Here is a 115,343-nt window from a genome sequence, read left to right as displayed (position 1 = left end):
ACGGCGCTCTTCGATCGCTGTCTCGAGGTCGCGGTTCGTCGCGGCGATGAGCCGGACGTCCACCGGGAGCTCCTCGTCGGCGCCGACGGGCCGGACGACGCGCTCCTGGAGGGCGCGCAGGAGCTTCGGCTGGAGCCCGATCGGCAGCTCGCCGATCTCGTCGAGGAACAGGGTTCCGCCGTGGGCCCGCGCGAACAGGCCGCTCCTGGCCCCTTTGGCGTCGGTGAACGCGCCCCGCGCGTGGCCGAAGAGCTCGCTCTCGAGGAGGGCGTCCGGGACGGCGGCGCAATTGACCGCCACGAACGCGCCCTCGCTCCGCCGGCTGCGCTGGTGCACGGCGCGGGCGACGAGCTCCTTGCCGGTCCCGCTCTCTCCCGTGATGAGGATCGACGTGTCCGAGTCGGCGATGCGATCGAGCAGGTCGAACACGCTCCTCATCACAGGGCTGCCGCTGAGGATCTGCTCGTAGCCGCGGGCGTCGGCCACGGCGCGCCGCAGGCGGCGCACCTCCTCGCGGAGGGCGCGGTGGCGCAGGGCGCGCTCCACGGTGAGCCGGAGCGCCTCGAGCTCGAACGGCTTGGTCACGAAGTCGTACGCGCCGGCGCGGATGGCGGACGTGGCGGTGTCGAGGCTCCCGAACGCGGTGATGACGATGACCGGGAGATCGGGCCTGTTCTGGACGATCCGCTCGCAGAGATCGAGGCCGCTCATGCCGCGCATGGTCATGTCGGTGATCACGACGTCGAAGTCCTCCACGCCGAGGAGCTCGAACGCCTCGGCGGCCGACGTTCGCCACGCCGTCCGGAACCCGCGCTTCTTGAGCCCGGCGTCGAGGAGCTCGCAGACGCCGCGCTCGTCATCGACGATAAGGACGCGCCCTGTCATGAGTTCCCCCGCGGCAGCATCATCGTGAAGCGACTCCCGGAGCCCACCCGGCTGTCGACGTGGATCCAGCCGCCGTGCTCCTTGATGATGCCGTAGGCGACCGACAGGCCGAGCCCGGTCCCTTCGCCCACGGGTTTTGTCGTGAAGAACGGCTCGAAGATGTGCTCCAGGACGTCGGCCGGCATGCCTTGCCCCTCGTCACGAACGGACAGCGCGACATACTCTGCCTCGGCCCCTCCCTGGTCGGCCGGGGGACTGGCGCGCTCTGCCCGGAGGCCGACGGTCAACGTGCCGCCGGACGGCATGGCCTGGATCGCGTTGACCACCACGTTGGTGAGCGCCTGCTGGAGCTGGTCGGCGTCGGCGTGGACGACCAGCTCCGGCGTGTCTCCTTCCTGGACCATCGTGACGCCCTGCTTCTCGGCCAGCGGCCTCAGCATGACGAAGGTGCTGTGAATGACGCTCCTCAGGGGGGTCTCCTGCTTCTCTGCGCTGCGGCGCCGGGCGAAATCGAGCAGCTGGCGGATGATCTGCGTCATCCGCTGCGACTGCTCGAGGATGATCTGCCCGTTGGCCGGCACCTCATCTCCCGTGACGTCCCCGTCCACGAGCATGCGCGCGCGCCCCGCGATGATCTGGAGAGGCGCTCCCAGCTCGTGTGCGATCCCGGACGCGAGCTTTCCGACCGTGGCGAGCCGCTCGGCGTGGCGGAGCTGCTGGAGCGCGGCGAGCCGCGCGGTCGCCTCGGACTCGAGCTTCCGGTTCGCCGCGGCGAGGCGATCACACATCGCGTCCATCTCCCGTCCGAGCTCGCCGATCTCGTCCTCCTGGCGCAGCGACAGGCGCCGGGAGAGATCGCCCGCGCCGATCCGCCGCGCCTGATCGATCAGCGTGCGCATGGGGCGTCCCACCAGGCCGACTCCGAGGGACGTCGCGAGCAACCCGCATACCAGCGTCAGAGCGGCCGTCGTGACCGCCGTGTTCAGGATCATGCCGTGGATGGTGCGGCGGGCTCCCGCCAGCGACTCGGAGAGCTCCAGCGCGCCGACGCGGTCGCCGGTCACCGGCACTGGCACGCACGTGACGAGCACGTCCGCGTCTTCGCGAGGGAGCCTGTGCACGACCGCCTGCCCTCGCGAGACGGGGACGAGCAGCTCCGGCGCGAGGCGGGGCCGATGGGCGTCATCCGCCTGCGCGTCGAGCCAGACCCACCGGAGGTCCACCTGCCTCTCGCGCTCGTTGGCGTCCTCGACGAGGCGCAGCGCCCGCGCGGGCCCTTCCGTGCGCCACACCCCCGTGATGGCGGCGGCCAGCGCGCGGCCCATCGCGTGATGGTCCCGCTGGACGTCGTTCTCGAAGGTCTTGGATTCTCTGCGTACCTGCACGTAGGCGCTCAGCGCGAGCACAAGGAAGACCCCGAACACCAGGGCGAGCGTCAGCTTGCGCGCCAGCTTCATGCCCGACGTCGTAGCGCAGGTGGCGCGCGGCGAGCCAACGCCGCTCGACGCCGCCGCAAAGTACGACATGCCGCATTTTGCGGCACCGGCGATGGCCCGCGCGCGGGCCGCGCGGGCCGTCGGTGCGCGCTCCCCTGCGGAGCCTGGTTGGCCGCTCTGGGAGGGCCTGTTACCGCGGCGTGGCGGGCGCCTTCTCCGGGCAGCAGAACAGGTGATCTGGCACCAGCATGGCGCAGCCGTCTTTCCAGGGGTCGTCAGGCGCGTAGTCCGTCCGGTTCTCCGCTGGATAGAAGTACGCTTTGGGCTTCGATGGATCCGCGCAGGCGCCGTCGCGCTCCGGCGCTGCCTCGCGGCCCTTCGGCGCGCCGGTGACCCGCGAGCAGGCCGCGAGCGCGGCGCCCGCCACGAGGAGCACGAGGAGCGCCGAGACGGGCCTGTGCACCCACGGCGACGGGCGACCGGGCTGTCGCCGCGGACATGGCTGTTGTCGATAGCTGCCCATGGCCGCGCCCTCCGGGTGCATGGACATCAGCGGGTGCATTGGGCCTGCGGGGGGTGCGATTTCAAGAGCTCGCAGGACGTCGGAGAGCAGCCGAGGCCCGCACAGGCCGCTTCGAAGCCAGGGTAGCAGCAGCCGGCGGCGAAGACCTCGCTGCCGGCGCAGTCGACGAAGTCCTGAGCAGGTCGGGCCGGAGCAGCGCATCGCGCCGGCCTGGTGGGCGGTGGGAGGTCCGCTCTGGGCGCGTGACCGGAAGCAGGGCTCTGGTCGGGATCGGAAGTCGGCGCGCTGCCGGTCGCGGGCTCGGACCCTCGGGCCGGCCCCTGCTCGGGGGCTGGGTCGGGGCCGGGTCCCCGCTCCGCGAGCGAGCCTGGCCCTCGGCTGGGCGGAGCGTCCGGGGTCGCGGCCGAGGTCGTCGGGCTCGGCGTGCTCGTGCAGTGAACGAGGAGCAGAAGAAGGGAGAGCGACCGTCCGAGGGCGAGCGCCTGGAACGATGCGATCTTCCGCGTCATCGAGGGAGCATCGCACGATGGCCTGCGCGAAACCAGGGGAGCCCGCGCCGTACGCGCGCTCGTTCAGCCGCCAGAGCGGCCCCCCGCGCCGGCGACGTCGGTCAAGGCATAGCGCTTCGATGACTCGCTGCGAGCGCAAACAGCACGCGATAACGCTTACGTGCTGTGGCCGGGTCGACGGGGCAGCCGAAAGGCACGCTCGCGAGCATCGCGCATGCGAGCTGCATGGCGGTAGGATAGGGAGCTCGGGTGCGGGGTACGAGGAGAGCGGCGCGACGGGGCGTGAAGCCGATGGCTCCGCGATCACGCGTCGAGAGGAGAGAAAGGCCATGGCCAGCGTCGCGGTGAAGGTGGAGACGAAGTGCGGCGCCTGCCGCGCTCGGGTGCCGGTCAACAGGCTCGCCCGCGAGGTGGGCTGCCCGCGCTGCGGCAGGTCGACGGCGATCGACGGCGGCCTTTGGTCGGGGCTCCTCCGCGACGCGATAAACGATGGCCCGAAGCTTTCGCTGAACAAGGAGCGCCGCAGCTCGGCGGGCGATCTGTCGATCGTCTACGCGCGGGCCGTACCCGCGTGCCATGGCTGCGAGACGGCGATCCCCGTGGCGAGCGTCCAGGAGGTGCGAGCGCAGGCGCTGATCCGCTGCGCCCGCTGCGCCAGGCGGATCTGGGTGAGGGCGGTGCCTGCGGAGGTCGCGGGCGCGCTCCCGAGCGTCACGCACCTCGTGGGCGAGGAGCCGGATTGGCGCGCGCTGCCGCCTGAGCTCCAGATCGACGCGGCGACGTTCCCGTGTCCGCGCTGCGGCGCGACGGTCGAGCTCGACGGGGTGAACCGAACGTGCGCCTGCGAGCTCTGCGGCGCGAGCGTGAGCGTTCCTGGCGAGCGCGTGGGCTCAGGGGCAAGCCAGGCGGCCACGCCCTGGGTCCTCTGCTTCTATCCTCCGGTCAGCGCGCGTGCCCCTGCCGTCGCCGCGGGGCTGTTCGACTGGAAAGGCCTTCCGGAGGTGGCCGTCGACACAGAGGGGAACCTGTACTGCGCGGCCACGCAGTCGCGCTGGCACTGCGACGCGAGCCGAGGTGTGAACGAGGAGGTCGAGCATGTCCTGTGGTCGATCGATCCGTCGCTGAACGTACGCTGGGTGCGACGCGATCTTCCGGGAGCCGCGCGCTCCCTGCACTGCTCGAAGGACAGGCTCCTCGTGATCGGCGCACGACGCTCGCCGCCGCTCTGGCTCTCTCTTACGACCGGCGCGCCCGTCGAGGATCCTGCCGCCGCGGCGCTCGTGCCCGACGCCGATCGGTGTGCGCGCGGTCTGTTGACCTGCGATCGCGACGGCTCGCTGCTGATCTGCGCGGATGGCAAGCTCCGGCGGATCGCGGCGAACGGCGTGGAGGTCCCCGTGTGGGCGAGCAGCCCTCCGCAGAGCGACGCCTCGATCTACGATTTGAAGGATCTGCGCGATCGTCCGGTGCACCTGGGGGGCACGGCCCATACCTTGCACTGCGGGCCGGACGGCTCGCTCTACATGGTGGATGAGTCACCCGGCGGCCCGCTCGCCCGCTTCGACGCTGACGGACGGAAGGTCTACTGCGTCGAGCTCCCCAAGCCGGAGACGGATCACGAGCCGCTCTCGCTCGGCGCCGACCTCCGGGGCAACGCCTACGTGCTCGGGTGCAGCCGCGTCGTGCGGGTCAGCGCGACAGGCGAGCCGAGCATCGTCGTGAAGGCCGAGATCGACTTCGACGCGGAAGACGGCCCTTCTCTCTGGTCGGAGAGGAGGCTCGCCGTGTGCCCTGACGGGGACTTCTGGCTCTTCAGTGAGGAGGGCATCGCCTGGAAGTTCGATCCGGCGGGCAGGCTGCTATTCGACGGCGAGAAGGAGCCCGGGCCGAGGAAGATGACTCTGGACGAGGCCGTGCAGCGGGCAGCGGACATGGCCGAGGAAAGGAGGAACCTGGAGATCAAGCTGGAGATGGAGCAGGCGCGCGCTCGCGCCGAGGAGGCGCAAGCCCGTGTGGCCTATGAATCCATGATTCAAGAGAAAGTGGCTGTGGAGAAGTTCAAGCGGGAACGAAATCGCATCCTCCTAAGGCACGGTTGCATACACTTCGGCCTCCTCGTGATCTTGGGATCGGCAATTTTTCTGTGGGCCATGTGGAAAGCCTCCCAACCCTTGAGCCCGTGAGCTCCGGCCACGGCCCGACGCTAGCGCCGCTGAGCGTCGGCGGACCCAAGCCCACCCTCCAGACAGCTCAGCCGAGGTCGATCCGCGCGCCGTTCAGTCGAATGCTCCCGCTTCCCTTGAGCTCCACGGAGGGCGCCTCGACCGTCACGCTGTCCTTCGTGCAGGTCACCATCGAGCCACACTTGAGGACAGCCGAGCCGTTCGTCAGCGTGCACCCGGAGGCCGGACCGCCGATTCTCGCTTGCCCCGATTTCAGCGTGGCGGACCAACCGCCCGACTTGAGCTCAGCTTCCGTCGTGCCATGAACGGAGACGTTCGCCGCCTCCCCTGTGAGCGCGGAGCCGCCCTTGATGCTCACGGAGCCGCTCGATTTGATGTTGGTGTTGCCGGTGACGCGCGCGTCCAAGTTGCGCTCGACATGGATGTCGAGAGCCTTCGCCTGGATAAGGGCCCTGGAGGTGGCTTCGATGCGTAGGATGGCGGCTTGCATGGCGATGACGGCGGTCGCCCGGATGTCGACCAGCCTCGATGTGATGAACGCCTTGACGCCGCTCGCCATCTCGACCGCGCCGGGAGACTTGAGCACCGCGGTCGCGGCCCCCGTGACGACCGTGCCGCCGCCCGACGCGAGCACGGCGTTCGACGAACCGCACACGAACGCGTTCGCGAGCCCGATGACCGCCGACGTCCCGAGGGCGGCGTTGGTGCAGCTCGGCGAGCTGACGGGCGCTACCGGGCTCGGTACACGCCCCGGGCTCGCCGCCATGGTCGCGCCGACGGACATCCCGTTCGCCACGGCCGCGGCCGACTTGTCCCCGGCGGATTTCATCAGCTTGGACGCGCTGCTGATGAGGGTGCGCCCACCCTTAATGCCAGCGTGGAGGGCCGTTAAGCCATCGACCGCGCTCCCGACCCCTTTCAGCGCGACGTTGGTCTCATCGGCCTCGAACGCCTTCTTCCTCGCCTCGGCGGCCTTCTTCGCGCTCTGCGCCGCCGCGCGCGCCACAGGGACGCGCTGATCGGACACCGCCAGCTGTTCATTCCACTCTTCCTGCGTCATCGGGCGCTCGATCCCGTCCGGGCCCTGGACCATCGGAGGGGGCGACGGGAGCGCCGCGCCGGACAGGATCGCTTCCTCCTCCAGCCGCTTCGCCGCCTGTTCGGTCCGCACGACCTCCTCGTCCAGCTTCGCCTGCTCGGTGGCCTCGTACTTCTTGGGAAGGTCGAGCACCGATTTGGCCGTCGCCAGGAGGTTTCCAGAGATGCTCTCGATCTTGTCGCCAAGGCTGAGGACGTTCGACACCCCCGCGAAGTTCGTGATGTTGGCCGCGGCGAAGAACGACATCGTGCTGGCCACCGAGTTCATGACGGTGGTGACCGTGTTGATGCCCGCGCTGGCCACCTGGCTGTAGGCGTCCGTGGTCGTCATCGCGGCGCCGGACTCCGGCGTGTTCGGCGCTCCCAGCTGGAGGCAGGCGCCCCCGTACGGCGTCGAGATCTTGATGCGCTCCTCGCCCTCGGTGTCGTCGATGTTGATCTCGTTCCCCCCGCCCGTCCTGATCACGTTCCGCTTGGCGTTCTTCGCCTCCACCGTGCTCGGCGTCTGCGGGTTCGGCACCGCGCCGGCGATGATCGGGCGGTCCGGATCGCCGTCGATGCACGTCAGGATCACCTCCACCCCGCTCCGCAGCGGGAAGTGGAACCCGTAGCCCGGCCCCGCGTGGGGCTGGGCCATGCGCACCGGCCTCGACGCTCGCCCCTCCTTCGCGTCGCTCGTGTCGAACAGGAACCGCACATGGTAGCGGCCCGTCTCGTCGACCTCGGCGTACTTGCTCTTCGCGGCCGCCTCGACGACGCCCGTGATCACCCCGTGCACCCGCGGCTTGGGCGTGACCCGAGGCGGCCTGTACGCCGTCTTGAAAGGGATCGCCCGGAACTCGTTGGCATACGCGTCTTCGTGCCCCGTGCCCGTGCCGAGCGCCCCCTGTTGCAGGCGATGGCGCACCTCGACGAGCAAGAGCTCCATGTCCCCTCGCGGGTGCCCCTCCAGCGTGAAGCGCGCGCCGGCGCCGAGGACCTGCACGTCGCTCGCCCCCGCGAAGACGCGCCGCGTCGCCCGGAGCTCCTCGGCGCGGATCCGGGCGAGCTGCTGCGCCTCGTCCGGCGTCTTGAAGTGCGCCCCGTACTCGACGAGTTCGCCGCCCGCCGCGCCGGAGACGGTGGCGGTCGCCATGAGCGGCAGGTGCGGCGTCCTGTAGTTGTAGTCCTTGACCACGTACCGGTTCGGGATCGTGCGCGTCGTCCCCTCGAACCGGTGCACGCCTATCCGATCGCCGCGAGCGTAGAACGGGACGTGCTCGTCCCCCGCGATCGGGTGAAAACCGCTGTTGTCGTCCGTGAAGACGATCACGTCGCGACCGCGCTGGTGCTCGAAGAAGAAGGAGATCCCGAGGTGCTCGGCCAGGCGCGACACGAACTGGAGGTCGGTCTCCTGGTACTGTACGACGTATTCGCGCGGCTCGTAGGAGCCGTTGAGCCGGAGCTCGAAGTCGTCCGCTTCCGACAGGCCCGCCCGCACGAGCTTTCTCTTGATGATCTCCGGCACCGTGAGATCCATGAAGATCTCCGACGTCTCGGTGAGGCTCAGCCTCCAGGCGCGCGGCACGAACGTGAGCGAGTAGCCGAGGTGCATCGTCTCGGTGTTCAGCGCGTCGTTGACCACGGAGACCATCCCGAAGAGCTTTCGCTCCTCGTGTCCGCCCCGGGAAAAGACGAGCGCCGCGGGCTCCGTGAGGAGCGCCTCCTCGTCGATCCCGCCCGGATCCTTGCACACGACCCGGATCTCGAACGCGAAGAGCTGCGCCAGCGTCTCGTGCCCCGAGAGCTCCACGAGCTCGACGCTGCCGGCGGGGAATGCGCCGGAGTCCAGGCGCGCGGAGAGGATGTCTTTCACGAAGGCCTCTAGATGTCAGCGTGGAAGGATGCCCGTTTTCAGTCGTTGCTCGGCGCGCCGGGGTGCGCAAGGCGTCCGTCGGGGAGGATACTGCTGTCGGACGTCATGGTGCCGGTCTTTCCGAGGACATCGAGCCAGGCGTGGTTCAGGACGAGCGCCCGGCAGGCTCGGCGGAGATGGCGTCGTGCACGGCTTCACGCGCCCCGGTGCCGGCATGATCGCTCTCGCTTCGGGGCGCGGATCGTCCTCGCCCGGCGAGTCATTGACCGGGCAAGAGCGCCTTCGTGGCGACGTGGCCGACCCCTCCTGCCCTCTGAAGGGCCATGATGGTTCCCGGCTGCCACGCGGTGTGGGCCTGCGGAGACACCCGCCCCCTGCGCGGCGCGGCCTTTCCTGGCAGCGCCCTGCGGCACGCGCCGTGCTGTTTCGGGCCGGCATGCCGCGCCCCCGACTCGCCACGTCGATCGCTTTGCTTGCGCTGATCTCCGGCTGCGCCGCCCGCCCGCAGTCGGCTCTTCCCGTTTCCCTCGACGTCCCGCCTTCGCCTGCCCCGCGTTCTTCCGAATCCAACGGCGCCGAGGGCGCCGCGCTCGGCGGGGAGCTCCTCGTCTGGGGCCGCACGGGTGATGGGCCGCCGAGGACATGGCACCTCACCGAGGAAGGCGCGGTGATCCGCGAGGAGCCCGGGATCGTCGTGGCGACCCGTCGAGGGGAGTGGCGCTGGGAGGTGCGCGAGGTGAAGGTGGAGACCTCGGCCTGCGAGTTCGGGCCCGACGAGATGAACGAGCCGGGCGAGGGCACCGCGAACCGCGCGGAGCTCGTGCTGCGCGGGACGGGTGCGCGCCAGCAGGTGATCGCGCCGTCGGACGCGGACGGGAGCAACGTGATCCAGCACGAGGCGGAGGCGATCGGGAGCGTCGGGCCGTACCTGTTCATCGAGGAGCGGACGTACACCTACGCGTGCGGCGCGCACGGCTTCGTGGGCGTGGAGTTCACTGTGTGGGACGCCGACAAGGGGGCGATCGTCGACCTGCTCACCGAGGTGTCCGGCGTGCCGGCGCTGCAGGGCAAGGCCAAGGCGCTCCTCGACGAGGACGAGGACGACCCCGTGGCCGCCCAGCAAGAGGAGAATGCGCCGGACCTCGTGCAGATCGCGCCGACCTACGACGCGCGGGGGGCGCTCCGGGTGACCGCGAAGCTCGCGCGCGCTGCGTGTTATGCCTGCGGCGACGGCGCGTGGAGCTCCTACACGCGCTCGGCAGTGGTGCCCACCAGGAAGGCGCCGGAGCGCCTCGCGGCGTGGGTGTCCCCGCCGCCCGGCATGCAGAGCTTCCTGGCGGCGCACCCGGGGCTCAACGTCGGCGGCTGGTCGCGGGCTGGCCGGAAGGAGTGAGGCGAGCGAGCCCCGCTGGCCCGGCCGGCCGTATGGCGACAGCGGCGGGCCGCATGGCGAGGGCGGCGCGCGGCGCGCCGCGGTCACGGCCCCGCGTCAGAGCAGGTCGTCCAGGTCGTCCATGGCCTGCGACAGGTCCTCGCTCATCTCCTTCAGCTTCTCGCGGTCCTTCTCGAGCAGCACCGCCTGCGCCGCGCGGGCCTTGTCCCCGAGCTTCCGCGCGGCGAGCACGTTCTCGAGCAGGTACCGCCGCTCGGTCGCGCCGAGCGCCGCGAACGCGCGCCGCAGGACCGGGAGCGTGTCCTTGAAGCGCTCGGGCAGGATGCCGCCGAGGAACGCGTCGAGCGCCTCGACCACGGGGCGGCTCTTCACGAGCACGAGCGCGTTCACCTCGAGGAAGCCGGCCAGGAACGACGCGGCCGCCTCGGGCGGGGCCGCGCTCCCGAGCCGCAGGCCGACGATCCGCGCCACCTCGGCGTCGTCGATCACCTGCGCCAGGTAGAGCAGCCCGCACGCGAGGCCCGACGCCGTGGGGTTCACCGCGTCGCTGTCCACGAGCGCCCGCGCCGCCTCGAACCACGCGGCGCGGTCGACGATCGGCTGCGACAGGGCCACGTCGTGCAGCGTGCGCAGCGCCTCCTTGGCCGGGGCGACCGCCTCGTCGCTGCCCGTGCAGCCGCCGTGGACGCGCAGGACCGCGCGCGCGAACGTCTTCTCCAGCATCGTCGCGATCACCCCGTCGCCGAGCGACGACAGCGAGCGCGACGACCCGAACGACGCGAGCCCCGCGAAGGCGCGGCACGCCCGGGCGAGCGACGGCAGATCGCTGTCGCCCGCGGCGAACCGGTCGCACGCGTCGAGCGCCGAGGCCGCCGCGCGGGCGCTCGACGCGAGCACGGCGTTCAGCAGCACGTCGGCGGCCTCGCCGGTCGTGTGGCACGCCGCGAGGTCCTCCTCGAGCAGCCGCGTCGCCACCTGCTCCAGCGTGTCGCCGAGGACGATCTTCTCGACGAGCGCCACGTCGGTCGCCGGCGTCCACTGCGCCTCCCACGTCTCGCTCAGCTGCCGGAGCAGCTCGTCCGGCGGCACCTCGCTCGCCGCCTGCCCGCGCCGCTGCCCGCGAGCGCCCGCGCCGCCCCGCCCGGCCGCCCGGGTGCCGGCGTACGCCGCGTAGGGGATCTTCGCGATGCGGAGCCGGTGCAGGAGCACGCTCGTCCCGACCTCGACCTCGTTCGTGAGCGACAGCCGGAACGACTCGGGCGCGTCGGTGGCGGGGAGCCTGCGCTCGCGCACCTCGCGCCAGAACTCCTCCTGGAGCGAGTTCTTCCCGATGCCGCCCCCGACGCGGCCCACGTTGCGCCCGATGACGGCCGGCCAGAGGAAGCCGTCGACGTGCGTGGCGTCGCCGCGGCACATCGTGGCGATCGTCGCCTCGCGCACCTCGTCGAGGCCGGGCTCCGCCTTGCCGCGGAGCTCGGCGAGCGAGACCGCGAGGCGGAAGGCCTCGATGGTGTCGGCGAGCGAGGCCATGAAGCCGCGGAGGCGGAGGTGCTCGGTGAAGTCGATCAGCACCTCGAGGGTGGCGCGCCGGAAGTCGCCGCCCGCGTCGTGCGCGCGCTGGTAGTACTGCGGCGCCCGGTTGCCCGCGCCGTAGCCGAGCTGCTCGGAGAGCCGCGGAAAGCTGAACGGGATGAGCGTCACGGCGCACGGGATCGGCGCCGGCAGCCGCGCCTCCAGCGCCGGATCGACGTCGCGCGCCGCGAACGCCGCCGCGTGCGCCGCGCCGAGCACGGCCGCGACCTCGCTCGGGGCGAGGTCCGGCCCCATGCGCTCGAGGATGCTCCGCGCCATGTACGCGTCGCGCGCCCTGTGGATCAGCCGGTCCCCGTCGCTGCGCACGAGGTCCGCGTACGCGAGCAGGGCCTCGCGGAACGGCCCGGGATCGTAGCGGGGCGCCTCGAACGAGGCCTCCCAGAACTCCTCGAACGAGCGGAAGCCCCGGGCGCGCGCGCACGCCGCATAGATGCTCTCCTGCTCCCCCTCCGCGCTGGCGGGCTCGCCGTCGCCGCCGTCCCCTGCGCCGCCGTCGTCCGCGTGCTCGCCGTGTCCGCCGTGCTCGCCGTGTTCCCCGTGCTCGCCGCGGTCCTCGTCGATCTCGCGCTCGTGGCCGCCCGGATCGTCGGCGTCATCGTGGCCGACCTGGGCGCCGTCGAAGGGCGCGAGCGTCGTGCCGACGGGGATGTCGATGAGCTCGACGCGCACGCCGTGCTCGAAGGCCCATTTCACCGCGACGTACTCGGGCGAGTAGGCGGCGAACGGCCACAGCGACGACGCGGGCTCCCCGTCGGTGCGGTAGCCGAGGATCGCCACGGGCGGGACGGTCTTCGGGTCGACGAGCGCCTCGAGGAGCGGGGTGGCGTCGCTCGGGCCCTCGACGAAGATCGCCTTCGGGCGCACCTCGTCGAGGTAGGCGCGCAGCGTCGCGCTGGAGCGCGGCGAGTGGTGGCGCACCGGGAAGAGGTGGACGGCGGCGAGCCGGTCGAGGTCCATCGGGTCCCTTCAGGTCGCGAGGCGCTTCTTGGCGGAGGCGTAGAACTCCTTCCAGAGCCCTGCGCGGCCCTTGGCCACGGTCTCGCAGTACTCGCGGACGGCCTTGAGGTCGTCGCCGCCCTCCTTGCTCACGGCGCCGAGCAGCGAGCGGGAGAGGTCGTCGGCGGTCACCTTCCCGGTGCCGAAGTGCTGCGCGAGGATGCCGCTGTTGAAGAGCACGCTGATGGCCTCCGCGGTCGACAGGACGGAGCCCGGGGTCTTCACCTTGGTCTTGCCGTCCTTGGTGACGCCGGCGCGGAGCTCCTGGAAGAGCGTGACGAGCAGCTTGGCGAGCTCGGCGGGCGGCTCGACGCCGACCTGGTAGTCGCCGCGGAGCTCGGCCTCGCGCTTCTGCACGATGCGGATCTCCTGCTCGAGGTCGTCGACGACGGGGACGGTGATGAAGTTGAAGCGGCGCTTGAGCGCGGCGCTCATCTCGTTGACGCCGCGGTCGCGAGTGTTGGCGGTGGCGATGAGGTTGAAGCCGCGCTGCGCGGGGACGACCTGGTCGAGCTCCGGGACGGCGATCTGCTTCTCGGACAGGATGGAGATGAGCGCGTCCTGGATCTCCGACGAGGTGCGGGTGATCTCCTCGAAGCGCGCGAAGCGCCCGTCGCGCATGGCGCGGAGGATGGGCGAGGGCACGAGCGCCTTCTGCGAGGGCCCTTCGGCGAGGAGCAGGGCGTAGTTCCAGCCGTATTTGACGTGCTCCTCGCTGGTGCCCGCGGTCCCCTGGACGACGAGGGCGCTCGTGCCGCTGATGGCGGCGGAGAGGTGCTCGGAGAGCCAGCTCTTGGCGGTGCCCGGCTCGCCGACGAGCATGAGGGCGCGGTCGGAGGCGAGGGTCGCGAGGGCGACCTGCACGAGGGCGCGATCGCCGATGTACTTGGGGGTGATCGCGACGCCGCCGACGGGTTTGTCGCTGCCGAGGATGTAGGTCTCGACGGCCCTCGGCGACAGGCGCCACCCGGGCGGCCTCGGCGCCGTGTCGTTGGCGGCGAGGGCCGCGAGCTCGTGTTCGTACTTGGTCTCGGCGGGCTGGCGGAGGTCGCTCATGGGTGGCGCAGGAGGTTACCGCAGAACGGGGCGGAGAGAGGGGGGGAGAACGGCGCGCGCGGCTTCGAGCTCCTCGCCATCACAGCACCTGCTCGACGATATGGTCGAGCTCCTCCTGTGGAAGGCCTGGATCGGGCACGCGCCGCCCGAGCCATTCGATCTGCTCGACGGTCGGGACCCTGAGGTTCCTCAGGTCGGTCGCGTTCACCTGGGTGTGCCCGTTGAACTGCCGAACGTGGGTATCCACGAGCGTCGAGTTCAAGAAGGCCACGAGGCCGCGCGCCATCACGGCCGGCAGCCCCTCGCCGCTTCGGTGAAGCACGTTGAGGTGGTTCTCGAACCCGATCCTGTCGCCCGGCGCGCTCTCGGGCGTGAAGAGGGCGGCGACGACCCGCCGCCGCTCCTCCTTCGACGAGAAGCGCTTGACGAGCACGTAGTTCCCGCTGGGCATCCAGAGATCGGCGGTCTCGGGCGCGTCCACGAGGGCGTTCGGCTTCTTGCCATGTTTGGGCCAGTGAACGACGCCCGACGCGAGGTGCGTCGGGTAGATCAGCGGGCCGGTGCCCCTGCCGGGCTCCTGCCGCAGGAACTCGCGCGCTCGGAAGTCGACGACCTTTCCCGTCGAGACGCCCACGTTCAAGTCCGTCAACCGGGAGGGCATGCGCGCGAACGTGGCAGCGACCCTCTCCCCGGCGTCGTCCGGCACCACGTGGATGAACAGCTCGGGATCTCCGGGCCGGACGACGTGCTCGAACGGCACGGAGCGGACCGACAGCAGCTCGCCGTCGGGACCGCGCGACGACGAGATGGTGACAGGATCGCGCCGGCCGCCCCTGATGGCGTGAATGATGACGTTCTCTTGAAGGACCTCGTCCTCCGCGAACGCCGCCTTGCGCGATTCGAAGACGTGCACCCTCCGCAGCGACATCTCTCGGAAGAACAGCGCCCGGAACGGTCGAAAGTAAGGACCATTGCAGAAGCTCCGGGGGGTGATCGCGACGAGCTCCCCGCCCGGCTCCAGGAGGAGGATCGCGAGACCAAGAAAGGCCGTGTACAGGTTGCTGGTCTCGAGGCCCACGCGCCGCAGCGCCGCCCTGGCCTCGGTGTCCGAGTTGAGCTTCTTGTAAGGTGGATTCAGGATCGCGTGCGTGAACGAGCGCGGCATGCCCGGGCGAGGCCGGCCGCCGTCGAGCTGCTCGACGGCCGACCGGATGAAGTCGGCCTCGATGACGCGGGCAGCGAAGTCGATCCCGGCGCCGGCGCACTCGTCGCGACACGCGCGCGCCGTCCGGCGCAGGTACGCCGCGAGCCGCGGGTCGATCTCGAAGCCGGTCGCGCGGATCGCGCTCGGGCGTTTCCGGCGGGCACACGCGCTGGCCGTGAACGCGGCGAGGAGGCTGCCCACGCCGGCGCCGGCGTCCAGCACGCGGATCTCCTCGCTGGGCCGCTCGAACAGCGACGCCATGAACGACGCCACCGGCGGCGGCGTGAGGAACTGACCCAGCTCGGACCGCGTGCGGGGATCGAGCGCCCGCGAGGCTTCGACGCGGTGGAGGTCGACGCGGTCGAGGAGCGGCGGCGGGGCGGCTGCCTCGAGTCTCGCTGCCCGGCTCATCGATGACGTGGTTACCGCAGCCGGGGCATCGAGCCAACCGTGCCTGGGCGGTGAACGCGCCGTGGGCGCCTCGCCAGCGAGGCGGCGCCCGCGGCGCGCCGCTCAGGCGGCCTCTCGCCGCGCCGCGATCGCGGCGAGCGGCGGTATCCCGAAGCGCTCGCGCACCTCGCCGAGCGGCAGATGAACGACGTCCCAGAAGTTCCAGCGGTCGCTCAGATCGACCTTGCAGGCCGCGCCGCGCGCCAGCGCGCGCAGCACCTTGCGCGCCTCGAAGAGCCCGACCTGCGGCGCGGCGACGGGCGTGATCTGGATCCCGAGGTGGAACTGCAGCATCACGAAGAGCAGGAAGGCGAACCCGTCGCGCCGGATGAACCCCGCCTGGAAGGAGCCGGCCTGGATCTCGCCCGCGGGGTCCGTGTCGTACTCAGCGAGCACGTGACCGAGATCGTGGAACACCATGCGCTCCGGGATCGCGTCCCGGCCCTCGCAGGGGAACAGGAAGCCGCGCGCTGTGCAGTGCTCCCAGAACACCCGGCCGAACGTGCCCTCGGGCAGGAGCCCGAGCTGCTTGTAGCGGAGGGCCCGCGAGCGATCCTCGACGCCCGCGCGGAAGAAGGGCCCGAGGAGCCTGCGCACGCCAGCCAGGCCCTCTTTCCTCAGGACCTCGCCGGCGAACGCGCCGACGAGCCGGCGCCGCACGGCGGCCTTGGCGAGCCCCCTGTGGCCGCGCGCCACGAGGCGGAGCACGCCCACGCCCTGCTCGCGCACGCCGAGCGCCCGGGCGAGCGCCTCGACCGCATCGACCTCGGCCGCCGTCACCTCGCCGTCCGCCATCGCGGTCACGAGCGCGAGCTGCACCAGCCGCTTGCGCCGGTGCGGATCCGGGATCGCGCTGGCCACCGCCTCGGGGGTGACGCGCGGCAGCCCGTCGATGTCGGCGCGGGCGCCGTGCAGGGCCGCGAGCTCCTCCAGGACGGCGCGCTGCTCCGGGTCGAAGCGCGCGAGCGCGCCGTCGGCCAGGGCCAGCTCCCGGAGCGCGCCGAGCGCCGCCGGGATCTCATGCGACAGAAACACGACGATATCCATGCTGACCTCCTCTTCGGACAAGGGGTTTCACGCACCACGTTCCGTGAACGTGGCTCACTCTCGCTGGAACGCGCTGATCGCTGACAGGATCGCCGCCGAGATCTCCGGCGGCAGCGACCTGGCCGTCTCCAGGATCACCCGGACCCGCTCCGCGCTCGCCTGGTCGACGAAGCGGCGGCCGAGCGGCGTGAGCGCGAGCGTCTTCGCGCGGCGGTCCTCGGGATCCTCCTGCCGCGCCAGGAGCCCCCGCTGCACCAGGCCGTCGACGAGCCGGCTCCCGGCCGAGGCCGAGAGCCCGAGCGACGTGGCGAGCGCGGTGACGCGCACCGGGCCGTCCTGATCGACGAGGTGCAGCGCGGCCACCTGCGCCACGCTGAAGTCCTCCTCGTGCAGCGCGCGCGCGAGCCCCGCGATGATGCGCGAGAACATCATCCGCGTGAACCGCTCGAGCGGCGAGCCCAGGATCTTTTGCTTGCTCACAATATTATCTATTACGCATTAGTTGCTCATGCGCAATTAGTTGCCGGCGCGATCGCGCGATCCCGGCGCGGGTCCGTCCGCCGCGTGAAGCGGCCGGGCGGCAGCTCTACGCGCGGGCGCCGGTCACTTGCGGGCGCCGGTCACGCGGATCTCGCGGAGGCGCGCCCGCGCCGCCGCGTAGTACGGCTCGATCTCCTTCGCCGCCGGCGTGCCCCAGAGGTTCTTCCGCTCCTCCGGGTCGCTCGCCAGGTCGTAGAGCTCGAACCGGGCGCCGCCCGAGATCGTCAGCTTCATGTCGCCGCGGAGGAACGACCGCCGCGCGTCGTTGTACGGCCCTGCCGGCATGTCGATCAGCACGTCGCGCGCCTGGGCCTGCTCGCCCGGGGCGAGGAACACGTCGGGCAAGAGCGACGCGCCCGAAAGGAAGTCGCTCGCGGCCGCGCCCTCGGCAGGCCCGGGCACCCGCATCAGATCGAGCAGCGTCGGCGCGATATCGATCAGGCTGCGCCGCGCCGAGACCCGGGACGGCGCCGCGCCCGGCACGTGGACGACCAGCGGCACCCGCACGAGCTCCTCCCAGAGCTCGAAGCCGTGACGGAACATCTTGTGCTCGCCGAACGCCTCGCCGTGATCGCTCGTCACGACGATCGCCGTGCGCCCGCCGTAGGGCGCCGCCGCGATCGCGTCGAGCAGCCGGCCGATGTGCCGGTCCGTGAAGGCCACCTCGCCGTCGTAGAGATCCCGCTGCGAGGCCGCGCCGAAGCTTGCGACGTCGTCGTGCCGGAGGTAGTCGGCGTGCGGGTCGAGGTAGTGGACCCACAGGAAGAAGCGCCCGCCCGTGTTGTCCGCCGACCCGAGCAGCCGCAGCGCGGCGTCGGTCAGCGCGGCGCTCGTCGCCTTGTTGTCGACGTCCCAGGGCGCGCCCTCCGGCGGCGCCGCGGACATGTCCACCACGTCGAAGCCGCGATCGAGCCCGCCGAAGCTGCCGAAGTAGCGGTGCCCGTGCACGCTCATCGTGCGCACCCCGGCGCGCTTCAGGCGCTCGGCGACGAACGTGTCCTCCTTGCTGAACTTGTTGAAATGCCCCCAGTTCCTGTGGGTCTCGCTCCCGTACTTGCCGATGAGCATCGGGCCGACGCTCTTGCCCGTGTAGGACGCGAGCGAGTACGCGCGCTCGAACACCGTGGAGCGGGCCGCGAGGCCGTCGAGGTTCGGCGATACGGGCCGCGGGTTGCCCGCGTAGCCGAGGTCCCAGCGGAGCGTGTCGACGGTGACGAGGACGACGTTCAGGTCCGCCGGCAGGCGCGCGGCGGGGGCGTCGGCGCGCGGGGCCGCCTTCGGGGCAGGGGCGAGCGCGGCGAGCGCCGCGGCCGTCAGATCGCCGCCGGAGCAGTCGTCGTCGACGCCGTTGTCGAGGATCTCCTCGGCCAGCGGGTGGACGCGCGCGTCGCGGTCGTCGCAGTCCCCGCCGCCGAAGAGGCCGGCCGCGCGGTCGCCGTCGCGATCGGCGAGGCGGCGCAGGACCGCGAGGCTCTTGCCCCCGACGGGCGCGCCGCGCTCGATCGCCTGCGCCACCGCGGGCTCCGCGTTGAGCGCGGAGGCGGCGCGCGCGGTGAGCGCGAGCGGCAGGAGCGCGGCGAGGAGCGCGACGGGCGCGCGCGCCGTCCGGACCGCGACCGGCGCGAGGAAGGCGGCGAGCGCGACGACCAGAAGGAGCGCCGGGGCGCGCAGGTCGAGCTCGGGGCGCTTGAAGATGCCGTAGACGCCGAGGAAGCCGCCCTCGCCGGAGACGCCGCCCGTGGCGACGCCGACCGCGAACAGGGCCGCGGCGATCGCGAGCGCGACGCCGCCCGTGACCGCCGGATCGACGCAGGCGGGGCGGCCGTCGCTGGCGTTGGCGAGCGCGCGCCGGAGCGGTGGCGTGAGGGCGAGGACGGCGAGGCCCGCGATGAGGCCGAGGCCGAGCGCGCCCGCGGCGACCGCGGTGCCGACCAGCAGGGGCGCGGCCTCGAGGCCGAGCAGGGCGCGGGCGAGGTGGGCGCACAGGGTCATCCAGAGGAAGGCAGCGAGCACCGCGAGCGGCACGAACGCCGCGATGTCGGCGGGCCGGCCGATCGCCCGCACGCGCAGCGCGCCCACGAGCGTGGCCGGCGACGGCGGGCCCGACGGGTCGACAACGATCGCGGAGGCGCCCGCGAGCAGGCCGACGACGAGCGCGACCGGCGCGAACACCCCGATGTCGGCGAGGTAGGTGGCGAGCTGGAAGGCGGCGTCGTCGCCGGCGCCCGCCGTGGCCCACCCGGCGTCGAGCGACGCGGCCACGACGCCGAAGACGCTGGCGCCGAGCGCGCTCCTGGCGAGCCGCCCCGCCCACGCGCGGGCCAGCGTCGGGACCGCGGGGCCCGGCGAGCTCGAGGCTCGCTTCACGCCGGGCCCCGCTTCCGCGCCATGGGGTGAGCGGCGTCGTAGACCTTGAGCAGGTGGTCGATCGAGACGTGCGTGTACCGCTGCGTCGTGGCGAGCGAGGCGTGCCCGAGCAGCTTCTGGATGGCCCGGAGGTCGGCGCCGCCGTCGAGCAGGTGGGTCGCGCAGGTGTGCCGGAGCGCGTGCGGGTGCAGGTCGGCCCGGCCGGCGCCGAGCGCGCCGTAGCGCTGCACCAGCGCCTGGACGCGGCGCACGCCGATGCGCGCGCCGCGGCGGGACAGGAAGAGGGCGCGGGGGTCGCGGGCGCCGGTCGTCGGATCGGCGAGCTCGTCGCGCCGCTCGAGGTAGCGCTCGATGGCGGCGAGGGCGTGGGAGCCGAGCGGGACGATCCGCTCCTTGTCGCCCTTGCCGACGACGCGCACCGCGGCCCTGTCGGCCGGGCGCCGGTCGACGTGGGTGAGGTCGAGCCCGCAGAGCTCGGAGACGCGCAGGCCCGCGCCGTAGAGGGTCTCCAGCATGGCGCGGTCGCGGAGCCCCTCGGCCGTCTCGGCGCCGGGGATCTCCATGACCTCGGCGGCGGCGTCGACGTCCAGGAAGGTGGGCAGCGGGCGCCGGACCTTGGGCAGGGCGAGCTGGGCCGCCGCGTTCTTGTCGACCTCGCCGCGCCGCTCCAGGTAGCGGAGCAGGGCGCGGGCGGCGCCCACCTTGCGCGCGATCGAGGCGGGCGCGTGGGTGCGCGCGAGCGAGCCCAGCCAGCTGCGCAGGAGGAGCACGTCGAGGCCATCCACGGCCGTGGCCTCGTCCGGAGAGGGGGCCTCGCCGGGGGCCGAGGCCTCGCCGGGGGCCGGGGCCTTGCCGGTGGCCGGGGCCTTGCCGCGTGCTCGCGCAGGGCGGTGATCGGCGTTCGCGGCCGCCTTCTCGCGGGCGAAGCGCGCGAGCTGCTCGAGGTCGCGCCGGTACGCAGCCACGGTGTGGCGCGAGGCCCGCCGCTCGGCCGTAAGGTAGGTCAGGAAACGCGCGATCGCCTGCTCCAGCGTGGTCCCGCCGGATCGATCGCCGCTCCGCCGCGCGTGCATCACGGGGTTTGCCCTACCACCAGGACGGCGCCGCAGGCAAAGACTCGCCGGCGGCCGATGTGGGCGCCGCTCGGCCGGCGCCGCTGCGCGGCGCGGCAGGGGAGGCGGGTGCTGGCCGGACGGGACCGCGGTCGCCACGTCCCGCGGCAGGCAGGTGGAGGTCGCGGGGCGCGTCTCGCCATGCCCTGACAAGAAACGCTCCTCACGGATCACGAGCGAACCACCCACCCGGTGGGCGACATGGCGTGAGCGCCGCGCACTCCCGGTTCTGCTGTCCACGAGGATCCATGATCCGCGCTGTCGAAGCGTGAATCGGACTGCAGAGCGCGGCGGTGAAGACCGGCTGTTTCGACGCGCGTGAGACCGGCGCCCGCTCGCCGCGAAGCAGCTGCTCAATCGTGGTTGCCCCTGACGGACCGCGGCGGGACACGCTTGTGATCCAGGTGTGTACGCCGCTCTCGGTGTGGTACGAGGGCTTGCCCGGGGCCCGGGCGCACGAGGAGCATGAAATGACCAACGCAGCCGTGAGCGTGCCGGCCGTCGAGGCGCCGACGAAGCTTTCCTTTGCTCAGACCCTGAAAAGCCTGCCGCGCTCCTTCTGGATGGGCTGCATCATGGAAATGTGGGAACGGCTGGCTTACTACGGTGTGCGCGTCGTCATGCCCATTTACATCGCCCAGGCCGACGAGCCTGGAGGGCTCCACTTCAGCCAGCAGGACAAGGGCACCATTTACATGGTCTGGGCCCTCATCCAGTCGCTGCTCCCGATGATCAGCGGCGGTTACGCCGACCGGTACGGCTACAAGCGCACGATCTTCATCACGGTGTGGCTGAAGATCATCGGTTATCTGCTGATGGCGACGCAGCGGAGCTTCACCGGCTTTCTGCTCGGCGTGGTCATCCTCGCGACGGGCACGGCCCTCTTCAAGCCCGGGATCCAGGGCACCCTGGCCCAGTCGATGGACAAGTCGAACTCGTCGGTCGGCTGGGGCCTCTTCTACTGGCTCGTGAACGTGGGCGCGGCGATCGGCCCGCCGCTCGCCGGCTACCTCCACGGCAAGAGCTGGTCGTGGGTCTTCTATGGCTGCGCCGCCATCATCTCCCTGAACTTCCTGATGCTGTTCACGTACAAGGAGGTCGACTCCGGCGCTGACAAGACCTCCGGGGCGTGGAGGGTCTTCAAGGACACGATCAAGAACATCTGGGACGCGCGGCTCATCACCGTGATCCTGCTGCTCTCGGGGTTCTGGCTGATGATGTACCAGCTCTGGGACCTGATGCCGAACTTCTACACGGACTGGATCAGCAGCACCTCCTTCGTGCAGAACAACCCCTGGCTCCCGGCGTCGTGGCTCGAGCTCAAGGATCCGCGCGGGGTCCAGCTCAAGCAGGAGAACGTGATCAACCTGAACTCGGTGAGCATCGTCCTGCTCCTCGTGCCCTTCTCGTACCTGGTGGCGAGGATGAAGGTGCTCTCGGCGATGACGCTGGGCATCCTCGTCGCCATTTTCGGCATCCTCGTCGCAGGGACCACGACGTCGCTCTACGTCCTCTTCGGGGGCATCCTGCTCTTCTCCATCGGCGAGATGCTGACCGGCCCGAAGAAGAGCGAGTATTTCGCGCTCATCGCGCCGAAGGGAAAGAAGGCGCTTTATCTCGGTTACGTCAACATCCCGGCGGCGATCGGCCCCGCGATCGGCGCGCAGATGGCCGGGATCCTTTATGGGACCCGGGGCGAGAAGGCCACGCTGGCGCTCCGCTACCTCGCCGAGAAGACCGATCTCGCCAAGGGGAAGGCCTGGAACGGCGATGTGGCGTCGCTCTCGGAGCTCCTCGGGGTGTCGCGCCAGCAGGCCTTCAGGACGCTGCAGGAGACGCTGCACATCGACGCCGCCGAGGCGACGCGCCTGCTCTGGGACACCTACCGGCCTTACGAGATCTGGTATTCGTTCGCGGCGATCGGGGTCGCTTCGCTCGTCGGGATGCTGATCTTCTCCCGGCGCTCGAGGCGGTGGAAGGACCTCGACGTGTAGGGCGCGCGGCCGCGCCGATGTGGGCGAGGCGGGGTCCTGGCGCCGGCCTGCGTGGCCGGTCGCCGCACGAGCGGCGCCTCCAGGCCGGGCAGCTCGCGGTTACGTCAACGCTTCGGCCGCCGTCGTGGCGGTGACGGCGTGCTCGAGCCACCGTTCCAGGACATCGAGCTCGGCGCAGCCCTCGATGCGCGCGTCCTCCTCAGGACGCAGCGCGAGCTGCCGCTGCGCGAGCACCCTGCGCAGCGCGGTTCGGGCCTCGGAGAGGCGACCCCGCTCGATGCCCTTCTCGACCAGCTTCTGCTGTACGTCCGGGTTTGCACCGAGCAGAGCCTGAAGGATCTCTCGCTCCCGCGCCTTGACCTCGGGGTCCTCACCCTTGCCAACCCACCACAACAGCTCCTCGCGCACGGTCGCCGACATCGCGGTGAATCTTACCATGCCGAGCACCCATGCGAGCGGCATTCGCGAGGCGACCCACCGGGCAAACTCGTCGAGCGCCCGTCCGGAGCGGGCGACCAGGAAGGGGACGAGCTCGTCGCGCAGCGGAAGGTCGTTGGCTGCGATCCACAGGAAGGGGAAGCTCGACGGCTCCACACGGTAACAAGCTGGCCCGACGGCGACGAGCGCGCGTTGCGCCCGCAGCCAGTCCGGCACGTGCGGCGCGACGAGCCAGAGCGGCTCCTGGCCCGACCACGCATGCGTGCTGTCTTCCGCCCGTTGCACCTGCCTCGCCTGCCGCCGGAGCAGCGCGCGCTCGACGGCCGGGAAATCGAGATGATCTCCTGGCATTTTCAGCTCGACCAGGACCTCCTCGTGGCTCCCGGCCTCTGGCCACGGGGCGGGCAGCGCCGCAATACGGTCGGGGTGGCGTACGAGCAAGAGCCCATCGCTCTGCACCTTCACCAGGCCGATCTCGGGCGGATCCTGCCATGTGACAGCACCGCCGGTGATCCGCTCCGTCTCCGCGGCAAAGGTGCGTTTGGCGAACTGGTCCGGCTGCCCCACGCGCGGCTCAGTAGCAGAGCGTGTCCGCAGGAACCAGCGTGTTATGCCGTGTTCTTGGCCGCTTCGTCTCTTACGCGCGGCGGTGCATGCGCATCACGAGATCGCATTACCAACGAGTTTTTTTTTCGGACCAGCCACTCCGCTGCTGGACTCGCAGCGCTCCGGCCTACTCGCACGCCTCGCCGAGGACGTACCCGTGCTTGCAGATGCAGCGGCACTCGACCTCGAACTCGGGCTCGTTGCACGCCGGCCGGACCTGCCGCACCTGCTTCGCCGTCCGGCCCTCCCTGTCCTTCACCTGCACCTCGATCTCGTAGTCGTGATCGAAGATGTCGCTGCCCGACCAGTTGTTCGGGCAGACTCCCACGTTCGCGAAGGTCGAGATGTCGGCGTCGACGCTCGCTCCCCAGCCGTCGCCGGTCGGCCTGAGGTTGACCGTCCTCGACTCGGACATCACACGCCCGGACAAGGGATCGCGGAGCGAGCCGGACAGCTGGACGCCGCAGGCGCTCAGGTTCGTCGCGCGGACGCCCAGGAAGAGCACCCGCCCGCCCTGCGGCGGCATGATGATGTCGATCCCGTCGCCGTCGCTCACCGGGTGCGCCGCGTCGCTCGAGTCGAGCGCGGTGACCTCCATGCGGATGTCGGCGCCCTCCTCGCCCAGGTACCCGAGCTTGCAGGCGTGCTCGACCGGCGGGGGATCCGCGCCGTCGTCGGCGCACGCCGGCGCGGCGAGCAGCAGCGCAGCGAGCCCACGGCTCACCGCAGCGGGCCAGGCCATCAGCGGTCCCGCCCCTCCGGCGCCGGAGGATCCCCCCCGTCGTCCTCGGGCTCCTCCCGCGGGATGGGCGCGCGCGGGCGCCTCGTGGCGCCGAAGGAGCTGGAGCTGGTCGGCGCCATGGTGATCGGCGCCATCGCCCGCGAGTCGGGCGGCGGCCGCTGGGACAGCGCGTCGCCGCGCCACCTGCCGTCGGTGTCCGCCTCGGCGCGCCCCGGCGCCTCGCTGGGCGCCGAGCTCCATTCAAGAAGACCAGCCTGCGGGAAGGGCGTGCGCTCGGCCAGGTACGCCGCGAGCAGCCGATCGCGCTCGAGCTCTTCCGTGCTCGGCGGCGGGGGAGGATCGAGCGTCGGCAGCTCGTCGGTCCACGTCAGGTCCGCCTCTTCCAGGCTCGCGCCGGACCCGGCGCTGGAGAACGCGCGCGGCGCGTTTCGCTCCGTCGGGACAGGCTCCGGGGCGTAGCTCGGGGCACCGCCCGGCGCATGGCTGGAGGCACGGGCCGGCGCCGGGCTGAGGGTACGGGGCGGCACGTGGCTGGAGGCACGGGCCGGCGTCGGGCTGGGAATGCGGGGCGGCGCGTGGCCAGGGGCGCGGTCCGACGCGTGGCTGGAAGGACGGGGCGGCGGATAGCCAGGAGCACGGTCCGACGCGTGGCTGGAAGGACGGGGCGGCGGATAACCCGGGGCGCGGTCCGACGCGTGGCTGGAAGGACGGGGCGATGGATAGCGAGGGGCAGGGGCGCGGTCCGATGCGTGGCTGGAAGGATGGGGTGGCGGATAGCCCGGGGCCCGGTCCGACGCGTGGCTGGAAGGACGGGGGGGCGGATAACCCGGGGCGCGGTCCGACGCGTGGCTGGAAGGACGGGGCGATGGATAGCGAGGGGCAGGGGCGCGGTCCGACGCGTGGCTGGAAGGATGGGGCGGCGGATAGCCCGGGGCACGGTCCGACGCGTGGCTGGAAGGACGGGGCGATGGATGGCGAGGGGCAGGGGCACGGTCCGACGCGTGGCTGGAAGGACGGGGCGGGGTGTACGTGGGCGCGTGATCGAGCGCGCTGGCGGGCGGAGGCTCGGACGCGAAGGAAGGGCTCCGCGAGGTGGGCGGCGGCCCCGGCGGCGGCGGATCGATGGTCGGGAGCTCGTCGTCCCAGTCCCAATCCTCCGGATCAACTCGGGAATCCGACCGGCGCGACGGCGCGCCGAGCCGGAGATCCCCCGCCCTCCGCGACGCAGGGAACGCCGCCGGAGGGCCGATCGTCGGCAGCTGGCCCACGCCCGGGTCCCGCGCCGGCGCGTCGTCCCGGCGCTCGATCTGCCGCGACGGGCGCGTCGGCTCGGGCGCCGGCACGGAGTACCTCGTCGACGCGACCTGCCCGAAGGGCCGGGAGTCCCGCGGCAACCGCGGCGGAGGAGGGACGGCCATCGCCGCGCGCGCCGCCGCCGTCGAGGGGGGCGGCTGCGTCGAGATGAGGTTCTCGTCGCGACCCCGCTCGGCCGCCGCCGGGCGATCGGCCGGCGCCGGCTGCCGGGGTTGCACGCTGGTCGGCGACGGCCCGGCCTGCGCGGAGCCCGCGAGCGGCCTGCCGAGCCACGCGGCCTCCTTGCGCGCCTGCGCGGAGCGCGCGCCTTCCTCCGAGCGGATCGCGCGCGGCGCGAGCGTGTCGCCCGGCTCCGTCGGCGGGACCTCGTCGCCGAAGAGCACCGGCGCGGCGGCCGTCACGCGCGACTCCACCCCCGCGGCGCCCCTCCCGGAACGGAAGCCGAACGCGGCGCGGATCGCCCGCTCGTGGTGAGGCTCGACCTCGACCGGCCGGACGATGAAGCACGGCTCCGCGCCCGGCGCCCGCTGCGAGAGGTCGACGTCGAACGGCGCGCCGAGGAGGTGGCCCTGCTCGTCGAACAGGACGCGCACCGGCGGCTGCGCGAAGTGCGCGGGCGACAGCGGCGTCGAGAGGACGACCCCGAGCTCGCCGGTGCTCAGCTGCACGAACGTCCCCGTCGGGATGATGCCGAGCGCGCCGACGAGCAGCTTGCCGATCGCCCGGTCGGTCGCGCTCTCGGCGCCCGAGATCATGCGCTGGAGCACGGCGTCGAGCGACGAGGCGCCGCCCGACGCGGTCTCGATCGTCGGGAACGGCGCCGTCCGGAGCTCCGTGAACTGGCGGGCGGCCGCCAGGATCCGCGCGAGCACGGTGGGGCTGCGCCGGCCGCCGTAGAGCGGGCCCAGCCGGCCGCCTTGCCGGAGCGCGAGCGCCTCGTAGGCGATCACCGTGCGCGTGATCGAGGGCGCGTGCAGCTTGCCGAGCGCCGTCAACATGACGGCCGCGCTCGCGGGCAGCCGCTCCTTCTCGTCGTCGCTCAGGCCGCGCTCGAGGAGAGAGCGCGCGACAGGCTCCCCTTCGTCGGCCGAGCCGGCGAGCACCCCCGTGAGCCGCAGCCGGCTCACGTCGTAGAGCAGCGCCGCGGTGACGAGGCTCCCGAGCATCCTCCTGTCGGTCGTGAGCTGCCGGGCGATGCCCAGCGCGACGATCGCCGTGGACACGCTGAGGCCCCCCTCGTCCGGGTCGGCGATCTTGCCCGCGGCGACCGAGAGCAGGAGGCGCGCGTCCTCCTCGGCCGCGGCGACGAGCTTCTGCGCGACGCGCTTCACCCGCTGCGGCAGGATCGCCGGGGACGAGCGCAGGGCCGCGTAGAACGACCGCATCACGAGGATCGCCGCCGCGTAGGTGCGGCTGATCCGGCCGATGCGGGTGCCGTCGCCGTCGATGGCCCCGCCAGGGAACGGGTTCGTGAGCTTGCGGACGCGGACGCCCCGCAGGCTCGACTGGAGGAGCCGCGCGGCGATGCTGCGGTCGCGCTGGGCGTCGGCGAGGAGGCGGGCGAAGGCGGCGAGCTCGGCCCGACGGACCGCCTTGTCGAGCACGAGCTCGGAGACGTCGCAGGCCTCGAAGAAGCTGCCGAGCTCCAGGGCGACCTCGTACGTCTCGCGCGAGGCGCGGAGCATCTGGCCGTTGATGAAGAGGGTGTTGCCCGCGAACACGATCGTCGCGGCCTCGCTCCCCGACAGCTCGCAGAACTGGACGATGCTGTCGATGGCGGACGGGACGAGCGACAGCACCGCCTGGTTCGAGTCGCTGTGCAGGAGGCACGCCTTCGCGAGCCGGTAGATCATCTGCACGAGCCCGAGCGCCGCGCGGCGCCGCACGTCGGCCTTCACGCCCGAGATCGCCGTGTCGCCGGTGCTCTCGTGGAGGTTCGCCTTCTCCTCGCTCACGGCTTCCTCCCGCCGCGGGGCGACGGAGACGGCGCCGGCTTCGTCGAGGGCACCGCGCTGCCGGGCGCGGGCTCGATGGCCGTGCGGGATGGCGCGCCGAACGGCAACGAGGCGGGGCCCTGCCGCGCGCTGTACGGCGCGGCGCTGGCGCTCGAGGGCGGGGCGGGGGACCTCGGCGGCATGGCCGGGCGCGGCATCGACGGCGGCATCGGCGGCGGCGCGGCCGTCGGGGTGGACGCCGACGTGGAGGAAGGCGGCGGCCCGCGCCGGCTGAACGGCACGGAGGTGGGAGGCGCCGAGGCGGCGCTCGTCGAGGCGGGCACCGGCGAGACGAGCGGCGGCCTGTAGGCGGCTCGGCCGGCGTCGCCGTTCGGGGTCATGGATCCGGGGCGCGGGGTGCTCCACGGCTCGAGCTGGTCCGGCAGGCTGAGCGGCCCGCCCGGGCTCACGCGCCGGACCGAGACGGGCGAGTACGAGCGCCTTGCGCGCGAAGGCGGCGCGCTCGCGTCCGGGTGCGCCTGCGCCGCCGGGCGATCGCTCGGGCGGGTCGGCGCGACGAGGCGCGCGGCGATCGCGACCGCGGCGCGCGCGGCGGCGTCGCGCACCGGCGGGGTGTTCCACCAGCGCGGCTTGGTCGCCTCCTTGACCGCGCGGAGCGCCTCGTAGCTCCGCGCCTGGCAGAGGAAGTGCGCGGCCAGCTCGCGGGTCTGCTCGATCGCTTCGGACGGGATGAGCTGGCGCTTCTCGAGCAGCTCGATCGCGAGCTTCTCGGCGCGCGCGGGGTTCAGCTGCGCGACGGTCTCGAGCCACTGCCGCCGCTCTGCCCCCGAGAGGTCGTGGAACGACGGCGCGACGATCCGCCGCACGAGCGTCGGGCCCGCGGCGAGCACGCCGAGCTTGCCGATGAGGCGCAGGGCCTCGCAGCGCACCGGCGGCGCGGGGTCGTCGAGGAGCTTCTGGAGCTCTTCCCGGACGCGCTCGGCGGCGGAGCCCGCGGAGCCGCCCTCGCCCGCGGCGGCGTCGGGGAGCTCGGCGAGCGCGTTGATGCGCACCTCGACGTGCGGGCTCGCGAAGCCGGCCTCCAGCGCGGCGAGGGCGCCGGGGGTCTTGAGCTGCGCGAGCAGCTGGAGGAGCGTCAGGGCGAGGGGGGCCGGGGCGCGAGAGAGCAGGTCCCCGAGCTCGGCCTCCCGGCCCGGCGCCCACCGCCGCATGTAGGCGAACAGGACCTCGCGCAGGCGCTCGGACTGCACGGCGCCGTGGCACTGGCACGCGGCGCTGAAGAGCGAGCCGTCCTCGAGCGCGTCGAGCGCGTGGGCCAGCCCCTCGACGATCGCCGGGTCGAGCGGCGCCACGCTCCGGCTCGCGCCGGCCTGCGCGGTGTTCCGGCTCGTGCCGGCCTGCAACGTGTTCCGGCTCGTGCCGGCCTGCGCCGCGCTACGCCCTGGGTCGGCCTGCGCCGCGCTCCGGCCCGCGTCGACCTGTGTCGCGCTCCGGCCTGCGCCGGCCTGCGCCGCGCTCCGGCCCACGCCGGCCTGCGCCGCCGCGCCTGCGGCCGCCGCGCCGCCGGGGGCAGCGCCCGCGGCCGCCACGCCGTGGCCCGCCGCGCCGGTGGCCGACGCTCCCGTGGCCGCCGCGCCGGTGGCCGCCGGCTCCTCCGGGTGAGCCGTCGCGAGGTCGTTGAGGATCGCCCTGAGCGCCTCGACCGGGAACATCGCCTGCGCGAGCGTCCGGTCGACGGCGCGCGGCGAGAGCTGCGGCAGCGCGGCGCTGGATCGACCTGCCGCGCCTGCCGCACTGGCCGCGCCTGCCGGGCCGCGCTGCATGCCGTCGAGCCGCGCGAAGAACGCGCGCCGGAGCATCGTCTGCACCTCGAACGCGAGCTCGTAGCTGTGCAGGACGATCTGGTCGGCGGTCCACGCGGTGAGCGCCCCCGTCATGCGGTCCTCGTCGCCGTGCCGGACGGCGTCCACGTAGCCGTCGACGAACGCGTCCATGTAGCGCTCGTTCCACTGCTCCGACGGCAGCGCGATCTGGGCGCCGAGGGTGCTCCGGGTCAGCGGGTCGATGGCGAGCGCCGAGGCGGCCGCGCCCGTCTCCGCGAGCGCGGCCTCGACGTTCCGCTGCAGCGCCCTGCCCGCGAGCGAGCTCTCGTCCCACAGGCTCTCGATCTGCGCGAGCGCGCGCGCCCCCACCGCGACCTCCCGGCACTGCTCCTCGAAATCCTCCAGGTCCGCGTCGCCCTCGGCGAACTGGTCGATCGCCATGTACGCGATGTGCTCGAAGCGCCGGTCCCAGAGCGCGGTCACGGCGTCGTCGTCCTCGCTCATGCCGAAGCTCTGGTCGCGGAGCAGGATGGCCGCGAAATCGCGGAGCTCGGCCTCGGTGATGCCGGCCTTGATCTGGATCTTCCGGACGCCGTCGGCGAAGAGCTGGTAGGGGATGCGATCGAACGGGGGCCTGTCGGGCTGCCAGATCGGCTGGCCGCCCGAGGTGAACGCGCTCGGGGTGACCTCCCAGCGGACGCCGAGGGGGTTCTGCGAGAGCGTCCGCGTGATCTCGTCGAACGCGAAGTGGATGCCCTTGTTCACGTGGGGGTGGTTCCACCCGTACTGTCGGATGTTGCTGAGCACGAGCGCGAGCTGCCTCCAGACGCCGACGAGCCGCTGGCAGGTCTGCTCGACGATCGACGGCGGATCCTGGTCCTCGTCGATGGTGTCGTTGCCGCGGACGAGCACGCGCGGCGCCTTCTTCTCGCGCGAGGGCGTCAGCTGGTTGGCGGCGTGCGCGGCCGTCAGCCGGCGGAGCTCGCCGCGCATCGCGGCGGCGCTCTGGAAGCGGCCCCCGCGCTCGAAGGCGAGCGCCTTGTCGACGAACGCCACGATCTCGACCGGCAGGTCGGGGACCTCGGTCGCGATCGACGGCGCGGTCTGCGTCGCGGCGAGGAAATACGACTCGGACTCGCTCCGGCCGCGGTTGAGCCGCTTGCCCGACAGCAGGGTGAACAGGCTCGCGCCGACCGACCAGACGTCGGACCGGCCGTCGATGCCGGACACGCCCATCGCCTGCTCGGGCGACATGAAGGCCGGCGTGCCGAACGTGAGCCCCGCGCGCGTGGCCTGCCGCTCGGGGTCGCGCATCCGGGCGATGCCGAAGTCGAGGACCTTCACGTGGCCGGCGCTCGTGACGAAGATGTTCGCCGGCTTGATGTCGCGGTGGACGATGCCGATCGAGTGGCACTTCTCGAGCAGATCGAGCACCACGTCGAAGACGGGCAGCACCTGGGCGAGGGGGAGGGTGCCGCCGGCGCTGCTCGCGAGCCGCTGGAGCGTGGTGCCGGAGAGCAGCTCCATGACGAGGAACGGCTCGCCGCGGTCGCTGAGGTCGTCCTCGACCACGGCGACCCGCGCCGGGTGATCGACCCGGTTCGCGATCTTGCCCTCCCGCAGGAAGCGGTCCCGCAGCTCGGCGTTGCGCGCGAACTCGATGTGGAGGACCTTGACCGCCGCCCGCGTCCCCCTGCGGTGGGTCGCCGCGAACACCGCGCCCATGCCGCCGACGCCGAGCAGATCGTCGAGCCGCCACTTGGCGTTCAGGGCTGTCCCGATCCGCGCAGCGGCGGTGTCCACGAGGTTCGGCTCCTCGGCGTGCGGGTCGAGCGGGGCCATAGACCGGGCAGCGATCAGGGGCCGCGCAGTGCGCGGCAGAGGGCGAGCAAGCCTGGCCGAGCATACATGGTTCCCGCTGAAGCGCGAACCATGACAAGAACGTCCGCCCCCACGGAATAAAGGTGGGAGAGGCATCCTGTGCGGCTGCTGCCAGGCGTTTCGCAGCGCGCAGCGCGCAGCGCACTGCGCACATTTTACGTGGGTTCACGTGGGTTCACGTGAGCTCGCGTGAATTCAGGTTTCGCGTGGCGTGCAACCAATAGAGAAGATCACGGCCCGCCGGGGAGCGCGCCGACACGCCCGGACAACCACCGACGATTCCCCGCTTCAGCGCACGTCCAGCCGCGGCGCTGCGCCGGCGTCCTGCTCGGGGGCGCCTGGCCACTCGGGGCACGTGGCGCGGTAGTCGATGCCGGGCATGAGCTGCGCCCACTCCTCGCGCGTGAAGTTGCGCCCGGCGTAGGCGCACGCGCGCGCCATCAGGGCCTCGGCCGCGATCGAGAAGACGCGCGCCGCGCCGTCGTTCGCGGCGGTCACGACGCGGGTGGCGTCGGGGCTGAACACGGCGTCCGTCAGCGTGACGCCCTCGGCGCGGAGGGTGATCGCCTCGCCTTGCCCGTCGACGGGGAGCACCCGCGCGATGCCGTCGCTCGACACAGCGACGAGGCGCGCGCTGTCGCTGCTGAACGCGACGGTCCGGACCGCCGCGCCGAGGCCGCTCAGAATGACGGGCTGGCCCTGGCCGTCGTTGCGCAGCAGCCGCACGCAGCCGTCGAGCGCGGCGATCGCGACGTGGCTCCCGTCCGGGCTCACCGCGATCGCGGCGATCGCCCGATCCTCGTACCCCGACGGGAGGACGCGCGGGGCGCCGCGGCCGTCCGCGGGCCAGACCTTCACGTCGGGGCCCGACGTCGCCACGATGTGCTGGCCATCCGGGCTGAACGCCGCCCGGAGCAGCCCCGCGCGCTCGTCGCGCAGCACGACGGGCTCGCCCGGGACGCCGTCCTCGAACACGCGCAGGATGCCGTTCCACGAGGTGGTGACGATCCGGGTGCCCTCCGGGCTGAAGGCGACGCCCACCACCCGGTCGTCGTGGATTCCGAGCACGATCGGCTGCCCCCGTCCATCGGCGCGCCAGATCCGCGCCGTCCTGTCGGCCGAGCCGGTGACGAGGCGGCTCCCATCGGGGCTGAAGTCGACGCTGAGCAGGTGCTCGGCGTGCCCGCGCAGGACGACGGGCTCGCCCGAGCCGTCGGCCCGGAAGACGCGCGCGGTCTTGTCGGTCCCGGCGGTGGCGATCCTGCTGCCGTCGTGGCTGACGGCGATGCCGGTCAGCGGCCCCTCGTGGCCGCGCAGGAGCAGCGGCTCGCCCGGCCCGCCGAGCCGCCACACCCGCGCGGTCCCGTCCTCCGACGCGGTGACGACGCTCGCGCCGTCGCGGCTGAAGGCGGCGCTGTTCACGACCCCCTCGTGGCCCTCGAGGACCACCGGCGCGCCCTTGCCGTCCGCGCGGAAGACGCGCGCGGTCCCATCCGCGGAGGCCGTGACCACCTCGCTGCCGTCGGTGCTGAAGGCGGCGCTGCGCACCGCGCCGTCGTGCCCGCGGAGGACGACGGGCCCACGCCGGTCCGCGCCGAGGATGCGCGCCGTTCCGTCGCCCGTCGCGAGGACGATGCGGTCGTCCACCGGGCTCGTGTCCGCGCTCTCGACGCCCGGCCCGTGCCCCTTCAGCGCCGCGGGGGCGCCGTGCCCGTCGGCGCGGACGACGTGGACCGTCCCGCTGATGGCCGTGGCGAGGATCCGGGCCCCGTCGTGGCTGAACACCGCGCGCCGGATGAGCCGCTCGCCCAGGGGCACGACGAGCGGCGGCTCGCCCTCCATGCCGTGGCGCCACACGTAGATCGCGCCGCCCGTCGTCCCCGCGACGACGCGGCTGCCATCCGGGCTGAACGCCACGCTCGTCGGCGCGGCGTCCCTCGTGCCGAGCGCGCGGACCTCGTGGCCGTCGGGGCGCCACAGGCGCACAGCGCCGTCGGTCGATGCGGTCGCCAGGAGGCTCCCGTCGTGGTTGAAGGCGACGGCGACGACGCCGCCGGGGGTGGCGGCGCGCAGCACGAGCGGCTCGTCGCGCCCGCCGAGGCGGAAGATCCTCGCGGCCCCGTCGGCCGAGGCGGTGGCGACGAGGCGGCCGTCGGGGCTGAAGGCCGCGTGGTGGACCGCGCCGCCGTGCCCGACGAGCACCTCCTGGTCGACGGCGGGGCCCCAGACCGCGTCGCCGAGCGCCTGCACCACGGCGGGGCCCGCGGGGCGGCCGCTCGCCCTGGCGGCGAGGGCCGCCTCCACGGCGAGCAGGCGCGCGCGGGGCAAGAGGCCCTCGGCGCGCTCCTTCGCCGCCTGGGCCGCGAGCCGCCGGGCGTCGTTCTCGCGCGACTCCTGCTGCGCGCGGACCAGCGCCCGCTCCTCCTTCCCCATCTGCCAGAGGAGCACGAGGCTCAGGCCGCCGAGCAGCGTGACGGCGACGGCCAGCACGGTGACGAGCCGCCGCGTCGACCGCTTCTGGCCCTCCGCCCGCGCGCAGGCGGAGAGGAACGCCCTCTCCTCCGCCGAGAGGTCCGCCCGCCCATCGCACCACGACGTGAGCTCCGCGAGCGCCGCGCCGCCGACGAGGTAGTCGTCTCTCCGCCCGTGCGACAGCCAGCGCGCGAGCGGCTCCCTCGTGGCGCGGTCCGCCTCCCGCGACAGGACCCACGCCCGGTCGAAGACCTCGCGGACGACGCGGTTGCGCACCTCGAGGTACGGCGCGCCCGAGGCCGCCGTCCGCTCCACGGAGAGCCCCGAGAGCAGCAGCGCCCGCTGGACCGGGTCCCCGGCGTCGACGCCCACCCGGTGGCCGTCGAGCAGCTGCTTGTAGAGCTGGAGGAGCGCCGGCGCCCGCCCGCAGCGGGGCCCCTGCGCCTCCACGCACCGCTCCGCGTGGCGCAGGTTCGGGTCCTCGGTCCGGCCCTGGTCGAGGAACCGCCGCGCCACGGCCTCGTCGACGTCGAGATCGCGCCGCTCTCCGGCGAGATCGGCGCAGAGCCGCTGCGTCATGTAGGGGTGCCCCGAGGTCCACGCGAAGACCGCGTCGAGCAGCGCGTCGGGGTCGGCCACGAGCCCCGTGAGGCCCGCGCGGAAGCCGCGCGCCTCGGCGCGGGTGAAGTCGTCGAGCCGGATCGGGCGGCCGATGTTGAACGGCGCGCGCGCCGGATCCGCGACGAGCTCCGAGGGCGCCGCCGCCCCGAGCAGGCAGAAGGTCAGCCGGGCGTTGGCGGGGCGCTCCGCGCGCCGGTTCACGAAGGCCCGGAGGATGGCGAAGAAATCGTCCCGCGAGAACGGGAGGGCCAGCGTGGCGTCGACCTCGTCGATGAACAGGACGATCGCGGAGGAGATCTCCACGAGCACGACGTCCTCGAGCCAGCGCAACCAGCAGTGCACCGGCCCGAGGTGCCAGTGGGCATCCCAGAACTCGTCCGGCGGCTCCAGCCCGAGCTGCTCGGCGATCTCCGACGCGATCCCGAGGTACCAGCTCACCGGCGAGGTGGTGTCGGTGCCGAGCGCCCCGAGATCGACGCTCGCGCACTCCACCTGCTCGGCGCGGAGCCGCGTCGAGACCTGGAGTCGCAGGCTGGACTTCCCGATGTGCCGGGTCGACAGCACATAGCAGAGCTCTCCGCGCAGGAGCGCGTCGAAGAGCTCTCTGTCGGCGGGGCGCTCGATATAGATCACGCCCTCGCCCACGGTCCCGCCCGCCTGGAACCGGCGCCTGTGATCTCCGGTACTGGCCTTCGCCTGATCGAGGTCGGGAGGCGCCGAGAAGGTCACGAATCTGACGGTGCCATGCGACGCCAGGACCGTCAACGGAACGACAGCCCGTGTCGCTGGCGTCCGCGGTGAAACAACAGGGCTCGCGACGTCGCGGTGAATGTCACGCGAATGTCGCGTCGACCGGATGGGCTGGCGCTCACACGATCGCGATTCGTCGGCGAAGGCGCTGGCGACGCGCGCCCCGGCCTTGCTGCGCGCCTGAGTTGCGCGCGGCGCGATTGCGTGTGCGTCGATGGTGTCGCGCCGCGAAAACCCGCTTTTACGTCCAGAAATCGTGGACCGGGCCACCGCTGCTGGTGTAGCGTTCGCGCCGTGCGAGGGGCGTTGAGGGCGGGGCAGAACCGCGTCGTGGCCGCGCCGGCCGCCGTGCCGCTGCTCGTCTGCGCATTGCGCTCCGCGGCTCGGAAGGCTCCTGTAGACACTACGGCTTTGCCTGACACTCCAGAAGCTCCCGCCGGAGCGCGCGGGCGGCCTGACCCGGCCGCGCTCGCGCCGGCCGCGCCGCTGCCCACCGGGCTCATCCGTCGAGAGGGGCCCTCGTCCGGCGCGTGTGTCGGCCCGCGTGGACGCGTGATGGCTCGATGCGCCGAGCTAAGGTGATCGCGATGGACCGGCGGCGATCGCGACTCTCTCTCTGGCGGACGGCGCGCGCGGCCGCCCTCGCGCGGGCGGCCGGGGCCGCCTCGCTCGCGCTCCTCGCGGCGGCGTGCGCCGAGCTCGACGAGGAGCCCGTGGGCTCGGCCTCCTCGCTGCGCGCGCGCGAGGGCGTGGGCGACTGGCGCGGGGAGATCATCTATCAGGTGCTGATAGACCGCTTCGCCGACGGCGACGCGGGGAACAACCACCGGGTGTCCTCGGCGCCGGGCAGGTGGCACGGCGGCGACTGGAAGGGGCTCGAGGAGGGCCTGCCCTACCTCGATGCGCTCGGCGTCACCGCGCTCTGGATCTCGCCGATCGTCAAGAACGTCGACACCGACGCCGGCGTCGACGGATACCACGGTTACTGGACGCAGGATTTCACCGAGCTGAACCCCCATTTCGGCGACCTCGCGTCGCTGCGCCGGCTCGTCGCGTCGGCCCACGATCGCGGCATGAGGGTCATCGTCGATATCGTGACGAACCACGTCGGCCAGCTGTTCTATTATGACATCAACGAGAATGGGCAGCCCGACGAGGACGTCCCCGGCGGCGGCGAGGACGGGCGCCTCCAGCTCGAGGCCGTGAACGAGTACGATCCGGAGTTCGACCCCCGCGGCGTCCAGGCGCGGACGCCGCTCGGCGAGTCGGGGCCGGCGCCGATCGTCTTCCGCCACGAGCCCGCGACCAACCACCTCCCGCCGCGGCCCGAGCTCTTCCAGGACCCCGAGGTCTACAACCGCAAGGGGCGCATCCTCGATTTCGAGGATGTCGACCAGCTCGTGCACGGCGATCTCCCGGGCGGCCTCAAGGACATCGACACCTCCCGCTGCGACGTGAAGCGGGCGATGGTCGACGTGTTCGTGCGCTGGGTCGAGCTCACCGACGTCGACGGGTTCCGCATCGACACGCTGAAGCACGTCGAGCACGAGTTCTGGCGCTATTTCACGCAGAACGTCCGGCTGCAGCTGGCGGCGATGGGCAAGACCGATTTCTTCATGTTCGGCGAGGCCTTCGACGGCAAGGACGACCTCGTCGGCAGCTTCACGAAGCACGAGGTCCCGGCCCACCCGCACGACGAAGCGCTCGGCGGCGATCTCGAGCGCGAGAACGGCGACGAGGCGGAGGGGGGCTGTCCGGGCGCCGCGCCGATCACGGGGGACTCGGTCGACTCCGTCCTGTATTTCACCCAGCATTATCGGGTCTTCCGCGACGTCTTCCGGGACGCCCGGGCCACGCGGCGGATCGAGGAGCTCTGGGACGCGCGGGCGCTCAACTACGGCGCTGAGCCGAACGCGAACGGCATCGGCGTCCCGCCGCTGAAGGCGCTCGTCAACTTCATCGACAACCACGACGTCCCGCGCTTCCTCCATGTCGGCCCGGGCGCCTCGCCCTTCAAGGCCGATCCCGAGGCGGCGCTCAAGAATGCGCTCCTGTTCCTCTTCACGGAGGAAGGCATCCCTTGCCTGTACTACGGCACGGAGCAGGGCTTCAGCGGCGGCGACGATCCGGCGAACCGCGAAGATCTCTGGGAGAGCGGCTATGACACGGAGCACCCGCTCTTCCGGTGGATCCAGCGGCTCACGGCGCTGCGCAGGGGCTACCAGGCGCTCACCGTCGGCGAGCAGCGGGTGCGCTGGTCGACGGAGCGGACGGACGAAGGGGACGAGGACGCGGGGATCTTCGCGTTCGAGCGGGGGGAGCCGGACGGCGACTATGCGCTCGTGGTGCTCAACACGCACCCCCGGAAGCAGAGCGCCACGCGCTTCAACGGGGCGGCGATGGCGACGGGGCTGACGCGGGGGACCGTGCTCGTCGACGTGCTCTCGCCCGAAAAAAAGACATATAGGGCGGGCGCGAACGGCGCTGTCACCGTCAAGCTGCCTCCGCTGAGCGGGGCGCTGCTCATCCCGGAAGACCAGATCATCCATGGTCTCTGATCCTGCCTGGCACTCCTCCCTTCCACGAGGGTCTCCAACATGGCGTCTGTCAAAGTGCGCGGACTCAACAAGCGATTCGGCCAGACCCACGTGCTGCGCGGCGTCTCGGTCGACGTGCCCGACGGCTCGTTCGCCGTCCTCGTGGGACCGAGCGGCTGCGGCAAGTCGACGCTGCTCAGGCTGCTCGCCGGGCTCGAGGAGGCGGACGACGGCACGATCGCGCTCGGCGACCGCGACGTCACGCGGCTCGAGCCGCGCGATCGCGACATCGCGATGGTGTTCCAGTCGTACGCCCTCTACCCGCACCTCACGGTGCGCGAGAACCTCGCCTTCGGCCTGAAGCTCCGGAAGACGCCGCCGGCCGAGATCGAGGCGCGCGTGAAGGAGGCGTCGGAGATGCTCGGGCTCGGCCCGCTCCTCGACCGGCACCCCCGGGCGCTCTCCGGCGGCCAGCGGCAGCGCGTGGCCATGGGCAGGGCCATCGTGCGGCGGGCGCAGCTCTTCCTGTTCGACGAGCCGCTCTCGAACCTCGACGCCGCCCTGCGCGCGCAGGTGCGGGTCGACATCCGCAAGCTGCACGACCGGCTCGGCGCGACGAGCGTCTACGTCACCCACGATCAGGTCGAGGCCATGACGCTCGCCGACGAGATCTTCGTGCTCAACAAGGGCGTCGTCGAGCAGTCGGGGCCGCCCCTCGAGGTCTTCGCCCGGCCTCGCACCCGGTTCGTGGCGAGCTTCCTCGGCAGCCCGTCCATGAACTTCGTCGAGGCGCGCCTGGAGAGCCGGGGCGACCGGTGGGTCGCGGCCCAGGGCGACCTCGCCATCGACGTCGACGCGGCCGACTTCCCGGGCGCGCTCTCGTCCGGGCGGCAGGTGACGGTCGGCGTGCGCCCGCACGAGGTGGACCTCGCGTCGGGCGACGGCGGCGCCCCGTTCGAGGTGGCGATCGTCGAGGCCCTCGGGGCCGAGTCGTATGCGCACGGCACCGTCGCGGGGGCGCCGTTCGTGGCGCGCCTCGACCCGGCCGCGCGCGTCGCGAAGGGGGACACCGTGCGGGTCGCGCTCCGCCAGGTGCACCTGTTCGACGCGGACTCCGGGCTGAGCCTGCGAGAAGCGTGAGGCGACCGTGCCCAGCCGTCGCTGTCGTCTCGCGCTCACGCTCGCCGCGTTCGCCGCGCCCGCGCTGATCCTCCTCTTGCCCGCGCTCGCGGCCGCGGCGCCGATCCGGCTGTGGCACGCCTACCGCGACGACGAGGCCAGGGCGCTCGACGCCATCGTCGCGGCCTTCGAGGGCGAGGAGGTCGAGGTCCTCGCCGTCCCGTTCGACGCCTACGCCTCGAAGCTCCAGGCCGCGATCCCGATGGGGGAGGGGCCCGACCTGTTCATCGACGCCCACGAGCGGCTCGGCGACTTCCGCGCGCGCCACCTCGTCGCGCCCGTGGGCGACGCGCTCGAGCCGGGCGGCGAGGCCGTGTTCCTGGGGCCCGCGCTCGCCGCGGTCCGGCAGGGGGGCGAGCTCCTCGGCCTGCCGATCAGCCAGAAGTGCGTGGCGCTCTACATGAACACAGCGCTCGTGAAGGAGGCCCCGGCGACCCTCGAGGACATCGCGGCGCTGGCCGGCTCGCTCCCCGAGGGCGTGTTCCCGCTCGCGTACGAGGCGTCGAACGCCTACGCGCACATGCCGATCCTCGCGGCGTTCGGCGGCGCGATGCTGGGCGAGGACGACCAGTTCGGCTTCGTCGGCCCGGGGCCCGAGCGCTCGCTCGAGCTCGTCCGCACGCTCATCGAGCGGCGGGTCGTCCCGGAGGACGCGAACGGCGCGCTGGTGACCGACCTGTTCAACGCGGGCCGCGCCGCGTTCGTGATCAGCGGGCCGTGGTTCGCGGGCGGCCTCGGGGAAGAGGCGCGGCGGCGCGCCCGCGTCGTCCCGCTCCCGAAGGTGCGCGAGACCGGCCTCCCGATGCGGCCGTTCCTGACCGTCGAGGCGGTGATGCTCTCGCCCCAGGGCGCGCGGCGCCCCGGGGCGCGGGCGCTCGCGCGCCACCTCGCGGGCGCCGCCGCCGCGGCCACGCGGCTCGAGATCGCGCGCACGCCGCCGGTGCGGAGCGACGCGGCGGTCCCGGCCGGCGATGCCTTCATCGCGGCGTTCACCGAGCAGGCCAAGGCGGCCATCCCGATGCCGACCTCGCCGGCGATGCGCTCGACCTGGGAGCCGTCCACGCGCGCGATCCGCAAGGTGCTCCGGGGCGACGCGCCCCCCGACGTCGCGCTCTCCGAGGCCAAGCGCCGGTTCGACGACGTCCGCCGGCCGCTCCCGCCCCCCGCCTCGCCGGCGCCGCTCCTCGTCGCGCTCGGCGCGCTCGCGCTGCTGCTCACGCTCCGGTGGGTCCACGCCGCGAGGGCCGCGGCCCCCGGCGCCGCGGGCTGGCGCTCGTTCCGGCGGTCGCTCGGGCGCTCGATCGGGCGATCGATCGGGCGATCGATTCCTGCCTACAAGTACGTCGCGCACGCGGTCGTCGCGATCGGCGTGCTCGTTGTGATCCCGCTCGTCATCGGCGCGGCCACGTCGCTCTTCGCCGGCAGGGGCGAGGACCTCCGGTACGTCGGCCTCGCCAACTTCATCAGCATCCTCACGGCCCGCGGCGGGCCGCTCTTCGCGAGCGGCTCGTTCTACCTCGTGCTCGCGGTGACCGTGCTCTGGACCGCGGTGAACCTCTGCCTCCACGTCCTCCTCGGCGTCTCGCTGGCGCTGCTCCTGCACCGCCCGACGCTGCGCCTCCGGGCGCTCTACCGGGTGCTGCTCATCGTGCCCTGGGCCGTGCCGAGCTACGTGACCGCGCTGTCCTGGAAGGGCATGTTCCACCGGCAGTTCGGGGCCGTCACCGGCCTCATCGAGGCGGTGAACTCCGCGCTCGGGACGAGCATCGAGCCCATCTCCTGGTTCTCGAGCTTCACGACGGCGTTCACGGCCAACGTGACGACCAACGTCTGGCTCGGGTTCCCGTTCATGATGGTCGTCACGCTGGGCGCGCTCACCGCGGTGCCGGAGGACGTGCTCGAGGCCGCCGAGGTCGACGGCGCCACGCGGTGGCAGCGTCTACGGAAAATTACGTTACCTCTGATCAAGCCGGTGCTCGCGCCCGCGGTGACGCTGGGCGCGATCTGGACGTTCAACATGTTCAACGTCGTGTTCCTCGTGTCCGGCGGCGACCCGGACGGCACCACGGACATCCTCGTCTCCGAGGCGTACCGGTGGGCGTTCACCCGCGAGGCCCAGTACGGCTACGCGGCGGCGTACTCGGTGCTCATCTTCCTGCTCTTGACGCTCGCGACGCGCGACTGGCGTCTCCGGCGGCGGCGGACGCCCGTCTCCGCCATCCCGCAGGGCGGGGCCGAGGCTGGATCGGCGCCCGTGCCGGCGGCGGCGACGGAGACCGCGTGACGCGGAGGCCCTCTCCTGTCGAGTCGATCGCGGTGCACGCCGCGCTGGTCGCGGCGGTCGCGTTCGCGCTGTACCCGGTGCTCTGGGTCGCCTCGATCGCCTTCTCCGGGGCGCGCCCGCCGGTGCCGGAGGTGCTGCCCATCCCGAACCAGCCGACGTTCGAGCACATCGTGGCGGTGGTCACGACGTCGAAGAAGGTCGGCGGCGAGGCGATCTGGCTCTTCCCCCGCCAGCTCGCCAACTCGATCGTCGTCGCGCTCGCGACGGCGGCCGTCGGCGTCTCCGTCGCGGTCCCGGCGGCGTACGCGCTCGCGCGCTTCCGGTTCCTCGGCAAGGACCGCGGCCTGCGCGCGCTGCTCGCGACGCAGATGTTCCCCACGGTCGCGAGCGCGATCCCGCTGTACCTCCTGCTCGACGCGCTCGGCCTGCTCAACTCGCGGACAGGGCTCGTGCTCTGCTACGCGTCGACGGCGGTGCCGTTCTCGATCTTCCAGCTCCGGGCGGCGTTCGAGGCGATCCCGGTCGACCTGGAGGAGGCGGCGATGGTCGACGGGGCGACGCGCTTCCAGGCTTTCCTCCGGGTCGTGCTCCCGGCGGCGCGGCCGGCGATCGCCGTGACGGCGCTGTTCGCGATCATGACGGCGTACAACGAGTTCATCCTCGCGGCGACGCTGCTCGGCAAGGAGGAGATGTTCACGCTGCCGGTGGTGCTGCAGCGGTACATCGGCGAGTACGACGCGCAGTGGGAGCGGTTCGCGGCGGGGGCGCTCCTCGTGTCGCTGCCGGTCATGGCGGCGTTCTATGGGGCGCAGCGCCACCTGATCGCGGGGCTGACGACGGGCGGCGTGAAGGGGTGAGCGCGCCGCGGTGAGCGTGGCCGCGGGCGCCCCGGCCGCCGCGCGCCGGGGCGCCGGCCGCCAGCGCCCCGGCCGCCGGCGCCGCGACCCGCGCTGCCCGGCCTCGCCGGCGCCGCGACCCGCGCTGCCCGGCCTCGCCGGCGCCGCGATCCGCGCTGCCCGGCCTCGTCCCGCTCGGGGCCGAGGGGCGTCCCTCCTACTTGCCCGCTGTGCCCCGGCGCCGCCCGTCCATGGGACCCGGCCCTCGCGGCCGTGGACGCCCGATCGCGACCCCGCTATCTCCATGAAGCCATGCCGAAGGCCGAGGATCCCCCGCCCGCCGCCGCGCCGGGGACCGCTCACGCGGACCCCCGCGCATCGGTGGGCGTGGGCGTGGGCGTAGGCGTGGGCGGCGACGCCGACGGCCGCGGCACGTTCCTGCCGCTCCCCGCCGCGCTGCAGCGGCGCCTCAGCCGGCCCTCGTGGGAGAAGTTCGTGCTCCCGCTGCTCGGCCCCCTGCTCGCGCTGCTCGTCATCGGCGCCGTCGCCACGCTCGAGGCCGCGCTCGACTGGACCGTCCCGAACCCGCCCGCGATCCTCTCGATGATCATCGTCTTCGCGGCGTTCAGCGGCGGCCTCTGGAGCGGCATCGTCACGGCGCTCATCTCGTGCGTCTTCTTCGCGCTCTACTTCTCCAAGGAGGGCGTCCTGTTAACGTACGACGAAGACAACCTCCTCCGGGTCATCGTCTACGCCGTCACCACCCCCGCCATGGCGGTGATGGCGAGCATCGCCAAGCGCCGCGCGGACGCCATGGGCGAGGCCTCGCTCGAGAACGAGCGCGAGCACTCCGCGAGCCTGCGCGCCCTGCTCATGCAGCGCCAGGCGGTCGAGGAGGAGCTCCAGCAGGCCAAGGAGGCCGCCGAGGCGGCGAGCCGCGCGAAGAGCGAGTTCCTCGCCAGCGTGAGCCACGAGATCCGCACCCCGATGAACGGCATCATCGGCATGACGTCGCTCGCGCTCCAGACCGAGCTCACCCAGGAGCAGCGCGAGTACCTCGAGATGGTCAAGATCTCGGCCGACGCGCTGCTCTCCATCATCAACGACGTCCTCGACTTCTCGAAGATCGAGGCCGGCAAGCTCGAGATCGAGCCCGTCGTCTTCGACCCGAGCGAGATCATCGGCGACGCCGTGAAGACGCTCGCGCTCCGCGCCCACGAGAAGCGGCTCGAGCTCGCCTACCACGTCGGCCCCGACGTGCCCGAGGCCCTCGTCGGCGATCCGCTGCGCCTGCGCCAGGTCCTCGTCAACCTCGTGAGCAACGCGGTGAAGTTCACCGACGCCGGCGAGGTCGTCGTCCGCGCCGAGGTCGACTCGCGCGCGCCCCTCAGCGCCGAGGAGGAGGCCAGCGCGGACAGCCAGGGCACGCCGAGCCTCTACGCGGGCGAGGTGCTCGGCGACGCCGTGGTGCTCCGCGTGAGCGTGATCGACACGGGCATCGGGATCGCCCCGGAGAAGCAGCGGGTCGTCTTCGACGCGTTCGCCCAGGCGGACGGCTCGACCACCCGCAAGTACGGCGGCACGGGGCTCGGCCTCACGATCTGCGCCCGCCTCGTCGAGATGATGGGCGGCAAGATCTGGATCGAGAGCGAGGTCGGCAAGGGCAGCACGTTCCACTTCACCCTCCAGCTCCGGGCGCTCGACGGCGCCGCCCGGTCGCGCCGCCTGGAGATCCCGAAGGACCTCCTCGGCACGAAGGTCCTCATCGCCGACGACAATGCGACAGCGCGGCGCATCCTCGCGGACACCATCGAGGGCTGGGGGATGAAGGCGGTCCCCGTCGACTCGGGGGCGGCGGCGATCGCGGCGCTCTCGGAGGACTCGGGCGTGTGGGCGCTGCCCTGGGGCAAGCCGGGGGGCAACGCGGTCGGGCCGAGCAGCTCGTTCGGCCTCGCCATCGTCGACGCCCGCATGCCGAAGGTCGACGGCTTCGCCGTGGTCGAGCACTGCCGGAAGCGCGAGATCTTGAAGGGGCGCGTCCTCGTGCTGCTCAGCTCGACGTCCGCGCAGGCGGACGTCGCCCGCTGCCGCGATCTCGGCGTCTTCGCCATGGTCACGAAGCCCGTGAAGACGTCCCACCTCCAGGAGGCCGTGTTCCACGCCTTCGGCGTCCCGACGCGGACCTCGCTCCGATCGGCCGACCCGCGCCGCGCCGCGCCCGGGCCGCGCGCCCGCGGCCTGCGCGTGCTCGTCGCCGAGGACAACGCGATCAACCAGAAGCTGATGCGCCGCTGGCTGGAGCGGCAGGGCCACCACGTGCACATCGTCGAGAACGGCCGCCTCGCCGTCGAGAAGATCGCGGGCGGGCAGTACGACGTGGCCCTGCTCGACGTGGAGATGCCCGAGATGGACGGCCTCCAGGCCGCGCGGGTCGTCCGCGCCCGCGAGCGGCGCGAGGGCGGGCACATGCCGCTCATCGTCGTGACCGCGTACGCGATGAAGGGCGACCGCGAGCGCTGCCTCCGGGCCGGCTTCGACGGCTACGTGTCGAAGCCGGTGCAGGTCGAGGAGCTCTACGACATGATCGACCGGCTGGCCGCCGGGCCCTCCGCCCTGGAGATCGAGGACCCGGCGCGCATGTCGCTCGGCGCGCCGAGCTCGTACGCGTCGGCGCCCTCGCCGGCGTCCGACAGCGGGCCGCCGAGCACCCGCTCGGAGGAGCGGCTGCAGTCCTCGCCCTCCTCGATCGCGGCCCGGCCGATGTTCGATCGCACGAAGGCGCTGGAGCGGACGGGCGGCGACGCCGATCTCCTGCGCGAGCTCGCCGAGGTCTTCCTGGAGGAGTGCCCGCGCTGGATGGGCGACATCGACGACGCGGTGGCCGCCGGCGACGCCCGCAAGCTCCAGCGGGCCGCGCACAGCCTGAAGGGCGGGGTCGACAGCTTCGGCGCGCGGGGCGCGTTCGAGGCCTCCTTCGCGCTGGAGAAGATGGCGCGCGCGAACGAGCTCGGCAGCCTGGCCGAGGCGCAGTTCGCGCTGCGGGCGCAGATCGAGCGCCTGCTCCCCGAGCTCGCCGCGTTCGTGCGCGAGGGCGCGCCGGCGGACCCGGCGCCGCCGGTGCAGGGCGAGCGGCGCTCTGACAGCGAGGTGACGCGATGGTGAGGGTGCTCGTGGTGGACGACTCCCCGATGGATCGGCGCCTCTCCGGGAGCTTGCTCAAGAAGCGCGCCGGGATGGAGCCCGTGTACGCCGAGAACGGCGTCGAGGCGCTCGAGACGATCGCCAGGTCGATGCCCGAGATCGTGCTCACCGATCTCCAGATGCCGGAGATGGACGGGCTGGAGCTGGTCGAGGCGATCCGCCGCGAGCACCCCTACCTCCCGGTGATCCTGATGACGGCGCACGGCAGCGAGGAGATCGCGGTGCAGGCGCTGCGGCGCGGCGCCGCGAGCTACGTCGCGAAGCGGAACCTCGCGGCGGAGCTCGTGAACACGGTCGAGAACGTCCTCGCGGTGGCGCGGCTCGATCGGCGGGAGCAGCAGCTCCTCTCGTGCCTGACGGCGACCGAGTCCCATTTCGAGCTCGACAACGACGTGGCGAAGGTCCCCGCGCTGGTGGGCCACGTCGAGCAGAGCCTGGGACGGATGCGGCTGTGCGACGAGACGGGCCGGATCCAGGTCGCGGTGGCGCTGCGCGAGGCGCTCGTGAACGCCATCGTGCACGGCAACCTCGAGGTCAGCTCGAAGCTGCTCGACGAGCAGCCGAGCGCCTTCTCCGCGCTCGTCGAGCGCCGCCGGGCGGAGAGCCCGTACCGGGATCGGCGCGTGCTCGTCGTGGCGCGCGAGACGCGCACCGAGGCGACGTACGTGGTGCGCGACGAGGGGCCCGGCTTCGACCCGCGCAACCTGCCGGATCCGACCGATCTCGCCAACCTGGACAAGCCGAGCGGCCGCGGCCTGATGCTGATCCGCACGTTCATGGACGAGGTGCGGCACAACGACAAGGGCAACGAGATCCGCATGGTGATGCGGTGCCGCTCGCCGGAGGCCGGCGGCGAGCCGGGCGAGGACGGCGGCTGACGCCGTCTCCGGTCGCGGCTCGGGAAGATCAGGCGGTGAAGCCGCCGTCGATCTTGAGGTTGGCGCCCGTGACGAAGGCGCCCTCGGGGCCGGCCAGGTAGGCCACCATGCCGGCGACCTCGTCGCCTTGTCCGTAGCGCTGCACGGCGATCTGGCCCTTGAACTCGGAGGCGAGCGGGCCGTCGGCCGGGTTCATGTCGGTGTCCACGGGGCCCGGCTGGACGTTGTTGACCGTGATGCCGCGCGGACCGAGATCCCGGGCCCAGCCGCGGGTCAGGCCGGCGACCGCCCCCTTGGTCGCGGCATAGATGGCCATCCCGGGGATGAGCGCTCCGTCGCTGCTGATGCTCCCGATGTTGATGATGCGCCCGCCCTCGCCCATGTGGCGGGCGGCCTCGTGCGTGGCGGCGAAGAGGCCCCTCACGTTCACCGCCATGAGGCGATCGAACTCCTCCAGCGAGGACTGATCGAGGGGGGTGATGGCGGCGACGCCGCCGCGCTGGCCACGTTCTACGTGACCGTCTTGCTGGGGATGTCGGTCCAGGCGCGGGACGGCGCGTCACGGGAGAGCCTCCGCGCGGCCGTGGAGGCCGCGATGCGGGCATGGCCTGGGCCCGACGCCCCGCGCGGTCCGTAGGCGCCCGCGTCGTCCCGTGGAGAGCTCGTGCGTGGGTCGACGCGGTGGTGAGTCGCCGAGGACGACCCGTGCGACCGGTTCGTGGGGCTCACCGAGCGCGGGCGCGCCGCGGTGAACAGGCGGCTCCGGGCGCTGCTGCGTAGACCTCCGCGATTGGCAGGACGGTTGTGTGGCCGGCTGGCGCGCTCAACCGATCTTGGTGCGGGTCGTCGAGGACGAGCAGGCCGCGTGGCACGATCATGGCGACCAGCGCATGGGTGTCGATGGGAAGATTGGCAGCGTTGGCGTTCTGCACGAATCACCGAAGTGGTTTGCGAGCGAATCATCGAGCGAGTAATTCGACATCGCCCCGTCGCAGAGGGATACGTCCGGACCGTGGTATAGAGGTGGGCACGCGAGCGCAGCCGTGGGACGGGGAGCAGGGAGACCGGGGCGATGGTTCAGGGTAGCCGGGGCAGTGAAGTCGAGTTGCCGGAGCAGCGGGGCGGCAGCTCTGACGGCCCGGTCCAGGGAGATGGCGCGAGCGGACAGCCGGCCACGGCGGGAGGAGATGCCGGCCGCTCGGCGCAAGACGTGAATCGCCTTGCGGAGCCGCCTCGCCGCGGTACAGGCGCCCATGAGACGCCACGTGGGATGACCGTGGGCGTCATCACCCCCTACCTGGACGGCTCGTTCTGGAACCCGGTCCTGACGGGTATCCACGAGGCGGCGCGGCAGCACGGCTGTCGCATGCTGGTGATGCGCGGCACGGCCGCCTCGCTGAAGGCCCCTTCGCTCGCCAGAGAACAGGTGGACGGGTGGATCGTCGTGATCGGGGTGGACGGCATCGAGCGGCTCGCTGCCGAGCGGGTCCCGCTCGTCGTCGTCGGCACCCATGTCCACAAGGGCGACTGCCCGTCCGTGATCCCGGACAACCACAGCGGGATCCGGGGCGCGGTGCGCCATCTGCTCGGACACGGGCACCGGCGGATCGCGTTCGTCGGCTGCTTCCACGAGTCCGATGTGCGCGAGCGCTTCGACGCCTACCGGGAGACGCTCGCCGAGGCGGGGATACCGCTCGATCCGGAGCTGGTCATCCGGACCGACGACAACTGGTATACCGGCGGCGAGAACGCCGCCCCGCGGCTCATCGCGCGGCGGAACGCGTGCACGGCGGCCGTCTTCGGGACGGACAAGAACGCGATCGGGATGATGCCGTCGCTGAAGGCGGCGGGCGTCCGCATCCCCGAGGAGCTGGCGATCGTCGGCTTCGACGATGTGCCGGAGGCGCAAACATCCGACCCGCCGCTGACCACCGTGCGCCAGCAGTTCGAGATGCTGGGGAGCGCCGCGTGTGAGCTCGTCGTCTCGATGCTCTCCGGCGAGACGGCTCTGCCAGAGCTCGTGCTCACGCCGAACACGTTGATCCCGCGGATCTCGTGCGGATGCGACGTGGTCCAGAGCTTCCTCGACGAGGACGCGGCGTCGGGGGAGCACGGCGGCGGCGACCTGGGTCGACGGATGGTCGAGCTGCTCCTCGCGCCCCGGCCCCTTCCGCCCGATACGCCGTCTGCCGCGGTATGGCCGGGGGTCGCCCTGGTGATCGAGGCGTATGAGGCGGCGATCGAGGGCGCCGCGCCCCCTCCGGCGAAGGCGCTGGAGCGCGCCTACAAACAGGCCGTCGACATCTCCTCCGATATTGGCACGTTGATGGCGATCGTGCGCCTGCTCCGCCGGTCCCACGAGCGGCGCCGCGAGCGGCTGGGCGGGGATGCGGCGTCCGCGCAGCGGGTCGAGGCGTTCCTGGACGGCGCGCACCTCTCGATCGCCCGGGCTCGGCTCAGCGTCGAGGCCGAGTTCGTGGCGCAGCTCGGGATGCTCGTGCGGTCCAATCACGACGTGGGCCTCGCGCTGGTCAGCGGCTCCCAGGAGGAATCCATGTCGCTCTCATGGCTCGCGAGGACCAGCGCGACCTGGGCCTGCCTTGCGCTCCGGGAGGACGCGGAGACGCTCGTCGTCGCCGGCGCCTACAGCCGTGACGGCAGCGCGACGCCCCCGATCGGCAGCCGCCATCGGCTGGAGGCGTTTCCGCCGGAGCACCTGCTGCCGCCCGCGGCCGCGAGCGGCGCGCTCATGATGATGCTGCTGCCGATCCGCACCGAGCGGCGCGACTGGGGCGTCGTGGCGCTCATGGGGCCGACCCTCCGCGAGCTGGCCGGCGACGAGGGCACCGTCGGGGTCTGGGCGTCGCTGCTCGCCGCGGCCCTCGAGCGCGGCGAGCTCGTCCAGTCGCTCTCGGCGAAGAACGCGGAGCTGCAGATGGCCTATGCGAGCGAGCGGACGCTCTCGGAGACGGTGCGCGAGCTCGGCTGCCCGCTCATCCCGCTCCTGCCCGGCGTGCTGCTCGTGCCGCTCATCGGCGCGCTCGACCGGGACCGCGCCCTCCAGGTGCTCACGGCCGTTGTCGAGGGGGTGGGCCGGCACGAGGCGCGCTTCGTGTTGCTCGACATCACCGGCGTGCCGGCGGTGGACGCCCAGGTCGCCCATGCGCTGGGCCAGACGAGCCGCGCGGTCGCCCTGCTCGGCGCGCGCCTCTTCCTGGTCGGCGTGCGCCCCGAGCTCGCCAGGAGCCTCGTGGACGTGGAGCTGGGCAGTCTGGCCACGTACTCGTCGCTGGCGGGGGCCCTTCATGAGCTGACGACAGGAGGCCTCCGCCCTGGCGGCGCGAGGCGCCGCGCAGCGCGCATCGCCTGATGGCCGGGTTGCTTGAACTCCGGTGCAGGTCAGCGCTGGCAATGGAAAGCCGTGAACGACGATGCGCGCCTCGGAACAATCCTTGATGAGAGCGGTCCAGGCGCTCGCCCAGCCGGCGGACGTGCAGCGCGCGCTGTTCCCCGATGTCGTGTGTGTGGGTGACGAGCTCGCGAATGACGTTGACGTCAAAGCCGCAAATCAGAACGATTCGTGCATTTTTGCGCCTTTGCGCTCTTGGCGTCTCTGCGTTGAGCTCTCTCTTCGCTCGCGAGATCACGCACGCGCCCCCGCCGCGCAGGGCCGGCGGTCATAGACACGAGTACACGGCCTCGATCAGCGCTGGCCACCGCGGGTCGCCGCCCTGGCCGCTCGCGATCGTCTGGTTCGGCGTGTAGCCGAACCCGAGCCCCGCGTCGGGGTCGGCGAAGCCGAGCGCGCCGCCGGCGCCGGGGTGGCCGAAGGTCCGCGGGCCGCGCCCGAAGGGGCGCAGGGCGCTCGGCAGCATGAACCCGAGCGAGAACCGGCTCTCCGCGAGGAGGACGGCGTCGAGCCCGGCCGATCGCTCCGCCAGCGCGGCCTCGACCGCCTCCGGCGACAGCACGCGCGCGGTGCCGGCGAGGGCCCCGCCGTTCGCGAGCGCGCCGTACATCCGCGCGAGCGCGCGCGCGTTCGCGTGGCCGTTCAGCGCGGGGATCTCCGCGCGCCGGGCGCGGGCGGTGTTGACGAGGCCCGGCGTCACGAGGTCGCGCGGCCTGGTGAAGGCCATCGAGGTGAGCGACGCCGGGTCGCGCAAGCTCGCGCCGAACGCGCCGCCCAGGCCGCTCGGGCGCGCGATGGTCGGCGGTACCTCGGCGATCCGCCCGTCGTGCTCGGCGCCGGTGCCGATGTGGAAGTCCAGGCCGAGCGGGCCCGCGACGGCCTCCCGGAGGACCGCGCCGACCCGCTGGCCGCTCGCGCGCCGGATCACCTCGCCCACGAGGAAGCCGAACGTGACCGCGTGGTAGCCGTGCCGGGCGCCCGGCTCCCAGAACGGCTCCTCCGCGGCGAGGGCGGCGGTCATGGCCTGCCAGTCGTAGAGCGCGCCCTCCTCCGGCTCGGCGCGGAGCGCCGGCAGGCCGGCGCTGTGGTCGAGCAGCTGGGCCACGAGGACGCGCCCCTTGCCGGCCGCGCCGAACTCCGGCCAGGCGGCGGCGACCGGCGCGTCCACGTCGAGCGCGCGCCGCTCCGCGAGCGCGTGGGCGCACAGCGCCACGGCGCCCTTCGTCGCCGAGAAGACGTTCACGATCGTGTCGAAGCGCCACGGCGCGGTCCTCGCCGCGTCCCGAAAGCCGGCCCAGAGGTCGACGACCACGCGGCCGCGCACGGCGGCGCACACGGCGGCCCCGAGCTCGGGAAACCGCTCGAAATTCGAGGCGAACGCCGCGCGCACGGGCGCGAACGCCGGGTCGCAGGAGCCATGGATCGCGAGGTGCATCGCTCGTCCCTTCGTCCCTTCCTCGGGGCAGCACGGGCCCGGGCGCGCGCGGGCGAGCCGTCCGGCCCTTCGCGCCCGACCCCGATGATGCGCAACCCATGTTGCGCAACCTTGGTTGATGAATAGGGCCGCCGCCCGCGGCCGTCAACGTCATTTGCGCAACCTCGGTTGCGGGTTACACGCTCCGGCCGTGAAGCCTGCGCGCCCGGACGAGGACCTCGTGCTGCTCTTCGCCGCCATCGCGGCCGCGAACAGCGACGAGGTGATGCGCCGCGTGGAGCGGGCCGGCCACGGGGATCTCCGGCCGAGCCATGGATACGTGTTCCAGCACCTCGTCCCGGGGCCTGTGAAGGTGAGGGAGCTCGCGGAGCGGCTCGGCATCACGGCGCAGGGCGCCTCGAAGGCGGTGGCGGAGCTGGAGCAGCTCGGCTACGTGCGCCGGCGCGTCGCCGAGGACGACCAGCGCAACCGGCTCGTGGAGCTCACCGACCGCGGGTGGGCGGCGGTCGAGGCGGGGCGCGCCGCGCGCGCCGCGGTGAACAGGCGGCTCCGCGCGCTGCTCGGCGAGGAGCAGGCCGGCGCGCTGCTCGCGTCGCTCCAGCGCATCGCGGAGCGCACGGGAGGGCTCGAGCTCGTGTCCTCGCGCCGGCTCCGCAAGCCGTAGCGCGCCCGGGTCCGATCCGGCGGCTCCTCTCGTAGCGTCGAGGACCCAGGCGTCGAGGTGCGGCGCGCGTCTCAGTCGCCTGGCGCGGCGGGCGCGAGGAGCGACGTGTCGATGCGCAGCACGCGCGCCGTGAAGGGCCCCTCGCGCGACGCCTGCGTGCGCATGGCCACGGTGAGCTCCGTGCCGAACGCGGAGACATCGACGGGCGGGTGCTGCTCGTGCAGATCGTTGAAATAGCTCTCGCCTCCGATCGCGGGGAGCGGCAGCGTCACAGCGACCTCGGGCGCGCCTCCGGCGGCAGGCACGCGCACGAGGCGCAGCTCGCCGCGGCTCTCGTCCGCCACGGTGTGGCCGACGCACACCCGCTCCAGGTTCATCTCCCGCACCTCGTAGGCGATCGTCTCGTCGATGTGGCTGATCAGGAACGCGATCCACACGTCGCCATCGCTCGTGCGCGCGGCCGCGAAGGCCGACCATTGGAGCCCGGAGCCCACCTCGTGGCATTCGGCCGGGCAGTCCAGAGACGGGGGCGGGGCGGGGGTGACGCCGCCCTCGCAGTCGTAGTCGTACGTGGGCGGCGCGGTGCCGGGGATCGCGACCTCGTCGAAGCCGTCGCCGTCGCCGTCGCTGGCGCTCGCCAGCCGCAGCCCGTCGGGGTGCCGCACGACCGCCGCGAAGCGCGGAATCGTCGCTTGTCCGGCGGGCTGCGGCGGCGGGACGGGCTCGTAATCGAGCGGAGAGCTCGCGTAGAACGGGGCGCCGAGGCTGCGCTCCGTGGTGCCGTCGAGCACCACGAGCTGCCAGTTCCCGGGGAGATCTTCGACTTCGACGAAGCCGAACGAAAGCGGCGCGCCGTCGGGCGCGAGGGCGAAGCGCGGCCAATCGCTGCCGCTCGGCCGGCTCGCCTGCGCGACGTCCCAGGCGCCGCTGGACGTGCGCGTCGCGTGCACGGGGCTGTCGGGCGCATTCGTGTTGATCCAGATGTGGGGTTCTCCCCGGGAGTCCACCGCGACATCGAGGACCGGCATGTAGGGGTCGTCTCGATCGAACACGAGCTGCTTCCCGGTCGCGCCGCCGGCGAGCGGCAAGAACACGATACGACCGCCGCGATCGTCGTCACCGCCGCCCTCTGTCTCGTTCACCGCGGCATACGCGGTTCCGTCGAGCGACAGCGCCACGCTGACGCTGTCGCTGTCGGTCAGCACGTCGAAGTCGCGTTGCGTCGCCCCATCGCCGTCGAGCTCGAACAGCCGTGTCGGGGCGTCGCTGCTCGTCACGAGGTACGTCGCGCCCGCCGCCGGAACGGCTCGCACCCCGCCTGCTGCAAAGTCGGAGTCGGTGCACGTCACCTCCACGTCGAGCGTGATCGCGCAAGGCGCGCCCGCCGGACAGGCGTCGCCGTGGTCGCCCCGCCGCGAATCGCACGTCCCCGGGGCGCCGCCCGCGCCGCCCTGACCGCCCGCGCCGCCCTGACGACCGCCCGCGCCGCCCTGACCGCCCGCGTCGCCTTGGCCCCCGGCGCCGCCGGTCCCTCCTGTGCCAGATGCCGTATTGCCCTGACACCCGAGCGTCATCGACAGGCCGGCGAGCATGCCGGTCCCGAGGATTCGAAGGATGTTCAACTGCAATTCTCTGTGCATGAGCGCTCGCATCCCTGCGATGCGCTGGCACTCAGCACCAAACATACCAGTCGATCTTCTGCGCAAAAGCCGGCGTCCTACGCGATGGCTTGTGCCGCTCTGTGTCGGAATGGTCATTCACCATGAGCCGCACCCGTGGTCACCTGTCGAGCTGCCGGAGCTCCATCGTGTCGATGCGCAGCACGCGGGCCGTGAAGGGCCCCACGCGCGACGCCTGCGTGCGCATGGCCACGGTGATCTCCGTGCCGAACGCGGAGACATCGACGAGCGGGTGGCGCTGGTACACATCGCTGAAATGGCTCTCGCCTGCGATCGCGGGCAGCGGCAGCGTCACAGCGACCTCGGGCGCGCCTCCTTCGGCAGGCACGCGCACGAGGCGCAGCTCGCCGCGGCTCGCGTCCGCCGCGATGTTGCCGACGCACGTCGGCAGATCGGCGTTCTGCACCTCGTAGGCGATCGTCCAGTCGAGGTGGCTGATCAGGAATGCGATCCACACGTCGCCGTCGCTCGTGCGCGCGGCCGAGAAGGCCGACCATTCGAGCCCGGAGGTCACCTCGTGGCAGTCGGCCGGGCAGCCCGGCGACGGGGAGTCGCCGAAGCCGCGCTGGCAGCTGTACGCCGGCGTCGCTGTGCCGGGGATCGCGACCTCGTCGACGTCGCCCTCGCCGGCGCTCTCCAGCCGCAGCCCGTCGGGGTGCTGCACGACCGCAGCGAAGCGCGGAATCGTCGCTTCACCGGCGGGCTTCGGCGGCGGGATGGGCTCGTAACGGACCGGCGAGCCCGAGGGGACCGGAGCGCCAAGGCTCCGCTTCGTGGCGCCGTCGAGCACCTGGAGCTGCCAGCTGTCGGAGCCCGCCTGGACCATGCCGAACGAAAGCGGCGCGTCGTCGGGCGCGAGGGCGAAGCGGGGCCAACCGCTGTCGGCCAGCAGGCTCGCCGGCGCGACGTCCCAGGCGCCGCCGGACGTGCGCGTCGCGTGCTCGATGACCTCCGGCGCGTCCGTGAGGATCCAGATGTGCGGCTCGCCCTGGGAGTCCACCGCGACATCGAGGACCGGCACGTATTTGTCGTCGCGATCGAACACCATCTGCTTGTCGGCCGCGCTTCCGGCGACCGGCAGGAACACGACACCGCCGGGATAGCCGTCCCCGGTGCCTTGCGTCTCATCCACCGCGGCGTACGCCTTTCCATCCGGCGAGAGCGCCACGTACACGGCATTGGACTGCACGTCGAAGTCGCGTTGGGTCGCCCCGCCGCCATCGAGCTCGAACAGCCGCGTCGGGGCGTTGCTGCTCGTCACGAGGTACGTCGCGTCCGCCGCCGGAACGGCCCGCACCCCGCCCGCTGCGAAGTCGTACCCGGTGCACGTCACCTCCACGTCGAGCGTGATCGCGCAAGGCGCGTCCGCGGAACAGGCGTCGTCGTGGTCGCCCCGCTGCGACTCGCACGTCTCCGGGTCGCCGCCCGCGCCGCCCTGACCGCCCGCGCCGCCCTGACCTCCTGCGCCGCCTTCACCCCCGGCGCCGCCTGCGCCGCCTGCGCCTCCTGTGCCAGCTGGCACGCTGGTATCTCCCTGGCATCCGAGCGTCACCGACAGGCCGGCGAGCATGCCGATCCCGAGGATTCGAAGGATATGATTAGGCAATTCCCTGCTCATGAGCGCTCGCCTCCTGGCGATGCGCTGCCACTCAGCACCAAATGTGCCAGTCGAGCTCCTTCGCAAAAGCCCCGGTTGCGCTCGATGACCTGTGCCGTTCTGTGTCGGAATGCTCGTGGTGTTCGCTGCTCCCGTTGCAGGCGCGGGCCCGACGACCACGCGCCTGCCGCGAGCGCGGAGCGCCTCAAAGATTCATGCCGCCTGAGGCCTCGATGCGCTGGCCGGTGATCCACTGGCCCTCGGGCGAGAGCAGCACGGCGACCGCGCCGCCGATGTCGTCGGGGAGGCCGACCCGGCCGAGGGCGGTCTGGGCGGCGATCATCTTGTTCAGCTCGGCGTTGTCGCGCACGACGCCTCCCCCGAAGTCGGTCTCGATCGCGCCGGGCGCCAGCGTGTTCACCGCGATCTTCCGCGGCCCGAGCTCCTTCGCCAGGTAGCGGGTGAGCACCTCCACCCCTCCCTTCATCGCGGCATAGGCGGCGTAGCCCGGGAAGCTGAACCGCGTGAGCCCCGACGAGACGTTGAGGATCCGCCCGCCGTCCGCGATGAGCGGGAGGAGCTTCTGCGTGAGGAAGAACGTGCCCTTGAAGTGGACGTTCATGAGCGCGTCGAACTGCTCTTCGGTCGTCTCGGCGAAGCTCGCGTGGCCGCCCATGCCGGCGTTGTTCACCAGGTAATCGAAGCGATCGCGCTTGAAGCGACCGGCGAGCTCCGCCTTCACCGCGGCGGCGAACGCGTCGAATCCGCGGGTGCTCCCCAGATCGAGCGCGATGGCCGCCGCCGTCCTCCCCTTGGCCTCGATCTGCTTCACCACGTCCGCCGCCTCCGCCGCGGCGCCGCGGTAGGTGATGATGACGTCCACGCCGCGATCCGCGAGGTGGAGCGCCATGCTCTTTCCCAGCCCGCGGCTCCCGCCGGTGACGAGGGCGACGGGGCTACGCTTGGATGTGCTCATGGTCGGGTCCTTTCGATGGCGACGCGGCTGCCCGCCGCTGTCCGTGGCGGCTGCTCGCCGCTGTCTGCGACTGTGAATAGCGACCCGATCCCGGTTGCGGAAGGCCCGAGGCTCCGACACACTGTTTCGCCAATCGAAACAATGACCGTCGACGTCGGATCGCTGAAGATCTTCGTGAAGGTGGCGGAGCTCGGCAGCTTCACGCGCGCCGGCGAGCACCTCGGCATGCCCAAGGCGCGCGTGTCGCTGCGGCTGAAGGCCCTGGAGGCCGAGCTCGGCACCAGGCTCCTCCAGCGGTCGACGCGCGTCGTGCGCCTCACGCCGGACGGGGAGGAGCTCCTCCCGCGGGCGCGGCGCCTCGCGCTCGAGGCCGACGAGCTCGGCGCGATGTTCCAGGCCGCGCGGGGCCTGCGCGGGCGGGTGCGGATCGATCTGCCGGTGAACTTCGCGCGCGACGTCATCATCCCGCGCCTGCCCGAGCTGCTCGCGCGCCACCCCGAGCTCGAGGTGCTCCTCAGCACGACCGATCGGCTCGTCGAGCCGCTCCGCGAGGGCTTCGACTGCGTCCTGCGCGTCGGCGCCCCGGGGGGCGACGGCCTCGTCGGCCGCAGGCTCGGCGTCCTGCGGATGGTGAACCTCGCGAGCCCGTCCTATCTGCACCAGTACGGTACGCCTCGCCGGATCGAGGATCTCGATCGGCACCTCCTCGTGCATTACTCGTCGACGCTCGGCGCCGAAGCGCCGTCATTCGAGTACCCCCACGACGGCGGTTACCGCGAGTGGCCGATGCGCAGCGTGGTGACGGTCAACAGCGCTGACGCCTATCTCGCGGCGTGTCTGGCGGGCCTGGGCATCATCCAGGCGCCGCGGGTAGGCAAGTTCGCCAGCATCACCGCGGGGGAGCTCGTCGAGGTTTTACCCTCCCTCACGTGCGCGCCGATGCCCGTCTCGCTCCTCCACACGCACGGCAGGAGCGTGCCGCGCCGCGTGCGCGCGGTGATGAGCTGGCTCACCGAGGTGCTCTCTCCGCACCTCGAGGCGCTCGCCCGCTGATCCACGCGCTCCCGGCCGGCGAGCCCTTCCGCTCGACCCCGCGAGGGCTCACGCCGCGCGCCCCGGCGCGATCCGCAGCCGACCGAACTCCGCCACGAAGCCCTCGCCGAGCGGGCTGCAAGCATAAAGGCCGCACTCCACCTCGCGCGCGCCGTCGTCCTCGTGCAGGTGGGCCATGCGGATCTGCGTCCACGCCGCGCCGTCGTCCGAGCTGTCGACGAGGTAATCCGGCCCCTCCCGCCGGACGCGCAGCCAGATCTCGCGACGATCCGAGGGAAATGGCTGGGTCGACCAGTCGCTGTAGCCCGCGTTCGTCACCACCGCGCCGAGCCGGCTCGGGCCGTCCGGCTCGAACTCGACCGACGTCTTCAGCCAGCACGACTCCGCGATGCGCACCATGAGCCCTGCCTGGTCGTACTGGTGCGCCGGCCGGAACCGCACATGGCAGGTCATCACGAAGTCGCCGCCGGCGCGGGTGAAGAGGAAAGGCCCGTTGTCGTTGCGAAAGCCGTAGTGCGTCCGCTGCCAGTAGTCCGTCTTCGCGGCGGGCTCGACGACGAGCACGCGCCTCTCCGGCTCCACCGCCCAGCGCGCCGGCGGGTTGCGCCACGTGAGCCGCGGATCGATTCCAGCGTTGGTAAAGCCCTCTTCCAGAAGCTGTCCTGTCATGACGCAGACCTCCGAGTGCCGCACCCGCGCGCGGGCGAGGGCCGGGAGGCTACCACGGAGCGCGCCGCGTCCGGGGGCGCCCCGCTGCGATCGGCCGCGCCGCTCATGCCGAGGGCTCGCGCGGGCCGAGCACCGCGTCGTAGAGCTGGTCGAGATCGAAGGGTTTGGCGAGGAACCGCGCGAGCCCGAGCTCCGCGGCCCGCTCCGAGACGTCCACCGCCGCGCTCACGAGCACCACGCGCACCGCCGGATCGACCCGCGCGCGGATCGCCCTCGCGCAATCGTCGGGGGAGAGCCCGGGCATGAAGTAGTCGCACAGCACCGCCCGCAGCCCGTCGCGCTCGCGCTCGATCAGCGGGAGCGCCTCGGCGCAGGCGGAGACCTGGAGGCACTGGAGCCCCCACTCGGTCAGGCTGAGGGCGACGAGCTCCCGGAAATCAGGGTCATCGTCGATGACCAGCACGAGGTTTCGCACCATGTTCCCTCTGCCAGCTAGCGCCTCAGCTCCAGCGAAAAGACCATGAGGTCACCGGGCCTCCGCTCGATCCAGAACCTCGCGCCGTGGAGCCGGGCGATCCCCTGGACGAGGTGGAGGCCGACGCCCGTGCTGCGCGGCTCGCCACGCCGCCCCTCGAACGCGACGACGGCGAAGGGCTCCAGCAGCTTCTCGAGGTCCTCCGGGAGATCCTTCCCGCCCCGGACCTCGACCGTGATGAGCACGCGCGCGGCGGCGCCGGCGTCGATCGTGACGAGCACCGGATCGTGCTCCAGCGCGATGGACACGGCCTGGACGAGCAGGCTCCAGAGCGCCTGCTCGACGAGCTCTGGATCGCCCAGCATGTGCGCGTCTCCCCGGGGCACCAGGCGAATGCTGTGATCTTTGGCCACGAGCTCGAACTCTCCGATCACCCGGCGGGCGAGCTCCTCGACGTCGATCGCCTCGGGCCTGAAGGGGAGCTCGCCTCCGGAGATGCGCGCCGACCACAGGAGATCCTGGACCAGGCGGCCGAGGCGCGTCGCCTGGCGATCGATGATCGCGAGGGCGCGCTCGCGGATGGCCGGGTCGTTCCGGTGGGCGAGCGCCACCTGCGAGAACCCCTTCATGGTGGTGAGCGGCGTCTTCAGCTCGTGCGCGGCGACGGCGAGGAACCGGTCGCGATCCTTGTCGCGCTCGGCGATGGCCTTGAAGCTCGTGTTCAGCGTGTGGGCGAGCACGGCGAGCTCGTCGTCCCCCCGGTCCTCGAGCGGCTCGTAGACGCCGAGCTCGCGAAAGCATTGGACGGCGGTCACCATCCGGTGGATTCGCGGCGCGATCGCGCGGCGCACCGCGAGGCCGAAGAGCGACGCCGCCATGACGCCCCCGAGGCCGACGGTCATGAAGACGAGGAGGATGCGCCGCCGGATGCGGTCGAACGCGTCGTAAGCGACCTCCATGTAACGCAGGTTGATCTTGTGCAGCCTGACGAGGGCGCCGCTGAGGTTCTCCACGTCGGCGCGCCGCACGTGCGGCGCGGCGAGCGTCGGGCCCGCGAGCCCGGTCGTGCGCTCGATGTGCGCCACGGCAGCGGCGATGGTGTCCGCCGCCTCGCGCTCTTCCTCCAGGAGCGCGAGCTCACCGGCCCGCGCGAGCGCAGCGCGGAGGTGAATGGCCTCCGGCAGGGTCGAGGTCGCCGTCAACCACTCGCGCTGGTACCGATCGATGAAGGAGCGGAGCCGCATCATCGGCTCCCGGATCTCCTCAGCGACGTCCGACGGCGGGCGAGCGAGCAGGGGATAGAGGGCGTTCGATGACTCGATGCCGCTGCTGATGACGACGAACGGCTGGAAGACATAGTGACGCAGGTAGGATGTCTCGAGAGCCAGCCGCTTGAGCGCGACGATGGACATCGTGATGCCCAGGGCGGCCAGGATCAGCTGGCTGAACACGAGCAAGGAAAGACGCCTTCCTATGGACATCCTCCCCGAAGGCCCGTTGCCCCCGCCGCTCGGAGGCGAGCCCGCGTGCTGAGCGCGTTGAGACCACCGAGGCATCGGCCACCTCCTCGGTGTCGCCGTGGAAGCAAGGGAGGCACCACGACAAGGCCGGAGCGACCCTGGCGATCGACCCCTCCCGCTCGTCCGCTATTGCGGCCGCCCCTGAGCGATCCAGCTCTCGACGAGCTGGATCTCCTCCGGCCCGACCGCGGGTAGCCCGAGCGGCATCCCGCGCACCGCCGGATCGGCGCGGCCCGCCTCCTCCGCCTGCCGCGCCAGCAGCGCGGCGACGAGGCGAGGGGCGCCGTCCGGCCCGCGCGAGAACACGCTCCGCCGCTCGCCCTGATCGTCGACGTAGCCCGCGGCGATCCCCTCGTACGTGGCGAGGTTCAGCCCGCGCGGCTTGAACCCGAAGCCGCCCGTGTTCCCGGGCCCGCCGTCGCCGAGCGCGTAATCCGGCTCGGAGTGGCAGTGCCTGCACGTGACGCGGAACACCCGGCGATCCACCTCGGCGTACGTCACCCGCCGCGACAGCAGCGGTAGCCGCTCGGGCGCGCTCGCCGGCGCCCGCGGCGACAGCTCCGCGGTCGTGACGAAGGCCGCGATGTCCCGCGCCTCGGCGGGCGACATCGGCACCTGGGGCATCGGCGTGCCCGGCTTGATCGCCGCGGGGTCGAGCACCCACGCGACGAGATCGGCGGGCTCCATCCGGTCGCGCGCGTGCCTCAGATCCGGCGCCAGGGCGATCGCGGCCCGCGTCTCCCTCTCCATCCCCTTCACGGGCGCGACCGCCGTCACCCCGGCCGCCCCGGAGAAGGCGTGGCACGTCCCGCACCCCTTGGCCTCGTAGAGCTCGCGCCCCCGTGCCGCGCTCGCGCCCGCCAGCGGCGCGCTCGGACGTTCGCGCTCCTCGCGGCGATCGCGCGTGAGGTAGGCCGCGATATCGCTCGCCTGCTCGGGCCCGATCGCGAGCCGCGGCATCGTCGCGTGCAGGCGCGGGCGCACGTCGTGCGGCGACAGCAAGAAGGCGCGGATCCAGTCGCGGCGCAGCCTGTCGCCGGCGGCGGCGAGCGACGGCACGTCGCGCAGCTGCACGAGGTTCTCGTTCCACCGCTTCATCGCCGCGGCCGGCGCCTGGAACCGCCCCGCCGCGATGTCCTGGTGGCACTGGACGCAGTGGGCGTCGCGCGCCGCGGGCGCCTGCCCGGTCCCGTCGTGGCAGCGGTTGCACTGGAGCTCCGCGACGAGCCGCTCCCCGCGCGCCGGATCGCCGGCCGGCGCCGCGGCCACGGCGGCCGGAGCGGCTGCCGCAGCGCCCTGGTCGCTCGCGCGCGGCGCCGCGGCAGGCGCAGACCCTCGCGCGTCCTCGGAGGTACACCCCGCGGCGCCCGAGGCGAGCGCCGCGAGCAGGGCGAGCAGCGGGCGGGCGCGCATCGGCGTCAGCTCTGCGGACCGACCGCGCCGCTCGTCCGGCAGAGCGCCTTGTTCTGCGCCATCGTCTCGCACCGGGTGGCCGCGGCGTCGTGCCCCGCGTTGTCCCCCGAGAGCGCGCGGAGCCGCGCCAGCGTCGCGTACGCCTCGGGGCTCGTCACGAGGTCCTTCTCCGCCAGATCGCCGAGCAGCCTGAGCGCCTCGCCGCGGTGCTCGGGCGCCCTGGCGAGCGCCTCGCCCAGGTCGGTCTGGAGCGCCGGATCGTTCTTCCGCTGCTCGTTCAGCCGGCGCAGCGCGCGGATCGACCAGTCGATGTTCCCCTTGCGCTCCTCGGCCGACGCCCCGCCCCACGTCTCGAGCAGCTCGCGCGGCAGCTGCGGTCCGACCTGGAGCGCCCCGTCCGCGCGCGCGGTGGCCACCGCGAGCACGCGGAAGGCCCGGTTGATCAGCGGGTCCTTGTCATGGGAGATCCGCCGGATCTCGGGGAACATCCGGATCACGCTCCCCGCCGCCGCGGTGAACCGGCCGTCGTGAAGCGCTTGCTCGGCCTGGGCGATCCCCATCACGCGGTGGTCGATCGCGGGCATGATCTCGACTCCACCGCAGGCCGACGCGTCCGCCGAAGGGACGAGGGCGGACGCGATGAGAGCACAAAAAAGCGTGAATCGAACGGCGGGACCATTCATGGAAGGACCTCCTCGGGAAGGCTGCGCCGGCGCGCCCCGTCGCTCATCGGGCGCTGCCGATCGACTGTGACAACGCTCGAGGAAAAAATGTTGCTCCCCCGATCGCGATCTCGAGGGAAGGCTCGAGGGCAGGCGCGCCGTGCTCCGCTCAGCCGGCCGAGCTCCCGCGCAGCGGATGAGAGCGCTCGAGTGAGCGCCGTGTGGGTAAATATGCGCCAGTGCGATGCGGTGGTTGCCTTGGTGCGCGGCCCGGTGTCCAATGCGGGCCTTCCAAGGAGATCCGGCATGTTGAAGAAGCGGCGCGTCGCGATCGCGGTCCTGCTGGCCCTCGCCAGCGCGCTCGCGGGGTGTAACAGCAGCAGCAAGAAGGCCGACTGCGCGAGCCCCGAGGTGTTCTGCGTGGGCCTCGTCACCGACATGGGCAAGATCGACGACAAGTCGTTCAACCAGTCGGCCTGGGAGGCGATCCAGCGGGCGCAGAAGGAGCTCGGCGCCACGACGCAGTACATCGAGACGACGGATCCGAAGGACTACCCCAAGAACATCGGGACGTTCGCCGAGGAGCGGTACGACGTGGTCGTCACGTCGGGCTTCGGGCTCACGGAGGCGACGCGCGCCGCGGCGGATCAGTTCAGCGGCGTGAAGTTCATCGGCATCGACCAGTTCCAGATCGCGAACAAGCCGAACGTCGTGGGCCTGGTCTTCCCCGAGGACCACGGCGGCTTCCTCGTCGGCGCGCTGGCCGCGATGATGACCAAGACGGGGAAGATCGGCGCCGTGCTCGCCACCGACGCCGTCCCGCCCGTGTGGCGGTTCGGGGAGGGCTTCCGCGCCGGGGCGCGCCACGTCAAGCCCGACATCGAGCTCAGCGTCGTCTACCACAACGACGTCGGCTTCGATAAGACGTTTACCGATCCCGAGTGGGGGAAGACGACCGCCGTCTCGATGATCGACAAGGGGGTCGATATCGTCTTCGGCGGCGGCGGCAAGACGGGCAACGGCGCGCTGCTCGGCGCGGCCACGAAGGGCGTTTACGCCATCGGCGTCGACACCGACCAGTACTTCACGGTGCCCGAGGCCCAGAAGGTCCTGCTCTCCAGCGCCGTCAAGCTCATCTCCGACGGCACCTTCGACCTCATCAAGGCGGCCAAGGAGGGGAAGCTGCCGTCGGGGAACTTCCAGGGAAAGTCGGGGTATGCGCCGTATCACGATCTCGACGCCAAGGTCCCCGCCGAGGTGAAGGCGAAGATGGAGGAGCTCCGGAAAGGGCTGCTCGACGGGACGCTCAAGACGGCGGTGCCGCCGGCCAAGGGGCCGTGATCGCCCTGGGCTCTTGAGGATGCGAGAGAAGCTGATCCGGCGCCTCGAGTCGTTGCACCGGCGCTTCCGGCGCCTCCGGCCGCTGCTCCTGCCGGCCCTCTCGGTGTTCACCGCGATGGTCCTGGGCGGCGTCCTCATCGCCGTGGCCGGGGGCAACCCGCTCGAGGCCTACGCCGGCATGCTCGAGGGCGCGCTCGGGTCGCCGCGGGCGGTGAGCGAGACGCTCGTGTGGGCGACGCCGTACATCCTGGCCGGCCTGTCGGTCTCGCTGGCGCTCAAGGGCGGCCTCTTCAACATCGGCGCGGAGGGGCAGCTCGCGCTCGGGGCGCTCTCCGCGGCCTGGGCGGGCCACTGGCTGCCGCAGCTCGTGGGCGGTGGCCTGCCCGCGGCGCTGCACGTCCCCGTGACGCTGCTCCTCGGCGCGCTCGCGGGCGGGCTGTGGGCCGCGGTGCCCGGCTGGATCAAGGCGCGCGCCGGGGGACACGAGGTGATCAGCACGATCATGCTCAACTACGTCGCCCTCAACGCGGTCAGCTTCCTCCTGAACGGCCCGATGAAGGACCCGGGCGCGTCCAACGTGCTCTCCCGCACGCCGCTCATCGACGAGAGCGCGCGCCTCCCCGCGCTCGTGGACGGCTTCCGGCTGCACTGGGGCTTCCCGCTCGCCCTGCTCGCGGCGGCGCTCGTCGGCTGGGCGCTCCGGCGGACGACGTTCGGCTTCGAGATCCGCACGGCCGGGCAGAGCCCCGACGCCGCGCGCTACGCCGGCGTGCGGGTGAGCCGCACCGTGATCGCGACCATGGCGCTCTCGGGCGCCTTCGCCGGGCTGGCGGGCGCCATCGAGGTGAGCGCGCTGCACCACCGGCACGAGCTCGGGTTCTCGCAGGGGTACGGCTTCGACGCGATCGCCATCGCCCTGCTCGGCAAGACGCACCCCGGCGGGACGGTGCTCGCGGCCCTCTTGTTCAGCGTGATGCGCAGCGGCGCGACCCGGATGCAGTACCTGACGCAGGTGCCGATCGACGTGATCTCCATCATCCAGGCGCTGATCCTGCTCTTCGTCGCGGCGGACGCCCTGGTCCGGCGCATCTACCGCGTCCGGGGCGAGGGCGAGCGGCTCGTGCTCACGCGCGGGTGGGGCGGCTAGCGCGCCGGATCGGGCGAGGGGCCGGGGACCGGAGCGGGGAACGGGAGCAGGGAAGGACGAAGATGGGCTATCGACGCTACGCATTCATCGCGGTGGTCGTGGGCGTGCTGGTCCTCGTCGTGACGCTCGTCGGCGCGTCGCAGGTGCCGCCGCTGACGATCGTGGCCAGCATGGCGGCCACGACGCTCGCCGTCGCCACCCCGCTCACCCTGGGCGCCCTCTCGGGCGTCTTCTGCGAGCGCTCCGGGGTCGTCAACCTCGGCATCGAGGGCATGATGCTCGCGGCGGCGTTCTCGGGCTGGTTCGGGTCGATCTACGCGAGCGCGATCCTGGGGCTCCCGCCGCTGCCGAGCCTGCTGATCGGCGTCGTGATCGCGGTCGCCACCGGCGCCGCGCTGGGGCTCTTGCTGGCCGCGCTTGCGGTGACCTTCTCGGTGGACCAGATCCTCGCGGGGACGGTGATCAACTTGCTCGCCGTGGGGCTCACCGGCTTCTTCAACCGCCAGCTCTTCTTCGGGTCGGGCAGCGTGTTCGGCGGGCAGGTGCCTCACGCGCCGGGCGTCCTTCCGCGCCTCGGCGTCCCGCTGCTCTCGGACATCCCGGTCGTGGGCCCCGTGTTCGAGCAGCAGCCGATCGCCGTCGCCGCCGTCGCGCTTGTCGCGCTGACGCACCTCGTGCTCTTCCGCACGCGGTGGGGCCTGCGCGCGCGGGCCGTCGGCGAGCACCCCCGCGCGGCCGCGACGGTCGGGATCGACGTGGCCCGCGTGCGCTACGTGAACGTCGTGATCGGCGGGGCGATCGCCGGGCTCGGCGGGGCGTATTTCACGCTGGAGTCGGTGCCGTCCTTCGAGCCGCTGATGACGAACGGGCGCGGCTTCATCTCCCTCGCGGCGATGATCTTCGGCGACTGGACGCCGTTCGGCTCGTGGGCCGCGGCGCTCGTCTTCGGCGCGGCGCAGGCGTTCCAGATCAACCTGCAGCTCTTCCGCGACCAGATCCCGCCGTCGTGGTCGTTCCTGCAGCAGTCGTCGGTCGTCGGGCTGGTGCCCTATCTCCTGACGCTGCTGCTGCTGACCGGCGTCATCGGCAAGACAACGCCGCCGGCCGCCGACGGCCTGCCGTACGAGCCGGAGGGGCGGCGGTGACGGCCGTCCTCGAGGCCCGGGGGATCACGAAGCGGTTCTCCGGCGTCCTGGCGAACGACAAGGTCGATCTCGACCTCCGAAAGGGCGAGATCCACGCCCTGCTCGGGGAGAACGGCGCCGGCAAATCGACCCTGATGAACATCCTCTACGGGCTCTTGCGCCCGGACGAGGGGGCGCTCCTCCGGAGCGGGCGCCCGGTCGCGCTGCGCTCGCCGAGCGACGCGATCGCGCTCGGGATCGGCATGGTGCACCAGCACTTCATGCTGATCCCGGTGTTCACGGTCGCCGAGAACGTCGTGCTCGGCGCGGAGCCCGTGCGCGGGGCCCTGCTCGACCGCCGGCGCGCGAGCGCCGAGGTCCGCGAGCTCTCGGCGCGCCACGGGCTGGACGTCGATCCCGACGCCCGGGTGGAGGACCTCCCGGTCGGCGTGCAGCAGCGGGTGGAGATCCTCAAGGCTCTTTACCGTAAGGCGGAGATCCTGATCCTCGACGAGCCCACGGCCGTGCTCACGCCCCAGGAGGCGGACGAGCTGTTCCGCGTGCTGCGGGGGCTGACGGCGCGGGGGGTCTCGGTCCTGTTCATCACGCACAAGCTCAGGGAGGTGCTCGCGGTCGCGGACCGGGTGACGGTCATGCGCGCCGGGCGCGTGGTGGGCGCCGCGATCCCGGCGGAGACGGACGAGCGCGGCCTGGCGGCGATGATGGTGGGCCGCGAGGTGGCGCTCCAGGTGAGCAAGGCCCCGGCGAGCCCCAAGGACGTCGTGCTCGAGGTGCAGCGCCTCGGCGTCGCGGGCCGCCGCGGATCGGGCGCCGACGTGGTGCGCGAGGTGAGCTTCTCGGTGCGCGCCGGCGAGATCCTGGGGATCGCCGGCGTGCAGGGAAACGGCCAGACCGAGCTTTGCGAGGCCATCACCGGCCTGTCGCCGCCCCGCGCCGGGCGCGTGCTCCTCCGGGGCCGCGACGTCACCGGCGCGCTGCCCCGCGCCCTCATCGAGCGCGGCGTCTCGCACGTGCCCGAGGACCGCCAGCGGCACGGGCTCGTGCTCTCGTACGCGATCGCGGACAACCTCGTGCTGTGCACTTACTACAAGGCTCCATTCGCCGTGCGGGGTGTGCTCCGCGACGACGCCCGCGAGGAGAACGCGAGGCGGTTGATAAAGACCTTTGACATTCGCGCGCCCGGCCCGGAGACGCCCGTCTCCGCGCTGTCGGGCGGCAACCAGCAGAAGGTGATCCTCGCCCGGGAGATGAGCCGCCCCGTGGAGCTGCTCGTGGCCAGCCAGCCGACCCGGGGCGTGGACGTCGGGTCGATCGAGCACATCCACCGCGAGATCGTGGCGGCGCGCGACGCGGGGGCGGCGGTGCTGCTGGTGTCGGCGGAGCTCGACGAGATCCTGGCGCTGTCGGACAGGATCGCGGTCATGTACCGGGGCGAGATCGTGGCGACGCGGGACGCGGGCGCTGTATCGCGGACGGAGCTCGGGATGCTGATGGCCGGGGTGGTCCCCGGCGAGGAGACCCCGCCGCCCGCCGCGGAGGAGGTCGACGCATGAGGGGGCGGGCGCTGCGCGCGCTGGCCGTGGCGGCGCCGCTCGCTGCGGCGGCCGCGGCCTCGTTCGCGCCGCCGTCCGCCGCCGCGCCGACGCTGGAGCGGTACCGGTATTTCCGGGCGCTCTCCCTCGACCTGAAGGGGAGGCTCCCGACGCGCGAGGAGCTCGCCGAGCTCGAGTCGCCGGGCTTCGATCTGGACGCCTGGATAGAGCGCCACCTCGACGGCCCGGGGTATGCCGAGCGGCTCACGCGCATCTACATGGATGTCCTGCGGCTCGAGCTCGGCCCGGCGGGGCTGTTCACGCCGGCTGCGACGACGCTCCGCCGGGTGGAGGTGCTCGGCCCGGAGGGCAAGCGGCTCTACGTCTATTACCGCGTCGGCCAGCGCCGCCTGAACCCGGTGATCGACGGCGAGTTCTGCTTCTCCGACGCCGAGAGCGGGCTCGCGGTGGCGGCCTACGCGCCCATCAAGGGGACGCCTGCCCGCATCTCCCAGAAGCTGCTCGACGAGCGGACGACGCTCGTGCGCCCCTACTGGCTCTATCGCGATTACCTCTCCGTCGTCCCGACGCAGCGTTATGGCGACGGGTGGAAGGACCCGGACAGCGCCTATGTCCCGCTGCCCCAGCTCCTTGTCGAGCCGGACGGCAAGACGCCGACCGTCGAGGTCCGGGTCTGCAAGGAAGAGGCGCAGACCGCCGAGGTCGGCCACCTCTACGCGAGCGACATCCCTGCGCCGCCGAAGGGGGCTCCGCCGCCGCCGGGCCGCGCGCGCCCGCCGGTGCGCGAGGATCGTTATGCGAAGGCGCACCGGGGCGAGCCGATCTCGTGCCGGAGCGCGCTCGCGCCCGTGATGAGCGTCGACTGCGGCTGCGGCATCGGCCTCGAGCATTGCTTGCCCGCCGACAGCGCGGGCAGGGATCCGCGCAGCTTCGTGCTGCCGGCGAATACCCCGCTCGGCATCGAGGCGCCCATCGGCTCCGCGCCGCACACGATCACCGGCTGGAACAAGTTCTGGTGGTCGCAGGAGGCGATTCATCTCATGAATCACGTCTTCGCGGCGGATCGCGATTTCCGGGAGATCCTCACCGGGCGCTACACGTTCATCAACGGGCCGCTCGCGCAGTTTTACCGGTCGAGCGCGCCCGCGGCGTGCTGCTCGCTGCACCCGTCGTTCGGGATGCGCGAGGACGAGGCGCCCCTGTTCTTGCCGGGCGCGGTGCCGCCGGTCGTCGCGCCGCACGACGTCTCGGCCTGGACGTTCATCCCCGATCGCGGGCCGCGCGCGGCGGGGATCCTCACGACGCCTGTGTTCCTCACGAAGTATTCCTCGCGGCGCGCGCGGGCGGCGGCGCTCTACAGCGCGTTCCTGTGCAAGAGCTTCACGGCCGAGCACGCGGAGCTCCCGCCGTCGGAGGAGCCCGACCTCATGGTCCGGCCGGGCTGCTCGAGCTGTCATGCGACGCTGGAGCCGCTCGCGGCGTATTTCACGCGGGTCGAGGAGACGACGTGGACCTATCTGCCCGCCGAGCGGTTCCCGATCGAGAACCCGGTGTGCAAGCTGAACGCGGAGGGGAAGACGGGGCAATCGTGCCAGCGCTTCTACGACCCCGTGTTCTCGAGCCGGGAGCGCGGCGTGCTGCGGGGCGCTTATGCCTCGGCGGATCACGCAGAGCGCGGCCCGGCTGGCGCCGCGGCCGATCTCACGCGTATGCCGGAGTTCGCGTCGTGCGCGGCCCTGCGCGTCACCGAGTCGTTCCTGGGGCGGCCGCTGCGCGAGGAGGACGAGGCGCTGCTCGGCGCGCTGCGCGAGCGGTTCGTGTCGCGCGGCTACCGGATGCGGCCGCTGGTCGAGGCGATCGTCCGCTCGCCGGCGTATGCGCGCGCGAGCAACGTGCGGCCCGCGCTGGAGCGGGGCGGGGTGGCGAAGGGCGGGGCGGAGCGGGGCGGCGCGGCGAAGGGCGAGGCGGAGCGGGGCGGCGCGGCGCGCGGCGAGGGGGCGCGGTGATGCAGGGCCGGGGGAGGGCGCCCGGGCGGACGGGGGCCTTCGCCCTCGTCGGCGTGGCCGCGGTGGCCGCGCTGGCCGGCGCGTGCGGCCCGCCGGAGGCGATCGCGCCGCGGCCTGCAGCGCCGCTCCGGGAGACGGGGCGCGTCGCGCAGAGCCGGGCTCCGAAGGAGGATCTGCGGCTCATCCCGGCCGAGGCGTACCTGAGGACCTATCTCCGGCTCTTCGGCGGCCTCGCGCCCGCCGAGGTCGAGCGCCGCGCGCGGGGGGACGACAAGGCGGCGCTGTTCGACACCTGGGGCGACTACCTCGCGGCGCTCGGGCTCCCGGATCACGGCCTGGATCTCCCGCGCGCCACGCAGACCAACGCGCTCATGCTGGCGGCGTTCGAGCGGCTCGGGATCGCGCTCTGCGACCGCGCCCTGGAGCACGATCTCAAGGCGAAGGAGCGCGTCCCGATCGAGCGACGGCTGATCTTCGCGTTCGATCTGCCCGCGCAGGACGCCGACGAGGCGGCGTTCGCCCCGCGCTTCGACGTGCTGCACCGGACGTTCCTGAGCTACCCGGCGCGCCTCGGGCCGCCGGATCGGCAGGGGAAGTTCTTCGCGCTGTACGAGGGGACGGTCGCGCGGCACCGCGCGAAGGGCGCGGCGAAGTCGCGGTTCTCGCCGGAGGAAGCGGGGTGGGCGGCCGTTTGTTACGGGCTCGTGCGGCACCCGGAGTTCCACCTGTATTAGGGGTACGCTCAGCGGGCCCACGGCGCGGCCGGCGCCGCGTGTGGCTCCGGCCGCGCCGGCCGTGCCCTACTCGTCGCACTCCTTGACGTGAAACAGAGCGGAGACGAGCAGCGCGGGATGGCCGTCGAGGGACCGCTGCAGCTCGCAGTCGCCCGTCGAGAACTCCACCTCGCGCGGATCGCTGCCGATCGTCGCCACGACGTGGCAAAAGCCATCGTAGAAATCGTCTCCTGTGTACATCCCGACATTCGGTAGAGGCTCGCCGCCGTCATCCTCGTGCTTGACGAGCAATGCAATGGAGCTGATCGGCGGGTCGTCGTCGCGCGCGCGGTCCAGGTACATATCTGGCAAGGAGTCATTCAGGTAGCACCCCGTCGACCACCTCTCCCCTGTTTTCACGAACCTCCGTCCATCATCGCCGGTGTCGTAATTCAGCGTTTTACCGTCGAGGGCGACGACCGCCTTCCCCGCGATGTCCGGATGGTTGGCGCACGCCATCGCTGGCAACGACAGCACAGCCAGGAGCGTGAGCCGCGCGCTCGACATGGACATCGTCATCCGCCTCACGGTGTCTTCCACCACATCTCGGAATAGGAACATACGATGTGCGGCTCGCGTCGCTCCAGGGTGCCAAGCACGGCAGCGACGCTGGGGGAGCAGGCGCCTGGCTCTTCCTCCACGAGCGTGGCGCGCATCGCGCTGAGCGGGAGGGGCGAGGTGACGTCCGCGCAGGCCGTCTCCCCGAGGCCGACGGGGAGCCCCGCGTCCATGCGGTCGCTGCATGCGCTGTCCGCATACAAGCCGACTTCGGCGACGCACCTGCCGCCCGCTGGGGGACCACACTCGCACGGAGCGCAGGCGCGGTTGTCGATCAGCTGTTCGAAGAACTCGTGTCGTGTCAGGCCACGCCGGCAGGTCCCCTCGCTGCTGGCCTGCATGCAGGGGATGAACCCCGGCGGTTCCTGTGCCGTGTTGCCGGCGCACACCCGGACGAACCTTGCCGGAACGGGCGGCGGCTCGGGCGTCGCCGAGGGGATGCATGGCGAGAGCGTCGGCGGCTCGTAGACGACGGACGCGAATTCGTCCGGCTGGACGGGCGACGGGAGCGCAGCGCATGTCCCATCCCATCCCGCTCCGGCGTCGAGCGCGATGGAGGTGCTTCCGCCTGGGCAGGTCATCGCGTTCGCCATGACCGTGGAGGGCAGCTCGCACGCCGCCGGACCACATTCGCACGCATCGCATGTGTCCGGCAGCCCTTCAGGCGCGTCAGCCATCCAGCCTTCCCACTTCGGCGGCTGGCCGTCGATACAGGGAGGCGCATCGTCCTCCGCACCTACCCACATCCACAGCACTGGACCCGAATCGGCCGGCGGCGCAAGCAGCGGCACAAACCACTCGTCTTCGCACCCGAGCAGCGCCGTCGCGGAGAGAAACAGCAACATCGGACGTCGCATCAGGAAGGCCTCCGCGCCAGCTTCACCATGCTCTCGCACCGACGGCCCTCAGCGACATCGCCGACGCTCACCATCGAACGCGAACCTCCGCGCCGTGCGCCGCCACTCGAATCTGCGTATCGTTCGGCAACCAGACGTACACGAGGGTGGCCGCGCCTGCTGCCGCCCCGGCGATCAACGCGCTGGTACCCAGGAGACGCATCAGCTTCCCGCTGGCGGCAGTATCGACCATCCCGTTGTAGTCGGGTTGAAATGCGGGATCGAGCTTGCTCATCACCAGGGCGTGATATCGAGCCGCCGTCGCCTCCTGCCCGTACCCCCGCGCGCTCTGCAAGGACACGGTGCCTGCCACCAAGAACCCGATCGAGGCCACCGCGCCCGTCGTGACGATCCGGAAGTCCGGCCCGGGCCGGCCCGCGCCCTGCGGCGGCCCTTTTGGCGCCGCAGGCCCGGGCGCTCCAGGCCCGGAAGCCCCTTTCGGCGGCTGAGCGCGGTCCTTCGGCGGCTGCGCGCGGTCCTCCGGCGCTTGTGCCGGCTTGTCGAACGTGAGCGGCACCGCCTTCGACTCGCCCGCCTCCACCCTCACACCCGCGCGCGCGACCTGCCCCTCCTGCCCGACGGCCATCACCTCGTGCTGGCCAGGCCTCACGTAGACGCGGTTGCCGTCCTTCACCCCCCGGCCGTTCACGAACATGCCCACGATGCCGGGCGGCGGCATGAGGACCACCTCGCCAACGCGCCGCCGGGCCCGGGCGAGGTCGGCGTGCCGGTACTCGACCAGGCGCCGCTCCTCCTCCGTACTCGGGGCCGGCATGTGCTGGACGCACTGCGAGAGCTCCCCCACGGCCTCCTCCCAGCGGCCCATCCGCACGTCGAGCTGCCCCAGGTTGCACATCGCGACGTTCGACCGCTCGATATCGTATGCCACGCCCCACAGCTCCCGCGCCTGCGCGAGGTCGGACCGATCCAGCGCCGCCCTCGCCTCGCGAATGAGCTCCTTGACGGCTTCCGAGCGCTTCGGAGGCGCCTCCGCGCGCGCGGGGGCAGTCGCAACCAGCCCGAGGAGCAACACTGCCCACGACAAAAGCCAGGATGCTGATCGAGGACCTCGCACGCTCCACCTCGGGCGCGCCAACGCACGTGACCGCGCGCCAGCGTCACGCTCGCTCTCTACCATCCTCCGTGTGTGCCTGGCCAGCGTCCCGGCGCGTGAGCGATGTCGAAAGGCATCTGGCGTTGCATTGCATTTCGGCGACGAAATTTCTCATTCCACCCGCATCGCCCGGCCGAGGCGTACCTGAGGACCTATCTCTGGCTCTTCGGCGGCCTCGCGCCCGCCGAGGTCGAGCGCCGCGCGCGGGGGGACGACAAGGCGGCGCTGTTCGACACCTGGGGCGACTACCTCGTGGCGCTCGGGCTCCCGGATCACGGCGTGGATCTCCCGGTGATGTGATGTCGTGGTGGCTCTGTATGGCCCCGTTCGTCGGCATGACCAGTGCCGTTGGGCGAGCCGTGCTGCTGTGCTGCTGGTGATCTTGGCTTCATGGTTCACGTGGCTCCCCGCGTCCCTTGGCGAGCTCGACGAGAACCGAGGTCCGCCAGGCGCGCCCAGAGCTGCTGGAGCGCCTCGGTCAGCTTGTCGAACTGGGCGCGGGTGCCGCTCTGCACGAGGTCGCCGGAGATTCGTTCCGCGCAAGCCCGTCAAGCGCACCGCTGTCCATGCAGCTGCCTGCGCAGCTCCGGGCTCGCCTGCCACCGGTCCGTATCAGTCCGCCCATCAGCCTCGTGGAGCGCGCCCAGCGATCGCCGGCACGCGTGCCCGAGCTGCTGGTCGGGCTCCAGGATATGTTGGCCCGTTTCCTCCGCTGCTGTCACGGCTGCGGAGGGCCGCATCGTCTACGGCTCGAGTCCTCCCGAACCCCGGTCTTGCGTGACTCCCGGCGCTCCCATGGCAGGATGGCGCCCCGATGGCGCGTTTCTTCAACACCGCCGGCCCGTGCAGGCCCGACCTGCACTACATGGTCGACCCCCTCCGCCGCATCGAGCGGCTGCGGCGGCTGATCGACCGCCAGAGCTACTTCGTCGTGCACGGTCCGCGGCAGACGGGCAAGACCACGTCGCTCCTCTCGCTGGCCGCCGCGTTGACGCAGGAGGGCCGCTATGCGGCGGCGCTCCTGTCCCTCGAGGTCGGCCGCGCCTTCCCGGAGGACGTCGGCGCTGCGGAGTCAGCGATTCTTCAAGCCTTCCGGGATGACGCGGCCTTTCAACTCCCGCCCGATCTGCGTCCGCCGCCCTGGTCTGACGGGGCGCCGGGCCACCGCCTAGCCGCCGCGCTGGCCGCGTGGACGCAGGCCTGTCCTCGCCCGCTCGTGCTCTTTCTCGACGAGATCGACGCGCTCACCGGCCCCACGCTGCTCTCGGCGCTGAGCCAGCTGCGCGGGGGGCACCGCCGCAGGCCGCAGGGCTTTCCCTGGGCGATCGCCCTGATGGGGATGCGCGATGTCCGGGACTACCGGGTTACGGTGGGCGACGAGGGCCAGCTCGGCGGCGCCTCGCCGTTCAACGTGAAGGAGGAGTCCGTCCTCCTGCGCGATTTCACGCGCGAGGAGGTGGCGGGGCTCTACGCCCAGCACACGGCTGACATGGGGCAGGTCTTCGCGCCCGAGGCGGTCGACCTCGCGTTCCAGCTCACCTGCGGGCAGCCGTGGCTGGTCAACGCGCTGGCCAGGCAGATGGTGGACGAGCTCGTGCCCGACCGCAGCGTGACGCTCCTGCCCGCGCACGTTCGCGCCGCGCGCGACGCGATCGTCGTCCGGCAGGACACGCACCTCGACAGCCTCGCCGAGCGCCTGCAGGAGGAGCGGGTGCGCGCGGTGATCGAGCCCATCCTCGCCGGTTCGGCGCTGGGCGCGGTCCCCGAGGACGACCAGCGCTACGCGATGGATCTCGGGCTCGTCCGCCAGGCGGCGAACGGCGCGCTGGAGATCGCCAACCCGATCTACGCGGAGATCCTCCCGCGTGCGCTGTCCGCGACCGCGCGGCGCTCGATGCCGTCGATCACGCCTACCTGGCTCCGGCAGGACGGGCGCCTCGATCCCGAGCGCTTGCTCGAGGCGTTCGTGTCGTTCTGGCGGCAGCACGCGGAGGCCTTGCTCGCCAGCACGCCCTACGCGGAGATCGCGCCGCACCTCGTGCTCATGGCCTTCCTGCACAGGGTGGTGAACGGCCACGGGCGTGTGGAGCGGGAGGTCGCGATAGGCAGCGGCCGGATGGATCTGCTGGTCGAGCACGGACAGGACCGGCTGGCGATGGAGCTCAAGGTGTGGCGCCCCGGAGAGCCGGATCCGGTGCGGGAAGGGCTCGCTCAGCTCGATGGATACCTGGAGGGCCTGGGGCTCCACCGCGGCTGGCTCCTCATCTTCGATCGGCGCCCCGGGATCCCGCGGCTGCGCGATCGCACCGCGACCGAGGCGGCGCGGACGCCGGGCGGCCGAGAGGTCACGGTGATCCGGGCTTGAGCCCTGGCCAGATCGACGCTCCGCTCGGTGGTCGGGGAGAGGCGACGCGCATCGGCCAACCCTCTCCGCCGCGCGCACGGCTACCTGCTTGCCGCTGAACGCCACGGCGAGCGCGTGCACCGGAGACGCGCCGGCAGCGCGGAGCTCGGCCGCCGCGAGCTCGCGCCCTGCCCGGACAGCGGCCTCGCCGCCTCAAGGCGGCATCACGATCAGATCGCCGATGAGCTCGTCCGTGTAGCGCCGATGCTCGCGATGGCGGTCGCGTTCGTCGTGCGGGCGCGCGCGGCCGCGGAGGCTATCCTGAGAGCGCGTCCGATGCCTCGCCCCGCCCGCCGCCCCCGCCGCCTCGCCGTCCCGCGCCGCGCGCTGCTCGAGGCCGCCGCGGGCGCGGCGCTCGCCGGCGTCCTCGGCCTGCCGGCGCGCGCGCTCGCCGCGCAGGGCAAGGCCGCGGAGGATGAGTTCTTCCTCTTCATCCACGCGTCGGGCGGCTGGGACGTGACGCTCTGGGCCGATCCTCGGAACGAGGCCAGGGGCCTCGTGAGCCCCGCGACGACCGACAACACCGACACCGCGGGGCTCCGCCTCTGGGTCGACGCGCCCGCGGCCGGCGGCGCGAAGACCTTCGCGCCGGTGACGCCCAGGGGCTCGAGCCTCGTGCTCGGCCCCGGCATCGGCGCCCTCGCGGACATGCATGACCGGCTGTGCATCCTCAACGGCCTGGCGATGAACACCGTGAGCCACCCCGACGGCACGGCGTTCTCGACCACGGGACGGCACCTCAGCGGCGGCCGCACCGTGGCCTCCAGCGTCGACGCGATCTGCGGGAGCGCGCTCGGCGCGAGCCAGACCTTCCCCGTCGTCTCGGTCCAGTTCCCCTCGGCGTTCGTCGGCGACCGCCTCGATCGGCGCGCCGTCCCGCTCATGGTCGGGGAGATCGGCACCCTCAGCCGCTCGCTCTCCCGCGCGCGCCACTACGACACCGACGAGGACCGCGCCGCGGTGACCGCGCTCCTCTCCGAGGAGGCCAGGTCCCTCGCCGCGCGATCCAGCCACACCGACGCCCTGCGCGGCTTCGCCATCCAGGCGGACGGGCTGGGCAAGATGCTGAGCTCAGGCCTCCAGGAGGTGTTCTCCAGGGGCAAGCTCATCCAGGCGCACCCGGAGTTCAACCACGCGGCCCGCTTCGCCAGGCAAGCGGCCGTCAACGCCGCCTTCGCGATCGAGGCCATGCGGCGGAACGTGGTCCGCTGCGTGAGCTTCTCGAGCAGCGGGTTCGACACGCACACGAGCACCTACCGCCAGCACGCGGCCACCCAGCAGGAGCTCTTCGATCTGATCGCCGCCCTGCTCGGCTCGCTCGACAGGACCCCGCACCCGACCCGGGCCGGCAAGAAGCTCTCGGATCACACCCACCTCCTCGTGACGAGCGACTTCTGCCGCACGCCTCAGCTCAACACGGCGATGGGCCGCGACCACTATCCCAACAACTCCGCCATGGTGATCTCCCCGCGCTTCCGCGGGAGCTTCGCGTTCGGCAAGACCGACCCGGAGCAGCTCCTGCCGGCCCCGGCGAAGACGTTCCAGGGCGGGCCGCGGCCGATCGCCCCGCCCGACCTGCTCGCCACCTTCCTGTTCGCCTTCGGCATCTCCCCGCGCGAGCACCTGCGCGACGGCGAGGTGGTGCCGGAGCTGCTCCGGTCGCCGTGACGCTCCTCCGCCGAGCGGCGTCCGCCGCCGCGCTGGCGCTTTCATCTTCCGCGCTGGCGCTCTCGTCCTCCGCACTGGCGCTCTCGTCCTCGGCGCTGGCGCTCTCGCTCGCGGGATGCGCGGCGCAGGCCGCGGCGCCCCTCCCGCCGCTCGTCGTGCGCGAGGTCGCGTGGCCGTCCCCGGGGGAGCTCGGCCCGGTGCGCGCGGTCGCCGACGACGGGCGCCGCGTCGTGGTGTTCCACGACGGCGCCGCGGCCGTCTTCGTGAACGGCGCCCTCGCCAGGGTGGAGCGCGCCCCCCACCGCTGGGTGAGCGCCGCGGCCCTGCCCGCGCCCGACGGCTACGGCACGTGGATCGTCGGCGTCGATGCCGAGGGCCGGCTGCTGCGGCTGCCGGGCCAGGGGGCCTTCGAGGCCGTCTCCGACCGCTACGGCCTCGAGCGCGCCGCGGTGCGGTCCGCGATCGGCCTCGGCGAGGGCGGCGCCGCCTTCGCGCTGGACCGCGAGATCGCGGTGGCGGACGGCGAGACCGTCACGCGCTACGCGACCGGCCCGCTCGCGACGCTCGCGGCGGGGGCCGGGCGCGTGGCCTTCGCGGCCGGGGGCGATGAGCTCGGCGCCCTCGACGTCGCCACGAGGGCGCTGCGATCGTACCCGCTCCCGGCGGGCGGCGCCGCGCCGCTGCTCGCCCTGACCGGCGCGGGCGCGCTGCTCGCGGCGACGCCCGCGGCGCTCTACGCGGAGGACGGCGCCGGCGTCCTGCGCCTCCGGTTCCGGGCGCGCGCCGCGCTCCACGGGCTCGCCGTCTCCGGCGAGCGCGCGTGGTTCGCCGACGGCGACGAGCTCGGCGTGCTCGAGCAGGCCGGCGCGCGCGAGACCCGCGGCGCGCGCCTCCCGCAGGGCGGCAGGCTCGTCGGCTCGCCGAGCGGCGACGTGTGGATGCTCGCGTCGGGCGCCCTCCGGCGCTTCGCCGCAGAGGACGGCGACGGGCCCGCCTGGGGCGAGATCGCGCCCGTGTTCGCCCGCGCGTGCGCGCGCTGCCACCTCCCGCGCGGCGAGGGCGGCGTCGACCTCTCCACGCCCTCGGCGTGGGCTTCGCTCCGCGAGGCCATCGCGCGCCGGGTCGTGGACGAGCGGAATATGCCGCCCCCGGGATACGCGCTGTCCGAGGCCGACCGCGCGCGGATCCGCGCCTTCGTCGGGCGCGCAGGGCCGCCCGCGCGGCCGTGATGTGAGCTCGCCGCCGTCGCCGCGATGCGCGCTCGCCCGCGCGACCGAGAGGCGCGCTCGCCGCCGCCGCGCGCCCGTCTTGCGCTACCCTGGGGCACCATCGCGAAGAGGAGAGCTGCCTGATGATGTCGTTCAGCCCGGATCCGCGCGTCGCAGAGCAGCAGATGCACGCCATCATCTACTACCTCACGGGGTTCGGGTACATCGACGGCGAGCTCGATCCGACCGAGAAGTCCTTCATCCGCGGCTACATCCACGACCTCGTCCGGCAGCGCGCGCGCGACGCCCTCGGCGGCGAGGGCCAGGAGAGCCAGGACGTCGTCGGCCGGTGGACCAGCCACTTCCACGAGGTCTTCTCCGAGATCGACCACCAGATCCAGAGCCATTTCACCGAGAGCGTCGCCGAGGGAGAGGACCCGAAGGACTTCGTCCTCTCCAAGATCAAGCTCCGCTGCTTCGAGCTCCTCGACGGCTTCGACGACGACAACCGCAAGGCGCTGCTCGCGACCGTCGACGAGCTCATGCTCGCCGACGGCGTCGTCCACCCGAACGAGCAGCGGTTCCGCGACGAGCTCTCGTCGCTCCTGTCGGCGTCCCCGATCGAGATCGACGACGTCGACATCGAGACGATCGAGCAGGGCGCGGTGGTGATCGATCCGGCCACGCGCAAGCAGGCGCGCGAGGTCGATCACCCGTTCTTCAAGGCGTTCGAGTGGGACTACGCGAGCGATCCGGCCACGTTCGCGGAGCAGGCCAAGGTCGACATGGACCTGATGCGCAGGTTCGAGGCGAAGCTCGAGGAGCAGCGCGCGCGCGGCGCGGGCCGGCTCGACGGCGCCGCGGATCTCGCGGGCTTCGCCGGGCAGGCGCCGTTCCTCGACGGCCACGTCTACGTCGCCTCGCCCGACCCCGCCGAGGACGTCGAGCTCCTTGTCATCGGCGATCTGCACGGCTGCTACTCGTGCCTCAAGGGGGCGCTGATGCAGGCCGACTTCTTCGCCAAGGTGCAGGCCCACCGCGACGACCCCGCGCACAACCCGCGGATGCTGCTGGTGTTCCTGGGCGACTACATCGATCGCGGCAGGTTCAGCTACAACGGCGTCCTGCGCACGGTGATGCAGCTCTTCCTCGCCGCGCCCGACAACGTCTTCGTGCTGCGCGGCAATCACGAGTACTACGTCGAGCTGAACGGCCGCGTCCTCGCGCCGGTGCGGCCCTCCGAGGCGATGAGCTCGCTCGCGGCCATCGCGCCGAACGAGGTGTTCGCCGCCTACATGCGCCTCTTCGAGGCGCTCCCCAACATGCTGGTCTTCGACAGGATCCTCTTCGTCCACGCGGGGATCCCGCGCGACGAGACCATCGCCGCCCGGTGGACGTCGGTGTCCTCGCTCAACGACCCGGAGATCCGGTTCCAGATGCTCTGGAGCGATCCCAGCGAGGTCGACGCGATCCCCGCGGAGCTCCAGAAGTCGACGGCGCGCTTCCCCTTCGGCAAGCGGCAGTTCAAGAGCTTCATGCAGAAGCTCGGCTGTACCACGCTGATCCGCGGCCACGAGCGCGTCCCGGAGGGCTTCCGCGTCGTGCACGACGACCCCGACGGGGTGCTGCTGACCCTGTTCTCCGCGGGCGGGAAGACCAACGACGACCTGCCGCTGACCAGCAACTACCGCGAGGTCACGCCGATGGCCCTCACCATCCGGTACAAGGGCGGCGTGAGCCAGCTGACCCCGTTCGCGATCGAGTACGAGCGGTACAACGATCCCAAGTACAACGCGTTTTTCCGCGAGCAGCTGCCGCCGATCCATCCGTAGGGCGCGATGGGCCTGCGCGATCCTCGCCGGCGGGACCTCCTCGCTGCCGCCGATTCCCTCATCTTCTCCGCGCCCGCGCTCGCCGCGCTCGCCGCGCTCGGCGCGCTCGCCGCGGTGGCGGGTGATGCCCGCGCCGACACAGCGGCGAGCGCGGGGGGCGTCGAGCTCGACTGGATCGCGCCCGGGGAATGCGCGGATCGAGCGCGCGTGCTGGCCGAGATCGAGCAGCGCCTCGGGCGGTCGGCCGAGGCGAACGGCGAGCCGCCGCTGAAGGCGCGCGCGGTGGTGTCCCGGAACGAGCGCGGGTCATGGGATCTCCGCCTCACGACGACGCTCGGCGAGGCGGCACGGTCGCGCGAGCTCCACGGCGAGACCTGCGCCGAGCTCGCGGGCGCGGCGGCGCTGATCATCGCGCTCGCGATCGATCCCGACGCAGCGAGCCGCGGCACCCCGACGGCGGAGCCGGACACCGGCGCGGCGCCGGGCGACATCTCCGGCGCGGATCCAGGCGCCGGCGCGGCCCCGGAGGCGGACGCCTCTCCGGACGCGCCCACCGCCGCCGAGGCGCCGCTCGCGGCCTCGCCCCCGCCAGCGGCCAGCGCGGCCCCGGCGCAGGGCCCGTCGCGTCCCCTCGAGCTGCGCGGCACGCTCAGGGCCTCCGGCGTCCTCGACACCGCCTCGCTCCCGGCGGTCGCCCCGGGCGCCGGCATCGCCGCGGGCATGCTGATCGGAGCCGTCCGCGTCGAGCTGTCCGGCACCTACTTCGGCGCGCAGCAAGCGTTCGTGGAGCGGACGACGATGGGCGGCGACGTCCAGCTGACCACCGGCGGAGCGCGCGTGTGTTACGCAATGCGTTATCGCTCGATCGAGCTCGGACCCTGCGCCGGCGTCGAGGTCGGCGTCATGAGCGCGGACAGCTTCGGCGCGGCGTCGCCCGGCTCGAACCGGGCGCTCTGGGTCGCGCCGCACCCCGGAGCGCTCGCGACCTTCACCCTCACGGACCGGCTCCGCGTGCCGCTCACGATCGACGTTCCGTTCCCGGTGACGCGCGATCGGTTCGTGCTCGTCGGCATCGGCGCGGTGCACCGGAGCGCCGCCGCCACGCTCCGCGCCTCGCTGGGGGTCGAGGTGCGATTTCCGTGACGGATCCAGACAGCGCCGGCCATGTACCGTGCGTGACGAGGACGTCCCCCGCGTCGGCGATTCCCTTCGCGGGGTCGGTGTTCGATCCGCGCTTCGGCGTCCACGACGCGCCCGACTCCCTCGACTTCGACGCGGTCTACGACGAGCACGCCGACTTCGTCTGGCGAAACCTGCGCCGGCTCGGCGTCAGCGAGGCGAGCCTGGACGACGCCTTCCAGGACGTCTTCGTCGTTGTCCACCGGCGGCTCGGCGAGTTCGAGCCGCGGTCGAGCGTGAAGGCGTGGCTGTTCGCGATCCTCTGCCGGGTGGCGCGCGATCACCGGCGCCTCGTCCGGCGCAAGGGAGGGCTCGAGGAGCTGCCGGGGGGCGTGGCGGACCGCGCGCCGGGGCCGGCGGAGCGGCTCGAGCAGGTCGAGGCGCTGAAGCTCGTCGACGCGCTCCTCGCGGAGCTCGACGACGACAAGCGCGCGGTGCTCGTGATGGCGGAGATCGAGGAGCTGAGCGCGCCGGAGATCGCCGCGGCGCTCGACCTGAAGCTGAACACCGTCTACTCGCGGCTGCGCGCCGCGCGACGCGAGTTCGAGCTGGCGCTGGCGAGGCGCGGGGGCGGATGGCCATGAGTGATCCGGGCGACAAGGCGCGCGCGCTCCTGAGGGCGGCCCGAGCCGACGGGCTCGCGCCGTCCGACAAGGCGCGGCTCCGCGCGGCGCTCGCGGCGAGGCTCCCGGCCGCCGCACCGCAGGAGCCGTCCGGGGAGGCGCCCACCTCGCCCCCGCCGCCGCTCGCGGGCAGCGGGGCAGGCGGCGGCGTGCTCGCGGGCAAGGCGGTCGGCGGCGTGCTCTCGGGCAAGGTGATCGCGGCGGGCGCGCTGCTCGGCGCCGTCGCCTTCGCCGGCGGGTTCTTCACCGGCAGGGTGACCGCCGACGTCCCTCCGCCGGCCGGCGCAGCGCCGCCGGCGAGCGCGCCCGCGGCGCCTCCGCCCGCGGTGACGCCGCCTGCGGTGACGCCGCCCGCGGTGACGCCGCCCGCGGTGACGCCGCCCGCGGTGACGCCGCCCGCGGCGGCTCCGGTCGCCGCGCCGGCGCCGACGGCGGCGCCCCCGCCCTCGCGCGCCGCCCGCGCTGTCGCGCCGGCACCGCCGCGGCCGCTGGACCCGGGCGCGGAGGACGCCGCGCGAGCGCCATCGACAGGCGGCGGCGAACACGAGCCGGCGCGCCCGCGCGGCGCTCAGCCGGCGAGGCCGAGCACGCTCGCCGCGGAGATGGCCTTGCTGCGCGAGGCGCAGGACGCCGTGCGGGACGGCGATCCGTCGGCCGCGCTCGATCGCCTCGACGACCTCGGCGCCCGGTTTCCAGAGGGCCAGCTCCGCGAGGAGCGCATGGCCGCGCGGGTGCTCGCCCTCTGCGCCGCAGGGCGGGCGCCGGAGGCGCGCGCGGAGGCCGAGCGGCTCCTCGGCGAGGCGCCGGGCTCGGTGCACGCGGGCCGAGTCCGCGCCTCCTGCGCGTTCCGAGAAAATCTCGACTGACAGAGACGGATGTTCCTCGCGCCGGCCATGTAGCGATGGACCGCAAGAGACAGGAGGAACCATGAATCATTCGACTCGCGTCGCGCTCGCGTTGCTCTTCGCTGCTGCCTCGCTCGGGAACACCGGCTGTCAGCCGCAGGACCTGCCCATCGGCGGCGATGAGGCCAGCTCGGGCGGCGGTGAGGCCAGCTCCGGCGGCGAGGGATCCGACACGGCCTCCCTGCTCATCGCTCACTGGGAGGGATACGTCGAGAACTTCAAGTTCCGCTCGGGATCGGACGTGATCCAGATCGACATCGACACCGTGGAGGGCACATCGATCCAGGGGAAGGTGCGCTTCGGCACGGGAGCCTCCCTGCCCCCGGCCGTAGATCCGGATGTGGGTTATCCCGAAACCGTCGGGCCGGAGGTCGGCTACAAGATCGGCTTGCCCTACGAAGGGTTCGATTTCACCATGCTCAGTGCGCAGCTCACCGACCGCCGGCTGCGTTTCGCCATCGACCCCCGGGAGCTCTGGAAGGGCTGGTGCGAGCTTCAGGCGTCGTCCCCGGGCCCAGGATCCTACAATTGCGTGACCGGGGGGGGGTGGGAAGAAGGGTCCGAGGGCTGCTTCGCGAACGGGCAGCCCGTCGACTGCGGATACCTCTCGCTGTGTGAAAGCGGCGTTTGCCGTTGTCAGGAGTCCTGGTGCGCCATCGAGGACGGCATTGCGGTCGCCTTCGATTTTCTCATCGACCAGCAGAGGGCAGACGGCAGCATGGCGCTCAAGAGCGCTATGTACAACGTCCGGCTGACGCGCGACCCCTGACGGCGATCAGCTCGGGGACCGGTCCCCTCGACGACGCCGTCATGGTGTGCCGCGCCGCCTGGCACACCGAGGCCCGCCGCCCGCGCGATCCGGGCCGAGATCGGCGGGCGCATCGACCGGACGCCCAGGGCATGCCCGTTGCAACTCGCCCGGCATGCCTCGGCGCTTATCCCTGGGTCTTGGCTTGCTTACCTCCCTTCTGCTCGCCGCAGGCTGCTCCGGGAAGGTGGATCCCGCGGGCTCGGGCGGCGGGGACCCGGGCGGAGGCGGTTCGTCCGCGGAGACCGGCGGCGGTGGCGGAGGCGGGCAGTTGCCCGTCCGGTGCCTGCTGCCGGCGGATCCTGGCCGGTGTGACGCGGCGTTCCCGAAATACTGGTACGACCCGGCCGCCGGCGCGTGCAGGGAGTTCACCTACGGCGGCTGCGAGGGCAACGAGAACCGCTTCGATTCCCTCTCCGCGTGCGAGGAGGCCTGTCGGGGCGAGCTGCCCGACATAGGCGTCTGTAACGCGCCGAGCGATTGCATCCTCGTGTCGCGGGGCTGCTGCGGCGCCTGTGACACGGCCAAGGCCGAGAACTTCAGGGCCATCAACCGCGCCGGGACGAAGCTCAACGAGATCATCCAGGGGTGCGGGGGCGTCTCGTGCGGGGCGTGCCCGGAGGTCACCGAGGCGGAGCGCACGACCCAGTACTTCACCGCCACGTGCGAGGCGGGGCGCTGCGTCGTCCTCGACGTGCGCGAGTCGCCGCTGACGGAGTGCACGGTCGACTCGGACTGCGTCCTGCGCGACGGCCTCGGCTGCTGCGAGGGGTGCGACGGGACAGGCATCGTCGCCCTCACCCAGAGCGCGGAGCTCGACGCCCTGGTCTGCCCCGCCGGCATGGGCGCGTGCCCTCCGTGCGCGCCCGTGTTCCCGGACGGGATGACGGCGGTCTGCTCGTCGGGCAGGTGTCAGCCGCAGATGCCCCCGACACCTTGAACGACAAGGGACGACCAGCGCTCCGGGCGTGCGTGGTCAGGCGCTGTCTCCCGAATCGTAGATAAGACACTTTCCTGTGCCCACCTGGGCGCCTTTCGCGGCTCGGCGCGTCAATGGCCGCGCTGCGCCGATTCCGGTGAACAGCGCTGGCGCATTGGACGGGAAGGACGGAAACTGACCGCTCCACCGCCACCTCGCATTGACGCTGAGCGCGTGGCGCCGATAGCCTCTTCCATGGAGCGCTCGTAGATTCTTCTTTCTTCGACCTCATTCACGAAGGAGCTGCCCGTGAATCGAAGCACCCCGAGGATGCTGCTCGCGGCCATCGCGCTCTCCAGCGCGGCCGCGTGCTCGGGATCGTCTGGAGACGGCGGATCGAATCCGGGCGACGGTCCCGGCCCTGGTCCCGGCCCCGGCCCCGGTCCCGGCCCCAGCGCCCAGTGCGAGCCCGGCGTCACAGCGCCAGGCCCCACCCCGCGCCTGACGCGGCTGACGCACGCGCAGTACGACAACACCATCCGGGACCTCTTCGGCAAGGACATGAAGGCCTCGGCGGCGTTCCTCGCGGACCCGGCGTTCGAGGGGTTCAACAACAACGCCAAGGGGCTCCTCGTCTCCGACCGCCTCGCCCGCGATTACCGCCGCGCCGCGGAGACCATCGCGGCCGACGCCGTCGTCGACCAGGCCGTGCTCGGCAAGATCGTGCCGTGCGCGCCGGCGGGCGACGGCGCGGCCTGCGCCCGGCAGCTCATCCGGGAGCTCGGCAAGCGCGTCTACAGGAGGCCGCTCTCGGCGGAGCAGGAGGAGGCGTACGCCGCCGCGTACGCCCGCGGCAACGGCCTCTTCGACGCGGGCACGCCGTTCGAGCAGGGCGTGCGCCACGTCATCGAGGCGATGCTCCAGTCGCCGCATTTCCTCTACCGGATCGAGCTCAGCGAGGAGCTCGACGGCGCGGGGATCATCCCGCTCGACGCCTACGAGGTCGCGACGCGGCTCTCGTTCCTGCTCTGGAACAGCCTGCCCGACGACGCGCTCCTCGAAGCGGCGGAGGGCGGCGCGCTGGGCACGCCCGAGGGCATCGAGGCCGAGGCGCGGCGCATGCTCGCCGACCCCAGGGCCACGAGCGCTCTGGACGACTTCCACGCCCAGTGGCTCCACATGAGCCGTTACGCGGATCTCTCGAAGGATCCGGCGCTCTACGAGGACTTCGACGCCAGCGTGTCCTCGGCCATGGCGGCCGAGACGAGGCAGTTCATCCGGCACGTCGTCCTCGAAATGGAGGGTGACTTCAGGACGCTGATGACGGCGCCCGTCGGCTTCGTGAACGACAGGCTCGCCCCGATCTACGGCGTGGAGGGGTCGTTCACGAGCGAGCTCGTGGAGACGCCGCTCGACCCGGCGGAGCGGGCGGGGCTCCTCACGCAGGCCGGCTTCCTGAGCTCGCACGCGTTCTTCAACAAGAGCTCGCCGATTCACCGCGGCGTGTTCATCCAGCGCCAGATCCTCTGCACCGACCTCCCGGACCCGCCGGCGGACATCAACACGACGCTGCCGCCCATTCAGGGCGAGATCAGGACGACGCGCGACCAGGTGGAGGTGCACACGTCGCCGGACGCGTGCAACAAGTGCCATAGCGTGATCAACCCGCCGGGCTTCGCGCTGGAGCACTTCGACGCGGTCGGGCGCTACCGCGCCGACGAGGACGGCGAGACGATCGACGCGACAGGCACGATCGCCGTCGGAAAGGCCGAGATCCGCTTCGACGGCGCCGTGGATCTCGCGACGCAGCTCGCGGAGAGCCCCGTCGCGCAGCGGTGTTATCTGACGAACTGGTACCGCTACGGCAATGCGCGCCAGCTCTCGCGCGAGGACGCGTGCACGATCGCCGAGCTCGACGAGAAGCTCGGCGCTTCCGGGTACAACATCAAGGAGCTGCTGGTCGCGCTCACGCAGACGAAGACGTTCAGGTACCGGGCCGTGGAAGAGGTGGACCAATGAATCGCAGAACGTTCTTGCGGGGCGCGTGCGGGGTGATGCTCGGCCTCCCGCTCCTCGAGTCGCTGCGCCCGCGCGACGCCAAGGCCGACGCGAGCGCGCCGCGCCGGTTCATCGCCTTCTTCATGTGCAATGGCGTGAACATGGCCAAGTTCTTCCCGAGCACGCAGTACGGCGCGCTGACGGCCGCCTCGTTCGGGTCGACGCGGGCGATAGCGCCGCTCGCCGCGTACCGGGACAAGCTCCTGATCCCGCGGGGCATCCACATGGTGCCGCGCGGCTACGGGTTCGACCCGAGCGCGGGCGACGATCACGCGAAGGGGATGGGCTGCAAGCTCACTGCGCAGCCGCTCGTCCAGGGCACCCAGTACGCGGCGGGGATCTCGCTCGACCAGTTCATCGCGAACAAGATCAACCCGCCGGGCACGCCCGCGCTCACGCTGATGGTCGGGGCGAAGACGCCGAACGTGCGCGGGCACATCTCGTACACCGGAAGCGAGCAGCCCGTCAGCGGCGAGAACAACCCGTGGCTCGCGTACCGGGACCTGGTCGGCGGGACGGACCTCGAAGAGGAGGCGCTCGCGCGGCTCACGAAGCGCCGCGAGAGCGTGCTCGACCTGGTCTCGGTCGAGTACGAGGCCCTGCTCAAGAAGAAGCTCAGCAAGGCCGATCGCGACAAGCTCGACATGCACTTCCAGACGGTGCGCGACCTCGAGGTGGGCATGGGCGGCTCGGGGATCATCCCGCGCGAGCTCTCGCCGGAGCGCGCGGCGGAGATCGAGGGGATCGACCCGGACACCGTGGGGTTCGACGCGGAGTTCAAGAAGGTCGGGCGGATGCAGATGGACATCCTCGCGCTGGCGATCGCGACCGGCGCGACGCGGTCGGCGACGCTGCAATGGGGCTCGGGCGCGGCGGGGCCCATCTTCAAGTGGGATGGGATGGCCCACGAGTACAACCACCACAAGCTCTCGCACGGGAACACGAGGGACGACGACACCGGGAGCGCCGTCGACGGCTACGAGGAGATGCTCTTCGACATCGATCGCTGGTTCATGGGCGAGTATGTCTATCTGCTCGACCGGCTCGCGGGCTACGAGGAGGGCGGGGCGACGGTGCTCGACAACAGCGCCGTCGTGTTCATGAACGAGCTCTCCGACGGCCTGCGCCACGATTTCCGCGACCTGCCGTACATCATCGCGGGGAGCTGCGGCGGCTACTTCAAGACGGGGCAGTACATCAAGGTGACGCGGCAGTCCAATACGGTGCAGGACAAGGACGCGCCCCACAACAAGCTGCTCACGACGCTCGCGAACGCGGTCGGCTGCACCGAGCAGGGCGGGGGGCCGATCACGAACTTCGGCTCCTTCGGCCAGCCCGGCGAGCTCGACGAGCTCAAGGCCTGATCCGGCGCGGGCCCTGGACAGACCTGGTCCGCAAAAATATCACATCACGTCAAGGTTCCAATCATGGCCGCAACGTAAAGAACGTGTTGCCGGCCAGCGTACGAACCCTCGCGAATCCGGGCCCTGGACTTCCAGTCCCTGCGGCTCTCCACCCGAACAAGCCTGTTGGGCTTGGGTCGCGGACGGCGACCCGCAGCCGAGCCACGTCGATGGCATTCTGTATGAACCTTCGAAAATCCGACTGCATTCGGTCATTGTCATTGTTCGCGATATTGACCATCTGCTGCAGCCGACGACGGACCCCCTGATCGTAGTTCGGATAATCGGAGAACCCATCGAACTGATCGGCGGCGCGAATGATGTCGATCAAATTTCTCGCCCCGCGTGCCCCGAATCGAGAAGGATCGGTCGCCAATCGATTCTCCAGAGCCCGTTGCATCCACCCCATGCTCTCCAAGGTGTCTGCTGCCAGGTAGTCTGCGTGGGAAGGACCGCGGGCCTCCGACATCAACAGCCTGGCGACAGCTCCAGCTTCAGTAGCAGGATCTGGCAACTCTATCGCAGCATCAACCACGACCCTCAGCGTCGCCTGGATTCCGGACCGCGTCGCCGCGGTCACCGTGACAGCGCCGCTGCCTGATGTCGTGGCAAGCGCGCTGAGGTAAAACGAAAAATTGCCAACGGCGCGTACGCGAGGTACGCCATCGACGCTGACCACATCAGGATCACTGCTCGTTATTCTGGGAAGACCATCCGCGCGTGGAACATCGGCGATCTCGATGCCGGCCGAAGAGTTCCCTTCGGTGCTCGATATGTGAATGGTCACATCCGTAACGTCGGTTCCATGTCGCCGAAAACGCATATATCACCTTCATACAGCGCAAGGCCAGATCGACGCTTTACCCCTGCATCACTCTCCAGACCTGTGCAAGGCCGGGGTCTCTCCCAGCGACTCGCAATTTTACCAGCTGTACTGGCGCCGCTGCAAGCTGCGGGCCTACGGACCTTCGCAGCCCCTGCCGTGGTCCTCGAGCTCGCGCCGGCGGGCAAGGCGTGCGTCGGCTCACCGGGATGTGGGTGTGCTCGGGGAGGTGGAGCGAGTCGAAGGCGCGCGCCTCCACGGCGCGCGCCAGCTCTACGATGCCGATACCGCGATCAAGTCCCAGGCATCTTGATGCCGCGCTCGTCCATCACGGCCTTGTTGCGCGCCTCGCTCTTCGCGTACGCCGGGCGGGCTCTGACCCGCTCGGCATATCCGGTGAAGCTCGGGCGCGGCTCGAGCATCTTGAAGTCGAGCATGTACGCGATGGTGCCGCCGAAGATGACGTCGGCCATCGAGAACTCCTTGCCGAGGACGAAGTCACGGCCAGAGATGGCCGATTCCATCGTCGCGATCATGTCGTCGTAGTTGCCCCAACCGGCGGAGCCGGCGCGGAACTCCCAGTTGCCGACCCTGGCCATCGAGCCGGGCTCGATGACCGAGGGGGCGAAGAGCGCCCAGCGAAAATAGGTGCCGCGCGCCGCGTCGTCGAGCTTCGGCGCGAGGCGGCCCGAGGCATAACGATCCGCGAGATAGAGGCCGATCGCCGCGGATTCGGTGACGGCGGTGTCGCCGTCGACGAGCAAGGGCAGCTTGCCCATCCGATTGAGCTTCGTGAAGTCCTCCTTCTTCTGGTCGCCGGCCATGATGTCGACGAACTTGAGCTCGTACTCGACGCCGACTTCCTCGAGCATCCACACAGTGTTGGCGGCGCGCGAAAACGGGTGGTGGTAAAGAACGATGGCCATGGTGGTGTCTCTCTCTGCTAGTTTGAAGCGTCGTAGTTGAGGTTCGGGCCGAGCCAGCGCTCGACCTCCTCGACGGTCATGCCCTTGCGGCCATGGTAGTCGATCACCTGGTCGCGATCGATCTTTCCCAGGCTGAAGTACCGGGCCTCCGGGTGAGCGAAATACAGGCCGCTCACGCTCGATCCGGGCCACATCGCGAACGACTCGGTGATCTGGATGCCGGTGCTCTTCTCGACGTCGAGCAGCCGCCAGAGCGTGCCCTTCTCGGTGTGATCCGGGCACGCGGGGTACCCCGCCGCGGGCCGGATGCCGCGGTACTTCTCCTCGATGAGCTCGGCCTTGGTCAGGTCCTCCTGCCGGCCATAGCCCCACTCGTCGCGCGCCCGCTTGTGCAGGCACTCGGCGAACGCCTCGGCCAGGCGATCGGCGAGCGCCTCGGCCATGATGGCGTTGTAGTCGTCGTGCACCGCCCTGAACCGCTCGCACAGCTCCTTCAGGCCGATGCCGGCGGTGACCGCGAAGCCGGCGATGTGGTCCCGGAGGCCGGTCTCCCTGGGCGCGATGAAATCCGCGAGCGACCGGTTCGGCTCGCCGCTCTCCTTCGCCGTCTGCTGGCGCAGGAAGTGAAACCGCTCGAGCACCTTCGTGCGCGTCCCGTCCGTGTACACCTCGACGTCGTCGCCCACGGCGCTCGCGGGGAAGAAGCCATACACGCCGCGCGCCGTCAGCAGCTTCTTCTCGATGATCGTGTCGAGCAGCGCGTTCGCCTCGGAGAAGAGCTGGCGCGCTTGCTCGCCGTACTTCTCGTGCTCCAGGATCCGCGGATAGACGCCCTTCAGCTCCCACGTGTGGAAGAACGGCGTCCAGTCGATGTACTCGCGCAAGGCGGCGAGCGGGAAGTCCTCGAGCACGCGCGCGCCGGTGAACTCGGGGACCGGCAGATCCTCGGCGCGCCACGCGATCCGCGTCCGGTTCGCGCGCGCGGCCTCGAGGGAGACGAGCTTGTGCTTCGGCGCCGCGTGGAGCCGCCGGAGCTTCTCGTACTCGGCGCGGTGCTGGGCGACGAACGCCGCCTTGCCCTCCTCGCTCAGCAGGCTCGTCGTGACGGGCACGGCGCGGCTCGCGTCGACCACATGCACGACCGGCTCGCGGTAATGCGGGGCCACCTTCACGGCCGTGTGCGCCTTGCTGGTCGTCGCCCCGCCGATCAGGAGCGGCAGCTTGAAGTTCTGCCGCTCCATCTCGCGGGCGACGTGGATCATCTCGTCGAGCGACGGCGTGATCAGCCCGCTCAGGCCGATCAGATCCGCCTTCTCCTGCCTGGCGCGCTCGAGGATCTTCTCGCACGGGACCATGACGCCCATGTCGATCACCTCGTAATTGTTGCACGCGAGCACGACGCCCACGATGTTCTTGCCGATGTCGTGGACATCGCCCTTCACCGTGGCGAGGACGATCTTCCCCTGCGTCTTCACCTCCTGCCCGGCGGCGGCCATCGCGGCCTTCTCCGCCTCCATGAACGGCGTGAGGTACGCGACGGCCTTCTTCATCACGCGCGCCGATTTCACCACCTGCGGCAGGAACATCTTGCCGGCGCCGAAGAGATCGCCGACGACGCTCATCCCATCCATCAGCGGGCCCTCGATCACGGAGAGCGGGCGGCCGAGCTTGGCGCGCGCGTCCTCTGTGTCGATATCGATGTACGTGTCGATGCCCTTGACCAGCGCGTGCGACAGCCGCTCCTCGACGGTGCCTTTGCGCCACTCCTCTTCTTTCTTCTCGGTCGAGGCGGCGCCGGCGCTCCTGGCCTTCAGCGCTTCGCCGAAGTCGACGAGCCGCTCCGTCGCGTCCGGGCGCCGGTTGAGCAGGACGTCCTCGACGAGCTCGCGGAGCTCCGGCTCGATCTCCTCGTACACCTCGAGCATGCCCGCGTTGACGATGCCCATGTCCATGCCGGCCCGGATGGCATGGTAGAGGAACGCCGAGTGCATGGCCTCGCGCACCCGGTTGTTGCCGCGGAAGCTGAACGAGATGTTCGACACGCCGCCGCTGACCTTGGCGTGCGGCAGGTTGGCCTTGATCCAGCGCGTGGCCTCGATGAAGTCGACGGCGTAATTGTTGTGCTCCTCCATGCCGGTGGCGACCGTGAGGATGTTCGGATCGAAGATGATGTCCTCGGGAGGAAACCCCACCTCGTCGACGAGGATGCCGTACGCGCGCTTGCAGATCCGGATCTTGTCCTCGTAGGTGGCGGCCTGCCCTTGCTCGTCGAAGGCCATGACCACGACGGCGGCGCCGTACTTGAGGACGGTCCTCGCGCTCTCGCGGAACTTCGCCTCACCCTCCTTGAGCGAGATGGAGTTCACGATGCCCTTGCCCTGCATGCACCTGAGGCCCGCCTCGATGACCTCCCATTTCGACGAGTCCACCATGAACGGGACCTTCGCCACCTCGGGCTCGCTGGCCAGGAGCAGCAGGAAGCGCGTCATCGCGGCGACGCCGTCGATCATGCCCTCATCCATGCAGATATCGATGACGTTGGCGCCGTTCTCGACCTGCTGGCGCGCGACGCCCACCGCTTCCTCGAACTTCCCTTCCTTGATGAGCTTCGCGAACTTTGGCGATCCGGCGACGTTGGTGCGCTCGCCCAGGATCATGTAGACGCCGGGCTGCTGCGTGAACGGCTGCGAGCCGGACAGGCGCAGGGGGATCGGCGCGCCGGACGAGGCCGCGCCGCCGGGCGGGGCTTCGGCGCGGGTCTTGAGGTCGAGGGCGCGCGGGGGCTTGCCGGCGAGCGCCTTGGCGATGGCCGCGATGTGCTCGGGCGTGTTGCCGCAGCAGCCGCCGGCGATGTTGAGGAGGCCTGCGTCCGCGAAGCCGCCGATGTGGCGCGCCATGTCCGGCGGCTCCAGATCGAAGCCGGTGGGGGAGAGCGGGTTGGGCAGGCCGGCGTTCGGGTAGCAGGAGATCGCGGCGCTGGACTTCTCCGAGAGGTCGGACAGGAACGGATACATCAGGTCCGGGCCGAGCGAGCAGTTCAGCCCGATGGCGAGCGGGTCGACGTGCTTCACCGCGTTCCAGAACGCCTCGACCGTCTGCGCGGAGATCATCGTCTCTCCGCCGCGCCCGACCGCCGCCGAGATCATCACCGGCAGGGTCTTGCCGTCCTTGTCGAACACCTCTCGAATGGCGACGAGCGCGGCCTTTGCGTTGAGCGAGTCGAAGATGGTCTCGACAAGCAGCACGTCGGAGCCGCCGGCGATCAAGGCGCGGATCTGGTGGACGTACGCTGCTTTCACCTGATCGAACGTCACGACGCGGAAGCCGGGGTCGTCGGCGTCCGGGGAGTTGGACAGGGAGACGGTGAGCGGGCCGATGGCGCCCGCGACGAACCGCTGCCGCCCGTCGGCGTTCGCCACGCGATCGGCCCACTCGCGGCACTGCCGCGCGGACTGCTCGTTGATCTCCCAGGCGAGGTCGTTGAGGAACGGGTCGTCGATGATCCCTTGATAGAAGGCCGGATCCTTCCGCCCGCCGTGCTCCCGCGGGTCGTCCACGAAGAACTCGCTCTGGGTGATGCTCGTCGCGCCGAAGGTGTTCGTCTCGATGATGTCCGCGCCGGCCTCGAGGAACCGCCGGTGGATGTCGCAGATCATCTCCGGCTGCGTGAGCGAGAACAGATCGCCGTTGTTCAGCAGGTCTTTCTTCGAATCCGCGAAGCGCTTGCCCCGGATGTCCGCTTCCTTCATCCCGTAGGTGCGGATGGTCGTCCCCATCGCCCCGTCGATGATGACGATGCGGCTCTGGAGGAGCTTCTGGAGTGGGTGAAGGGGAGGCGTGGTGTTGTTGGACGGCATGATCAGCCTCGCTTGGCGCTCTTGGAGGGACCGGGGGTCGGCTTGTCGGCGATGGCGAGCACGACCTGGAAATGGGGTTTCTTCGTCTCGCGGCAGGCGACTTCGGACGCGGCGACATCGAGCTTCACGCGGGTGAGCATGGCGCGGATGTCGGAGGGCGAGAAGCCGGGGTGGCGCTCGCCGTAGGGCACGGTGATCTCCCGCTGCTGGTGCGCGTCGAGCGACAGGATGACCACCCGACCGCCCGGGCGGAGCACGCGGGCGCACTCTTCCAGCGCCCGCGGTGGGTCCTCGGCGTAGGTCAGCGTGTGAAACACGAGGACCGCGTCGAAGGAGGCGTCTCCGAACGGCAGCGCGTGGACATCGGCGACCTGGACGCGGACGTGGGGCTGGGTCGAGAACCGCTCTCTCGCGGCCTCGATCATCCGGCTGCTCGAGTCGACGCAGGTGAGCGAGCGGCAGTAAGGCGCGAGCGCGCTGGCCGCCGCGCCGTCGCCCGACCCGACGTCGAGGACGTCGCCGAGGCGGAGCAACGCGGCGATGCCGGCCGCGAGCGACTGCCACGTGCGGCCCGGGGAGTAGTGCCGCTCCATCTCGCCGGCGAAGGACTCGGGCAGGCCGCCGCGCCGCTCGGCGTCGAGCTCCAGGAGGCGCCGCTGGTCGCCCTCCAGGGTCGGGTCGGGCGATTTCGTTGCCTCATCGAGGAGGGCCTTCGCGGTCCCGGGCAGCGTGTCGACCGCGAGCGCATAAAACGACTGCGGCCCCTGGCGCCGATCCCGCACGAACCCCGCCTCGCGGAGCCGCCCGAGGTGCGTCGAGACGCGCGACTGCGCGATGCCCGTCACGCGAACCAGATCCGTCACCCGCAGCTCGCGCTCGCGGAGGAGCACGCAGAGCCGTATCCGGCTCTCGTCCCCGAGGAGGTTCAGCGTCTCGATGTATTCGGAAAGACTCATGTATTTGTGTATCTAGATGCGCGAATGTCATAGGAGCGCTGGCTGCCGGAGTCAAGCGCCCCTCGAGCGCGAAGGGTGGGTCAGAGCTCGAGCGTGCCGCCGAGCTCGAGGAAGCGCGTCCGCTCCTCGAGACCGGCGGCGACGAACGCGCCGCGGAGGTCGTCCTCGGGCTGCTGGAAGTGCGCCCATCCAGAGCGATGGATCGGCAGGATGGTCTTCGCGTCCAGCAGGCGGCACGCGGCGATCGCCTCCGCCGCGTCGAACGTGAAGCGCGCGCGGCGGAAGCCGGGCGCGCGGGGGAAGCCGACCGCGCCGCAGTGGACGACGGCGAGGTCGACGGGGCGCTGGCGTCGGATCTCCGCGAGCGTGCCCTCGAGCGCTGGAAAGAGCACGGTGTCGCCCGAGATCCAGACGCGCGGGCCATCGTCCACGTCGATGAGGAAGCCGGTCACCTCGTGCGCCTGCGGCGCGTAGCCCGGACCGTGGCGGGCGACGATCGTCGTGACGGTGGCCGGTCCAACGCGTGTCTTCGCTCCAGGCGCGAGCCCGACGGCGCGTCCGCCGAGCCCGAGGCCGCGGCCCGGCGCGTCCCTGGTCGCCGCGGGGCGAGCGAGCCGCCGCGCGCTCGGCACCGTCGTCACCACCCGGCCGACGCGCGCCTCGTCGGCGACGAGCGCACGCCCGGCCATGTCGAGGTTGTCGGCGTGATGATCGTGGCTCAGGAGGACAGCGTCGAAGGGGCCGAGCGACGCCGGGCTCTCTGGCGTCACATAACGCTTCTCCGTCGCGAACCACGATCGCGGCGCGAACCATGGCCCGAAGTCGTAGGCAGTCCCCTCCTCGTCGAACACCGGATCGGTCAAGAACCGTGTCTCACCGATGCGGAGGACGAGCGTCGCTGTCCCGAGGTATGTCAGATCCATCGCGCAGCTTACGATCGCGCGAGCGCGGCGCTAGCCCGGATCGAGCTCGGGGAGGCGCTCGCGCGCTGAATGGATCAAGACGGTCGAACCGGCGGATCTGGGGCCGCCGCCGTGACCCTAGAACGCCGATCAGCTTGGCAACCATAAAAATGAGACGCCAGAAGACGCCAAGAGGCGCCAAAAGACGCCAAGAAAACAATAAAATTTTGGCGTCTCTTGGCGTCTTCTGGCGTCTCTTGGCGTCTTCTGGCGTCCCAACTTCTCGCTGTTTGCGTGCGGGTTCAACCCATTTGCCGCTCTAGAGCGGCTTTCAGTCGAGTCTGCTACAGCCCGAGCTCGACCGCACCGGATCGTGGCACAGGACCTGCCCAAGGTCTGCCCCATGAGCCCGTACAGTCTCGATCTGCGCCGGCGAATCGTCGATGCCTACGTCAACGGCGAGGGGAGCATTCGGGAAATAGCGGAGCGTTTCTCGGTCGCGCCGAACACTGTGCAGAATTACCTCACCCAGGTGCGCGCGACAGGCAGCCTTGCGCCCTTGCCGCACGGTGGTGGAGTGGGGCCGAAGATCGACCGGGCGGGGCTGGATGAGGTGCGCAAGCTGGTCGAGGAAAAGAACGACCGGACGCTGGCCGAGTTGGCTGAGCAGTTCGAGCAGCGGCAGGAGGTGCGTGTCAGCATCCCGACGATGCATCGGGCGCTGCAGCGGCTGGGCATCACGAGAAAAAAAAACGCTTCGAGCGAGCGAGCAGTATCGGCCCGCCGTCCGCAAGCGCCGCGCTCAGTTCCGGCGGCGAGCACGAAGAGTAGGCGCACGCCACATCACCTTCTTCGACGAGTTCGGTCTGCATCGCGGGATGGCGCGGCGGTACGGTCGTGCGCGTCGCGGGCGTCGGGCGCACGGCAGGGTGCCGTGTAACACCGACCCGAAGATCACGCTCATCGTCGGGCTGAATCTCGGCGGCGCTGTAGAACCGATGGCCTTCGAGGGGTCCATGAACGGCGCCATCTTCGAGGCGTACATCCGCGACCGGATCGCTCCTCGAGTGCAGCCCGGCGATGTGATCGTTGTCGACGGGCTGGGTGCACACCGTGCTCCCGGTGCTCGCGCTGCCGTCGAGGAGCGCGGGGCAAAGTTCTGGATTTTGCCGCCTTATTCGCCTGACCTGTCGCCGGTGGAAGGCTGCGGCAGCAAAGTCAAGGAGCTCACCCGCGCCGCCGCCCCGCGCTCGGTTCCGCAGGTATACCGAGCCATGGGCCGAGCCATCGGTCTGGTAACTGATCGCGACGCCAAAGGTTGGTTTCAGCACGCCGGCTACATCCGTCCACCGCGTCGCCCACCTCCCTCGCGTGCCGGCGCAACCCGGAGGATGGCGCCGCCCGGCGAGCGCTCTCGCGCTCCGCCAGCGGGGATGCCCTGCAGCATAGGGAATCAGTGAGCCCGAGCAGCAGCTTTTGTACCAGACCCAGCTGAAAACCGCTCTAGTGCCTTCCGACTGCCTGCTGAAGAGAGGAGAGCAGCTCCGACGTGGTCACGATCGCATGCGCGAACGTCGGCCCGTTGAGCTCGTGGGCGGCGCGCATCATCTCCGGCCCGAAGGCGGCGGTCGCGTCCTTCACCAGCGTGACGTGATAGCCGAGCTCCATCGCGAACCGCCCCGTGGCCTCCACGCACGTATTCGCGATGAGGCCGACGAGGATGACCCGCTGGATGCCGTGCTGCTTGAGCTGCTGGTCGAGGTCGGTGTTCGCGAAGCCGTTTTGCGCCCAGTGCTCCTTGATAACGACATCGCCCTCTCGAGGCGCGAAGTCCGGGTGCCATTCTCCACCCCACGAGCCCTTCGCGAAGACCTGCAGCTTGGCGGACGAGAGCTGGTACGGAGTGGGGTGTTTCCACGTGGAGTAATCCGTCGGCTCGGCCCTGTGGTGGGGGACGACGAACACGCGAATGCCCGCGCCCCGCGCGGCGGCGACGATCTGGCGGAGGTGATCGAGGACGGCGTGCTCCTGAATGCTGTCTTTCAGGAGGGGCCAGAGCTTGCCCCCCTCGCTGAGGAAATCGTTGTACGGATCGATGAACAACAGGCCGGTCGAGTCCGGCGCGTAAGCCTCATTCATGACGGTTCACTCCTTTCGCTGGTGCGGGACGCGACGTTCGCCAGCGGGGGCCGCAGCCTCTTCCACGTCGACGGATCACGGATGAGCGCGGCGGCCCGCGATGGCCCAGCGCCGTCAGAACGCCGACGGCGCCACGTAGGGCACGCTCCACAGCGTGACCTGCAGCGTCACCGCCTTGAACCACGCGGCGTGCATCCCTTCCACGTCGGCGGCCGTGTGGCCCTTCCTGGCCAGGAACGGCTTGATCGTGGCGGTGATCGGGACGATGAAGGCGATCAGGTAACGGAGGTGAATGTGCGGCGCGGCCGACGTCACGCCGTCGGTCCGGTTCTTCTTCGCGCTGGTGTGGCGCAGGCCGATCTCGTGCTGGTAATCGAGCCACGCGCGGTCGTAGCGGGCCGCGCACGTGTCGCGGATCCACTGGCCGAAGCGCTGGCGCACGCCGCTCAGGTAGCGCGGGTTGGGCTGACCGTCAGCGCCGCTGAAGTAGTGCAGGAGGTGAGGGTTCGCGCCGACGAAGCCGTACCAGACGTCGAGCACGGCCTCGATCTGGTCGCCGAGCACCTCTCCCGCCATGCGCAGGTAGCGGAGGTCGTCGTCGCCGAGCAGGACGGTCTGCTTGAGCAGCGCGAAGTCGGCGTCCGTGACGGGCGACGCGGAGACGTGCGGCGTGCCGAAGGTGTAGCCGGGGATCGAAGATTGCGTCATTGGAGGGCCTCTCTCGGGTGGAAGGTCAGCGGATCCGCTTCGAGATCCATGCGACGGTATCTGCCCGTGGCCGAGCGCGGGTGGTGCGGGCGTCGACATCGGCCCGGGCGCCGTGCGCCAGGTGGCCATAGACGGGATCTTCGGCGAGGACGACCCGACCAAGGTCGGGTGTCTCGATCCCGACGATCGCGCGCCGGTCATCGATGGATGGGCCGATGGGAACGGCGCGCGACGTCAGGCCGTGATTCGCGCCGCGATCGTGGTTCGAGACGGAGGAGCGCTACGAGGCGCCGGGGAGCCCTCACCCCCCTAAGGTCGGGTTTCCCGTCCACCATTCCTCTGCCATCTTCCGCGCGGACCCTGCCTATGACAACCAGCGCCGACCCCGAGCTCATCCTCTTCAACGGGCGAATCACCACCATGGATCCGCGGGCGCCCGCGGCCTCGGCGGCGGCGATCCGCGGCGGGCGATTCGTCGCGGTCGGCGACGACGCCGACGTCCTGCGCCGCGCCGGCGCCGGCGCCCGCACGATCGATCTGCGCGGCCGGCGGGCGATCCCCGGCCTCATCGATTCACACCTCCACCTCATCCGCGGCGGCCTCACGTACAACAGCGAGCTGCGGTGGGACGGCGTCGCCTCGCTGGCCGAGGCCCTGAGGCGGCTGCGCGCGCAGGCCCAGATCACCCCGCCGCCGCAGTGGGTCCGCGTCGTCGGCGGTTGGTCGGAGTTCCAGTTCGCCGAGCGGCGCATGCCGACCCTCGACGAGCTCAACGCCGCCGCGCCGGACACCCCGGTGTTCGTGCTCCACCTCTACGCGCAGGCGCTGCTCAACCGCGCCGCGCTGCGGGCCGTCGGTTATACGCGCGACACGCCCGACCCGCCGGGCGGGGTGATCCAGCGCGACCGTCACGGCGAGCCGACAGGCCTCCTTGTCGCCAAGCCGAACGCGTGGATCCTCTACGCCACGCTGGCCAAGGGCCCCAGCCTCGGCCCTGACGAGCAGCGCAACAGCACCCGTCATTTCATGCGCGAGCTCAACCGCCTCGGCATCACCGGGGCGATCGACGCCGGCGGCGGCTTCCAGCAGTACCCCGAGCATTACCAGATCATCGAGGAGCTCGCGGCCGCAAAGCAGCTGACCGTGCGCCTGGCCTACAACCTGTTCACCCAGCGCCCAGGGCAGGAGCTCGAGGACTTCAGCCAGTGGGCCAAGGCCGTCAGCCCTGGCCGCGGCGACGAGTACTATCGGCTCAACGGCGCCGGCGAGATGCTCGTCTACTCGGCCGCCGACTTCGAGGACTTCCTCGAGCCGCGGCCCGACTTGCCGCCGCACATGGAGGCGCAGCTCGGCGCCGTTGTCGAGCACCTGGTCGCGAGTCGCTGGCCGTTCCGCCTGCACGCCACCTACGACGAGTCGATCTCGCGCATGCTCGACGTGTTCGAGGCCGTGAATCGAAAGGTCCCGTTCGCCGGCCTGCGGTGGTTCTTCGATCACGCCGAGACGGTGTCGGCGCGCAACATCGACCGGATAGCGGCGCTCGGCGGCGGCATCGCCATCCAGCACCGCATGGCGTATCAGGGCGAGCACTTCCTCCACCGCTACGGCCCGGAGATGACGAGCGACGCCCCGCCGGTGCGGCGCATGCTCGCCGCGGGGATCCCCGTCGGCGGGGGCACCGACGCCACGCGCGTCGCCAGCTACAACCCGTGGGTCGGCCTCGGCTGGCTGGTCTCCGGTCGCAGCGTCGGCGGCACCGAGCTGCTCGGCCCCGGCGCCCGCCTGTCGCGCGAGCAAGCGCTGCGCCTCTACACCGCCGGCAACGGGTGGTTCTCCGGCGAGGACGGCCAGCGGGGCCTCGTCGCCGAGGGCCGCCTCGGCGACCTCGCGGTGCTGTCCGACGACTACTTCGTTGTGCCAGAGGCGGAGATCCGCGACATCACCTCGGTGCTCACGGTGGTCGGCGGCGACGTCGTCCACGCCAGCGGCGAATTCGGCGGCCTCGCTCCCCCGCCGCTGCCGTTCAGCCCCGGCTGGGCCCCGCCCGCGCAGCACGGCGGCTACGACCCCGGCGTGGTCGCCCGCGCGCTGAGCCGGCGCGCTCGCCGCCCTCATCACCACCACGGCCTCGCCTGCCCCTGCGCCGTGTTCTAGCCGCTTCTTCCGCGGCCCACGCCGGCAGCACCCGCGACGTCGACTTCGTCGCTTCCTGGCTGCCCCTCGAGCTCTGACAGTCACCGTTCGTTCATTCGTCTCATCTTCACCAAAAAGGATTCAAAGACCATGCCCACCGCCACCGCCGCTCCCGCCAAGTCGCTGCTCACCCCCGGCGATCACACCCTGATCCTCATCGACCACCAGCCGCAGATGGCGTTCGCCACCCGCTCGATCGACGGCGTCCTGCTGCGCAACAACGCCACCCTGGCGGCCCGCGCGGCCCGCGTCTTCCGCGTCGCCACGATCCTCACCACCGTGGCCGAGAAGACCTTCTCGGGCCCGATCTTCGCCGAGATCCGCGCCGCCCAGCCGGAGCTCGACATCATCGATCGCACCACCATGAACTGCTGGGAGGACGCCAACATCATCGCCCGCGTCAACAAGCTCGGCAAGTCGCGCCTCGTCATCGCCGGCCTGTGGACCTCCGTGTGCATCGTCGGCCCCGTGCTGTCGGCGATCGAGCAGGGCTTCGAGGTCTACGTGATCACCGACGCCTGCGGCGACGTGTCCGACGAGGCCCACGAGCGCGCCGTCACGCGCATGGTCCAGGCCGGCGCGCGCCCGCTGACCGCGCTGCAATACCTGCTCGAGCTCCAGCGCGACTGGGCCCGCGGCGAGACGTACGGCGCGACCACCGGGATCGCCGCAGAGCTCGGGGGCGCCTACGGCCTCGGCATCATCTACGCCAAGTCCATGTTCAACGCCTCCGAGGGCGGCCACTAGGAGCGCATGAAGCTCTACCTGATCTCGCTGGGCGTCGGCGTGCTGGTCGGCACCCTCTACAGCGTGCTGAACGTGCGCGCACCCGCGCCGCCGATCATCGCGCTGATCGGGCTGTGCGGCATGCTCCTCGGCGAGCAGGTCGGCCCGGCCGCGCGGCGGCTCCTCGCCGGGGAGCCGCTCAGCGCGGCGTGGTTCTCCCGCGAGTGCGCGCCCAAGATCACCGGCGTGCCCGCGCCCGAGCCCGACCATGGCGACGACGCCGCCCGCTGAGCCACCCACGCATGCTCGAGTTGTTTTCAAACGCCATCTCTAACGAGGACCTCCCATGAAAGAAGAAACATTCACCGGCGGCGGTGGCACGCGCCTCCACATGCGCTCCTGGCGGCCGGCGGGGACGCCGCGCGCGGCCGTGGTGCTCTGCCACGGCGTTCTTGCGCACAGCGGGCAATACCAGTGGTCGGGGGAGCAGCTGTCGGCGGCGGGTTTTGCCGTGTACGCCTACGACCACCGCGGGCGCGGCAAATCGGAGGGGCCGCGCCTGTTCGTCAATGACGTCTCCGAGTACACGGACGATCTGGGGACGTTCGTCGCCCTGGTGAAGAAACGCGAGCCCGGCCTCAAGGTGTTTGTGCTGGGTCACAGCATGGGTGGGGTGATCTCCTGCACCTGGGCGCTCGATCATCAGAGAGAGATCGCCGGCTTCATCTGCGAGAGCTTTGCGTTCGAGGTGTGGGCGCCGAAGCCCGTGCTGTCGCTCGTGCGTTTCCTCGGGCGCGTGGCGCCGAAGCTGCCGGTGCTGAAGCTGCATGAGAAGGACTTCACGCGCGACCCGCAGGCCCTGCAGAAGCTGAACTCGGATCCGCTGACCCATGGCGAAGTCCAGCCGGCGGGCACGGTGGCGGCGCTGCTCAAGGCCACCGACCGCATGCGCGCGGAGTTCGGGACCCTCACGCTGCCCTTGCTCATCATGCACGGCACCGAGGACAAGGCCACCGTGCCCGCGGGCAGCCAGCTCTTCCATGACAAGGCCGGCTCGAGCGACAAGACGCTGAAGCTCTACGAGGGGCACTTCCACGATCTGCTCAACGACCTCGGCAAAGAGCGGGTGATGGCCGACGTGGTGGGCTGGATCAACGCGCGCATCGCCTGAGATCTCCGTCATGAAGAAGATCTCTTTCGTTCTTTTGCTTGCACGATTGCTTGCGCTCGCCGTGGTGGGCTGCTCCGGGCTGCCTGCAGACAAGACAGCAAGCGCACCCACGCACCACGCACAGAGAGGAGGCGATATGGCGGCCAGCGCACCCACGCAGTACGTACAGGTCGGAAGCGACAAGATTGCCTACCGCAGCATCGGCGCGGGCGAACCCATGGTTCTCCTCACGCGCATGCGCGGCACGCTCGACACATGGGATCCGCTGTTCCTCGATGAGCTGGCGAAGAACAACCGCATCATCACGGTGGACTATCCGGGCGTGGGTTACTCGGACGGCAAGCTGCCGCCGGGCATCGGCCAGGCCGCGGACTTCGTGATCGCGTTCGCGGACGCCATGAAGCTCGAGAAATTCATCCTCCTGGGCTGGTCATGGGGCGGCACGGTGGCGCAGACCGTGGTGGTCGAGCATCCCGGCCGCGCCACGCACGCGATCCTCGTGGGCACGGCGCCGCCGGGAAAGCGCGCGGTGGAAATTCAACAGGCGTTCATCGACCGCGCGTTCAAGCCGGTGAATGATCTGGACGATGAGATCGTGCTGTTCTTCGAGCCGAGGTCGGAGTTCAGCCGGAAGATGGCGAAGGAGTCGCGGGACCGCATCCGCGTGCGCCCCGGGGTCGATGAGAAAATCCCGTCGACCCCCGAGGCGATCAAGGCCTACCTCGCCGCGGCCGAGGAGTATCACGTCGATGCGGCCGGGCGGCTGCAGAAGCTGATGGTCACGCGCACGCCGCTGCTCATCATCAGCGGCGACAACGACATCAGCACCGCCGTGGACAACTGGTTCGCGCTGAACCGCAAGATCCCCAGCGCACACCTGGCCGTGTATCCCGAGTCGGGGCATGGCCCGCAGCATCAGTACCCGCAGCTCGCCGCCGAACAGGTGGCCTCGTTCCTGCGCCACGCCATTCGATAGATAGAAGGAGAGCCACATGCCGATTTTCAAGACCAAGGAAGGCGTCGAGATTTTCTACAAGGACTGGGGCAGCGGACGGCCCCTGGTGTTCCACCACGGCTGGCCGCTGTCGGCGGACGACTGGGATGCGCAGCTCATGTTCTTCCTTGCGAAGGGCTTTCGCGTCATCGCGCACGATCGCCGCGGTCACGGGCGTTCGTCGCAGACCTCCGACGGCAACGAGATGGACACCTACGCCCGCGACGTGTCGGAGCTCACCGCTCACCTCGGCCTCAAGGGCGCCGTGCACATCGGCCACTCCACGGGCGGCGGTGAGGTGGCGCGTTATGTCGCGAAGTACGGGCAGGACGGCCGAGTGGCCAAGGCCGTGCTCATCGGCGCCGTGCCGCCGATCATGGTCAAGAGCGACAAGAATCCCGGTGGCCTTCCCATCGAGGTGTTCGATGGATTCCGCGCCGCGCTCGTCGCGAACCGCGCGGAGTTCTACCGCGCCGTGCCCGAAGGGCCGTTCTATGGGTTCAATCGCCCAGGGGCCAGGACGCTGCCGGGGGTCGTCGACAACTGGTGGCGGCAGGGCATGATGGGCGGCATCAAGCCGCACCACGACTGCATCAAGGCGTTCTCGGAGACCGATTTCACCAGCGACCTCGAGAAGATCGACGTGCCCACGCTCGTGATGCACGGCGACGACGACCAGATCGTGCCGATCGCGGATTCGGCGCTGCTGTCGATCAAGCTGCTCAAGAAGGGCACGCTCAAGGTCTACAAGGGCCTGGGGCATGGCCTGTGCACCATCAACCCGGACGTCGTCAATCCGGATCTGCTGGAGTTCATCCAGTCGTGAGGGCGAGGGCCGCGGACACGAGGGGCCGCGGCCTTTCATCGCTGTCCGCGCCGCTCAGGCTTCTTCGACGGCCGGCAGCTCGAAGCGAAACGTCGCGCCAAATACAGGGTTTGGCTCGGCCCAGAGCCGGCCGCCGTGGCGCTCGAGGATCGAGCGCGAGATCGACAATCCCATGCCCAGCCCTCCGGGCTTCGTGGTGTAGAACGCCTCGAACAACCGCGCGCCGTCCACGTGCGAGAGGCCGACACCCGCGTCGGAGACGGCGCCCACGACCCAGACGCGGTCGTCGCCCTCCGAGAGCGCCGTCTCCAGGCGCACGCGCCGGCGCGCTTCCGGCAGATCGCGCGAGGCCTCGGCCGCGTTGAGCAAGAGGTTGAGGATGACCTGCTGCAGCTCGACCGGATCGGCGAAGACCTGCGCCCCGCCCGATCGGAGCCCGAGCTCGAGCGCGATGCGACGTCGCGCCAGCTCGGCTTCCGCGACCGGCAGCGCCGCGCTGATCACGGCGTCCAGGTGGCAACGCTCGCGGTGCGCGGCCGAGCGCGTCAAGAGGCGGCGAATCCGCGCGAGCACGTCGCCGGCACGATGGCCGTCGTTCACGATCGCGACAAGCGACTCACGCGCGGCGACCAGATCGGGCTCCGCGCGATCGAGCCAGTTGACGCCCGCGCTCGCGTCCGCGGCGATGGCCGCGAGGGGCTGATTGACCTCGTGCGCGATCGACGCGGCGAGCTCGCCCAGCGTGGTGGTACGCGCGACGTGGGCCAGCTGCGCGCGCGCCTCCTCGAGGTCCTCCGCCGCGCGTCGCGATGTGGTCACGTCCATCACCGCGCCCACGATCTCGGCGCTGCCGTCCGAGCTGGTGCGGACGCGTCCGCGGATGCGCAGGTATTTGACGCGCCCGCCGGCGCAGAGCAGCCGGTGCTCCAGCATCATCTGCCCCTCGCGCTTGGCGCGCTCGAACGCCTGCTGCACGTTCGCGCGCTCCTCCTTGGGTACGCGCTCCAGGAGCGGCGGGAGCGAAGGCCTTGTGTTCGGCTCGACCTCGTAGATGCGATACGTCTCCTCCGACCAGAACAGGTCTCCGGTCGCGAACTTCCAGCCGAAGCTGCCCGTGTCCGTCAAGCTCTCGGCCTCGGCCAAATAGGCCTTGGTGCGGCGCAAGAGCTCTTCCACCTTGCGGCGCTCGGTGTTTTCGCGCTGCAGGTCGTCGAAGAGCCGCGCGTTCTCCAGCGAAATGGCCATCTGCGAGGCCAGCAGCTCGAGCAGCGTGAGGTGCGAGGGCGTGAAGGCGTGCGACGCGAGGTTGTTCTCCAGATAGAGCACGCCGGACAGCCGCGCCTGCTTGGCGAGCGGCACGCAAAAGATGGAGCGCGGGCGCGCGCGCCGTACGTGCTCATCGGCGGCAAAACGCGCGTCCTGCGCGGCATCGGCGAGGAGGAGCGGCTGCCGTGTGCGCACCGCGTAGCGAAGGATCGACGCGGGCGCATCGCTCGCTGGTGTGGGCTCACGAACGAGCCGCACCTCGATGTGGTCGGCCGCGGTCACCGCCTCCGCCTCGACCCACAGCTCCTCGCCCCGCGGTGTGACCAAGAGCGCGCGCTCCGCGCCGGCCCCCTCGAGCGCGATGGTCATCAAGGTGCGGATCAAGCGCTCGAGCTGGATCTCTCCCGAGAGCGCTTGAGACGCCTTGAGGAAGGGCGCGAGGTCGAGCTGCTCCACGCGCGCCGCCCCGACGCTGGAGCGCGTGAGCGAGGGCTCCTCGCGCAGGCGCGGCTCGATCAGCTCGAGCTGCGTGACCTTTCCCGTCGCCTGCCAGTGGGCGTAGCCGTCACGCGCCGACCTGAGATAGGCCAGGGCCACGCCGCTCAACCCGCGCATCGCATAGAAGCGGGCGGCCATCTCGCTCGCCACGGCTTCGTTCTGGGTGAAGCCGTGCTTTCGCGCGGAGTCGATGGCCTCCTCGTAGAGCCGCTCCGCGGCGAGCTCGCGCCGCTCGATGCGCGCCACCTCCGCCGCGACCAGCTTGGCTCGGTTCTCGAAATTGTCCGGGCAGTGACGCGCCCACAAGGCGAGGATGCGCTCGTGCTCGTACAGCGCTTCGGCGTGGCGCGTGCGCTCCTCGCGCGCGCTCGCATCGTAGAGCGCGGCGCGCGCCAGGGCCGTGTAGAAGTGGAACTCGGCCACCTCGAAATGACCGGGCGAGGTCCACAAGAGCGCCTCGGCCTGCCGGGCCGCGGCGAGCGCCGCCGCGTAGTCGCGCGCGAAGAACCGCCCCTGCAGCTTGCGAATCCAGTACCAGCAGGTGGCGAAGGCGAGCTGCTGGTCCTCGGCGAAGTGCTGCTCGAAGCTGGCTTCGTCGAAGTCGTCGTCGTCGAACGAGGCGAAGCTCCGCGTGTGGCCGCGGAGCAGCCGGATCAGCTGCAGCTGCGAGGTGATGATGTCCTCGACCAGCCCGAAGCCGGTACGACGAGCGAGCGTGAGCCCGCGCTCCGCCTCGCGCGCCGCCTCCGACAGCGGCGCGCCGCTCCCGAGCAGCAGCGTCACGAGCGTCTCGCTGCTGAAGCCGGCGAAGGTCAGGTCGAGCGCCTCGAGCGCGGCGGCGTGCGCCCGCCGCACAAGCACCAGGCTGGTGTCGATGTGCTGGGCCCACGTGTTCACGTGCGCGCCGTAGGACATGTACGCGCGCGCCTTGAAGCGATCGAAGCCGCGCGCCGCGACGAGATCGAAGCCCAGCTTGCCGAAGCGGTTGCCGGCAGGGTAGTCGCGGAAAGTGGAGCCGAGCACCACGCCCAGCACCGCGTAGGCGTAGCAGGAGCCGTCGCTGTTGCCGTGAGCGAGGCTGAGGCGCGCCATGCGCGCGACCAGGCGATCGTGCAGGGCGCTGTCGGTGAAGAGCGCGGGCGGCTGCGCCGCCGTGAGCACGTCGAGCGCGGCGCGCCAGCTGTCGTTGCTGACCGGCAGCTCGATCAGCGACTCGATGCTGCGATCACCCAGCTCGTCCCACAGGCTCTGGAACTCCCTCTCCACTTCGTCGCGCGTGGGCCGCGGCGTCCAGTCGATGCCCATCGTACCCAGGAAGTCCAGGCAGACCTGCACGGCCATGCCGTTTCGACCCGCCGTCGTGCAGAGCAGGATGCGGAGCCGCGCGACCGCGGCGCGGTCGACCAGGTTGGCGGCCCTCGGCGCGAGCTCAGTCAAGCACGCCTCGGCGGCCGTGAGCTCGCCGGCGAGCAGCTCGCACTCCGCGCGGTCCAGGCCGAGCGCGAAGGCGAACGCGTAGTCGCTCTCCCATCGGCCTTCGTCGAGCAGCGCGTCGGCCACCTCCAGGTACACGAGCGCCGAGGTGTACGCCGATGCGGCCTTGGCGCGGCGCCCCGCCGCGTGGTTCAGCTCCGCCACGCGCATGCGCTCTCGACGCGTGCGCAGGAGGTCGAGGCCGCGGTTGAGCTGGTTCACGATGTCGAAGCTGCCCTCTTCGCGCGCGCGCTCGGCCGACTCCGCGGAGAGCCTCATGCCGATGGCGAGGTGCAGGGCGGGCCTGTCGCGCGGGTCGATCAGCGCGTACGAAGCCTCCTGCACGCGGTCGTGCAGGAAGCAATACTCACGCTCGACACGCACCACGAGCCCGCTCCGCAGCGCGTCGTCCAGCGCGGCTGTCAGCTCACGCTCGCCGGCGCCGAGCGCGAGCGAGAGGGCCTCGATGGGCGCGCAGCTACCGAGGCAGGCGAGGTGCATCAGCGCGCGACGCGTGGGCTCCGGCAGCCGCGTCAGCTTCTCGATCATCAGCTCGGCCACGTTGTCGGTGAAGCCGCGCGCTCGGATGCGCTCGAGGTCCCAGCGCCAGCGTGATCTCGCTGGATCGAAATGGAGGAGCTCCACCTCGTTGAGCGCGTTGATGAACTGAATCGCGAAGAACGGGTTGCCGTGGGTCTTCTCGCGCACCAGCTCCGAGAGCGGCGCGAGCTCGGCGGCGTCCGCCTGCAGGACGTCCGCGAGCAGGTCGGCCACGGCGGGCGGGGCCAGCGCTTCGAGCGAGATCTCCTCCACGCGTCCGGCCGCCGCGCGCAGCCGCGCGACGAGGCGGTGCAGCGCGTGTTCGGCGTCGACCTCGTTGCTACGGAACGCGCCCACGATCAGCAGGTTCGAGAGCTCGGGGTGCGTGGCCAGGTGTTCGATCAGGTCGAGCGTGGCTGCGTCGAGCCACTGCAGGTCGTCCAGGAACAGCACGAGCGGCTGCTCGGGCCTGGCGAACACAGCGATCAGGCGCCGGAAGATCAGCTGGAAGCGCTGCTTGGCGTCGTGCGGGGGCAGCTCGGGCGCCGGCGGCTGCGGTCCCACGATGAACTCGACGTCGGGAACGAGGTTCGTCACCAGGCCGCCGTGCGTGCCGAGCGCGTGCCGCAGCGCCTCTCGCCACGTCGAGAGCTCTTCTGCGGGCCGGCCGAGCACCTGCCGCACCAGGCTCTCGAGCGCCTGGGCGAAGGTGGCATACGGAATGTCGCGCTTGAACTGGTCGAACTTCCCCGAGGCGAACGCCGCGCGCCGGCCGATGGCCCGCCTCAGCTCGTCGACGAGGGCCGACTTGCCGATCCCCGAGTAACCCGACACGAGCACGAGCTCGGGAGCGCCGCTCGTGCGCGCCCGTTCGAAGGCGGAGAGCAGCGCGTCGCGCTCGCGGTCGCGACCGTACAGGCGCTCGGGCATGGTGCGGTGGCGTGCGTCCCCGCTCGCGAGCGAGAAAGGCTCGATGCGGCGGTGCGCGCTCCAGTCGAGCAGGCAGCGCTCCAGATCGCGCGCCAGGCCGGCCGCGGTCTGGTAGCGCTCCTCCGCCGGCTTGGACAGCAGCTTCATGACGATGGCGGCGAGCGGCGCCGGCAGCTCGGCCACGCGATCGCGCGGGTCGGCTGGCTGCTTGGCCACGTGGCAATGGATCCACTCCATCGGCTCCGACGCGGCGAACGGCAGGCCGCCCGTGAGCAGCTCGTAGAAGGAGACGCCCAGCGCATACAGGTCGCTGCGCGTATCGACCGCCCGGCTCATGCGTCCCGTCTGCTCCGGCGCCATGTACGGCAGGCTGCCGACCAGGGCCGGCGGCCGCGCGCGCTGCTCGTCCGTCGCGCGCGCGGCGGCGCCGAAGCCGGTCAACCACACCGCGCCGCTGTCGACGTCGACCAGGGCATTCGCGGGCTTGATGTCCTTGTGCACGATGCCGCGCGCGTGCAGCTTGTCGAGCGCGCGCGTCCAGCCGAGCGCCACGCGCAGGAAGTCGCCTATCGGCCAGGCGCGTCCGACCCGATGGGCGAGCAGCTCACCGCCGGGATCCTCCAGCCAGAGCCTCGTGCGGCCCGGCCTGGAGTCGAGCTCACGTGGGCACACCGCCCACGCCGGATCCAGCTCCTCGCGGAGCGCGAACTCATTCTCCAGCTTCTGCAGCAGGTCCGCCGCAGGCGCGTGAGCCGGCCGCAAGATCAACGTCGGTTGTCCCTCCCTGCTGCGGTAGAGCGCGAGCTCGCCGTCGTCGCGCAAGCAGACGGCTGCGGGGTCGTGCGAGGTCGTCATGGGGCGCAACGTGGGTGGGCCGGTGCTGGCGGCAACGGAGGCGTCTCCGAGGCTCCGCTCGGGGGAGCGAGGGGGCCATCCTACCTTGGTCGGGTGTTCTCGGCCGAAGATCCCGTCCATACCGGCCCAGGTTCTCGACGCCGGAGCTGGCGCCGACGCCGCTCACGGCCCCCGTGGTCGTGGTCGTGCTCGGGCGCGTCGAACCGCCCACATCTCGTGCGCGGAACCGGCCATCAACCAACCGGAGGAGCCCAGCATGAACGATCGTCTCACCGTCCAGACCGACGATGGCAGCTTCGATTGCTACGTCGCGCGTCCCGGGGCCGCCGTCGCGCCGGTGATCGTCGTGATCCAGGAGATCTTCGGCGTCAACGCCGGGATCCGCAGCATCGCCGACGCCTACGCCGAGAAGGGGTACATCGCCGTTTGTCCCGACCTGTTCTGGCGCGCCCAGCGGGGCGTGGACATGTGCGAGAGCGACGAAGGCGACGTGGCCAAGGGCTTCGCCCTGTATGGCGCCTACGACTTCGACAAAGGGCCCCGCGACATCGCGGCCACTGTCGCGGCCGCCCGCGCCATGCCCGGCGCCTCCGGCAAGGTCGGCGTGACCGGCTACTGCCTCGGCGGGCTGCTCACGTTCCTGACCGCGGCGCGCGCCGATGCCGATGTCTTCGTCGCCTACTACGGTGGAGGCACCGAGAAATACGTGGCCGAGGGCGTGAACATCGAGCGCCCGCTGCTGATGCACCTCGCCGGCGACGACGAGTACATCGGCGAGGACGCCCAGGCGACGATCCGCGCCGCGCTGCGGGACAACCAGCATGTCGAGATCCACACCTACCCGGGCCGCAACCATGCGTTTGCCCGTCCGGGCGGCGCCCGCTACGACGCTGCCGACGCCACGCTGGCCAATCGGCGGACCGACGCGTTCTTCAAGCAGCACCTCGCCTGAACAGGAGGGCGGGCCGCGCGCGCCGCGGCGCTCGCGCGATCCGGGGAACGTGGCCTGACGACGTCACCCGACCATCGTCGGGTTTGCGCCGGCCTGGTCGCGAACTAGCGTCGACGCATGTCCAAACCGAAGTTGACGCATGCCACCGGCGCGCCGGTGGTCGATAACGTGAATATCCAGACCGCCGGTCCGCGCGGCCCCGCGCTGCTGCAGGACCTCTGGCTGATCGAGAAGCTCGCGCACTTCGACCGCGAGGTGATCCCCGAGCGGCGCATGCACGCCAAGGGCTCGGGCGCCTGCGGGACGTTCACCGTGACTCACGACGTCACGCGGTACACCCGCGCCAGGCTCCTCGCCGAGGTCGGCAAGCGGACGCCGGTGTTCGTGCGATTCTCGACGGTCGCCGGCGAGCGCGGCGCCGCCGACGCCGAGCGGGATATCCGCGGCTTCGCGGTGAAGTTCTACACCGAAGAGGGGAACTGGGACATCGTCGGCAACAACACGCCGGTGTTCTTCTTCCGCGACCCGCTGCGCTTCCCCGATCTCAACCACGCGGTCAAGCGCGACCCTCGGACCGGGATGCGCAGCGCGGAGAGCAACTGGGACTTCTGGACGTCGCTGCCCGAGGCGCTCCACCAGGTGACGATCGTGATGAGCGACCGCGGGATTCCGCGCAGCTATCGCACGATGCACGGCTTCGGCAGCCACACCTTCAGCATGATCAACGCCGCGAACGAGCGCGTGTGGGTCAAGTTCCACTTCATCAGCCAGCAGGGGATCGACAACCTCACCGACGCCGAGGCCGAGGCGGTGGTGGGGCGAGACCGCGAGAGCCACCAGCGCGACCTGTTCGAGAGCCTGGAGGCGGGGCGGTTTCCGCGCTGGAAGCTCTGCATTCAGGTCATGACCGAGGCGCAGGCGCGGACGCACCGGCATAACCCGTTCGACCTCACCAAGGTCTGGCCGAAGGCCGACTATCCGCTCATCGAGGTCGGCGTCCTCGAGCTCGACAAGAACCCCGACAACGTGTTCGCCGAGGTCGAGCAGGCCGCGTTCTCGCCGGCCAACATCGTCCCCGGCGTCGGCCTCTCGCCCGACAAGATGCTGCAGGCGCGGCTCTTCTCGTACGGCGACGCGCAGCGCTACCGGCTCGGCGTCAACTTCAACCAGATCCCCGTCAACGCGCCGAAGTGCCCGTTTCACAGCTTCCACCGCGACGGCGCGATGCGCGTCGACGGCAACCTCGGCGCCACGACCAGCTATTTCCCGAACCGACACGGCGAATGGGACGACAACGCCGGCGCCGGTGAGCCGCCGCTGCCCGTCGCGGGAGATGCCGCCCACTGGGATCATCGCGCCGACGAGGACCACTGGGAGCAGCCAGGTCGCTTGTTCCGCCTGATGTCGCCGGCGCAGCGACAGGCGCTGTTCGACAACACCGCTCGCTCCCTCGGCGGCGCGTCGGTCGACATCCAGCGCCGGCACGTCGCCAACTGCATGAAGGCCGACCTCGCCTACGGGGCCGGCGTGGCCCGGGCGCTCGGCCTCGACCGGGCCTAGCGCGGCGCTCGCGCGGCGGCTGCGCTCGCGCGGCCGCGGCGCGGCGGCTGCGCTCGAGCAGCTCAGTCGCCGCGCGTGATCTGATGGATCTCGTCGAGCAGGTCCTTGGGCTGGAACGGCTTGGTCAGGAAGGCCACGGCGCCGGCGCGGAAACACTGCTTGCGCACGTCTTCGTCGCCGTGGGCGGTGAGGACGACGACCGGCAGCCGCGACGCGCGGCGGGTCAGCTCGACGAGCAAGTCGACGCCGCTCATCCCCGGCATGCGGACGTCGAGGACCAGGACGTCCATCGCCTCGATCTTGCCGGCGGCGAGGAACGCCTCCGCGGAGGCGAACGTCTCGACGTTGAAGCCCGTCGACTTGAGCAGGTTGCCGAGCGAGCGGCGCAGCGACGCGTCGTCGTCGACGATCGCGATCAGCCGTTCGTCGTTCATCGGCCTCGTCCTCCGTCGGCACCCTCGAGGTGGCCGAGGCGCAGGGCGAAGCGCACCAGCTCGGCGAGGGAGCCGGCCCGCATCTTCTCCATCACCTTGGCCCGCTGCTCCTTCACCGTCGCCTCGCGCGTGCCGAACTCCGCCGCGATCTGCTTGTTGAGCTGGCCGGCGACCACGCCGCGCATCACCTCGCGCTCGCGGGCGGTCAAGGACTCGTAGCGGCCGGTCAGCGCGGCCAGGTCGTCGCGCTCGATCCGGGCCACGCGGTCGCGCTCGATCGCCTCGCGGACGACCGCGATCAGGTCCTCCGGCCGGAACGGCTTCGTCATGAACTCGACCGCCCCCGCCTTCATCGCCCGCACCGACATCGGGATGTCGCCCTGCCCGGTGAGGAAGATGATCGGCAGGTTGACCCGGGCGTCCGAGAGCCGACGCTGCAGCTCGAGGCCGTCGAGCTGCGGCAGCTTGACGTCGAGCACCGCGCAGCCGCGCGCGTCGGAGTGATCGGCGGACAGGAAGCTCTCGGCGCACGGGAAGGTCTCGACCGTGAGGTCGACGGACGCGAGGAGCCGGCTCAAGCTGGCGCGCACCGACGCGTCGTCGTCGACGACGAAGACCTTCGGGGCCGGGGAGGAGAGGGTCGAGGTCGCGTTCATCCGGAGCTCCGCTGCAAGTCGCGCGAGATCGCCGTGAGCGAGAAGCCGAAGGTAGCACCGATGCCGGACGCGTTGGGCTGCGCCCAGAGCCGGCCGCCGTGGCGCTCGATGATCGAGCGGCTGATCGCCAGCCCCATCCCCAGGCCGTTGGTCTTGGTGGTGAAGAACGGCTCGAACAGGCTCGCCGGGTCGGCCCCGCCGATGCCCATGCCGCAGTCCTCGACCTCGACCACGACCGACCCGTCGGCGTCGCCCCGCTCGACGAACGTACGAACCGTGATGCGGCGGCGGCTCGGCTCGACGTCGCGCGAAGCGTCGTTCGCGTTGAGGATCAGGTTCAGGACCACCTGCTGCAGCTGGACTGGATCGCCGACGACCGCCGGCAAGCTCGGCCGTAGCGCCGTCTCGAGCACCACCTCGGACTGCAGCAGCTGTCGTCGCACGACCGGCAGCACCGCGTGGACGACGGCGGTGAGGTCGCACGAGTTGGTCTCGATCGACGAGCGGGACAGCAGCGCCCGGATCCGCCGCAAGATCTCGCCGGCGCGGCTGCCCTCGCTGGCGATCGCCGCCAGCGAGTCGCGGACGTCGTCGAGCTTCGGCCGCGGCGCCGCCAGCCAGTTGGTGCACGCCGCCGCCTCGGCCATCATCGCGGTCAGCGGCTGGTTGATCTCGTGGGCGATCGACGCCGCCAGCTCGCCGAGCATGGTGATGCGGGTGACGTGGGCGAGGTCGGTCTGCGCGCGGTGGAGGGCCGACTCGGAGCGCTCGAGGTCGAGCTCGGCCCGGCGATGGACGAGCGCGTTGGCGAACACCTCGCCGAGGATCCGGAGGCGCTGGCGGATCGGGTCGGTCCACAGCACGTACCGCGAGGTGCACGCCAGGTTGAGCGACGCGCTCGTCACCCCGCCGACCACCAGCGGCAGCGCGATGATCGACTTGATCCCCATCGCCTCGAGCGCGAGCCCCTCGTCGCGCTTGTGCTCCGGCATCCGCATCACGTCGTGGACCGGCACGTCCTCGCCGCGGCGCAGCTCGTCCACGCTCTCGCGGAACATCGTGACCGTGCTCGGCGGCAGCGCCACGCCCGACTTGGCCCACGTGTGCGTGCTGACGGCGTCGGTGCCCGAGTGCGAGAACCAGAAGATGAAGATGCTGTCGACCTCGAAGAAGCCGCCGACCTCGGCCAGCGCCTTGTCGATCTCCGCGTCGAGGCGGTCGGTCGGCGAGGCCGCGAGCCGGCTCGAGATCGACGAGCGCAGCGTCCAGAAGCGGACCCGCGCGTCGAGCTCCTCCTCGACCTGCTTGCGATCCTCGATGTCGGTGCTGGTGCCGTACCACTCGACGATCCCCCGCTCGTCGTACAGCGGCTGCGCCCGCGTCAAGAACCAGCGATAGACCCCGTCGGCGCGGCGCAGGCGGGCCTCGAACGAGCCTGGCTCGCCCGACCGCACCAGCCGCTGCCAGTGCGAGCGCGCCGCCTCCGTGTCGTCGGGGTGGGTCGCGCTCGGGTGGCGCTGCGCCTGCGCCTCCGCCAGCGAGAGGCCGGTGTAGTCGAGCCACTGGCGGTTGAAGAACGTCGCCGAGCCGTCAGGCCGGGCCGACCAGGCGAGCGTCGGGATGGTGTCGATGATCCGCGTCAGCCGGCCCTCGGAGCGGCCCACCTCGGCGTAGAGGCGCGCGTTCTCCAGCGAGATCGCCGCCTGCGACGCGAGCAGGGTCAGCACGGCGATCCGCTCCGACGTGAAGGCGTGCGGCGTGAGCGTGTTCTCGAGCTGGAGGACCGCGATCAGCCGCGACTGCTTGGCGAGCGGCAGGCACAGCAGCGAGCGGCAGCGGCGCGCGGCGATGTACGGGTCGCCCGCGAACGGGTGCGCCTGCAGGGCGTCGTCGAGGAGCACGCTGTCGCGGGTGCGCACGACGTACTGGATGACGGTCTCCGGCAGCTCCTCCGCGGGCGCTCCGGCGTCGCGCAGCCGCACGGCCACGCCCTCCTCGCGCGTCGTCGCCACCGCGGCGACCTCGACCTCGCCGCGCGCCAGCGTCACCAGCACCCCGCGCGTCGCCCCGGCGCTCTCGACCGTCGTGCGCATCAACGCCTCGATCAACCGCTCGGGGACGATCTCGCTCGACAGCGCCTGCGACGCGCGGAGCACCGCCGCGACGTCGAGCCGCTCGAGCAGCGTCTCGCCGGACGACACCACCGAGCGACCGGCCCGCAGCCGCCGCGAAAGCAGCTCGACCTTGCCGCGCGCGCCCCAGCGGTCGTAGAGGTCCCGCGCCTCGCGGGTGTACGCCGCCGCGATCGTGGCGAACCCGCGGCGCTCGTGGAAGCGCGCCGCCAGCTCGCTGGCGACCGCCTCGAACTGCACGAAGCCCTCCTCGCGCGCGAGCCGGATCGCCTGCTCGTAGGTGCGCTCCGCCGCCAGCTCGCGGCCCTCCAGGCGGGCCAGCTCCGCCTCGACCATCGCCGCCTGACAGCCGAAGGTCTGCGGCGAATCCTCGGCCCACGCGGCCAGCTGGGCGTGGTGCGCTGCCACCCGCTCGACGTGACCGCCGCCCGCGCTCCCGTCGCTGACCGCCGCGTGGGCCAGCGCGGAGTACAGGTGAAACTCGGCCTCCTCGTAGAACCGCTCCGCGACGTCGATGCGCTCGCGCGCCCGCGCGGCCAGGGCCACGGCCTCGTCGTAGCGCTCGCGGTGGAAGCAGCCCTGGAGCTCGCGGACCCAGCGAAACACGGCGAGCAGGGCGCCCGAATCGTACGGGTCGCTGAAGGGCCGCTCGTCGCCGGCCGCCGGGGCTCCGTCGCCGCCGAGCGGCGCGCGGAGGGTCCGGATCAGGTCGAGCTGGGCGCCGATGAGCTCCGTGGCGAACGCGGAGCCGGCCTGGCGGGCCACGCCCAGCGCGCCCTCGGCCTCGCGCTGGACCTCGGCCAGCGGCGCGCCCGCGGCCAGGAGGTAGGTGACCGCGAACCCGGCGCAGTACGCCCCGTAGGGGTCGCCGCTCTCGAGCGCCTTCTCGCAGGCCCGCTTGGTGATCGAAAGACTGGCCCGCAGGTGGCTGGTCCACGAGATCACATGGGTCGCGAAGACCATCAGCACGCGCGCC

General features: G+C 71.6%; 80 protein-coding genes and 1 pseudogene (2 of these 81 running past the window's edge). 40 read left to right on the top strand and 41 right to left on the bottom strand.

The window, feature by feature from the left end; genetic code table 11:
* From WMF22_RS42645 to WMF22_RS42635, 3 genes are all read right to left on the bottom strand, one after another.
* On the bottom strand, positions 1–885 hold the 5' portion of the coding sequence (locus WMF22_RS42645) for a sigma-54-dependent transcriptional regulator (protein WP_437295662.1). Its footprint begins 501 nt before the window's first position; only the first 885 of its 1,386 coding nucleotides appear in the window; it begins with the start codon at positions 883–885; its stop codon lies beyond the left edge, outside the window.
* Positions 882–2,342 carry a sensor histidine kinase gene (locus tag WMF22_RS42640; RefSeq protein WP_438033454.1) on the bottom strand — a complete coding sequence of 487 codons (1,461 nt, stop codon included), beginning with the start codon at positions 2,340–2,342 and terminating at the stop codon, positions 882–884. Before WMF22_RS42640 ends, WMF22_RS42645 begins: the two co-directional genes overlap by 4 nt.
* A gap of 169 nt (positions 2,343–2,511) precedes the next feature.
* Positions 2,512–2,871, bottom strand: coding sequence for a hypothetical protein (locus WMF22_RS42635; RefSeq protein WP_438033453.1), 360 nt, complete (start codon positions 2,869–2,871; stop codon positions 2,512–2,514).
* Between the two features lie 811 nt (positions 2,872–3,682).
* On the opposite strand from WMF22_RS42635, the gene WMF22_RS42630 reads away from it, so the two are divergent.
* Positions 3,683–5,536, top strand: a complete 1,854-nt coding sequence (locus tag WMF22_RS42630; RefSeq protein ID WP_438033452.1) for a hypothetical protein — start codon at positions 3,683–3,685, stop codon at positions 5,534–5,536.
* Positions 5,537–5,603: 67 nt separating this feature from the next.
* Here WMF22_RS42630 and WMF22_RS42625 read toward each other — a convergent pair whose 3' ends face one another.
* Positions 5,604–8,489, bottom strand: coding sequence for a type VI secretion system Vgr family protein (locus tag WMF22_RS42625; protein ID WP_438033451.1), 2,886 nt, complete (start codon positions 8,487–8,489; stop codon positions 5,604–5,606).
* 436 nt (positions 8,490–8,925) lie between these two features.
* On the opposite strand from WMF22_RS42625, the gene WMF22_RS42620 reads away from it, so the two are divergent.
* Positions 8,926–9,882 carry a hypothetical protein gene (locus WMF22_RS42620; RefSeq protein ID WP_438033450.1) on the top strand — a complete coding sequence of 319 codons (957 nt, stop codon included), beginning with the start codon at positions 8,926–8,928 and terminating at the stop codon, positions 9,880–9,882.
* Positions 9,883–9,978: 96 nt separating this feature from the next.
* On the opposite strand, the gene WMF22_RS42615 is transcribed toward WMF22_RS42620, so the two are convergent.
* The 7 genes from WMF22_RS42615 to WMF22_RS42585 form a co-directional block, all read right to left on the bottom strand.
* Entirely contained in the window at positions 9,979–12,432 is a 2,454-nt protein-coding gene (locus WMF22_RS42615; RefSeq protein ID WP_437295654.1) for a DUF5682 family protein, read from the bottom strand.
* Between the two features lie 9 nt (positions 12,433–12,441).
* Complete coding sequence (locus WMF22_RS42610) at positions 12,442–13,527, bottom strand: ATP-binding protein (protein ID WP_012240402.1); 1,086 nt, start codon at positions 13,525–13,527, stop codon at positions 12,442–12,444.
* Positions 13,528–13,606: 79 nt separating this feature from the next.
* Positions 13,607–15,142, bottom strand: a complete 1,536-nt coding sequence (locus WMF22_RS42605; protein ID WP_437295653.1) for an Eco57I restriction-modification methylase domain-containing protein — start codon at positions 15,140–15,142, stop codon at positions 13,607–13,609.
* Positions 15,143–15,244: 102 nt separating this feature from the next.
* Positions 15,245–16,228, bottom strand: a complete 984-nt coding sequence (locus WMF22_RS42600; RefSeq protein ID WP_438033449.1) for a hypothetical protein — start codon at positions 16,226–16,228, stop codon at positions 15,245–15,247.
* Positions 16,229–16,282: 54 nt separating this feature from the next.
* Entirely contained in the window at positions 16,283–16,708 is a 426-nt protein-coding gene (locus WMF22_RS42595) for a MarR family winged helix-turn-helix transcriptional regulator (RefSeq protein WP_438033448.1), read from the bottom strand.
* 123 nt (positions 16,709–16,831) lie between these two features.
* Positions 16,832–19,135 (bottom strand): sulfatase-like hydrolase/transferase, encoded by a 2,304-nt coding sequence (locus tag WMF22_RS42590; RefSeq protein WP_438033447.1) that lies wholly within the window; start codon positions 19,133–19,135, stop codon positions 16,832–16,834.
* Positions 19,132–20,208: a tyrosine recombinase XerC gene (locus WMF22_RS42585; RefSeq protein ID WP_438037324.1), complete on the bottom strand. Its 1,077-nt coding sequence runs from the start codon at positions 20,206–20,208 to the stop codon at positions 19,132–19,134. The genes WMF22_RS42590 and WMF22_RS42585 overlap by 4 nt, the downstream gene beginning before the upstream one ends.
* A 509-nt stretch (positions 20,209–20,717) precedes the next feature.
* Here WMF22_RS42585 and WMF22_RS42580 point away from each other — a divergent pair.
* On the top strand, positions 20,718–22,241 hold the full coding sequence (locus WMF22_RS42580; protein ID WP_438033446.1) for an MFS transporter: 1,524 nt from the start codon (positions 20,718–20,720) through the stop codon (positions 22,239–22,241).
* A gap of 99 nt (positions 22,242–22,340) precedes the next feature.
* Here WMF22_RS42580 and WMF22_RS42575 read toward each other — a convergent pair whose 3' ends face one another.
* The 5 genes from WMF22_RS42575 to WMF22_RS42555 form a co-directional block, all read right to left on the bottom strand.
* Positions 22,341–23,246 (bottom strand): hypothetical protein, encoded by a 906-nt coding sequence (locus tag WMF22_RS42575; protein WP_438033445.1) that lies wholly within the window; start codon positions 23,244–23,246, stop codon positions 22,341–22,343.
* A 166-nt stretch (positions 23,247–23,412) separates the two neighbouring features.
* The gene (locus WMF22_RS42570) at positions 23,413–24,027 is read right to left on the bottom strand and encodes a hypothetical protein (RefSeq protein WP_438033444.1); all 615 of its coding nucleotides are present in this window, start codon (positions 24,025–24,027) and stop codon (positions 23,413–23,415) included.
* Positions 24,027–27,296: a hypothetical protein gene (locus WMF22_RS42565; RefSeq protein WP_438033443.1), complete on the bottom strand. Its 3,270-nt coding sequence runs from the start codon at positions 27,294–27,296 to the stop codon at positions 24,027–24,029. The genes WMF22_RS42570 and WMF22_RS42565 overlap by 1 nt, the downstream gene beginning before the upstream one ends.
* Positions 27,293–30,961, bottom strand: coding sequence for a protein kinase domain-containing protein (locus tag WMF22_RS42560; protein WP_437295645.1), 3,669 nt, complete (start codon positions 30,959–30,961; stop codon positions 27,293–27,295). The genes WMF22_RS42565 and WMF22_RS42560 overlap by 4 nt, the downstream gene beginning before the upstream one ends.
* 327 nt (positions 30,962–31,288) lie before the next feature.
* On the bottom strand, positions 31,289–34,822 hold the full coding sequence (locus WMF22_RS42555; RefSeq protein ID WP_438033442.1) for an AAA-like domain-containing protein: 3,534 nt from the start codon (positions 34,820–34,822) through the stop codon (positions 31,289–31,291).
* A gap of 584 nt (positions 34,823–35,406) precedes the next feature.
* On the opposite strand from WMF22_RS42555, the gene WMF22_RS42550 reads away from it, so the two are divergent.
* The 6 genes from WMF22_RS42550 to WMF22_RS42525 all read left to right on the top strand — a co-directional run bounded on the left by WMF22_RS42550 (position 35,407) and on the right by WMF22_RS42525 (position 45,758).
* The gene (locus WMF22_RS42550; RefSeq protein WP_438033441.1) at positions 35,407–37,401 is read left to right on the top strand and encodes an alpha-amylase family glycosyl hydrolase; all 1,995 of its coding nucleotides are present in this window, start codon (positions 35,407–35,409) and stop codon (positions 37,399–37,401) included.
* A 39-nt stretch (positions 37,402–37,440) separates the two neighbouring features.
* Entirely contained in the window at positions 37,441–38,520 is a 1,080-nt protein-coding gene (locus tag WMF22_RS42545) for an ABC transporter ATP-binding protein (RefSeq protein WP_437295642.1), read from the top strand.
* 7 nt (positions 38,521–38,527) lie between these two features.
* The gene (locus WMF22_RS42540) at positions 38,528–40,843 is read left to right on the top strand and encodes an extracellular solute-binding protein (protein ID WP_438033440.1); all 2,316 of its coding nucleotides are present in this window, start codon (positions 38,528–38,530) and stop codon (positions 40,841–40,843) included.
* A complete protein-coding gene (locus tag WMF22_RS42535) occupies positions 40,840–41,700 on the top strand; it encodes a sugar ABC transporter permease (RefSeq protein ID WP_437295640.1) in 861 nt (286 codons plus the stop codon). Before WMF22_RS42540 ends, WMF22_RS42535 begins: the two co-directional genes overlap by 4 nt.
* A gap of 291 nt (positions 41,701–41,991) precedes the next feature.
* Positions 41,992–44,841 (top strand): response regulator, encoded by a 2,850-nt coding sequence (locus WMF22_RS42530; protein WP_437295639.1) that lies wholly within the window; start codon positions 41,992–41,994, stop codon positions 44,839–44,841.
* Complete coding sequence (locus tag WMF22_RS42525; RefSeq protein WP_438033439.1) at positions 44,835–45,758, top strand: response regulator; 924 nt, start codon at positions 44,835–44,837, stop codon at positions 45,756–45,758. Before WMF22_RS42530 ends, WMF22_RS42525 begins: the two co-directional genes overlap by 7 nt.
* A gap of 28 nt (positions 45,759–45,786) precedes the next feature.
* On the opposite strand, the pseudogene WMF22_RS42520 reads toward WMF22_RS42525, so the two are convergent.
* Both WMF22_RS42520 and WMF22_RS42515 read right to left on the bottom strand, forming a co-directional pair.
* Positions 45,787–46,251 (bottom strand): annotated as a pseudogene (locus WMF22_RS42520) (SDR family oxidoreductase); the annotation flags it as partial.
* 232 nt (positions 46,252–46,483) lie between these two features.
* Positions 46,484–46,690 (bottom strand): glucuronyl esterase domain-containing protein, encoded by a 207-nt coding sequence (locus tag WMF22_RS42515; protein ID WP_437295637.1) that lies wholly within the window; start codon positions 46,688–46,690, stop codon positions 46,484–46,486.
* A 140-nt stretch (positions 46,691–46,830) separates the two neighbouring features.
* On the opposite strand from WMF22_RS42515, the gene WMF22_RS42510 reads away from it, so the two are divergent.
* Positions 46,831–49,128, top strand: a complete 2,298-nt coding sequence (locus tag WMF22_RS42510) for a substrate-binding domain-containing protein (RefSeq protein ID WP_438033438.1) — start codon at positions 46,831–46,833, stop codon at positions 49,126–49,128.
* Positions 49,129–49,435: 307 nt separating this feature from the next.
* On the opposite strand, the gene WMF22_RS42505 is transcribed toward WMF22_RS42510, so the two are convergent.
* Positions 49,436–50,602: a serine hydrolase domain-containing protein gene (locus tag WMF22_RS42505; RefSeq protein WP_438033437.1), complete on the bottom strand. Its 1,167-nt coding sequence runs from the start codon at positions 50,600–50,602 to the stop codon at positions 49,436–49,438.
* A 190-nt stretch (positions 50,603–50,792) separates the two neighbouring features.
* On the opposite strand from WMF22_RS42505, the gene WMF22_RS42500 reads away from it, so the two are divergent.
* Positions 50,793–51,266 (top strand): MarR family winged helix-turn-helix transcriptional regulator, encoded by a 474-nt coding sequence (locus WMF22_RS42500; RefSeq protein ID WP_438033436.1) that lies wholly within the window; start codon positions 50,793–50,795, stop codon positions 51,264–51,266.
* A gap of 71 nt (positions 51,267–51,337) precedes the next feature.
* Here WMF22_RS42500 and WMF22_RS42495 read toward each other — a convergent pair whose 3' ends face one another.
* From WMF22_RS42495 to WMF22_RS42485, 3 genes are all read right to left on the bottom strand, one after another.
* Positions 51,338–52,888 (bottom strand): hypothetical protein, encoded by a 1,551-nt coding sequence (locus WMF22_RS42495; RefSeq protein WP_438033435.1) that lies wholly within the window; start codon positions 52,886–52,888, stop codon positions 51,338–51,340.
* Positions 52,889–53,045: 157 nt separating this feature from the next.
* Positions 53,046–54,563, bottom strand: a complete 1,518-nt coding sequence (locus WMF22_RS42490) for a hypothetical protein (RefSeq protein ID WP_438033434.1) — start codon at positions 54,561–54,563, stop codon at positions 53,046–53,048.
* Between the two features lie 184 nt (positions 54,564–54,747).
* Positions 54,748–55,518 carry an SDR family NAD(P)-dependent oxidoreductase gene (locus WMF22_RS42485; RefSeq protein WP_437295631.1) on the bottom strand — a complete coding sequence of 257 codons (771 nt, stop codon included), beginning with the start codon at positions 55,516–55,518 and terminating at the stop codon, positions 54,748–54,750.
* Positions 55,519–55,659: 141 nt separating this feature from the next.
* On the opposite strand from WMF22_RS42485, the gene WMF22_RS42480 reads away from it, so the two are divergent.
* A complete protein-coding gene (locus WMF22_RS42480; protein WP_437295630.1) occupies positions 55,660–56,571 on the top strand; it encodes a LysR family transcriptional regulator in 912 nt (303 codons plus the stop codon).
* 48 nt (positions 56,572–56,619) lie between these two features.
* Here the strand turns inward: WMF22_RS42480 and WMF22_RS42475 are convergent, their stop codons facing one another.
* From WMF22_RS42475 to WMF22_RS42455, 5 genes are all read right to left on the bottom strand, one after another.
* On the bottom strand, positions 56,620–57,240 hold the full coding sequence (locus WMF22_RS42475) for a DUF1349 domain-containing protein (protein ID WP_437295629.1): 621 nt from the start codon (positions 57,238–57,240) through the stop codon (positions 56,620–56,622).
* A 103-nt stretch (positions 57,241–57,343) separates the two neighbouring features.
* Positions 57,344–57,718 carry a response regulator gene (locus WMF22_RS42470; RefSeq protein WP_437295628.1) on the bottom strand — a complete coding sequence of 125 codons (375 nt, stop codon included), beginning with the start codon at positions 57,716–57,718 and terminating at the stop codon, positions 57,344–57,346.
* 14 nt (positions 57,719–57,732) lie between these two features.
* Entirely contained in the window at positions 57,733–59,166 is a 1,434-nt protein-coding gene (locus tag WMF22_RS42465) for a sensor histidine kinase (protein WP_438037323.1), read from the bottom strand.
* 195 nt (positions 59,167–59,361) lie between these two features.
* A complete protein-coding gene (locus WMF22_RS42460) occupies positions 59,362–60,648 on the bottom strand; it encodes a c-type cytochrome (RefSeq protein ID WP_438033433.1) in 1,287 nt (428 codons plus the stop codon).
* A 5-nt stretch (positions 60,649–60,653) separates the two neighbouring features.
* Positions 60,654–61,232, bottom strand: coding sequence for a hypothetical protein (locus WMF22_RS42455; RefSeq protein WP_438033432.1), 579 nt, complete (start codon positions 61,230–61,232; stop codon positions 60,654–60,656).
* 384 nt (positions 61,233–61,616) lie between these two features.
* Between WMF22_RS42455 and WMF22_RS42450 the strand changes: the two genes are divergently transcribed.
* The 6 genes from WMF22_RS42450 to WMF22_RS42425 all read left to right on the top strand — a co-directional run bounded on the left by WMF22_RS42450 (position 61,617) and on the right by WMF22_RS42425 (position 69,236).
* The gene (locus tag WMF22_RS42450; RefSeq protein ID WP_437295625.1) at positions 61,617–62,651 is read left to right on the top strand and encodes a BMP family lipoprotein; all 1,035 of its coding nucleotides are present in this window, start codon (positions 61,617–61,619) and stop codon (positions 62,649–62,651) included.
* Positions 62,652–62,670: 19 nt separating this feature from the next.
* On the top strand, positions 62,671–63,798 hold the full coding sequence (locus WMF22_RS42445; RefSeq protein ID WP_437295624.1) for an ABC transporter permease: 1,128 nt from the start codon (positions 62,671–62,673) through the stop codon (positions 63,796–63,798).
* Between the two features lie 62 nt (positions 63,799–63,860).
* Positions 63,861–64,943, top strand: coding sequence for an ABC transporter permease (locus WMF22_RS42440; protein ID WP_437295623.1), 1,083 nt, complete (start codon positions 63,861–63,863; stop codon positions 64,941–64,943).
* Positions 64,940–66,496: an ABC transporter ATP-binding protein gene (locus tag WMF22_RS42435; protein WP_438033431.1), complete on the top strand. Its 1,557-nt coding sequence runs from the start codon at positions 64,940–64,942 to the stop codon at positions 66,494–66,496. The genes WMF22_RS42440 and WMF22_RS42435 overlap by 4 nt, the downstream gene beginning before the upstream one ends.
* Positions 66,493–68,502: a DUF1585 domain-containing protein gene (locus tag WMF22_RS42430; RefSeq protein ID WP_438033430.1), complete on the top strand. Its 2,010-nt coding sequence runs from the start codon at positions 66,493–66,495 to the stop codon at positions 68,500–68,502. Before WMF22_RS42435 ends, WMF22_RS42430 begins: the two co-directional genes overlap by 4 nt.
* Positions 68,502–69,236 (top strand): hypothetical protein, encoded by a 735-nt coding sequence (locus WMF22_RS42425; RefSeq protein ID WP_438033429.1) that lies wholly within the window; start codon positions 68,502–68,504, stop codon positions 69,234–69,236. The genes WMF22_RS42430 and WMF22_RS42425 overlap by 1 nt, the downstream gene beginning before the upstream one ends.
* A 66-nt stretch (positions 69,237–69,302) precedes the next feature.
* Here the strand turns inward: WMF22_RS42425 and WMF22_RS42420 are convergent, their stop codons facing one another.
* The 3 genes from WMF22_RS42420 to WMF22_RS42410 all read right to left on the bottom strand — a co-directional run bounded on the left by WMF22_RS42420 (position 69,303) and on the right by WMF22_RS42410 (position 71,618).
* Complete coding sequence (locus tag WMF22_RS42420) at positions 69,303–69,788, bottom strand: hypothetical protein (RefSeq protein ID WP_438033428.1); 486 nt, start codon at positions 69,786–69,788, stop codon at positions 69,303–69,305.
* An 11-nt stretch (positions 69,789–69,799) separates the two neighbouring features.
* A complete protein-coding gene (locus tag WMF22_RS42415) occupies positions 69,800–70,510 on the bottom strand; it encodes a hypothetical protein (protein WP_437295619.1) in 711 nt (236 codons plus the stop codon).
* A gap of 247 nt (positions 70,511–70,757) precedes the next feature.
* Positions 70,758–71,618, bottom strand: coding sequence for a hypothetical protein (locus tag WMF22_RS42410; RefSeq protein WP_438033427.1), 861 nt, complete (start codon positions 71,616–71,618; stop codon positions 70,758–70,760).
* Positions 71,619–71,906: 288 nt separating this feature from the next.
* On the opposite strand from WMF22_RS42410, the gene WMF22_RS42405 reads away from it, so the two are divergent.
* The 12 genes from WMF22_RS42405 (at position 71,907) to WMF22_RS42350 (ending at position 86,811) form a co-directional block, all read left to right on the top strand.
* Positions 71,907–72,143, top strand: a complete 237-nt coding sequence (locus WMF22_RS42405) for a hypothetical protein (protein WP_437295617.1) — start codon at positions 71,907–71,909, stop codon at positions 72,141–72,143.
* Between the two features lie 514 nt (positions 72,144–72,657).
* On the top strand, positions 72,658–74,208 hold the full coding sequence (locus tag WMF22_RS42400) for an AAA family ATPase (RefSeq protein WP_438033426.1): 1,551 nt from the start codon (positions 72,658–72,660) through the stop codon (positions 74,206–74,208).
* Positions 74,209–74,322: 114 nt separating this feature from the next.
* On the top strand, positions 74,323–75,915 hold the full coding sequence (locus WMF22_RS42395) for a DUF1501 domain-containing protein (protein WP_438033425.1): 1,593 nt from the start codon (positions 74,323–74,325) through the stop codon (positions 75,913–75,915).
* On the top strand, positions 75,912–77,144 hold the full coding sequence (locus WMF22_RS42390) for a c-type cytochrome (protein ID WP_438033424.1): 1,233 nt from the start codon (positions 75,912–75,914) through the stop codon (positions 77,142–77,144). Before WMF22_RS42395 ends, WMF22_RS42390 begins: the two co-directional genes overlap by 4 nt.
* A gap of 122 nt (positions 77,145–77,266) precedes the next feature.
* Positions 77,267–78,955 carry a metallophosphoesterase family protein gene (locus WMF22_RS42385; protein WP_438033423.1) on the top strand — a complete coding sequence of 563 codons (1,689 nt, stop codon included), beginning with the start codon at positions 77,267–77,269 and terminating at the stop codon, positions 78,953–78,955.
* 6 nt (positions 78,956–78,961) lie between these two features.
* The gene (locus tag WMF22_RS42380) at positions 78,962–80,098 is read left to right on the top strand and encodes a hypothetical protein (RefSeq protein WP_438033422.1); all 1,137 of its coding nucleotides are present in this window, start codon (positions 78,962–78,964) and stop codon (positions 80,096–80,098) included.
* On the top strand, positions 80,095–80,718 hold the full coding sequence (locus tag WMF22_RS42375) for an RNA polymerase sigma factor (protein ID WP_438033421.1): 624 nt from the start codon (positions 80,095–80,097) through the stop codon (positions 80,716–80,718). Before WMF22_RS42380 ends, WMF22_RS42375 begins: the two co-directional genes overlap by 4 nt.
* Complete coding sequence (locus WMF22_RS42370; protein WP_438033420.1) at positions 80,709–81,623, top strand: hypothetical protein; 915 nt, start codon at positions 80,709–80,711, stop codon at positions 81,621–81,623. The genes WMF22_RS42375 and WMF22_RS42370 overlap by 10 nt, the downstream gene beginning before the upstream one ends.
* 61 nt (positions 81,624–81,684) lie before the next feature.
* Positions 81,685–82,431, top strand: a complete 747-nt coding sequence (locus WMF22_RS42365; RefSeq protein ID WP_438033419.1) for a hypothetical protein — start codon at positions 81,685–81,687, stop codon at positions 82,429–82,431.
* A gap of 184 nt (positions 82,432–82,615) precedes the next feature.
* Positions 82,616–83,410 carry a BPTI/Kunitz domain-containing protein gene (locus tag WMF22_RS42360; protein ID WP_438033418.1) on the top strand — a complete coding sequence of 265 codons (795 nt, stop codon included), beginning with the start codon at positions 82,616–82,618 and terminating at the stop codon, positions 83,408–83,410.
* A 288-nt stretch (positions 83,411–83,698) separates the two neighbouring features.
* Entirely contained in the window at positions 83,699–85,408 is a 1,710-nt protein-coding gene (locus WMF22_RS42355) for a DUF1592 domain-containing protein (RefSeq protein ID WP_438033417.1), read from the top strand.
* Positions 85,405–86,811: a DUF1552 domain-containing protein gene (locus WMF22_RS42350; protein ID WP_438033416.1), complete on the top strand. Its 1,407-nt coding sequence runs from the start codon at positions 85,405–85,407 to the stop codon at positions 86,809–86,811. Before WMF22_RS42355 ends, WMF22_RS42350 begins: the two co-directional genes overlap by 4 nt.
* Positions 86,812–86,872: 61 nt before the next feature.
* Here the strand turns inward: WMF22_RS42350 and WMF22_RS42345 are convergent, their stop codons facing one another.
* From WMF22_RS42345 to WMF22_RS42325, 5 genes are all read right to left on the bottom strand, one after another.
* Entirely contained in the window at positions 86,873–87,637 is a 765-nt protein-coding gene (locus WMF22_RS42345; protein ID WP_437295607.1) for a hypothetical protein, read from the bottom strand.
* 329 nt (positions 87,638–87,966) lie between these two features.
* Positions 87,967–88,599, bottom strand: a complete 633-nt coding sequence (locus WMF22_RS42340; RefSeq protein WP_438033415.1) for a glutathione S-transferase family protein — start codon at positions 88,597–88,599, stop codon at positions 87,967–87,969.
* Between the two features lie 17 nt (positions 88,600–88,616).
* The gene (metH, locus tag WMF22_RS42335; protein ID WP_438033414.1) at positions 88,617–92,456 is read right to left on the bottom strand and encodes a methionine synthase; all 3,840 of its coding nucleotides are present in this window, start codon (positions 92,454–92,456) and stop codon (positions 88,617–88,619) included.
* Positions 92,457–92,458: 2 nt separating this feature from the next.
* Positions 92,459–93,412, bottom strand: a complete 954-nt coding sequence (locus tag WMF22_RS42330; RefSeq protein WP_438033413.1) for an ArsR/SmtB family transcription factor — start codon at positions 93,410–93,412, stop codon at positions 92,459–92,461.
* 80 nt (positions 93,413–93,492) lie between these two features.
* Positions 93,493–94,335 (bottom strand): MBL fold metallo-hydrolase, encoded by an 843-nt coding sequence (locus WMF22_RS42325; protein ID WP_438033412.1) that lies wholly within the window; start codon positions 94,333–94,335, stop codon positions 93,493–93,495.
* 382 nt (positions 94,336–94,717) lie between these two features.
* Here WMF22_RS42325 and WMF22_RS42320 point away from each other — a divergent pair, with 382 nt between their 5' ends.
* A complete protein-coding gene (locus WMF22_RS42320; protein WP_437294639.1) occupies positions 94,718–95,254 on the top strand; it encodes an IS630 transposase-related protein in 537 nt (178 codons plus the stop codon).
* The gene (locus WMF22_RS42315; RefSeq protein ID WP_437294640.1) at positions 95,193–95,774 is read left to right on the top strand and encodes a transposase; all 582 of its coding nucleotides are present in this window, start codon (positions 95,193–95,195) and stop codon (positions 95,772–95,774) included. Before WMF22_RS42320 ends, WMF22_RS42315 begins: the two co-directional genes overlap by 62 nt.
* Before the next feature lie 43 nt (positions 95,775–95,817).
* Here WMF22_RS42315 and WMF22_RS42310 read toward each other — a convergent pair whose 3' ends face one another.
* Positions 95,818–96,453 (bottom strand): cysteine hydrolase family protein, encoded by a 636-nt coding sequence (locus tag WMF22_RS42310; protein ID WP_438033411.1) that lies wholly within the window; start codon positions 96,451–96,453, stop codon positions 95,818–95,820.
* Between the two features lie 114 nt (positions 96,454–96,567).
* On the bottom strand, positions 96,568–97,161 hold the full coding sequence (locus WMF22_RS42305) for a protoglobin domain-containing protein (RefSeq protein WP_438033410.1): 594 nt from the start codon (positions 97,159–97,161) through the stop codon (positions 96,568–96,570).
* Between the two features lie 366 nt (positions 97,162–97,527).
* Here WMF22_RS42305 and WMF22_RS42300 point away from each other — a divergent pair, with 366 nt between their 5' ends.
* From WMF22_RS42300 to WMF22_RS42275, 6 genes are all read left to right on the top strand, one after another.
* A complete protein-coding gene (locus WMF22_RS42300; RefSeq protein ID WP_437295600.1) occupies positions 97,528–99,315 on the top strand; it encodes an amidohydrolase in 1,788 nt (595 codons plus the stop codon).
* Positions 99,316–99,444: 129 nt separating this feature from the next.
* On the top strand, positions 99,445–100,101 hold the full coding sequence (locus WMF22_RS42295; RefSeq protein WP_437295599.1) for a hydrolase: 657 nt from the start codon (positions 99,445–99,447) through the stop codon (positions 100,099–100,101).
* A 6-nt stretch (positions 100,102–100,107) separates the two neighbouring features.
* Positions 100,108–100,371 carry a XapX domain-containing protein gene (locus WMF22_RS42290; protein WP_437295598.1) on the top strand — a complete coding sequence of 88 codons (264 nt, stop codon included), beginning with the start codon at positions 100,108–100,110 and terminating at the stop codon, positions 100,369–100,371.
* 55 nt (positions 100,372–100,426) lie between these two features.
* Entirely contained in the window at positions 100,427–101,251 is an 825-nt protein-coding gene (locus tag WMF22_RS42285; protein ID WP_437295597.1) for a lysophospholipase, read from the top strand.
* Positions 101,252–101,261: 10 nt separating this feature from the next.
* Entirely contained in the window at positions 101,262–102,227 is a 966-nt protein-coding gene (locus WMF22_RS42280) for an alpha/beta fold hydrolase (RefSeq protein WP_437295596.1), read from the top strand.
* Positions 102,228–102,243: 16 nt separating this feature from the next.
* Positions 102,244–103,071 (top strand): alpha/beta fold hydrolase, encoded by an 828-nt coding sequence (locus tag WMF22_RS42275; protein ID WP_437295595.1) that lies wholly within the window; start codon positions 102,244–102,246, stop codon positions 103,069–103,071.
* 54 nt (positions 103,072–103,125) lie between these two features.
* Here the strand turns inward: WMF22_RS42275 and WMF22_RS42270 are convergent, their stop codons facing one another.
* Complete coding sequence (locus WMF22_RS42270; protein ID WP_438033409.1) at positions 103,126–108,633, bottom strand: trifunctional serine/threonine-protein kinase/ATP-binding protein/sensor histidine kinase; 5,508 nt, start codon at positions 108,631–108,633, stop codon at positions 103,126–103,128.
* A gap of 256 nt (positions 108,634–108,889) precedes the next feature.
* Here WMF22_RS42270 and WMF22_RS42265 point away from each other — a divergent pair, with 256 nt between their 5' ends.
* Both WMF22_RS42265 and WMF22_RS42260 read left to right on the top strand, forming a co-directional pair.
* The gene (locus tag WMF22_RS42265; protein WP_437295593.1) at positions 108,890–109,585 is read left to right on the top strand and encodes a dienelactone hydrolase family protein; all 696 of its coding nucleotides are present in this window, start codon (positions 108,890–108,892) and stop codon (positions 109,583–109,585) included.
* Positions 109,586–109,702: 117 nt separating this feature from the next.
* Positions 109,703–111,145, top strand: coding sequence for a catalase (locus tag WMF22_RS42260; protein WP_437295592.1), 1,443 nt, complete (start codon positions 109,703–109,705; stop codon positions 111,143–111,145).
* 62 nt (positions 111,146–111,207) lie between these two features.
* On the opposite strand, the gene WMF22_RS42255 is transcribed toward WMF22_RS42260, so the two are convergent.
* The 3 genes in view from WMF22_RS42255 to WMF22_RS42245 are tightly spaced (each overlapping or abutting the next) and all read right to left on the bottom strand, a layout consistent with a single transcriptional unit that may run on beyond the window.
* Positions 111,208–111,579, bottom strand: a complete 372-nt coding sequence (locus WMF22_RS42255; protein WP_437295591.1) for a response regulator — start codon at positions 111,577–111,579, stop codon at positions 111,208–111,210.
* Entirely contained in the window at positions 111,576–112,235 is a 660-nt protein-coding gene (locus WMF22_RS42250) for a response regulator transcription factor (RefSeq protein ID WP_437295590.1), read from the bottom strand. The genes WMF22_RS42255 and WMF22_RS42250 overlap by 4 nt, the downstream gene beginning before the upstream one ends.
* Positions 112,232–115,343: the 3' portion of an AAA family ATPase gene (locus tag WMF22_RS42245; RefSeq protein ID WP_438033408.1), read on the bottom strand. Its footprint extends 2,900 nt past the window's final position; 3,112 of the gene's 6,012 nt are visible here — the last part of the coding sequence; its start codon lies beyond the right edge, outside the window; its stop codon occupies positions 112,232–112,234. Before WMF22_RS42245 ends, WMF22_RS42250 begins: the two co-directional genes overlap by 4 nt.

The sequence above is a fragment of the Sorangium sp. So ce204 genome (assembly GCF_051526795.1).
GTDB classification, from domain to species: domain Bacteria; phylum Myxococcota_A; class Polyangia; order Polyangiales; family Polyangiaceae; genus Sorangium; species Sorangium cellulosum_B.
The sequence above is the reverse complement of the archived record's forward strand: the minus strand, read 5'-3'. Positions and strand labels throughout refer to the sequence as shown.

Excerpts from the sequence above, each read along its gene's own strand:
- WMF22_RS42300 (WP_437295600.1), top strand. The coding sequence starts at position 97,528 with ATGACAACCAGCGCCGACCCCGAGCTCATCCTCTTCAACGGGCGAATC.
- WMF22_RS42315 (WP_437294640.1), top strand. The coding sequence starts at position 95,193 with ATGGCGCGGCGGTACGGTCGTGCGCGTCGCGGGCGTCGGGCGCACGGC.
- WMF22_RS42250 (WP_437295590.1), bottom strand. The coding sequence starts at position 112,235 with ATGAACGCGACCTCGACCCTCTCCTCCCCGGCCCCGAAGGTCTTCGTC.
- WMF22_RS42325 (WP_438033412.1), bottom strand. The coding sequence starts at position 94,335 with ATGGATCTGACATACCTCGGGACAGCGACGCTCGTCCTCCGCATCGGT.
- WMF22_RS42370 (WP_438033420.1), top strand. The coding sequence starts at position 80,709 with ATGGCCATGAGTGATCCGGGCGACAAGGCGCGCGCGCTCCTGAGGGCG.
- WMF22_RS42380 (WP_438033422.1), top strand. The coding sequence starts at position 78,962 with ATGGGCCTGCGCGATCCTCGCCGGCGGGACCTCCTCGCTGCCGCCGAT.
- WMF22_RS42530 (WP_437295639.1), top strand. The coding sequence starts at position 41,992 with ATGCCGAAGGCCGAGGATCCCCCGCCCGCCGCCGCGCCGGGGACCGCT.
- WMF22_RS42550 (WP_438033441.1), top strand. The coding sequence starts at position 35,407 with ATGCGCCGAGCTAAGGTGATCGCGATGGACCGGCGGCGATCGCGACTC.
- WMF22_RS42310 (WP_438033411.1), bottom strand. The coding sequence starts at position 96,453 with ATGAATGAGGCTTACGCGCCGGACTCGACCGGCCTGTTGTTCATCGAT.
- WMF22_RS42270 (WP_438033409.1), bottom strand. The coding sequence starts at position 108,633 with ATGACGACCTCGCACGACCCCGCAGCCGTCTGCTTGCGCGACGACGGC.
- WMF22_RS42350 (WP_438033416.1), top strand. The coding sequence starts at position 85,405 with ATGAATCGCAGAACGTTCTTGCGGGGCGCGTGCGGGGTGATGCTCGGC.
- WMF22_RS42560 (WP_437295645.1), bottom strand. The coding sequence starts at position 30,961 with ATGGCCCCGCTCGACCCGCACGCCGAGGAGCCGAACCTCGTGGACACC.
- WMF22_RS42430 (WP_438033430.1), top strand. The coding sequence starts at position 66,493 with ATGAGGGGGCGGGCGCTGCGCGCGCTGGCCGTGGCGGCGCCGCTCGCT.
- WMF22_RS42440 (WP_437295623.1), top strand. The coding sequence starts at position 63,861 with ATGGGCTATCGACGCTACGCATTCATCGCGGTGGTCGTGGGCGTGCTG.
- WMF22_RS42545 (WP_437295642.1), top strand. The coding sequence starts at position 37,441 with ATGGCGTCTGTCAAAGTGCGCGGACTCAACAAGCGATTCGGCCAGACC.
- WMF22_RS42255 (WP_437295591.1), bottom strand. The coding sequence starts at position 111,579 with ATGAACGACGAACGGCTGATCGCGATCGTCGACGACGACGCGTCGCTG.
- WMF22_RS42585 (WP_438037324.1), bottom strand. The coding sequence starts at position 20,208 with ATGCACGCGCGGCGGAGCGGCGATCGATCCGGCGGGACCACGCTGGAG.
- WMF22_RS42305 (WP_438033410.1), bottom strand. The coding sequence starts at position 97,161 with ATGACGCAATCTTCGATCCCCGGCTACACCTTCGGCACGCCGCACGTC.
- WMF22_RS42640 (WP_438033454.1), bottom strand. The coding sequence starts at position 2,342 with ATGAAGCTGGCGCGCAAGCTGACGCTCGCCCTGGTGTTCGGGGTCTTC.
- WMF22_RS42275 (WP_437295595.1), top strand. The coding sequence starts at position 102,244 with ATGCCGATTTTCAAGACCAAGGAAGGCGTCGAGATTTTCTACAAGGAC.
- WMF22_RS42450 (WP_437295625.1), top strand. The coding sequence starts at position 61,617 with ATGTTGAAGAAGCGGCGCGTCGCGATCGCGGTCCTGCTGGCCCTCGCC.
- WMF22_RS42400 (WP_438033426.1), top strand. The coding sequence starts at position 72,658 with ATGGCGCGTTTCTTCAACACCGCCGGCCCGTGCAGGCCCGACCTGCAC.
- WMF22_RS42460 (WP_438033433.1), bottom strand. The coding sequence starts at position 60,648 with ATGCGCGCCCGCCCGCTGCTCGCCCTGCTCGCGGCGCTCGCCTCGGGC.
- WMF22_RS42285 (WP_437295597.1), top strand. The coding sequence starts at position 100,427 with ATGAAAGAAGAAACATTCACCGGCGGCGGTGGCACGCGCCTCCACATG.
- WMF22_RS42405 (WP_437295617.1), top strand. The coding sequence starts at position 71,907 with ATGTCGAAAGGCATCTGGCGTTGCATTGCATTTCGGCGACGAAATTTC.
- WMF22_RS42340 (WP_438033415.1), bottom strand. The coding sequence starts at position 88,599 with ATGGCCATCGTTCTTTACCACCACCCGTTTTCGCGCGCCGCCAACACT.
- WMF22_RS42505 (WP_438033437.1), bottom strand. The coding sequence starts at position 50,602 with ATGCACCTCGCGATCCATGGCTCCTGCGACCCGGCGTTCGCGCCCGTG.
- WMF22_RS42615 (WP_437295654.1), bottom strand. The coding sequence starts at position 12,432 with ATGGACCTCGACCGGCTCGCCGCCGTCCACCTCTTCCCGGTGCGCCAC.
- WMF22_RS42420 (WP_438033428.1), bottom strand. The coding sequence starts at position 69,788 with ATGTCCATGTCGAGCGCGCGGCTCACGCTCCTGGCTGTGCTGTCGTTG.
- WMF22_RS42600 (WP_438033449.1), bottom strand. The coding sequence starts at position 16,228 with ATGGATATCGTCGTGTTTCTGTCGCATGAGATCCCGGCGGCGCTCGGC.
- metH (WP_438033414.1), bottom strand. The coding sequence starts at position 92,456 with ATGCCGTCCAACAACACCACGCCTCCCCTTCACCCACTCCAGAAGCTC.
- WMF22_RS42455 (WP_438033432.1), bottom strand. The coding sequence starts at position 61,232 with ATGCCCGCGATCGACCACCGCGTGATGGGGATCGCCCAGGCCGAGCAA.
- WMF22_RS42475 (WP_437295629.1), bottom strand. The coding sequence starts at position 57,240 with ATGACAGGACAGCTTCTGGAAGAGGGCTTTACCAACGCTGGAATCGAT.
- WMF22_RS42290 (WP_437295598.1), top strand. The coding sequence starts at position 100,108 with ATGAAGCTCTACCTGATCTCGCTGGGCGTCGGCGTGCTGGTCGGCACC.
- WMF22_RS42470 (WP_437295628.1), bottom strand. The coding sequence starts at position 57,718 with ATGGTGCGAAACCTCGTGCTGGTCATCGACGATGACCCTGATTTCCGG.
- WMF22_RS42260 (WP_437295592.1), top strand. The coding sequence starts at position 109,703 with ATGTCCAAACCGAAGTTGACGCATGCCACCGGCGCGCCGGTGGTCGAT.
- WMF22_RS42510 (WP_438033438.1), top strand. The coding sequence starts at position 46,831 with ATGGTTCAGGGTAGCCGGGGCAGTGAAGTCGAGTTGCCGGAGCAGCGG.
- WMF22_RS42485 (WP_437295631.1), bottom strand. The coding sequence starts at position 55,518 with ATGAGCACATCCAAGCGTAGCCCCGTCGCCCTCGTCACCGGCGGGAGC.
- WMF22_RS42280 (WP_437295596.1), top strand. The coding sequence starts at position 101,262 with ATGAAGAAGATCTCTTTCGTTCTTTTGCTTGCACGATTGCTTGCGCTC.
- WMF22_RS42635 (WP_438033453.1), bottom strand. The coding sequence starts at position 2,871 with ATGTCCATGCACCCGGAGGGCGCGGCCATGGGCAGCTATCGACAACAG.
- WMF22_RS42265 (WP_437295593.1), top strand. The coding sequence starts at position 108,890 with ATGAACGATCGTCTCACCGTCCAGACCGACGATGGCAGCTTCGATTGC.
- WMF22_RS42605 (WP_437295653.1), bottom strand. The coding sequence starts at position 15,142 with ATGAGCCGGGCAGCGAGACTCGAGGCAGCCGCCCCGCCGCCGCTCCTC.
- WMF22_RS42330 (WP_438033413.1), bottom strand. The coding sequence starts at position 93,412 with ATGAGTCTTTCCGAATACATCGAGACGCTGAACCTCCTCGGGGACGAG.
- WMF22_RS42415 (WP_437295619.1), bottom strand. The coding sequence starts at position 70,510 with ATGGCTGACGCGCCTGAAGGGCTGCCGGACACATGCGATGCGTGCGAA.
- WMF22_RS42385 (WP_438033423.1), top strand. The coding sequence starts at position 77,267 with ATGATGTCGTTCAGCCCGGATCCGCGCGTCGCAGAGCAGCAGATGCAC.
- WMF22_RS42620 (WP_438033450.1), top strand. The coding sequence starts at position 8,926 with ATGCCGCGCCCCCGACTCGCCACGTCGATCGCTTTGCTTGCGCTGATC.
- WMF22_RS42570 (WP_438033444.1), bottom strand. The coding sequence starts at position 24,027 with ATGGCCTGGCCCGCTGCGGTGAGCCGTGGGCTCGCTGCGCTGCTGCTC.
- WMF22_RS42425 (WP_438033429.1), top strand. The coding sequence starts at position 68,502 with ATGCAGGGCCGGGGGAGGGCGCCCGGGCGGACGGGGGCCTTCGCCCTC.
- WMF22_RS42490 (WP_438033434.1), bottom strand. The coding sequence starts at position 54,563 with ATGAGCAGGGAATTGCCTAATCATATCCTTCGAATCCTCGGGATCGGC.
- WMF22_RS42480 (WP_437295630.1), top strand. The coding sequence starts at position 55,660 with ATGACCGTCGACGTCGGATCGCTGAAGATCTTCGTGAAGGTGGCGGAG.
- WMF22_RS42610 (WP_012240402.1), bottom strand. The coding sequence starts at position 13,527 with ATGAGCGACCTCCGCCAGCCCGCCGAGACCAAGTACGAACACGAGCTC.
- WMF22_RS42295 (WP_437295599.1), top strand. The coding sequence starts at position 99,445 with ATGCCCACCGCCACCGCCGCTCCCGCCAAGTCGCTGCTCACCCCCGGC.
- WMF22_RS42445 (WP_437295624.1), top strand. The coding sequence starts at position 62,671 with ATGCGAGAGAAGCTGATCCGGCGCCTCGAGTCGTTGCACCGGCGCTTC.
- WMF22_RS42580 (WP_438033446.1), top strand. The coding sequence starts at position 20,718 with ATGACCAACGCAGCCGTGAGCGTGCCGGCCGTCGAGGCGCCGACGAAG.
- WMF22_RS42525 (WP_438033439.1), top strand. The coding sequence starts at position 44,835 with ATGGTGAGGGTGCTCGTGGTGGACGACTCCCCGATGGATCGGCGCCTC.
- WMF22_RS42320 (WP_437294639.1), top strand. The coding sequence starts at position 94,718 with ATGAGCCCGTACAGTCTCGATCTGCGCCGGCGAATCGTCGATGCCTAC.
- WMF22_RS42630 (WP_438033452.1), top strand. The coding sequence starts at position 3,683 with ATGGCCAGCGTCGCGGTGAAGGTGGAGACGAAGTGCGGCGCCTGCCGC.
- WMF22_RS42365 (WP_438033419.1), top strand. The coding sequence starts at position 81,685 with ATGAATCATTCGACTCGCGTCGCGCTCGCGTTGCTCTTCGCTGCTGCC.